At 64.1% G+C, this 115343-nt stretch carries 83 protein-coding genes (1 of these 83 running past the window's edge); 46 read left to right on the forward strand and 37 right to left on the reverse strand.

Annotation, left to right across the window (positions count from 1 at the left end):
• Window positions 1–152: 152 nt before the first annotated feature.
• Window positions 153–557 (reverse strand): hypothetical protein, encoded by a 405-nt coding sequence (locus MJ643_RS09445; protein WP_144084442.1) that lies wholly within the window; start codon window positions 555–557, stop codon window positions 153–155.
• A complete protein-coding gene (locus MJ643_RS09450) occupies window positions 550–1959 on the reverse strand; it encodes a PAAR domain-containing protein (protein ID WP_047933637.1) in 1410 nt (469 codons plus the stop codon). The genes MJ643_RS09445 and MJ643_RS09450 overlap by 8 nt, the downstream gene beginning before the upstream one ends.
• A gap of 675 nt (window positions 1960–2634) precedes the next feature.
• On the opposite strand from MJ643_RS09450, the gene MJ643_RS09455 reads away from it, so the two are divergent.
• From MJ643_RS09455 to MJ643_RS09465, 3 genes are read left to right on the forward strand one after another with little or no spacing between them, the layout of a single operon-like run.
• Complete coding sequence (locus MJ643_RS09455; RefSeq protein ID WP_208209681.1) at window positions 2635–9099, forward strand: non-ribosomal peptide synthetase; 6465 nt, start codon at window positions 2635–2637, stop codon at window positions 9097–9099.
• A gap of 1 nt (window position 9100) precedes the next feature.
• Complete coding sequence (locus MJ643_RS09460) at window positions 9101–21427, forward strand: non-ribosomal peptide synthase/polyketide synthase (protein ID WP_247726786.1); 12327 nt, start codon at window positions 9101–9103, stop codon at window positions 21425–21427.
• A gap of 1 nt (window position 21428) precedes the next feature.
• The gene (locus MJ643_RS09465; RefSeq protein WP_247726787.1) at window positions 21429–30005 is read left to right on the forward strand and encodes a non-ribosomal peptide synthetase; all 8577 of its coding nucleotides are present in this window, start codon (window positions 21429–21431) and stop codon (window positions 30003–30005) included.
• A 209-nt stretch (window positions 30006–30214) separates the two neighbouring features.
• Here MJ643_RS09465 and MJ643_RS09470 read toward each other — a convergent pair whose 3' ends face one another.
• Together MJ643_RS09470 and MJ643_RS09475 are read right to left on the reverse strand one after the other, a co-directional pair.
• Window positions 30215–32674 carry a TonB-dependent receptor gene (locus MJ643_RS09470; protein ID WP_013973735.1) on the reverse strand — a complete coding sequence of 820 codons (2460 nt, stop codon included), beginning with the start codon at window positions 32672–32674 and terminating at the stop codon, window positions 30215–30217.
• A gap of 125 nt (window positions 32675–32799) precedes the next feature.
• On the reverse strand, window positions 32800–33660 hold the full coding sequence (locus MJ643_RS09475; RefSeq protein WP_013973734.1) for a formylglycine-generating enzyme family protein: 861 nt from the start codon (window positions 33658–33660) through the stop codon (window positions 32800–32802).
• A 309-nt stretch (window positions 33661–33969) separates the two neighbouring features.
• On the opposite strand from MJ643_RS09475, the gene MJ643_RS09480 reads away from it, so the two are divergent.
• Together MJ643_RS09480 and MJ643_RS09485 are read left to right on the forward strand one after the other, a co-directional pair.
• The gene (locus MJ643_RS09480; RefSeq protein ID WP_170304001.1) at window positions 33970–34134 is read left to right on the forward strand and encodes a hypothetical protein; all 165 of its coding nucleotides are present in this window, start codon (window positions 33970–33972) and stop codon (window positions 34132–34134) included.
• 116 nt (window positions 34135–34250) lie between these two features.
• Window positions 34251–35132: a DMT family transporter gene (locus tag MJ643_RS09485; protein ID WP_024087564.1), complete on the forward strand. Its 882-nt coding sequence runs from the start codon at window positions 34251–34253 to the stop codon at window positions 35130–35132.
• A 3-nt stretch (window positions 35133–35135) separates the two neighbouring features.
• Here MJ643_RS09485 and MJ643_RS09490 read toward each other — a convergent pair whose 3' ends face one another.
• Together MJ643_RS09490 and MJ643_RS09495 are read right to left on the reverse strand one after the other, a co-directional pair.
• The gene (locus tag MJ643_RS09490) at window positions 35136–35594 is read right to left on the reverse strand and encodes a DUF4265 domain-containing protein (protein WP_024087563.1); all 459 of its coding nucleotides are present in this window, start codon (window positions 35592–35594) and stop codon (window positions 35136–35138) included.
• Between the two features lie 13 nt (window positions 35595–35607).
• A complete protein-coding gene (locus tag MJ643_RS09495; RefSeq protein WP_013973731.1) occupies window positions 35608–36483 on the reverse strand; it encodes a DMT family transporter in 876 nt (291 codons plus the stop codon).
• Window positions 36484–36731: 248 nt separating this feature from the next.
• On the opposite strand from MJ643_RS09495, the gene aceK reads away from it, so the two are divergent.
• Window positions 36732–38447 carry a bifunctional isocitrate dehydrogenase kinase/phosphatase gene (gene aceK / locus MJ643_RS09500; RefSeq protein ID WP_013973730.1) on the forward strand — a complete coding sequence of 572 codons (1716 nt, stop codon included), beginning with the start codon at window positions 36732–36734 and terminating at the stop codon, window positions 38445–38447.
• Between the two features lie 129 nt (window positions 38448–38576).
• Here the strand turns inward: aceK and MJ643_RS09505 are convergent, their stop codons facing one another.
• Entirely contained in the window at window positions 38577–39437 is an 861-nt protein-coding gene (locus MJ643_RS09505; protein ID WP_013973729.1) for a DUF6279 family lipoprotein, read from the reverse strand.
• Window positions 39438–39568: 131 nt separating this feature from the next.
• Between MJ643_RS09505 and MJ643_RS09510 the strand changes: the two genes are divergently transcribed.
• Window positions 39569–40405, forward strand: a complete 837-nt coding sequence (locus MJ643_RS09510; protein ID WP_013973728.1) for a S1-like domain-containing RNA-binding protein — start codon at window positions 39569–39571, stop codon at window positions 40403–40405.
• Here MJ643_RS09510 and MJ643_RS09515 read toward each other — a convergent pair whose 3' ends face one another.
• The gene (locus tag MJ643_RS09515; RefSeq protein ID WP_013973727.1) at window positions 40406–40786 is read right to left on the reverse strand and encodes a hypothetical protein; all 381 of its coding nucleotides are present in this window, start codon (window positions 40784–40786) and stop codon (window positions 40406–40408) included.
• 187 nt (window positions 40787–40973) lie between these two features.
• On the opposite strand from MJ643_RS09515, the gene MJ643_RS09520 reads away from it, so the two are divergent.
• The 3 genes from MJ643_RS09520 (at window position 40974) to def (ending at window position 42867) form a co-directional block, all read left to right on the forward strand.
• On the forward strand, window positions 40974–41153 hold the full coding sequence (locus MJ643_RS09520; protein WP_013973726.1) for a CsbD family protein: 180 nt from the start codon (window positions 40974–40976) through the stop codon (window positions 41151–41153).
• 221 nt (window positions 41154–41374) lie between these two features.
• Window positions 41375–42334, forward strand: coding sequence for a YihY/virulence factor BrkB family protein (locus MJ643_RS09525; protein ID WP_013973725.1), 960 nt, complete (start codon window positions 41375–41377; stop codon window positions 42332–42334).
• Complete coding sequence (def, locus tag MJ643_RS09530; RefSeq protein WP_013973724.1) at window positions 42331–42867, forward strand: peptide deformylase; 537 nt, start codon at window positions 42331–42333, stop codon at window positions 42865–42867. The genes MJ643_RS09525 and def overlap by 4 nt, the downstream gene beginning before the upstream one ends.
• Here the strand turns inward: def and MJ643_RS09535 are convergent.
• A complete protein-coding gene (locus tag MJ643_RS09535) occupies window positions 42822–43190 on the reverse strand; it encodes a GNAT family N-acetyltransferase (protein ID WP_015271317.1) in 369 nt (122 codons plus the stop codon). The genes def and MJ643_RS09535 overlap by 46 nt on opposite strands.
• A gap of 354 nt (window positions 43191–43544) precedes the next feature.
• On the opposite strand from MJ643_RS09535, the gene MJ643_RS09540 reads away from it, so the two are divergent.
• The 5 genes from MJ643_RS09540 (at window position 43545) to MJ643_RS09560 (ending at window position 46622) form a co-directional block, all read left to right on the forward strand.
• Window positions 43545–43802, forward strand: a complete 258-nt coding sequence (locus tag MJ643_RS09540; protein ID WP_004375752.1) for a DUF2790 domain-containing protein — start codon at window positions 43545–43547, stop codon at window positions 43800–43802.
• 260 nt (window positions 43803–44062) lie between these two features.
• The gene (locus tag MJ643_RS09545; protein ID WP_013973722.1) at window positions 44063–44488 is read left to right on the forward strand and encodes a nuclear transport factor 2 family protein; all 426 of its coding nucleotides are present in this window, start codon (window positions 44063–44065) and stop codon (window positions 44486–44488) included.
• 44 nt (window positions 44489–44532) lie between these two features.
• A complete protein-coding gene (locus MJ643_RS09550) occupies window positions 44533–44877 on the forward strand; it encodes a YciI family protein (RefSeq protein ID WP_013973721.1) in 345 nt (114 codons plus the stop codon).
• 21 nt (window positions 44878–44898) lie between these two features.
• A complete protein-coding gene (locus MJ643_RS09555) occupies window positions 44899–45384 on the forward strand; it encodes an SRPBCC family protein (RefSeq protein ID WP_013973720.1) in 486 nt (161 codons plus the stop codon).
• A complete protein-coding gene (locus MJ643_RS09560; RefSeq protein WP_023661921.1) occupies window positions 45384–46622 on the forward strand; it encodes an RNA polymerase sigma factor in 1239 nt (412 codons plus the stop codon). The genes MJ643_RS09555 and MJ643_RS09560 overlap by 1 nt, the downstream gene beginning before the upstream one ends.
• Before the next feature lie 126 nt (window positions 46623–46748).
• Here MJ643_RS09560 and MJ643_RS09565 read toward each other — a convergent pair whose 3' ends face one another.
• Window positions 46749–47219 (reverse strand): MaoC family dehydratase, encoded by a 471-nt coding sequence (locus MJ643_RS09565; RefSeq protein WP_012273633.1) that lies wholly within the window; start codon window positions 47217–47219, stop codon window positions 46749–46751.
• A gap of 34 nt (window positions 47220–47253) precedes the next feature.
• Window positions 47254–48198: an alpha/beta hydrolase gene (locus MJ643_RS09570; protein ID WP_013973718.1), complete on the reverse strand. Its 945-nt coding sequence runs from the start codon at window positions 48196–48198 to the stop codon at window positions 47254–47256.
• Window positions 48199–48417: 219 nt separating this feature from the next.
• Between MJ643_RS09570 and fadD2 the strand changes: the two genes are divergently transcribed.
• On the forward strand, window positions 48418–50106 hold the full coding sequence (gene fadD2, locus MJ643_RS09575) for a long-chain-fatty-acid--CoA ligase FadD2 (protein WP_013973717.1): 1689 nt from the start codon (window positions 48418–48420) through the stop codon (window positions 50104–50106).
• Between the two features lie 332 nt (window positions 50107–50438).
• Complete coding sequence (gene fadD1 / locus MJ643_RS09580; RefSeq protein ID WP_023663600.1) at window positions 50439–52136, forward strand: long-chain-fatty-acid--CoA ligase FadD1; 1698 nt, start codon at window positions 50439–50441, stop codon at window positions 52134–52136.
• Between the two features lie 127 nt (window positions 52137–52263).
• On the opposite strand, the gene MJ643_RS09585 is transcribed toward fadD1, so the two are convergent.
• The gene (locus tag MJ643_RS09585) at window positions 52264–53571 is read right to left on the reverse strand and encodes an FAD-binding oxidoreductase (protein ID WP_013973715.1); all 1308 of its coding nucleotides are present in this window, start codon (window positions 53569–53571) and stop codon (window positions 52264–52266) included.
• Window positions 53572–53594: 23 nt separating this feature from the next.
• Window positions 53595–54959: a glutamine synthetase family protein gene (locus MJ643_RS09590; protein WP_024087557.1), complete on the reverse strand. Its 1365-nt coding sequence runs from the start codon at window positions 54957–54959 to the stop codon at window positions 53595–53597.
• A gap of 534 nt (window positions 54960–55493) precedes the next feature.
• Between MJ643_RS09590 and hrpA the strand changes: the two genes are divergently transcribed.
• Window positions 55494–59399: an ATP-dependent RNA helicase HrpA gene (gene hrpA / locus MJ643_RS09595; protein ID WP_013973713.1), complete on the forward strand. Its 3906-nt coding sequence runs from the start codon at window positions 55494–55496 to the stop codon at window positions 59397–59399.
• A gap of 237 nt (window positions 59400–59636) precedes the next feature.
• On the forward strand, window positions 59637–60758 hold the full coding sequence (locus MJ643_RS09600) for a beta-ketoacyl-ACP synthase III (protein WP_024087555.1): 1122 nt from the start codon (window positions 59637–59639) through the stop codon (window positions 60756–60758).
• 194 nt (window positions 60759–60952) lie between these two features.
• Here MJ643_RS09600 and MJ643_RS09605 read toward each other — a convergent pair whose 3' ends face one another.
• The gene (locus MJ643_RS09605; protein ID WP_208209595.1) at window positions 60953–62197 is read right to left on the reverse strand and encodes a putative porin; all 1245 of its coding nucleotides are present in this window, start codon (window positions 62195–62197) and stop codon (window positions 60953–60955) included.
• A gap of 262 nt (window positions 62198–62459) precedes the next feature.
• Between MJ643_RS09605 and MJ643_RS09610 the strand changes: the two genes are divergently transcribed.
• A complete protein-coding gene (locus tag MJ643_RS09610; protein WP_013973710.1) occupies window positions 62460–63587 on the forward strand; it encodes a GNAT family N-acetyltransferase in 1128 nt (375 codons plus the stop codon).
• Window positions 63588–63712: 125 nt separating this feature from the next.
• Here the strand turns inward: MJ643_RS09610 and MJ643_RS09615 are convergent, their stop codons facing one another.
• From MJ643_RS09615 to MJ643_RS09630, 4 genes are all read right to left on the reverse strand, one after another.
• Window positions 63713–65545 (reverse strand): ABC transporter ATP-binding protein, encoded by a 1833-nt coding sequence (locus tag MJ643_RS09615; RefSeq protein WP_013973709.1) that lies wholly within the window; start codon window positions 65543–65545, stop codon window positions 63713–63715.
• Between the two features lie 63 nt (window positions 65546–65608).
• Window positions 65609–66166, reverse strand: coding sequence for a peptidylprolyl isomerase A (locus tag MJ643_RS09620; protein ID WP_013973708.1), 558 nt, complete (start codon window positions 66164–66166; stop codon window positions 65609–65611).
• Window positions 66160–66972 (reverse strand): alpha/beta hydrolase, encoded by an 813-nt coding sequence (locus MJ643_RS09625; protein ID WP_013973707.1) that lies wholly within the window; start codon window positions 66970–66972, stop codon window positions 66160–66162. The genes MJ643_RS09620 and MJ643_RS09625 overlap by 7 nt, the downstream gene beginning before the upstream one ends.
• A gap of 13 nt (window positions 66973–66985) precedes the next feature.
• Window positions 66986–67909: a LysR family transcriptional regulator gene (locus MJ643_RS09630; RefSeq protein WP_009683100.1), complete on the reverse strand. Its 924-nt coding sequence runs from the start codon at window positions 67907–67909 to the stop codon at window positions 66986–66988.
• A 48-nt stretch (window positions 67910–67957) separates the two neighbouring features.
• On the opposite strand from MJ643_RS09630, the gene MJ643_RS09635 reads away from it, so the two are divergent.
• The 4 genes from MJ643_RS09635 (at window position 67958) to MJ643_RS09650 (ending at window position 71601) form a co-directional block, all read left to right on the forward strand.
• Window positions 67958–68272, forward strand: a complete 315-nt coding sequence (locus MJ643_RS09635) for a hypothetical protein (protein ID WP_012051530.1) — start codon at window positions 67958–67960, stop codon at window positions 68270–68272.
• A gap of 110 nt (window positions 68273–68382) precedes the next feature.
• Window positions 68383–68982 (forward strand): FMN-dependent NADH-azoreductase, encoded by a 600-nt coding sequence (locus tag MJ643_RS09640; RefSeq protein WP_013973705.1) that lies wholly within the window; start codon window positions 68383–68385, stop codon window positions 68980–68982.
• A gap of 288 nt (window positions 68983–69270) precedes the next feature.
• Entirely contained in the window at window positions 69271–70152 is an 882-nt protein-coding gene (locus MJ643_RS09645) for a carboxylate/amino acid/amine transporter (RefSeq protein ID WP_208209594.1), read from the forward strand.
• Between the two features lie 72 nt (window positions 70153–70224).
• Complete coding sequence (locus MJ643_RS09650; RefSeq protein ID WP_038410074.1) at window positions 70225–71601, forward strand: cytosine permease; 1377 nt, start codon at window positions 70225–70227, stop codon at window positions 71599–71601.
• Between the two features lie 311 nt (window positions 71602–71912).
• On the opposite strand, the gene MJ643_RS09655 is transcribed toward MJ643_RS09650, so the two are convergent.
• On the reverse strand, window positions 71913–73214 hold the full coding sequence (locus MJ643_RS09655) for a mechanosensitive ion channel family protein (RefSeq protein ID WP_024087553.1): 1302 nt from the start codon (window positions 73212–73214) through the stop codon (window positions 71913–71915).
• A 104-nt stretch (window positions 73215–73318) separates the two neighbouring features.
• Here MJ643_RS09655 and MJ643_RS09660 point away from each other — a divergent pair, with 104 nt between their 5' ends.
• Complete coding sequence (locus MJ643_RS09660; protein ID WP_038410073.1) at window positions 73319–74680, forward strand: DEAD/DEAH box helicase; 1362 nt, start codon at window positions 73319–73321, stop codon at window positions 74678–74680.
• A gap of 125 nt (window positions 74681–74805) precedes the next feature.
• Here the strand turns inward: MJ643_RS09660 and MJ643_RS09665 are convergent, their stop codons facing one another.
• Window positions 74806–75117 carry a hypothetical protein gene (locus tag MJ643_RS09665; protein WP_208209635.1) on the reverse strand — a complete coding sequence of 104 codons (312 nt, stop codon included), beginning with the start codon at window positions 75115–75117 and terminating at the stop codon, window positions 74806–74808.
• Between the two features lie 242 nt (window positions 75118–75359).
• Here MJ643_RS09665 and MJ643_RS09670 point away from each other — a divergent pair, with 242 nt between their 5' ends.
• From MJ643_RS09670 to MJ643_RS09680, 3 genes are all read left to right on the forward strand, one after another.
• Window positions 75360–75614, forward strand: coding sequence for a BrnA antitoxin family protein (locus MJ643_RS09670; protein ID WP_013973699.1), 255 nt, complete (start codon window positions 75360–75362; stop codon window positions 75612–75614).
• 77 nt (window positions 75615–75691) lie between these two features.
• Window positions 75692–76087, forward strand: coding sequence for a hypothetical protein (locus MJ643_RS09675; RefSeq protein WP_013973698.1), 396 nt, complete (start codon window positions 75692–75694; stop codon window positions 76085–76087).
• A 107-nt stretch (window positions 76088–76194) separates the two neighbouring features.
• Window positions 76195–77121, forward strand: coding sequence for a DMT family transporter (locus tag MJ643_RS09680; protein ID WP_013973697.1), 927 nt, complete (start codon window positions 76195–76197; stop codon window positions 77119–77121).
• A gap of 127 nt (window positions 77122–77248) precedes the next feature.
• Here the strand turns inward: MJ643_RS09680 and MJ643_RS09685 are convergent, their stop codons facing one another.
• Window positions 77249–78421, reverse strand: coding sequence for an MFS transporter (locus tag MJ643_RS09685; RefSeq protein ID WP_013973696.1), 1173 nt, complete (start codon window positions 78419–78421; stop codon window positions 77249–77251).
• 106 nt (window positions 78422–78527) lie between these two features.
• Between MJ643_RS09685 and MJ643_RS09690 the strand changes: the two genes are divergently transcribed.
• Window positions 78528–79421, forward strand: coding sequence for a LysR family transcriptional regulator (locus tag MJ643_RS09690; protein WP_038410071.1), 894 nt, complete (start codon window positions 78528–78530; stop codon window positions 79419–79421).
• 124 nt (window positions 79422–79545) lie between these two features.
• The gene (locus MJ643_RS31465; protein WP_009683677.1) at window positions 79546–79674 is read left to right on the forward strand and encodes a PA1414 family protein; all 129 of its coding nucleotides are present in this window, start codon (window positions 79546–79548) and stop codon (window positions 79672–79674) included.
• 188 nt (window positions 79675–79862) lie between these two features.
• Here MJ643_RS31465 and MJ643_RS09695 read toward each other — a convergent pair whose 3' ends face one another.
• Both MJ643_RS09695 and speB read right to left on the reverse strand, forming a co-directional pair.
• Window positions 79863–81242: a sodium:solute symporter gene (locus MJ643_RS09695; protein WP_013973694.1), complete on the reverse strand. Its 1380-nt coding sequence runs from the start codon at window positions 81240–81242 to the stop codon at window positions 79863–79865.
• A 133-nt stretch (window positions 81243–81375) separates the two neighbouring features.
• Window positions 81376–82326, reverse strand: a complete 951-nt coding sequence (gene speB, locus MJ643_RS09700) for an agmatinase (protein WP_013973693.1) — start codon at window positions 82324–82326, stop codon at window positions 81376–81378.
• 225 nt (window positions 82327–82551) lie between these two features.
• On the opposite strand from speB, the gene MJ643_RS09705 reads away from it, so the two are divergent.
• From MJ643_RS09705 to MJ643_RS09715, 3 genes are all read left to right on the forward strand, one after another.
• Window positions 82552–83445 carry a LysR family transcriptional regulator gene (locus tag MJ643_RS09705; RefSeq protein ID WP_013973692.1) on the forward strand — a complete coding sequence of 298 codons (894 nt, stop codon included), beginning with the start codon at window positions 82552–82554 and terminating at the stop codon, window positions 83443–83445.
• Window positions 83446–83584: 139 nt separating this feature from the next.
• Complete coding sequence (locus MJ643_RS09710) at window positions 83585–85150, forward strand: PAS domain-containing methyl-accepting chemotaxis protein (RefSeq protein WP_208209634.1); 1566 nt, start codon at window positions 83585–83587, stop codon at window positions 85148–85150.
• A 164-nt stretch (window positions 85151–85314) separates the two neighbouring features.
• Window positions 85315–85914: a DTW domain-containing protein gene (locus MJ643_RS09715; protein ID WP_013973690.1), complete on the forward strand. Its 600-nt coding sequence runs from the start codon at window positions 85315–85317 to the stop codon at window positions 85912–85914.
• Window positions 85915–85956: 42 nt separating this feature from the next.
• Here the strand turns inward: MJ643_RS09715 and MJ643_RS09720 are convergent, their stop codons facing one another.
• The 3 genes from MJ643_RS09720 to MJ643_RS09730 form a co-directional block, all read right to left on the reverse strand.
• Window positions 85957–87315 carry a TolC family outer membrane protein gene (locus MJ643_RS09720; protein WP_024087551.1) on the reverse strand — a complete coding sequence of 453 codons (1359 nt, stop codon included), beginning with the start codon at window positions 87313–87315 and terminating at the stop codon, window positions 85957–85959.
• Window positions 87316–87625: 310 nt separating this feature from the next.
• Window positions 87626–88045: a YbaN family protein gene (locus tag MJ643_RS09725; protein ID WP_162097110.1), complete on the reverse strand. Its 420-nt coding sequence runs from the start codon at window positions 88043–88045 to the stop codon at window positions 87626–87628.
• On the reverse strand, window positions 87999–88586 hold the full coding sequence (locus MJ643_RS09730) for a YecA family protein (protein WP_013973687.1): 588 nt from the start codon (window positions 88584–88586) through the stop codon (window positions 87999–88001). Before MJ643_RS09730 ends, MJ643_RS09725 begins: the two co-directional genes overlap by 47 nt.
• Window positions 88587–88832: 246 nt before the next feature.
• Here MJ643_RS09730 and recQ point away from each other — a divergent pair, with 246 nt between their 5' ends.
• Window positions 88833–90980 (forward strand): DNA helicase RecQ, encoded by a 2148-nt coding sequence (gene recQ / locus MJ643_RS09735; protein ID WP_023662314.1) that lies wholly within the window; start codon window positions 88833–88835, stop codon window positions 90978–90980.
• Window positions 90981–91130: 150 nt separating this feature from the next.
• Window positions 91131–91568 carry a MarR family transcriptional regulator gene (locus MJ643_RS09740; protein WP_013973685.1) on the forward strand — a complete coding sequence of 146 codons (438 nt, stop codon included), beginning with the start codon at window positions 91131–91133 and terminating at the stop codon, window positions 91566–91568.
• A 123-nt stretch (window positions 91569–91691) separates the two neighbouring features.
• Here MJ643_RS09740 and MJ643_RS09745 read toward each other — a convergent pair whose 3' ends face one another.
• Window positions 91692–93878, reverse strand: a complete 2187-nt coding sequence (locus tag MJ643_RS09745) for a patatin-like phospholipase family protein (RefSeq protein ID WP_208209633.1) — start codon at window positions 93876–93878, stop codon at window positions 91692–91694.
• Window positions 93879–93945: 67 nt separating this feature from the next.
• On the opposite strand from MJ643_RS09745, the gene MJ643_RS09750 reads away from it, so the two are divergent.
• Window positions 93946–94227: a SelT/SelW/SelH family protein gene (locus MJ643_RS09750; RefSeq protein ID WP_003259082.1), complete on the forward strand. Its 282-nt coding sequence runs from the start codon at window positions 93946–93948 to the stop codon at window positions 94225–94227.
• A gap of 1 nt (window position 94228) precedes the next feature.
• Here the strand turns inward: MJ643_RS09750 and MJ643_RS09755 are convergent, their stop codons facing one another.
• Complete coding sequence (locus tag MJ643_RS09755) at window positions 94229–95119, reverse strand: DMT family transporter (protein WP_013973683.1); 891 nt, start codon at window positions 95117–95119, stop codon at window positions 94229–94231.
• Window positions 95120–95297: 178 nt separating this feature from the next.
• Window positions 95298–96071 (reverse strand): AraC family transcriptional regulator, encoded by a 774-nt coding sequence (locus MJ643_RS09760; RefSeq protein ID WP_013973681.1) that lies wholly within the window; start codon window positions 96069–96071, stop codon window positions 95298–95300.
• A gap of 131 nt (window positions 96072–96202) precedes the next feature.
• On the opposite strand from MJ643_RS09760, the gene MJ643_RS09765 reads away from it, so the two are divergent.
• Window positions 96203–97015, forward strand: a complete 813-nt coding sequence (locus MJ643_RS09765; RefSeq protein WP_013973680.1) for a UDP-2,3-diacylglucosamine diphosphatase — start codon at window positions 96203–96205, stop codon at window positions 97013–97015.
• A gap of 40 nt (window positions 97016–97055) precedes the next feature.
• Here MJ643_RS09765 and MJ643_RS09770 read toward each other — a convergent pair whose 3' ends face one another.
• Window positions 97056–97367: a DUF962 domain-containing protein gene (locus MJ643_RS09770; RefSeq protein WP_013973679.1), complete on the reverse strand. Its 312-nt coding sequence runs from the start codon at window positions 97365–97367 to the stop codon at window positions 97056–97058.
• A gap of 153 nt (window positions 97368–97520) precedes the next feature.
• Between MJ643_RS09770 and MJ643_RS09775 the strand changes: the two genes are divergently transcribed.
• Window positions 97521–98582: an AraC family transcriptional regulator gene (locus MJ643_RS09775; RefSeq protein WP_023662138.1), complete on the forward strand. Its 1062-nt coding sequence runs from the start codon at window positions 97521–97523 to the stop codon at window positions 98580–98582.
• On the opposite strand, the gene MJ643_RS09780 is transcribed toward MJ643_RS09775, so the two are convergent.
• Window positions 98539–99993, reverse strand: coding sequence for a TrkH family potassium uptake protein (locus tag MJ643_RS09780; protein WP_013973677.1), 1455 nt, complete (start codon window positions 99991–99993; stop codon window positions 98539–98541). The two genes, MJ643_RS09775 and MJ643_RS09780, sit on opposite strands and share 44 nt — an antisense overlap.
• A gap of 102 nt (window positions 99994–100095) precedes the next feature.
• Between MJ643_RS09780 and MJ643_RS09785 the strand changes: the two genes are divergently transcribed.
• The gene (locus tag MJ643_RS09785; protein WP_013973676.1) at window positions 100096–100653 is read left to right on the forward strand and encodes a nitroreductase family protein; all 558 of its coding nucleotides are present in this window, start codon (window positions 100096–100098) and stop codon (window positions 100651–100653) included.
• Window positions 100654–100801: 148 nt separating this feature from the next.
• On the opposite strand, the gene MJ643_RS09790 is transcribed toward MJ643_RS09785, so the two are convergent.
• The 5 genes from MJ643_RS09790 to MJ643_RS09810 form a co-directional block, all read right to left on the reverse strand.
• Entirely contained in the window at window positions 100802–102142 is a 1341-nt protein-coding gene (locus MJ643_RS09790; RefSeq protein ID WP_031324419.1) for a HAMP domain-containing sensor histidine kinase, read from the reverse strand.
• 60 nt (window positions 102143–102202) lie between these two features.
• Window positions 102203–102619, reverse strand: coding sequence for a Spy/CpxP family protein refolding chaperone (locus MJ643_RS09795; RefSeq protein ID WP_013973674.1), 417 nt, complete (start codon window positions 102617–102619; stop codon window positions 102203–102205).
• 101 nt (window positions 102620–102720) lie between these two features.
• Window positions 102721–103398, reverse strand: coding sequence for a response regulator transcription factor (locus MJ643_RS09800; protein ID WP_013973673.1), 678 nt, complete (start codon window positions 103396–103398; stop codon window positions 102721–102723).
• A 204-nt stretch (window positions 103399–103602) separates the two neighbouring features.
• The gene (locus tag MJ643_RS09805; RefSeq protein WP_013973672.1) at window positions 103603–103902 is read right to left on the reverse strand and encodes a YciI family protein; all 300 of its coding nucleotides are present in this window, start codon (window positions 103900–103902) and stop codon (window positions 103603–103605) included.
• Between the two features lies 1 nt (window position 103903).
• Window positions 103904–104497: a septation protein A gene (locus tag MJ643_RS09810; protein WP_003259096.1), complete on the reverse strand. Its 594-nt coding sequence runs from the start codon at window positions 104495–104497 to the stop codon at window positions 103904–103906.
• 67 nt (window positions 104498–104564) lie between these two features.
• Here MJ643_RS09810 and MJ643_RS09815 point away from each other — a divergent pair, with 67 nt between their 5' ends.
• The 6 genes from MJ643_RS09815 (at window position 104565) to MJ643_RS09840 (ending at window position 111162) form a co-directional block, all read left to right on the forward strand.
• Window positions 104565–105425, forward strand: coding sequence for a PHP domain-containing protein (locus tag MJ643_RS09815; RefSeq protein ID WP_023661025.1), 861 nt, complete (start codon window positions 104565–104567; stop codon window positions 105423–105425).
• A 13-nt stretch (window positions 105426–105438) separates the two neighbouring features.
• Window positions 105439–106068 (forward strand): L-threonylcarbamoyladenylate synthase, encoded by a 630-nt coding sequence (locus MJ643_RS09820; protein WP_038408376.1) that lies wholly within the window; start codon window positions 105439–105441, stop codon window positions 106066–106068.
• Window positions 106069–106193: 125 nt separating this feature from the next.
• Window positions 106194–106919, forward strand: a complete 726-nt coding sequence (locus MJ643_RS09825; protein WP_162097115.1) for a ScpA family protein — start codon at window positions 106194–106196, stop codon at window positions 106917–106919.
• Window positions 106906–107676, forward strand: coding sequence for an SMC-Scp complex subunit ScpB (gene scpB, locus MJ643_RS09830; RefSeq protein WP_013973667.1), 771 nt, complete (start codon window positions 106906–106908; stop codon window positions 107674–107676). Before MJ643_RS09825 ends, scpB begins: the two co-directional genes overlap by 14 nt.
• Window positions 107677–107950: 274 nt before the next feature.
• Window positions 107951–109018 carry a 23S rRNA pseudouridine(2605) synthase RluB gene (gene rluB, locus MJ643_RS09835; RefSeq protein ID WP_013973666.1) on the forward strand — a complete coding sequence of 356 codons (1068 nt, stop codon included), beginning with the start codon at window positions 107951–107953 and terminating at the stop codon, window positions 109016–109018.
• Between the two features lie 725 nt (window positions 109019–109743).
• Window positions 109744–111162 (forward strand): amino acid permease, encoded by a 1419-nt coding sequence (locus MJ643_RS09840; RefSeq protein ID WP_161551429.1) that lies wholly within the window; start codon window positions 109744–109746, stop codon window positions 111160–111162.
• A gap of 173 nt (window positions 111163–111335) precedes the next feature.
• Here the strand turns inward: MJ643_RS09840 and MJ643_RS09845 are convergent, their stop codons facing one another.
• The gene (locus MJ643_RS09845; protein ID WP_013973663.1) at window positions 111336–112220 is read right to left on the reverse strand and encodes a LysR substrate-binding domain-containing protein; all 885 of its coding nucleotides are present in this window, start codon (window positions 112218–112220) and stop codon (window positions 111336–111338) included.
• Window positions 112221–112372: 152 nt separating this feature from the next.
• On the opposite strand from MJ643_RS09845, the gene MJ643_RS09850 reads away from it, so the two are divergent.
• Window positions 112373–115343, forward strand: partial view of an FAD-binding and (Fe-S)-binding domain-containing protein gene (locus MJ643_RS09850; protein ID WP_208209744.1) — the 5' portion only. Its footprint extends 50 nt past the window's final position; the window shows 2971 of its 3021 coding nt (coding positions 1–2971); its start codon is at window positions 112373–112375; the stop codon falls past the right edge of the window.

Below are 115343 nucleotides of genomic sequence, written 5' to 3' on the forward strand. Positions count from 1 at the left end.
CGGCGATTGGTGTCCGGGGATTTTGCCAAATCAGGAAGTCTTTTTCAGGATTTCCAGAGCCTTGGTGCTGCAAGGGAACATACAGCTGTCTATCGCTGCTGTATGTTCCCTTGCAGCACTCGGCCTCTCCCATGGGCTATGCCTCGGTCGAGTTAACTCCAGAATTGCATGCGCTTCAGTTTGATCAGTACGGCGGCTAACACTGCCCAGGCAAATGCTGCTAGCAATAAACAGAATGCAATACGCATTTTGGTTTTTAAGTTGGTTGGAAAACTAGAAGCATCATTTTGATCGAGAAGTCCTCTTTTCAAGAAGAATTCGGGGTCTAGCGCGATTCCGCTCAGTGTGGCTACGACTGATACCCTTGAATAAAAACTACGTTCTCCCCACCAGTGCGTAGCTCGTTTCAAACATTCACTTCTACTCAAAGCGTGTTGGATATTCCGGTAGTTAGGCAGGTAAGCGAGTTGCGCTGTCATTGACAGTCCTGCTAAAGAGAGTGCGAAAGGCATGGCCAGAAATCCCAAACCCCAGAGAGACTCCAGAAATTCATTCATGTTCGGTTAATTCATAGAGCTCTTCCCCTATGTACTCGCCCATGCTCATGCCAGCTACGCTCCCGGCGTACGAACTAGCGCCTACGACTGCAATGGCGCATGCTGCTCCACTTATGGGCCCAAGGCTCACGCAGGCAAAGCCTGCTATCGCTTTTCCAGCTACTCCCGCAGCGGCACCTACTGCTAGTCCTCCTGAAAAGTTGCCTACCTCAGTGAATCTTATTTTTCTGCATGATTGAGAATTGCCTGATCTACATACCTCTTGAGTTTTCAGCCAAGACGATCCACCACCGATCGCCAGCCCTACATATCCACCTTTTTTTAGGTAGTTAGATAAACGTGTCAACTTGTCCAGATGCGTTGAATATCCAGGGATGCCCCCGGGTGCTCCAGCCTTGCTCCAGTGATGTACTAGGCTTTTTGAGGAAATGCCTAAGTCGCCCCGTAATCTGTCATGGCTTCCGAGGTTCATGTGCTTGTTAAGAAAGCCCATCTTCAGTTGCGCATCCAATTGTCCGAGTAGCTTTCTACGTTCAGCAAAAAATTCCGGACTACGTAGATGTCCATGCTTGGAAAACTGATGCTGATGCAGCTCTTCGATCTTGCGCAACGTCGCGCTAAGATCATCTAGCGCCTGAGCCATCATGGCGCCGCTCACTCCCATTGCCAAGCTGGTACTGCTCAACAAACCTGCTATTTCAGGCAAGTGACGCATCATGAAGTCAGCTTCTTCCGGCGTGAGATCTGCCAAGTCCTCTCGCGCCTGTTTGGCCGCACTCATCACATATTGCTCTTCACGGGTGCAGGTCGGGCGACTGTAACCATCGCCAATGACAAAGATCTCGCCCGCCTTGAACCCCTGCTGATAGGTCGGGTTCAGCCGCTCCAGAATTGACCGAGGCAGGTTGGCCTGCGGCGCGCCCAGCTCTGCCAGGACTTCCTGGTATGACATGCAGCGCGGAACGATGTAGAAGCCGGGCTCCATGCCTTGAGGAGTGGGCGAGGGCTGAACCACCTCAGGCTGATAGGTACTTCTTATCGGGTTACCCGTCTGGGCCTGTGCTGGTGCCTCACGAACAGGCTCAGATGCGGGTGCCCCGCGCGAAGCCGGAGGTGCGTACCCACTTGCAACCAGGCGATTGCTGCCCTGTGGGCACCCACATTGCACCAGTGCTCCGTCCAGAGCCGTGGGAATACCATCCTGTCGCCAGCGGACTTCGCCCTCGACGATGGTGCCCGCTTGTCCACATAGCGGGCAGGGTGTGGTCGGGTCGCCTTGAAGTAGCCAGTCGCGGCCATGCACACGGCCCCTGGCTTGGCTGGCAATGCAGATGGCGCCTGTGGTGGTTTCGTCGCCGTCCAGGCCTTGGTATCGGCCGAAGATGTTCATGCGCATGCTCATGGCTCGCCTCTTTTTCAGGTGGAAGCCAGGAACCTAGCAGGCGGTTGGCGGGTATTTTCGGGGTGGTGGGGGTTTAGGAAGGGTCCTACAAGGAATAGAGATTTGGACTACGTCATTTTATTGATGGCAATGCCGGCCTCTTCGCGGGCATGCCCGCTCTCATAGAACAACACATAAATCATTGATTTAGCAGGGCTCTGTGGGAGCGGGCGTGTCGAGGCGTCGAACCGCCGCGAACACCGGTGGAGCCGGTGCTATACACCGCGTTGGCAGCTTCGCGGTACTGACAAAGCCTGTCTGTTGCTTGTACCGGCCTCTTCGCAGCACAAGGCTGCTCCTACAACGGACGCGTCAGGCGAGCGATATTTGTTCTCTGCGCGACAGCACAGCCCAAAAGGGCTGGGCAATCTCCCACGGGGGTAGCGTCCCGTCCTGGCTGGCGCCATTCCTGTAGCGGTTATGGCCTTGCTCAGAGACCTTGAAACCTGCGCGGTCGGTGTGGGAGGGGGTTTACCCGCGAACACCGGCGCAGCCGGTGCCAGCCACCGCGTCGCCTGATTCGCGGGCACGCCCGCTCCCACAGGGATGGTGCTGGGCCTAAGGTTGGCGCCACTAAATCACCCCCCCACACCTTCGTCTGACAGTTACCGCTCGACTGCCAGGACACCGCTCGACATGAATGCCGACCAAACGCTCAAGCTCGCCCGCCGCTTCATCGAACTCAGCCCCGACAAGCGCCGCCTGTTCCTCAAGGCGCTGCAGGGCGAGGGCATGGATTTTTCCGTGCTGCCGATTGCGCCCGGGGTGGAGGTGGCCGAGCGTGACCAGCTGTCGTACGCCCAGCGGCGCATGTGGTTCCTCTGGCAGCTCGACCCGCAAGGTGCGGCATACAACCTGCCCATGGCCGTGCGCTTGACTGGCCCGCTGGACCTGGCCGCCCTGCAGCACGCCTTCGATGCCCTTGTGGCCCGCCACGAAACCCTGCGCACCCGCTTCGTCGCCGATGGCGATGACGTGCGCCAGCAGGTCGAGGCCAGCGCCGCCCCGTTGCAGCTGCACCAGGATGCCTTGGCCGGCCTGGACGAGGGCGCCCGTCAGGCCGCCATCGAAACCATCGCCGAAGCCGAAGCCCTGGCCCCCTTCGACCTGGCCAGCGGCCCGCTGCTGCGGGTGCGCCTGCTGCAACTGGCGGCACAGGAGCACATCCTGCTGCTCACCGTGCACCACATCGTCGCCGACGGCTGGTCGATGAACGTGCTGATCGACGAATTCCTGCACCTGTACGACGCCGCCGTGGCCGGCAGCGAAGCCCGCCTGGAACCGCTGCCGATCCAGTACCGCGACTACGCCCTGTGGCAGCGAAGTTGGCTCCAGGCCGGTGAGCAGGAGCGCCAGCTGGCCTACTGGCAGGCCCGCCTGGGCGACGACCATTCGCCGCTGGAATTGCCACTGGACCGAAGCCGCCAGGGCCGCCCCAGCTATCGCGGCGCGCGTCACGAGTTCCCCATCGCAGCAGATGTCGCCGAACGGCTGCGCGGCCTGGCGCGCAAGCATAACGTCACCCTGTTCATGGTCCTGCTGGCCGCCTTCAAGCTGCTACTGCAGCGCTACAGCGGCCAGTCGGCGATCCGTGTCGGCGTGCCCATCGCCAACCGCAACCGCGCCGAAAGCCAAGGGCTGATCGGCTGCTTCATCAATACCCAGGTATTGCACACCGAAATCGACCCGCTGCTGGACATCACCGGCCTGCTCCAGCGCGTGCGCGAAACCGCCGTAGGCGCGCAAAGCCACCAGGACCTGCCGTTCGAGCAACTGGTAGCAGCCCTGGACCTGCCGCGCAGCAGCGAGAGCCCGCTGTTCCGTGTGCTGTTCAACCACCAGGCGCAGGTGGCGGATGTGCAGGCCATCGAGACCCGCTCCGGTTTGCACCTGGCGCCGGTCAACCTGGCAAAGCACAGCGCCCGCTTCGACCTGGCGCTGGACACCCATGAGCGAGCGGGGCAACTGCACGCAGCGTTCACCTATGCGACCGACGTGTTCGATACGGCCACCGTCGAAGCCCTCGGCGAGCAGTGGCTGGCCCTGGTGCAGGCATTGGCCGACGAAGCGGGTGGCGCAGTCGGCGAGCTGCCATTGCCAGGCCTGGCCCCTGCCATCGGCGCGCCTGCGCAGGCTGACGCAACGCTGCTGGTCCACCAGCGCTTTGCCGCCGCCGTCAGCCGCCACCCCGAACGCACGGCGGTGATGGCTGCGGGCGAGCAGGCCAGCTTCGCCGAACTCGATGCCCGCGCCGAAGCCATTGCAGGCCGGCTGGTGGAAGCCGGAGCAGGGCCGGACACACTGGTCGGCGTGCTGGCCGACCGCAGTGTCGGCATGCTCGCCGGTATCCTCGGCGTGTTCAAGGCCGGTGGCGCCTACCTGCCACTGGAGCCCGAGCAGCCGGCCGAACGCTTGGCCTACATGCTTGCCGACAGCGGTACGCGCCTGGTACTGGCGCCCGGTACCTGGCAGGCCGAACTACCCGAGGGCGTGCAGCGCCTGGACTGGGCGCAAACCGGCAACGGCAGCGCCGCCCGTATCGCCCCGGCGCCGGCCAACCTGGCCTACGTGATCTACACCTCCGGCACCACCGGCCAGCCCAAGGGCGTGGCGATCAGCCATGGCGCCCTGGCCAACTACGTCGAAGGCATCGCCGCACGTTTGCCGGTCGAGCGTATCCGCAGCATGGCCCAGGTCTCGACCCCGGCTGCCGACCTTGGCCACACCATGCTGTTCGGCGCCTTGTGCGGCGGCCACACCCTGCATTTGCTGCTACGCGAGCAGGTGCTGGATGCCGAAGGCTTCGCCGCCTACCTGACCGAACACCAGGTAGACGCGCTGAAGATCGTACCGTCGCACCTGGAAGCCATGTTGGTGGCTGGCCGCTCGGCGCTGCCGGCACAGTGCCTGGTGCTCGGCGGCGAGGCCATCAGCCCGAGCCTGCTGGGCAAGGTCCGCAACCTGGCCCCGGCGCTCAAGGTGTTCAACCACTACGGCCCGACCGAGACCACCGTCGGTGTGCTGGTCGCCGAACTGAACGGGCAGGCCAGCCTCGGCCAGCCACTGGCCAACACCCGCGTCGCGGTGCTCGACCGCTGCCTGCAACCCCTGCCGGCCAAAGCCAAGGGCGAGCTATACATCGGTGGCGCCGGCCTGGCCCGCGGCTACCTGAACCGCCCGGCACTCACCGCCGAGCGCTTTGTTCCCGACCCGAACGGCCACGGCCAGCGCCTGTACCGCAGCGGTGACTGGGTTCGCCAAGGCAGCGACCTGCAGTTCGCCGGGCGCATGGATGGCCAGGTGAAGATCCGTGGCTATCGCGTGGAACTGGCCGAAATCGAAAACCAGCTGCGTGCCCTGGGCGGTGTCGCCAATGCCCTGGTACGCGTGCATGGCCAGGCGCCGCAACTGCAACTGGCTGCCTGGCTGGTGCCCGGTCAGATGCCGGCCGACAGCCTGGCCTGGCAGGAATCGATCCGCGCCAGCCTCAAGCGCCTGCTGCCCGAACACATGGTGCCGACCCACCTGATGGTGCTGGAGCACCTGCCGGTCACGGTCAACGGCAAGGTCGACGTCAAGGCGCTGCCGGAACCCGCCGCCACCCAGGTGGCCTATCAGGCGCCGCAGACCCCGCTGCAAACGCAATTGGCACAGATCTGGGCGCAAGTCCTGCAAGTACCGCAGGTAGGCCTGGGCGACAACTTCTTTGCCCTTGGCGGCCATTCACTGCTGGCCACCCAGGCGGTATCGCGGATACGCAAGCAATTGGGCGTGGATATTCCGCTGCGCAGCTTGTTCGACACCGTCGACCTGCAGGCCTTTGCCCAGGCAGTGGCCGAAGGCGAGCAGGGCGCAGGCCTGGACATCGAAATCCTCGATCGCCAGCAACCGCTGCCAGTGTCCCCCTCGCAGAACCGCCAGTGGCTGTTCTGGAAGCTCAACCCCGAAAGCCTGGCCTACAACACGCCGATGGCCGTGCGCATGCAGGGCCACCTCGACCACTGCGCCGTGCAGGCTGCGCTGGATGCCTTGGTAACCCGCCACGAATCGTTGCGCACTGTTTTCGTCGAGGCCGACGGCCTGCCTTGGCAGCGCATCCTGCCGGCTGCCACGGTATCGATCGGTTTCGAAGACCTCAGCGGCCAGGACCACGCCGCGCAGATGCGCAAGCTGGAAGCCGAAGCCTTCGTCCCGTTCGACCTGGAGCACGGCCCGCTGCTGCGCGCACGGCTGTTCAAGGTGCATGCGCAGGAGCACCTGCTGTCATTGACCTTGCACCATATCGTCTCCGATGGCTGGTCGATGAGCCTGCTGGTGCGCGAGTTCGCCGCCGCCTACAACGCCGCCGCCACGGGCCAGGCGCAAACCATCGAGCCGCTGCCGGTGCAGTACGCCGACTTCGCCGCCTGGCAGCGCAAGTGGCTGGCCGAGGGGCAGATGCAGGCGCAGATCGACTACTGGAAGGCCCGCCTGGAAGACGACTTCGAAGTGCTGGAAATGCCTGCCGACCGCATTCGCCCGCAGGTAAAAAGCTACCAGGGCAGCCGCTTCGACGTGCGCCTGCCACAGGCCCTCACCGAGCGCCTGCGGGCACTGGCGGTGGCATCCAACGCCACATTGTTCCATGTGTTCCTGGCGGCCTTTGCCATCGTGCTGTCGCGCTACAGCCGCAAGGGCACGCTCAACATCGGTGTGCCGGTCACCAACCGCAACCGCCTGGAGCTTGAAGGGCTGATCGGCTTCTTCATCAACGTGGTCGTGGCTCGTATCCGTGTCGATGGCAGCCAGCCGTTCTCGCAGCTGCTGGCGGCGATCAAGGAGACCACCCTGCAGGCCCAGGCCAACAAGGATGTGCCGTTCCTCGAAGTAGCCGAGGCGCTGTATCCGGAGCGTGACCAGGGTGTGAACCCGATCTTCCAGGTGCTGTACAACCACCTGCGCGACCTTGGCGAGCAGGTATCCAGCGATGCCCTGCACGGCCTGCAGGTCAAGGAAGTGGACCTGCTGGAGCCGGGCGCGCAGTACGACATTTCGCTCAATACCCTGGAGCGCTCCGACGGCGTGACTGCCTCGTTCAACTATTGCACCGACCTGTTCGATGCCGCACGTATCGAGCGCATGGCCGGGCATTGGCAAGCACTGCTGGAAGCCATCTGCGCCGAACCACAATGCTGCATTGCCGAGCTGGACTTCCTTAGCAGTAGCGAACGCCAGCAGCTGACCCACGGCTGGAACCCGGCGCCCCAGGCTGGCAGCGGCTTGTGTGCGCACCAGCTGCTGGCGCGACAGGCCCACGAGCGGCCGGATGCGCTGGCGCTGATCTTCGACGACCAGCAGATGACCTACGCCGAACTGGACCGCAGCAGCAACCAGCTGGCTCACCGCCTTCGGGCGCTGGGCGTGGGGCCGGACTGCCTGGTTGGCGTGGCTGTCGAGCGCGGCCTGGGCATGGCCCTGGCGCTGATCGCCATTCACAAGGCGGGTGGCGCCTATGTGCCGCTGGACCCGGACTACCCGCAAGAACGCCTGGCCTACATGGTCGAGGACAGCAATATCGGCCTGCTGCTGGCCGATGCGCCCTCGCGTGAGCGCCTGCAATTGGGCAAGCAACTGCCCTGCGTGGTACTGGCGCCCGGCACCGAGTGGCTGCAAGCCTGGCCCGCCGAACCGCTGGCCAACCTGGTGGCACCGCACAACCTCGCCTATGTCATCTACACCTCCGGCTCCACCGGCATGCCCAAGGGCGTGGCCATCGACCACCATGCCCTGTCGCAGTTCTGCCTGGTGGCCGGCGACTATTCGCGGCTTACCCCGGACGATCGCGTGCTGCAGTTCGCCACCATCAGCTTCGATGGCTTCATCGAGCAGTTCTTCCCGCCGCTGGCCCAGGGCGCCTGTGTGGTGCTGCGCGACCTGCGGCTGTGGGACACCGCCACCCTGCTGGACGAGATCAACCGCCACGGCGTGACCGTGGCCGACCTGCCAGCGGCCTACTGGCGCCTGCTGGCGCTGGAGCGCCGCCCCCCCGAGGCCTATGGCCGGCTGAAGCAGATTCACGTGGGGGGAGAAGCGGTGCCGGAAGATGCCCTGCGTGCCTGGCTGGCCGATGGCCCGCCAGCAGTGCGCCTGCTGAACACCTACGGCCCGACCGAAGCCACCGTGGTCGCCACCACCTACGATTGTTCGCAGATGACCGTGGAGCAGATCAGCCTGGGCGGCGTACCGATCGGCCGTGCCTTGCCGGGGCGTACCCTGCATGCTCTGGACGATGGCCTGGCGCCGACGCCGGTGGGCGTGCCCGGGGAGCTGTTCATCGGCGGGGCAGGGTGCCTGGCGCGCGGTTATCACCAGCGGCCGTCACTCACCGCCGAGCGTTTCATCCCCGACCCGTTCGACCCGGTTGGCGGTGGCCGCCTGTACCGCACCGGCGACCTCGGCTGCTACGACGAAAACGGCCAGTTGGCCTATCGCGGCCGGGTCGACCACCAGGTGAAGGTGCGCGGCTTCCGTATCGAGCTGGGCGAGATCGAGCAGTACCTGCGGGCGCACCCGGACGTTCGCGAAGCCACCGTGCTGGCCATCGACCTGCCCGGTGGCAAGCAGCTGTGCGCCTATGCGGTGCCGGCCGAAGGCTACCGCGGCGATCTGCGCCAGGCCCTGAAGCAGTACCTCAAGGCCAGCCTGCCGGACTACATGATCCCGGCCTACCTGGTGACCCTGCCGAGCATGCCGCTGACCCCCAGCGGCAAACTCGACCGCAAGGCGCTGCCGCTGCCCGACCCGAACCAGCCACAGCATGACTACCAGGCGCCGCAGACCGAGCGGCAGCAGCAGCTCGCGAACATCTGGGCGCAGTTGCTGAACGTTGCCCGGGTCGGCCTGAGCGACAACTTCTTCGAGCTGGGCGGCCACTCCTTGCTGGCGGCCCAGGCAGTGTCGCGGATCAACGTCGAGCTTGGGCTGGACATACCCCTGCGGCTGATCTTCAGCCACCCCGAACTACGCGCGTTCGCCCAGGCACTGGACGAGCAGGGCCTGTCGCTCTCCGACGATGGCCTGAGCGATATCGAACACATGATGAATGCATTCACAGAGGCCTGACATGGAACTCACTGCCGCACAACGTATCGCCCAACGTTTCGTTGGCCTCCCTGTGGAGCAACGCCAGCAGATCCTGGAAAAGATGCAGGCTACCGGCCAGAGCTTCCGCCTGCTGCCCATCGTGCCCGCGCGCCAGGGCCTGGCGCGTATTCCGCTGTCGTACGCCCAGCAGCGCCTGCTGTTTCTCTGGCAGCTGGAGCCCGACAGCCCAGCCTACAACGTGCCGATGGCAGTACGCCTGAAGGGCGCGCTGGACCAGGCAGTGCTGCAGCAGGCGCTGGATGCGCTGGTGCAACGCCACGAATCGCTGCGCACGCGCTTTGCCTCGGAGGAGGGCGAGTTCTACCAGGAAATCCTCGAGCACTGCCCGCTGGCGCTGGAATTGCTGATGCTCGACGGTGCCGCCGATGAGACAGCGCTGAGCGTGGCCGTGGACGCCGCCCTCAAGCAGCCCTTCGACCTGCTGAGCGGCCCGCTGCTGCGGGTGACCCTGCTGCGCGTGGCCGCCGATCACCACGTGCTGGCAGTGAGCATGCACCACATCATCTCGGACGGCTGGTCCAGCGATGTGCTGGTGCAGGAATTCATCCAGCTGTACAGCGCCCTGGCCGAAGGCCGGCAGGCCGAGTTGCCGGTTTTGCCGATCCAGTACGCCGACTACGCCATCTGGCAGCGCGCCTGGCTCGAGGCCGGTGAAGCGCAGCGCCAACTGGCCTACTGGCAGGCCCAGTTGGGCAGCGAGCAGCCGGTGCTGAGCCTGCCGCTGGACTTCGAGCGCCCGGCAATTCCCAGCCAGCGTGGCGCGGTGGTGCGTGTGGATATCGGCGCCGAACAGGCCGAGGCCCTGCGTAGCCAGGCGCGCAAGGGTGGCCACACGTTGTTCGTGCTGGTACTGGCAGCCATGGCGGTGGTGCTGTCGCGCTACAGCGGCCAGGCCGACATCCGCATCGGTGCCCCGAACGCCGGGCGCAACCGCAAGGAGCTGGAAGGCCTGATCGGCTTCTTTATCAACACCCAGGTGCTGCGCGTGCAGGTGGACGAGCGCGCCACCTTCGCCGCGCTGCTGGAGCAGGTAAAAGACGTGATCGGCGGCGCCCAGTCGCACCAGGAGCTGCCGTTCGAGCACCTGGTCGATGCCTTGCTGCCCGAGCGCAACCTGGCCCACAACCCGCTGTTCCAGTTCAAGATCAACCAGCACGTGGCCGCCAGCGATGCAGGGCGCAAGCGCCTGGGCGCGCTGGAGGTAGAAGGCTTTGCCCGTGACGGCGGCGATGCCCGCTTCGACCTGGCGTTCGACTTCTCCGACAAGGCCGACGGCATCGAAGGCTATTTCACCTACGCCACCGACCTGTTCGAGCAGGCCACTATCGAACGCATGGCCGCTTCGCTGCGCCAGGTGCTGGATGCGCTGATCCGTGACCCGCAGCAGGCGATCGTCGACAGCCCGCAAGTGGCGACGCTGCTGCCGGCGGCCACGCAGGCCTACCCGCACGGCAACTTCCTCGCCTTGTGGCGCCAGGCAATGGCGCAAGGCCAGGCCCACGGCGGTGTGCGTGCCGGTGACCGGTTCATGACCCAGGCCGGGCTGGAGGCGGCGTCCAACCGCTTGGCCGACTACCTGCGCCAGCACGGCGTCGGTGCCGGCAGCATCGTCGCCCTGTGCCTGCCGCGCTCCATCGAGTGGGTCGGCGCCTTGCTCGCGGTGCTCAAGACCGGCGCCGCCTACCTGCCGCTGGACACCCAGCAACCGCAGGAGCGCCTGCAACAACTGATTGCCGACAGTGGCGCCGCCATACTGCTGCATGAGCCGGGCGACCAGCGCTTCGCCGGCCTGGACGGCGTGCAGCTGATTGCCTGCGATCACACCGCCTGGGCAACCTGCAGCGACAGCCCGGTCGAGGTGGCCATCGCCGCCGAACAACCGGCCTATCTGATCTACACCTCGGGCTCGACCGGCCAGCCGAAAGGCGTGGTGGTCAGCCACGGGGCGCTGGCCAGCTACACCCAGGCGGTGCTGGAGCGCCTGCAACTGCCGGCCGCGGCGAGCATGGCGATGGTGTCCACCACCGCGGCCGACCTGGGCCACACCGTGCTGTTCGGTGCCTTGGCTTCGGGCCGCCTGCTGCACCTGCTGCCACAGGAACTGGCGTTCGACCCGGATGGCTTCGCCAGCTACATGGCGCAGCACCAGGTCGGCGTGCTCAAGCTGGTGCCGAGCCACTTGCAAGGCTTGCTGCAAGCGGCCCGCGCCGCCGATGTGCTGCCCGCCGAGGCACTGATCCTGGGGGGGGAGGCATGCAGCTGGGGTCTGTTGGAAAAAATCCGCGAACTGCGCCCGGCCTGCCGGGTCATCAACCACTACGGCCCGACCGAAACCACTGTCGGCGTGCTCACCTTCGAGCCGGGGCAGCCGCTGCCAGGTTGCCGCACGGTGCCGGTCGGGCGCCCGCTGGGCAACGCCTGCGCCCAGGTGCTGGATGGCTACCTCAACCCGTTGGCGGCGCAGGTGCCCGGTGAGCTTTACCTGGGCGGGCAAGGCGTCGCCCAGGGCTACCTGGGCCAGCCCGCATTGACCGCCGAACGCTTCGTGCCGACCGAGGGTGGTGCCCGCCTGTACCGCACCGGCGACCGCGCGCGGCTGACCGCCGATGGCCTGGTCGAGTTCATCGGCCGTGCCGACGACCAGGTGAAGATCCGCGGCTATCGCGTGGAGCCAGGTGAAGTCGGCCGGGTGCTGGCCGGCCTGCCTGGTGTCAACGAGGCCGTGGTACTGGCCTTGCCATTGGAGGGCGATGCCGAGCGCTTGCAGCTGGTGGCCTACGGGGTGGCCGACGCAGGCGTGACCGTGCAGCAACTGCAGGCGCAATTGCAGGCACGCCTGCCGGACTACATGGTGCCGGCGCAGATACTGCTGCTGGAGCGCCTGCCACTGACCGCCAATGGCAAGCTCGACAAGCGCGCCTTGCCGGCACCGGGCGCGGTCAGCCGTGGCTATGTGGCGCCACAAGGCGATATCGAGGAGAAACTGGCCGCAGTGTGGGCCGATGTGCTCAAGCTGGAGCAGGTCGGCAGCACCGACAACTTCTTCGAACTGGGCGGCGACTCGATCCTCAGCCTGCAGATCATCGCCCGGGCCAAACGCCAGGGCATCCGGATCACCCCCAAGCAGCTGTTCGAACAACAAACCATCGCCCAGCTGGCCCAGGTAGCCAAGCGCATCGAGGCCAAGCAAGCGGTTGCGGCCGCAGCCGTAGACACTGCCACCAGCGGCGAGGTGGCATTGCTGCCGGCCCAGGCGCGTTTCTTCGAGATGGAGGTCGCGCAGCCGGCGCATTGGAACCAGTCGGTGCTGCTCAAGCCGGCCGGCCCGGTGCAGGTGCAACACCTGGAGGCAGCCCTGCGCGCAGTGGTCGAGCAGCACGATGCCCTGCGCCTGCGCTTCAGCCGTGGCGAAAGCCAGTGGCAGGCGGGCTTCCAGCCGCTGGACAATGCACCACTGCTGCGCCAGCGCAACCTGGCAGTACTGAGTGAACTGGACGCCGCCGGCAACCAGGTGCAGGCCAGCCTGAACCTGCAGCACGGGCCACTGCTGCGTGCCGAACTGTTCGACTTCGCCGATGGGCAGCAGCGCCTGCTGCTGGTGGTCCATCACCTGGTGGTCGACGGTGTGTCGTGGCGGGTGTTGCTGGAAGACCTGCAAGCGGCCTACCGGCAATTGCTGAACGGCCAGGCCGTGAGCCTGCCCGCCAAGACCACCTCGGTGAAGGCCTGGGCCGAGCGCCTGGCCAGCCATGCCGGCAGCCCCGCATTGCAAGCACAGCGCGACTACTGGCTGCAGGCGCTGGCCGGCGACCACGCCGAACTGCCGCGTGACAACCCGCTGGGCAGCCTGGCCAACACCCATGCCCGTACCGCCGCCACACGGCTGGATGCCGAGCGCACCGCCAAGCTGCTGAAACAGGCCCCGGCGGCCTACCGCACGCAGATCAACGACCTGCTGCTGACCGCGCTGGCGCGCACCTTGTGCCAGTGGAGCGCGCAGGGCAACGTGCAGGTACTGCTGGAGGGCCATGGCCGCGAAGACCTGTTCGACGACCTCGACCTCAGCCGCACCGTAGGCTGGTTCACCAGCCTGTTCCCGGTGCGTCTCACACCCGGCCAAGACCTTGGCCAGTCGATCAAGGCAATCAAGGAGCAACTGCGCGGCGTGCCGGACAAAGGCCTCGGCTACGGCCTGCTGCGCTACTTCGGCGATGCTGAAGTGCGTGAACAGCTCGAGCGTGCCGCCCAGGCCCGTGTCACCTTCAACTACCTGGGTCAGTTCGATGCCAGCTTCGATGCCGAGGCCGGCGCCCTGTTCACCCCGAGCGGGGAAAGCGCAGGCCGTACCCAATGTGCCGGCGCGCAGCTGGGCAACTGGCTGAGCATCACCGGCCAGGTGTACGGCGGCGAGCTGTTCCTGGAGTGGACCTACAGCGCCGACGTTCATCACCCGGCCACCATCGAGAAGCTGGCCCAGGCCTACGGGCAGGCCTTGGCAGAGCTGGTCGAGCACTGCTGCGATGCGCGGCACCATGGCGTGACGCCGTCGGACTTCCCGCTGGCCGCGCTGACCCAGGCGCAACTGGACAGCCTGCCGCTGGAGGCCGGGCAGATCGCCGATGTGTACCCGCTGTCACCCATGCAGCAGGGCATGTTGTTCCACACCCTTTACGACCAGCAGGCCGGTAACTACATCAACCAGCTGCGCGTGGATGTGGAGGGGCTGGATGTGCAGCGGTTCCGCCAGGCGTGGCAGGCCACGCTCGATGCTCACGACATCCTGCGCAGCGGTTTCATCCTGCACGGCGAACTGGAGCAAGCCGTACAGGTGGTTCGCAAGGCCGTCGAACTGCCATGCAGCGAGCATGACTGGCGTGGCCAGCCGGCGTTGGAGCAGGCATTGCAGGCCGTGGCCGAGGGTGAACGCCAGCGCGGTTTCGACCTTGCTGCCGCGCCGCTGCTGCGCCTGGTACTGGTACGCACGGGCGATACCCGCCACCACCTGATCTACACCAACCACCACATCCTGATGGACGGCTGGAGCACCTCGCGCCTGTTGGGCGAAGTGCTCCAGCGCTATGCCGGCCTGGCTCCGCAGGCCCAGGCCACGCACTACCGCGACTACATCGCCTGGCTGCAGGGCCAGGACGCGGCCGTTGCCGAAGCCTTCTGGAAAGCCCAGCTTGCCGCCCTGGACGAGCCAACCCGCCTGGCCCAGGCTATCGCCGGCAGTGCTGGCGCAAGCGGTAGCGGCCATGGCGACCACCGCCTGGCCTTCGACCCAGAGCACACCGCGCGCATCGAAGCCTTCGCCCGGGCCAACCGGGTCACGGTCAACACCCTGGTGCAATCGGCCTGGCTGCTGCTGTTGCAGCGCTGCACCGGCCAGGCCAGCGTGTGCTTCGGCGCCACTGTCGCCGGCCGCCCGGCGGACCTGCCGGGGGTGGAGGAACAGATCGGCCTGTTCATCAACACCTTGCCGGTGATCGGCGCCCCGCGTGCCGAGCAGACCGTGGCCGAGTGGATCGGCCAGGTGCAGGCCGGCAACCTGGCCGTGCGCGAGTTCGAGCACACCCCGCTGTACGACGTGCAGCGCTGGGCGGGGCAGGGCGGTGACGCCTTGTTCGACAGCATCCTGGTGTTCGAGAACTACCCGGTGGCCGAGGCGCTGCAACAGGGCGCGCCCGGTGGCCTGCGCTTCGGCGACGTGGCCGTGCACGAGCAGACCAACTACCCGCTGACCCTGGTGGTGGAACTGGGCACCACGCTGTCGATGCAGTACAGCCACGACCGTGCGCTGTGGAGCGACGAGAGCATTGGCCGCCTGGCTGGTTACTTTGCCAACCTGCTGCAGGCGCTGACGGAGAATGCTGACGCGGTGGTTGGCGAGTTGCCAATGCTGGGCCTGCCAGAACAGCGACAGATGGTCGAAGGCTGGAACGAAACCCAGGCGACGTACCCGGACGAGCGCAGCATTCACCACCTGATCGAAGCCCAGGTGTTCGCCACCCCGGATGCCCCGGCGCTGGTCTTTGGCGAGCAGACCCTCAGCTATGCCGAGCTCAACCGCCGTAGCAACCAGCTGGCGCACAAGCTGCGCGAGCAGGGCGTGGGCCCGGATGTGCTGGTGGGCATCGCCATGGAGCGCAGCCTGGAGATGGTCGTCGGCCTGCTGGGCATCGTGAAGGCCGGTGGCGCTTATGTGCCGCTGGACCCGGAATACCCCCAGGACCGCCTGAGCTACATGTTCGAGGACAGCGGCATCGCCTTGCTGCTGACCCAGTCGCACCTGCACGAAGCCCTGCCGATCCCGGCCGGCCTGCGCAGCCTGGACCTGGACACCGAGAACTTCGACGGCTACAGCGATGCCAACCCGAATGTCGACGTGGCCCCGCTGAACCTCGCCTACGTGATCTACACCTCCGGCTCCACCGGCCGCCCGAAAGGTGCTGGCAACAGCCATCAGGCGCTGGTCAACCGCCTGTGGTGGATGCAGAAGGCCTACGGCCTGGACGCCAGCGACAGCGTGCTGCAGAAAACCCCGTTCAGCTTCGACGTGTCGGTGTGGGAATTCTTCTGGCCGCTGATGACCGGCGCGCGCCTGGTCATGGCCCAGCCCGGCGCGCACCGCGACCCGCAGCTGCTGGTCGAAACCATCAACCACCACGGCATCAGCACGCTGCACTTCGTGCCGTCGATGCTGCAGGCGTTCATGACCCACGAAGCGGTCGAAAGCTGCGTCAGCCTCAAGCGCGTGGTGTGCAGCGGTGAAGCGTTGCCGGCCGAGTTGGCCCGCCAGACCCTGCAACGCCTGCCGGCGGCAGGCCTGTACAACCTGTACGGCCCGACCGAAGCGGCGATCGACGTGACCCACTGGACCTGCCAGCCGGACGAAAGCATCAGCGTGCCGATCGGCCAGCCGATCGACAACCTCAAGACCCATATCCTCGAAGGCAGCCTGCAACCGGCGGTGCGCGACAGTGCCGGCGAGCTGTACCTCGGCGGGGTAGGCCTGGCCCGTGGTTATCACCAACGCCCGGCGCTGACCGCCGAACGCTTCGTGCCGGACCCGTTCAGCGACAACGGCGGGCGCCTGTACCGCACCGGCGACCTGGCGCGCTACCGCGCCGATGGCGTGATCGACTACGCCGGGCGCATCGACCACCAGGTGAAGATCCGCGGCCTGCGCATCGAACTGGGCGAGATCGAGGCGCGACTATTGGAGCTGCCGAGTGTGCAGGAAGCCGTGGTGCTGGCCCAGGAAGGGCCAAGCGGCAAGCAGCTGGTGGGCTATGTGGTGCCTGCCGACAGCACGCAGGACGAAGGCGCGTTGCGCGACAGCCTGCGCGAGGCGCTCAAGGCCGGTTTGCCGGACTACATGGTGCCGGCGCACCTGCTGCTGCTCGGCAAGCTGCCGGTGACGCCGAACGGCAAGCTGGACCGCAAGGCCCTGCCGCAGCCTGATGCCAGCCAGTCGCAGGGCGAGTACATCGCGCCGCAGAGTGATCTGGAGCAGCAGATCGCGGCGATCTGGGCGGATGTGCTGAAGCTGGAGAAGGTCGGCCTGACCGATAACTTCTTCGAACTGGGCGGCGATTCGATCATCTCGTTGCAGGTGGTCAGCCGTGCGCGCCAGGTGGATATCCAGTTCACGCCCAAGGACCTGTTCGAGGCCCAGACGGTGCAGGCACTGGCCCGGCTCGCCAACCGCGGCGGCAGTGTATCGATCGATCAGGGTGCGGTAACGGGCGTGACGCCGCTCACGCCGATCCAGCACTGGTTCTTCGAGCAGCCCGTTGTCGTGCGCCATCACTGGAACCAGTCGGTGCTGCTCACGCCCGGTGAAACACTGGCCCCGGCGACGCTCGATGCGGCATTGCAGGCATTGCTCGAACATCACGACGCCCTGCGTTTGCGCGTGTTCGGCCATGGGGTGGGCTGGCAGGCTGAATTTGCCGATGCGGGCTACTCCCAGTTGCTGTGGCATCGCGATTTCGCCAGCGTCGAGCAGTTGCAGCAAGCCGCCACTGAAGCCCAGCGCAGCCTTGACCTCGAGCACGGGCCGTTGATGCGTGCCATGCTCGCTGCGCTGCCTGACGGTAGCCAGCGACTGCTTTTGGTCATCCATCACCTGGCGGTAGACGGTGTGTCGTGGCGTGTGCTGCTGGAAGACCTGCAGCAGGCCTACCAGACCCTGGCTGCCGGGCAGCCACTGCAGCTTCCGGCCAAGACCACTTCGTACAAAGCCTGGGCCGAGCGTTTGCAAACCTATGCCGCCGCGCCCGTATTGCAACAGCAACTGGGCTACTGGCAGGCGCAGTTGCAAGGGGCCAGCGAAATGCTGCCCTGCGACAACCCGCAAGGCAGCCGGCAACTGAAGCATGCGGCTTCGGTCAGCACGCGCCTCGACGTGGCAAGCACCCGACGGCTGTTGCAGGATTGCTCGGTGGCTTATCGCACGCAGATCATGGACCTGCTGCTGACGGCCCTGGCGCAAGCAGTTGGCCGCTGGAGCGGCCAGCCCGAAGTGCTGGTGCGCCTGGAAGGGCATGGCCGTGAAGACCTGTTCGCGGGTATCGACCTGACGCGTACGGTGGGCTGGTTCACCAGCCTGTACCCGGTAAAGCTGAGCCCGCAAGCAGACCTGGCAAGTTCGATCAAGACCATCAAGGAACAGCTGCGCGCCGTGCCTGACAAAGGCCTGGGCTATGGCGTGCTGCGCTACCTCGGTGATGTCGCGAGCCGCGAGGCCCTTGCAGCATTGCCTGAAGGCCAGATCGTCTTCAACTACCTCGGGCAGTTCGACGGCAGCTTCGATGGCGAAGCAGGTCTGTTCACCCCCGCCAAAGAGAACGATGGCGCCAGGCAGGATGCCGAAGCACCGTTGGCCAGCCTGTTGACCGTCAACGGTCAGGTATATGGCGGCGAGCTACGCCTGGAGTGGACCTTCAGCCAGGACATTCATCGCCGCGAAACCATCGAGCTGCTGGCGCAGGCTTACCAGCAGGCCTTGGCTGAAATAATCGAGCATTGCTGTGAGGGTGGACATCGCGGCCTGACCCCGTCCGACTTCCCGTTGGCCGACCTGACCCAGGCGCAGCTCGACCAGCTGCCGGTTGCCGTGGCGCAGATCGCCGACGTCTACCCGCTGTCGCCGATGCAGCAGGGCATGCTGTTCCACAGCATCTACGAGCAAGGCAGCGGCAACTACATCAACCAGATGCGCGTGGATGTGGATGGCCTGGATGTACAAGCCTTCCGGCAGGCCTGGGATGCTGCCTTGCAGGCCCACGACATCCTGCGCAGCAGCTTCATCTGGCAGGGGGACCTGGGCCAGGCGGTGCAGGTCGTGCGCAAGCAGGTGACACTGCCGTTCAGCGAATATGACTGGCGTACCGAGGATGAGCTGGCGCGGGCGCTGGACAGCCTGGCGGATGCCGACCGGCAGCGTGGCTTCGACCTGGTCGAGGCACCCTTGTTGCGCCTGGTGCTGGTGCGTACGGCGCAGGCACGTCACCACCTGATCTTCACCTGCCATCACATCCTGATGGATGGCTGGAGCACCTCGCAGTTGCTGGGTGAGGTGTTGCAGCGTAATGCCGGTAAACCTGTGGTGGCAGCGGCGGGCAGCTACCGTGACTACATCGCCTGGTTGCAGCGCCAGGATGGGGCGGCGGCAGAGCGGTTCTGGCAGGGCCAGATGGCCAGCTTCAACGAGCCGACGCGCCTGGCCCAGGCCGTGCGCAATGGTGAGCCTGATGGTCATGGCCATCACGTTCATCACCAGGCATTCGATGCAGGGCGTACCGAGCGGGTTGAAGCCTTTGCCCGTGCCCAGCGTGTCACCGTCAACACCTTGGTACAGGCTACCTGGCTGTTGCTGTTGCAGCGCTATACCGGGCAGTCGTCGGTCTGCTTCGGGGCCACGGTCGCCGGCCGGCCAGCGGAGCTGGCGGGCGTGGAGGCGCAGATTGGCTTGTTCATCAACACCCTGCCGGTGGTTGGTACACCGCAAGGCGAACAGAGCGTCGCGCAATGGATCGGACAGGTGCAGGCCAGCAACCTGGCCATGCGTGAATACGAACATACGCCGCTGTACGATGTGCAGCGCTGGGCCGGGCTTGGTGGTGAAGCCCTGTTCGACAGCCTGGTGGTGTTCGAAAGTTACCCGGTGTCCGAGGCCCTTCGGCAGGGTGCACCGAGTGGCTTGCAGTTTGGCCCAGTGCAGGTGCGCGAGCAGACCAACTATCCGCTGACCGTGCTGGTGAGCCTTGGCGACAGCCTGGCTATCCAGTACCGGCATGACCGTGCGCACTGGAGCAGCGAGGCGATCGAGCAGTTGGCCCATCACTTCGGTACGCTGCTTGACGCCCTGGTGAGTGACCCGTGTGCTGCACTCGGCGACCTGCCGCTGCTCGATACCGCGCAGCATCAGCGTATCGTGCAGGACTGGAACCGCACGGCGGCCAGTTACCCGGCCGACCGCTGTATCCATCAGCTGTTCGAGGCGCAGGTGGTTGCTGCGCCAGATGCAGTGGCACTTATCCACGGCGAGCAGACGCTCACGTATGCCGCGCTCAATGTACGGGCCAACCAGCTGGCCCACAAACTGCGCGAGGCTGGCGTGGGCCCGGAGGTGCTGGTAGGTGTCGCCATGGAGCGTGGCCTGGACATGGTGGTCGCGCTGATGGCCATTCTCAAGGCGGGCGGCGCCTACGTGCCGCTCGACCCTGGCTACCCGCAGGACCGCCTGGTGTACATGCTCGAAGACAGCCAGTCGATCCTGCTGCTGTCGCAGTCGCACCTGCTGGAGCGTGTGCCGACCAGCTTCCAGGCGCGCACGCTGCTGGTGGACCAATTGCTGCTCGACGGCTACGAAGCGGCCGACCCGGTGTGCGTGAGCACGCCGGACAACCTGGCGTACTGCATCTACACCTCAGGCTCCACTGGCAAACCCAAGGGCGTCCAGATCGAGCATCGCAATGCCGTGGCAATGATCGGCTGGGCGCAGTCGGTGTACAGCCAGCAGGACCTGTGCGGCGTGTTGGCGTCCACATCGATCTGTTTCGACCTGTCGGTCTGGGAGCTGTTCGTGACCCTGGGCTCGGGTGGCTATGCGGTACTGGCGGCCAATGCCCTGGAGCTGCCGCACCTGCCGGCCAAAGACCAGGTACGCCTGGTCAACACGGTGCCATCGGCCATCAAGGTGCTGCATGAAACCGGCCAGCTGCCGTCCGGTGTGCGCATCATCAACCTGGCGGGGGAGGCCCTCAAGCAGGGGCTGGTCGACGCGCTGTACGGCACTGGCCATGTGCTCAAGGTGTACGACCTGTACGGGCCTTCGGAGGACACCACCTACTCGACCTTCACCCTGCGCACCCAAGGTGGCCAGGCCAATATCGGCCGGCCGCTTTCCAACAGTGCCGTGTACCTGTTGAGCGAGGCCGGAACGCCGCTGCCGGTAGGGGTGGTGGGGGAGCTGTACATGGCGGGTGCGGGCCTGGCGCGTGGTTATCTGGCGCGCCCTGGGCTTACCGCCGAACGCTTCATCCCCGACCCGTTCGGTGGGCAGGGTGGCCGGCTGTATCGCACCGGCGACCTGGCGCGCTATGACGCCGACGGGGTCATCGAATATGCCGGGCGTATCGACCATCAGGTGAAGATTCGCGGCTTCCGTATCGAACTCGGTGAGATCGAGGCGCGCCTGCAACAACAGGACGCAGTCCGCGAAGCCGTGGTCCTGGCACTGGATGCGCCGGGCGGCAAGCAACTGCTGGGCTACGTGGTGCCAGCCGATGCAGCGTCGGTTGCCAGCGAGGAAGCCCGGGCGGCGTTGCTTGACACCCTGCGCGCCAGACTGAAGGCCAGCCTGCCGGACTACATGGTGCCCGCGCACCTGTTGCTGTTGGAACGCCTGCCACTGACACCGAACGGCAAGCTGGACCGCAAGGCCTTGCCACAGCCTGACGGCAACCCGCGCCGGGCGGCCCATGTGGCGCCGGAAACGGAGCTGGAGCGGCGGATCGCAGCGGTATGGGCTGAAGTTCTTGGCCTGGAAAACGTATCTCTTACCGACAACTTCTTCGAGCTGGGGGGCCACTCCTTGCTGGCAACCCAGGCGGTAGCACGACTGCAGATCGAACTGGGTACGAACCTGCCACTCGCGTTGTTGTTCCAGACAGAGAACCTGCAGGCCTTTGCACAAGAGGTCGGCAGTCTCGGTACCCGAAACGACGGAGACCTGGATGAGCTCCAGGACTTCATGGCAGAGCTCGAGGCGGTTTGAGATGCACACGGACAACAGAAACGCAGACCTGGTTTATCGCTTTATCCGTCTGCCCCTGGCGCAGCAGAAGCTGTTTCTCGAAAAACTGGCGTCCAAGGGCGTCACGCTCGCGCAACTGCCCATCCCGGTGGCCAGGCACGATGTCGAACGCCCTGTGCTGTCCTATGCCCAGCAACGCCAGTGGTTTCTCTGGCAGCTGGAGCCCACCGGCTCGGCCTACAACATTCCGACCGCGCTCAGGTTCAGGGGGCAGCTCGACCTGGCAGCCCTGCAGCGCAGCTTCGCGACGCTGATCCAGCGTCATGAAGCCCTGCGCACGACCATTGCCGAGGAAGATGGCCAGCTGATGCAGGTCATCCACCCGAACCAGCCTTTCCAGCTGGCCCGCCAGGCCTTGGGGGCCGTGGAGGAGCAGGTTTTGCAGGCGCAGGTCGCGCTTGAGGTCCAGCAGCCGTTCGATCTGGTCCATGGGCCGCTGCTGCGGGTAAAACTGCTGGAACTGACGCAGGACGAGCACGTGCTGGTGCTCACCTTGCACCATATCGTCGCCGATGGCTGGTCGATGCCCTTGCTCATCGATGAGTTGGTGCAGCTTTATGAGGGCTATAGCCAAGGTCGGGAGGTGGCGCTGGCCGAACTGCCGATCCAGTACGCCGATTATGCGATCTGGCAGCGTGCCTGGATGGACGCCGGCGAGCGTGAGCGTCAGCTGGCGTACTGGATGGCGCAGCTGGGCGACGACCACCCGGTGCTGGAACTGACCACCGACAGGCCACGCCCGGCGCTGCAAAGCTACCGCGGTGAGCGGATCGACGTTGACCTGGGCGAAGCGTTGAGCCAGTCACTCAAACAGCTGGCGCAGCACCAGGGGGCGACACCCTTCATGCTGCTGCTGGCGAGTTTCCAGGTATTGTTGCACCGCTACTCCGGGCAGGCCGATGTGCGCGTGGGCGTGCCCATCGCCAACCGTAACCGCGTAGAGACCGAGCGGCTGATCGGCTTTTTCGTCAATACCCAGGTGATGCGTGCCGAGTTCGATACGCAGCTGACCTTCACCGAGCTGTTGGCGCAAGTGCGGCAACGAGCCTTGGGCGCGCAGGTGCATCAGGACCTGCCATTCGAACAGCTGGTCGATGCCTTGCAGCCTGAACGCAGCCTGAGCCACAGCCCGTTGTTCCAGGTGATGTACAACCACCAGACCCGGGGCAAGGGCGAGCGCCGCAGCTTGCCCGGCCTGGAGGTGGAGAGCCTGCAATGGAACGTGCACGCGGCGCAGTTCGACCTCACGCTGGACAGCTTCGAACATGAGCTGGGCATCAGCGCCACGCTGACCTTTGCAACCGACCTGTTCGATGCCTCGACCATACAGCAGATGGCGCGGCACTGGCTGAACCTGCTACAGGGCATCGTCGGCAACCCAGGCCAGCGAGTGGCTGAGCTGCCATTGCTGGATGACGGGGAGCGGCAGCAGATCGTGCATGGCTGGAATGCCACGCAAACCGATTACCCAGGCGAAGCCAGCATCCACCAGCTGGTCGAAGCCCAGGTACTCGCCACCCCGGATGCCCCGGCGCTGGCCTTTGGCGAGCAGACCCTGAGCTATGCCGAGCTCAACCGCCGTAGCAACCAGCTGGCGCACAAGCTGCGCGAGCAGGGCGTGGGCCCGGACGTGCTGGTGGGCATCGCCATGGAGCGCAGCCTGGAGATGGTCATCGGCCTGCTGGGCATCGTGAAGGCCGGTGGCGCCTATGTGCCCCTGGATCCTGAGTATCCCCAGGACCGCCTGAGCTACATGTTCGAGGACAGCGGCATCGCTTTGCTGCTGACCCAGTCGCACTTGCGCGAGACCCTGCCGATCCCGGCCGGCCTGCGCAGCCTGGACCTGGACACTGAGAACTTCGACGGCTACAGCGATGCCAACCCGAATGTCGACGTGGCCCCGTTGAACCTCGCCTACGTGATCTACACCTCCGGCTCCACCGGCCGCCCGAAAGGTGCTGGCAACAGCCATCAGGCGCTGGTCAACCGCCTGTGGTGGATGCAGAAGGCCTACGGCCTGGACGCCAGCGACAGCGTGCTGCAGAAAACCCCGTTCAGCTTCGACGTGTCGGTGTGGGAATTCTTCTGGCCGCTGATGACCGGCGCGCGCCTGGTCATGGCCCAGCCCGGCGCGCACCGCGACCCGCAGCTGCTGGTCGAAACCATCAACCACCACGGCATCAGCACGCTGCACTTCGTGCCGTCGATGCTGCAGGCGTTCATGACCCACGAAGCGGTCGAAAGCTGCGTCAGCCTCAAGCGCGTGGTGTGCAGCGGTGAAGCGTTGCCGGCCGAGTTGGCCCGCCAGACCCTGCAACGCCTGCCGGCGGCAGGCCTGTACAACCTGTACGGCCCGACCGAAGCGGCGATCGACGTGACCCACTGGACCTGCCAGCCGGACGAAAGCATCAGCGTGCCGATCGGCCAGCCGATCGACAACCTCAAGACCCATATCCTCGAAGGCAGCCTGCAACCGGCGGTGCGCGACAGTGCCGGCGAGCTGTACCTCGGCGGGGTAGGCCTGGCCCGTGGTTATCACCAACGCCCGGCGCTGACCGCCGAACGCTTCGTGCCGGACCCGTTCAGCGACAACGGCGGGCGCCTGTACCGCACCGGCGACCTGGCGCGCTACCGCGCCGATGGCGTGATCGACTACGCCGGGCGCATCGACCACCAGGTGAAGATCCGCGGCCTGCGCATCGAACTGGGCGAGATCGAGGCGCGACTATTGGAGCTGCCGAGTGTGCAGGAAGCCGTGGTGCTGGCCCAGGAAGGGCCAAGCGGCAAGCAGCTGGTGGGCTATGTGGTGCCTGCCGACAGCACGCAGGACGAAGGCGCGTTGCGCGACAGCCTGCGCGAGGCGCTCAAGGCCGGTTTGCCGGACTACATGGTGCCGGCGCACCTGCTGCTGCTCGGCAAGCTGCCGGTGACGCCGAACGGCAAGCTGGACCGCAAGGCCCTGCCGCAGCCTGATGCCAGCCAGTCGCAGGGCGAGTACATCGCGCCGCAGAGTGATCTGGAGCAGCAGATCGCGGCGATCTGGGCGGATGTGCTGAAGCTGGAGAAGGTCGGCCTGACCGATAACTTCTTCGAACTGGGCGGCGATTCGATCATCTCGTTGCAGGTGGTCAGCCGTGCGCGCCAGGTGGATATCCAGTTCACGCCCAAGGAGTTGCTGCAGCATCAGACCGTGCAGGGGCTGGCCTCGGTTGCCCGGCGCAGCGAAGCACAAGCGCTGGAGCAGGGCGTGGTCACCGGGCCTCTGCCACTTGTTCCGGTGCAGCACTGGTTCTTCGAGCAAGCGCTTGTAGCACGTGACCACTGGAACCAGTCGGTGTTGCTCGAGCCCGGTGAGGCCCTGGATGCGCAGCTGTTGAGCATGGCGCTGGGCAACCTGCATGCCCATCACGACCTGCTGCGGCTCAATGCCTGGCAGAGTGCCGGGCGCTGGCAGGCCACGATCGGCGCGCCGGTATCGACCGAGCTGCTGTGGGTACGCGAATGCGTTGATGCCGAGGCGCTGGAACGCTTGGCCGATCAGGCCCAGCGCAGCCTGAACCTGGCTCAGGGGCCATTGTTGCGCGCCGTGCTGGCAACGCTGGCAGACGGCAGCCAGCGGCTGCTGCTGGTCATTCACCATCTGGTGGTCGATGGCGTGTCATGGCGGATCCTGCTGGAAGACCTGCAACAGGCCTACCAGGCGCTTGCCCTCGGCCAGCCGTTGAAGTTGCCGGCCAAGACCAGCGCGTTCAAGGTCTGGGCCGAACAGCTGCAGGCCTATGCCAGCAGCCAGGCACTGCAACATGAACTGCACTACTGGCGTGATCAACTGCAAGGCGCCAGCGATGCTTTGCCTTGCGATCATCCCCAGGGTGAAAACCTGCAGAAGCATGCAACGTCGGTCAGCACTCGCCTGGACCCGCTCTGGACCCGCAAGCTGTTGCAGCAGGCACCGGCAGCCTATCGCACGCAGATCAACGACCTGTTGTTGACGGCATTGGCCCGTGTGGTCAGCCGTTGGACCGCGCAGCCGCAGGTACTGGTGCGCCTGGAAGGCCATGGCCGCGAGGAACTGTTCGACGGTATCGACCTGAGCCGCACGGTGGGTTGGTTCACCAGCATGTACCCGGTCAACCTCAGCCCTCAGCCCGAGCTGGCCAGTTCGATCAAGACCATCAAGGAGCAACTGCGCGCGGTGCCCCACAAGGGTCTTGGCTATGGTGTGCTGCGTTACCTGGGGGCTGGTGAAGCTCGGCAGACGTTGGCGGCGCTGGCCCAGGGGGCGATCATCTTCAACTACCTGGGGCAGTTCGATGGCAGCTTCGACCAGCAGGCGAGCCTGTTCAGACCGGCCAGCGAGAATGCCGGGCTGAACCAGGATGAGGATGCGCCATTGAGCAGCCTGCTGGCGCTCAATGGCCAGGTGTACGGCGGCGAGCTGACACTGGGCTGGACGTTCAGCCGTGAAGTCTTCGATACCTCGACCATCCAGCAACTGGCCGATGCCTATGCAGAAGAACTCAAGGCCTTGATCAACCATTGCTGCCAGGATGACACCCAAGGCCTCACGCCATCGGACTTCCCCTTGGCCCGTCTGAACCAGGCGCAACTGGACGACCTGCCGGTACCTGCTGCTCAGATTGCCGATATCTACCCGCTGTCGCCGATGCAACAGGGCATGCTGTTCCATACCCTGCAGGAGAGCGACGCCGCGCTGTACATCAACCAGACTGCGGTCGATGTGCACGGCCTGGACGTAGACCGCTTCGTCGCGGCCTGGAACCAGGTGATCGCCAGCCACGACATCCTGCGCACGGTCTTCCTGTCATCGGCCCGGTGGGCGGAGCCCTTGCAGGTGGTTCAGCGTCAGGCCAGCCTGCCGCTGCGCGTGCTCGACTGGCGTGGGCGTGAGGTGACCAGCGACGCCTTGCAGGCGCTGGCCGCCGAAGAGGCCGCCGAAGGCTTCGACCTGGCGTGTGCCTCCCTGATGCGCCTGACACTGGTTCGAGTGGATGAGCAACGCCTGCACCTGATCTGGTCGCGCCACCACATCCTCATGGATGGCTGGAGCAATTCACGGTTGCTGGGCGAGGTGTTGCAGGTTTATCACGGCCGGCCCGCCAGCCATGCGGGGGGGCGCTTCGGTGACTACATCCGTTGGCTCGCCGAGCAGCCGATGGGCAAGCTGGAGCAGTTCTGGAGCGAGAAGCTGCGTGCCCTGGAGGGGCCGACGCTGTTGGCCGACAGTGTTGCACCGCAGGCGGACGGCAAGCTTGTCGGGCACCATGCGCTGTACCTGCATTGGGATGCGCAGCGCACGCAACACCTGCGTGACCAGGCCCGGCGCCTGAGGGTTACGGCCAATACCCTGGTCCAGGCCACCTGGCTGTTGCTGCTGCAACGCTACACCGGCCAGGCCAGCGTGTGCTTCGGCGCCACAGTGGCCGGGCGCCCCAGCAGCCTGGCCGGTGCAGGCGAGATGCTGGGGCTGTTCATCAACACGCTACCGGTGGTGCAGGCGCCGCAACCCCAGCACATTGTCAGCGACTGGCTGCACCAGCTGCAGCACTACAACCTGGAACTGCGCGACCACGAGCATGCAGCGCTGGCCGATGTGCAACGCTGGGCCGGGCGGCCAGGGCAAGCGCTGTTCGACAGCATTGTGGTGTTCGAGAACTACCCGGTTGACGACCGCCTGCGCGAGGGCGGCGGCGGAACGTTGCGCTTTGGCGAAGTACGTAACCGCGATGTCACCAACTATGCCATGGACCTGGCCGTGCAATTGGGCGAAACCTTTTCGGTAGAGTTCCTGTACCTGCGCAACCGCTTTACCGAAGCCGCTGTCGAGTGCCTGCGCGGCAGTTTCGAAAGCCTGCTGAGCGCCATGCTGGACAATCCCCAGGCCACGCTGGGCAGCCTGGGCATGCTGACGCCGGCGCAGGCAAGGCACGCCGACCTGCGCAACCAGCTTGCGGCACCTGGGCGCGAGCAGCCGCTGCTCGCCGAGCTTATCGCCGGGCATGCCCGTGAGCGTGGCGAGGCCATGGCGGTAGTCTGCGGCGGCCAACAGTTGACCTATGCCCAGCTGGATGCGCGCGCCAACCGCCTTGCCCACCACCTGATCGCGCAGGGCGTGCGCCCGGAAAGCTGCGTGGGTATTGCCCTGGAGCGGTCGGTGGAGGTGATCGTGGCCTTCCTGGCGGTGATGAAGACCGGCGCAGCTTATGTGCCACTGGATATCGATTACCCACAAGAGCGCCTGCAGTGGATCGTCGAGGACTCGGCAATGCACCTGCTGGTCACCAGCAGTGGCTTGCGCCAGCGCTTTACCCAGGTAGCGCGGTGCATCGAGCTCGACCAGCAAGCTCTGGACCATCTGCCTGCTACTGCACCTGAACAGCGCGCGTGCGCGGATAACCTGGCTTATCTGATCTACACGTCTGGTTCTACCGGCAAGCCCAAAGGTGTGGCGGTGAGCCACGGCCAGATTCGCATGCACTGCCAGGCCATCGCCGGGCTGTACGAGATGGACCTGCAGACCCGCGAGCTGCTGTTCATGTCGTTCGCCTTCGACGGGGCCCAGGAGCGCTGGCTGTCGACGTTGTCCTCGGGTGGTTGCCTGGTGGTGCGTGACAACCGGCTATGGACGGCAGAAGAAACCTGGCAGACCTTGCATGCCCAGCGTATCGACATCGCCTGCTTCCCGCCGGCCTACCTGCAACAGTTGGCCGAATTCGCCGATAGCCAGCAGCAGCCCGCGCCAGCAGTGCGGGTGTACTGCTTTGGCGGCGATGCGGTACCGGACGCCCTGTTCGAGCACGTCAAGCGCACGCTGCGTCCGCGCTGGTTGACCAACGGCTATGGGCCGACGGAAACCGTGGTTACGCCTTTGCTGTGGAAAGTGCCGGTGCAACGAACCTGTGAGGCTGTGTACGCGCCGATTGGCGACCGCGTGGGCGAGCGCACGCTGCACGTACTGGACCCGCACCTCAACCCGCTGCCCGATGGTGTGGCCGGTGAGCTTTACATCGGCGGAGAGGGCGTGGCGCGTGGCTATCACCAGCGGGCCGCACTCACGGCCGAGCGCTTCGTGGCCGACCCGTTTGCCCCGGGTGGCCGCCTGTACCGCACCGGTGACCGGGTGCGTCGCCGCGCCGATGGCGTCATCGACTTCCTCGGGCGCCTGGACAACCAGCTGAAGATTCGAGGGTTCCGCATCGAGCCGGGAGAAATCGAGGCACGCCTGCGCAACCTGGCTGGCGTGCGCGATGCCGTGGTGGTGGCGCGTGACATCAGCACGGGCAAGCAACTGATCGGCTACGTGGTAACGGACAATGCCGATACCCGCGCCGAGCAATTACGTGATGCCCTGCGCGCCGACCTGCCGGATCACATGGTGCCGGCACAGCTTGTACTGATGCCGGCGCTGCCGCTCACACCCAATGGCAAGATCGACCGCAATGGCCTGCCGGCACCCGAGTTTGCAGGCCGGGCATGGGTTGCCCCGCGTAATGCAATCGAGCAGGCGCTGGCAGCGATCTGGCAGGAAGTGCTGCAAGTCGAGCAGGTCGGTGTTGATGACAACTTCTTCGAACTGGGTGGTGACTCGCTGCGCGTGCTGAAGATGCTGTCCAAGGTCCGTGCCCGTGAGGATTTGCCGATCGAACTGAAACTGCGTGATGTGATTGCCCGGCCGACCATCGCCGAGTTGTCGGGTTATGCCTCCGACGATGCCAGCCTGGACCCGCTGTTGTTGCTGAACAGCCGAGTGAGCGCGAGTACACCGCTGTTCTGCCTGCATGCCGGGTTTGGCACGGTGTTCGATTACGAGCCATTGGCGCGCCGGCTGGAAGGCCGTTGCACGGTTTATGGCCTGCAATGCCGGATGCTGCTGGATCACGCCTGGGTGGATGATTCGCTGGAAACGATGGCTATCGATTACGCACAGTACATTCGCCAGAAGCAACCCGAAGGCCCTTATCAGCTGGCAGGTTGGTCGCTGGGCGGCACCCTGGCGGTGTTGGTGGCCAAGGAGTTGGAAAGCCAGGGGCAGCGGGTTGCGGTGCTGGCCTTGGTGGACAGCTTCGTGCCCTCGGCCAGGCAAGCCGTGCAGGAAAGTGACTGGAGCGCCGACCTGCGTGGCTTCCTGGCGGTGATTCTCGGGGTTTCGGCCGATGCACTGGTGCTGCCGGTCGTGCCGGTCGGCAGTACTCAGGATGCCCTGGAGCGCGTGATCGAAACGGCACGGGCCGCACAGGTTGCACAGTCGGCCTATGCCGAAATCGGCAACGCTGATCTGGCGCAGACCTTTGTCGTGGCCATGAAACTCAAGGCGCTTTCGCGTCAATTGCGCCAGCTACCGTCTACCGAGGCAGCGGCAAGTTGCTGGTGGGCGGGGGGGGGCGCGCACGTGGGTGGCATCTCGGGTAGCTGCCAGGACATTGCTGTTGACGCCGGGCACTATGACATCCTTGAGCAGGTGGATGTCCTTGAGGGGGTGATTGCCAGGCTGTTGCTGGCAGATACGATCAGCCAGTAAACCTGCTCACTCTTTGCAGGAGCGGCCTTGTGTCGCGAAAGGGCCGCAACGCGGCCCCAGGGGCTCAGCAGTGATGCAGGAATTGCCGGGGCTGCCTTGCAGCCCTTTCGCGACACAAGGCAGCTCCTACAACGGACCGCCTACCGAAGCGAACACCATGCAGGCATGAAAAAGGCGACCTCCAGGGTCGCCTTTTTTCGTTCTGCTGCTCAGAAATCGTAGCGCAGGTTCAGCGTCGCGTTCCTCGGCGCGCCATAGTGGCCATAGTTGCCGGCCAGGCCTGCGTAGTACTTCTTGTCGAACAGGTTGTCCACGTTCAGCGTGGCGGCCAGGTGCTCGCTGATCTTGTAGCGGGCCATCAGGCTGGCCACGGCGTAGTCTTCCTGGGTGATGCGCGTGTTGTAGCGGGTGGCCAGGGATTGCTGGGAGTTCCAGTTGACCCCACCACCAACAGTCAGGTGCTCCCATTCGCCGGGCAGGCGGTAGGTAGTCCACAGGCGGAATGTATCCAGCGGCAGTTGAGACGTCAGCCGAGCGCCATTGGCATCTTCCGTGCGGGAGTGGCTGTAACCGGTATGAACCTCAAGCCCGCGAGCCACTTCGCCGGACAGTTCAAGATCAATGCCCTTGGTTTCGGCGCCGCTGACCGCGCGGTAAGCGGTGGAGTTAGGCACGCCCGGTACGCTGAAACCGGTGTCTTCCTCTGCAAGGTTGTCGCGCTTGATGAGGTAGATCGCCGCGTTGGCGTTCAGGCGACCATCGTAGAACTCACCTTTCCAGCCCATTTCATAGTTCTGCCCGATCACAGGGTCCAGCACCTTGCCGGTACGGTCGCGGCTGGTCTGGGGCTTGAAGATATCGGTGTAGCTGGCGTACACCGATTGCTCATCGGTCAGGTCATAGATCAGGCCGGCGTACGGTGTTACCTCTCCGTGCTCCTTAAGTTGCGTGGGGTTGCCAGTGCCAGTGGTCAATACCACCTGGTTCGAGTCCGAACGGTAGTTGGTTGTACGGGCACCGAGAATCATGTGCAGGTCGTCGGTGAAGTTGAGCCGGGTGGCAATGAAGTAACCGGTCTGGCGGATGGTCAGGTCGTAGTCCAGCAGTGGCGAATAGTTGCCAGGTTGCGGTATGCGGTTGCCCCAGGTGTAGAAGTTGAATGTGGCTTCCCCAGCTCTGCCGGTGAAGTGGTTGTTCTCGTAATCCATGTAGTCGAAGCCGGTAACCAGTTCGTGGGTCTGGCCAAACAGCTCGAAAGGCCCCTGCAGCGTGATGTTCATGCCCCGCTGAACCTGGTGGGCATCGACTTGCAGCAGGTCGGACTTGGCGTTGCCGGTGGCTTGATCGAGGGTAGAGACCCCGGCACCGGTGCGATAGAACGCCGACAGCGAGTCGCGATCGACATCCATGTAGTTGCCGGCCATTTTCAACTGCCAACCATTGCCAAGCTCCTGATCCAGGCCGAAGGAGTAGTTCTTGGTGGTGTAGTCTTCATACATCCAGCGCGGCCCGGAACTGGTCGAGCGGGAGAAGTTGGTGGGCTGGCCATTGCTGAAGAACAGCGGCACACCTGGCGCGCCATTGGCGTCGTAGGTCTGGTAGTCCATGCCGAAGCGCACGGTGGTGGTATCGGTCAGGTCTGCTTCGAGCACGCCGTAGACCAGGTCACGGTCCTGGCTGTACCAGTCCATGTAGCTCTGGTTGCTCTGCTTGGCGGCCACCAGGCGGCCGCGCAGCTTGCCGCTTTCGATCAGTGGGCCGGACACGTCGGCCTCGGTGCGATAGTAGTCCCACGAGCCCACACCGGCCTGCACATACGACTGGAATTCTCGCGTGGGGCGCTTGCGTACCATGTTGACCACACCGTTGGGCTCGCCCGCACCGGTCATCAGGCCAGTGGCACCGCGGACGATCTCGATGCGGTCGAACATGGCCATGTCCATCAGGGTGTTGGGCATGTTGCGCGTCAGGTAGTCTTGCGTGGTGTTCACGCCATCGAGCTGGTAGGTACTGATTTCCGAGCCGCGCGAATAGATGTGAAAGCGCTCGCCACCGTCCTGGGACATGGTGATGCCCGGGTTCTGCTTCAGTACGTCAGTAATGGTCGCCAGGTGCTGGTCGTCCATTTGCTGGCGGGTGATGACGCTGATGCTTTGCGGTGTTTCGCGTATCGACAGGTTCATGCGGGTGGCCGTGCTGGTCACGCCGGTGGTGTAGGAACCCGTGCCTTCGGTAGTGGCCCCCAGGCCCACGCTATTGACGTTGGTCGCCGAAAGCTCGACCTGGCCGTCCTTTGCGGCTGAACCCGCTGTTACCGTCACGGTGTTGCCGTCGATTTGATAACGCAGCCCGCTGCCGCCCAGCAGGATGCGCAGGGACGAAGCGAGATCGTGGCGCCCTTTGAGTGCGGAGGAGCGCAGGCCACCGATATCTTCCGGGCTGTACAGCAACTGGGTATCGGTCTGCCTGGCCAGTGCCTGCAACGCCGAGTTCATCGACTGCGCGGGAATATCCAGTGTCCACTCCTGCGCCTGCACCTGGGCAACCATCGCAGCGGATATCGCCAGGCCCAGGCCGATGCGTGTGAACGCGCGCTGGGGACGAAGGGAATGACGGATCAGTAGTGCTTTGGCAAGCGGGTTGAGCGAGCCGGGGAGGGACTTGGACATCTATTGCGGTCTCGTTGGCAGAGGGATTTTTCTTTGTCAGCTATAGGACGCAGCACCTGCGAAAAACCGGAACGATTCTTATTGGCGATTTTTTTGGCCGATGCTGCGTTAACCGCGTCACAACTTCACAGTTCGCGTGCTACGCGAAAGCCGAGGAAGTCACCGCGGGTGGTCTTGAGGCGGTCGTTGCGGTTGGCCGAGCGGGAGAAGATCGGCGGCTCGCCCCAGTCGTTGCCGCGCATGTGCGCGCGGATGCACTTGGGGTCCTGGATCCAGGCACTGCCGTCGGTGGGGGCGCCTTCGTAGCTGTCGTGGTAGCAGTCGGCGACCCATTCGTAGACGTTGCCGTGCATGTCGTACATGCCGAAGGCATTGGGCGGGTAGCTGCCCACCGGGGCGGTGAAGGTATGCCCGTCCTTGGGGCCATAGGTGTTGGCGTGCTTGCTGATCTCGTACTTGCCAGGTTCGTCGAAGGGGAAGGGGAACGGGCCGCTGGAGCCAGCACGGGCGGCATATTCGCGTTCGGCTTCGCTGACCATGCGGTACGGCTTGCCGGTGGTTTCAGCCAGCCATCGGGTGTAGGCCTGCACTTCGTCGTAGTCGATACACACCGCCGGCTGGCGGGGACCTTGCTTGTAGCTGGGCTTGCTGGCTTCGCACCAGCGGCCGGGGCGGTCGTCGCCGCTCTTGATGACGGTGCCGGTGGCCTTGATATAGGCGTCCAGTTCGTCGGCGGTGACCTGATAGCGGCTCATCGCGAAGGGCTTGGCGAAGGTCACGGTGTGCAGCGGGCCCTCGTCGGGCTGGCGGCCGACTTCGTCGTCAGGGGCCCCCATCACGTAGCTGCCGGCGGGCAGCACGACCATTTCGGGGCAGTTCTTGCAATCCTTGAACACGTCGCCGGGCTTGGCTGCATGGGCGTAGGCGCTGACCAGCAGCAGGCAGGTGATCTGGGCTGGCCGGTAGAGCCAGGCGGATACGTTCATCGGTGGTCCTCGAAACGGGTGAATGCGGGCTGCGTTTCGCATTCAGACGAATCGGGGTGGTGAGAAATTAACCAACATCCAAGGTAGCGCGGTCTTCTTGTGGGAGCGGCCTTGTGTCGCGAAAGGGGCGCGCAGCGGCCCCACACTCTCAGCTTCGCCGCAGATATTGCTGGGGCCGCTCTGCGGCCCTTTCGCGACACAAGGCCGCTCCCACAAAAGCTGTTCCCGCGAGTACCGTAGGCACTGGTTGCAAGGCATGGGGCACCGGGCTATAGTCCAGCCCACTGCATTCTTCCCGAAGACCTGTTCATGCCAGCCAGCCCATCCACCACAAGCTTTGCCATCGCGCCAGTCGCGGGCATGGTCGTGCGTGGCTGCCAGCAGCCGGCGATGATCAGTCACTATCCACCACCACCTGTCAGTGGCGTCGTAGGCGGCGTAGCTCCGCCTCCTTGCGTGGTCGTGCTGGGCTGATCGGCTTCTGGCCGCATCCCTTCGCACACGCAACCTACTGAACACGGTCGGCGACTTCCCACGCTGAAGCGCACGCCGTCCGTCTGGCTTATTCGCCTTGAATCAGGTGGCAATACATGTCTGTCTTTAGCAAAGCATCCGTGGCCTCGGCGGCCACTACCAGCCTGTTCGTCCTGCTGTGGAGCAGCGGGGCGATCGTCTCCAAGCTCGGCCTGGCGCATGCCAGCCCGTTTGCCTTCCTGCTGTTGCGCTCGGCGCTGGCCCTGGCCGGGCTGCTGTTGATCGGCCCCTTGCTGGGGCTGCGCTGGCCGCGCAGTCGCGGGGCCATCCTGCGGGCCCTGGGCACTGGCTGTGTGCTGCTCGGCGCTTACCAGATCTTCTACCTGCTGGCGCTCGATACCCATGTCACCCCCGGCATCATGGCCACGGTGATGGGGGTACAACCGATCCTGACCGTGGTGCTGATGGAGCGCCAGCGCTCCTGGAGCCGCTTGTTCGGCCTCGGGTTGGGGCTTGGCGGGTTGATCATGGTGGTCTACCAAGGCATCAACCTGGGCGGGGTATCGCTGGCGGGGATGTTGTTCGCCTTGCTGGCGCTGGGCAGCATGACCTTCGGCTCGATCCTGCAGAAGCGCATCACCGACAACCCCATGGGCACGCTGCCGCTGCAGTACCTGGCCGGCTTTGCCATGTGCGCGCTGTTCGCGCCGCTGCAGCCGCTGCATGTGGAGTGGACTGGCGGTTTCGTCGGCGCGCTGCTGTGGATGGGGCTGGTGGTCTCGCTGCTGGCGACCCTGCTGCTTTACCGGCTGATTGCCAAGGGTAACCTGGTCAATGTCACCAGCCTGTTCTACCTGGTGCCGGCAGTGACCGCAGTGATGGACCTGCTGATCTTCGGCAACCGCCTGGCGCCGCTCAGCCTGCTGGGCATGGGGCTGATCGTGGTGGGCTTGCTGTTCGTGTTCCGCAAGCCCGTCGCGCGCCTGGCCGAGGCGTAGGCCCTAGCGGAATTCTTCGGGGATGGCGTGGCGCAGTACGCCTTCCTCGAAGTCCAGCAGGCCGGCTTCGCGCTGGGTGAGCAGGTAGTAGAGCAAGGTGTCGAGCGAGCGCTGCGGCGGGACCTCGACCGCCAGCATCTTCACCGCCTGCTCGGTTTCGCAGTTGCAGCCGAAGTCGTGCAAGGCCGCGCATACCTGGTCCAGGGGTTCCGGGGGCTTGACGATCACCCGGAACACCGAGCTGCCGCTGCTGCGGCGTAGTTCGGCGAACCAGGTTTCGCCGGCTTCCTCACGGGTGCCGATCACGTCGCCCGGGGCGATGCCGTAGACATGGAAGGGAATGTTGTCGACGGCATAGCCGCCTTCCACGGCCTTGGCCCACAGGCCCTCGACCGAGGCGGGCGGGTAGCCGTTTTCGTCCTGCTCCAGGCGGAACAGGACCTTCTTGTACGCGTCGTTCATCATGTACCCCGCTTCAGCTGCGGGCCGGACGCAGCACCAGCCACAATGCCACGCCAATCAGCAGACCACCGTACAGGTGCGCCATCGACAGCGGCTCGTCCAGCAGCCATGCCCCCCACAATACGCCGAATACCGGGATCAGGAAGGTCACGGTACTGGCCTTGACCGGGCCGATCTCCTCCAGCAGGCGGAAGTACAGGATGTAGGCGAACGCTGTGCACAGCAGGCCCAGGCCGAGCAGCGACAGCCACACCTGCCAGCCGCCCCAGCTGGCGGGTGGCTGGCTCAGCGCGCTCCAGGCGAACAGCGGGCTAAGCATCAGGGTGGCGCCGAGCATGCTGCCCAGTGCCGACAGGCGGCTGTCCAGGCCGCTGACCCAGCGGCGGGCGAGGAAGCCGGCAAAGCCATAGCAGCTGGTGGCCGCCAGGCAGGCGAGGGCGCCTTGCAGCAAGGCCAGGTCCAGGGCCACCGGGCCGGCACCGCTGAGGATGCCGACGCCGAACAGGCCGAGGAAGATGCCGCAGAGCTTGGCCAGGGTCATCGGTTCGCGGAAGAACAGCACGCCGACCAGCACACCCATCAGCGGTGTGGTGGCGTTGAAGATTGCCGAGTAGCCGGCGGGCAGCACCTGGGCGGCCACGGAGTAGAACGTGGCGGGGATACCGGAATTGATCATGCCCAGCACCAGGCAGGCCCCGAGCTTGCCCTGGAAGTCCCAGCGCACGCGGGCGGCAGCGAGCAGTGCAACCAGGCCCAGGCAGGCGATGGACACTCGGAAGAACGCCGTCGGCACCGTGCCCAGTTCGGGGGCGATGATGCGCATGAACAGGAAGCTCGCCCCCCAGACGGCGGCAAGGGTCAGCAGGCGGGCTAGGGCGATGGGGCTCACAACGGTCTCCGGAGGCAGGGCAGGGGCGCGAGTGTACGCCAGGGGGGCTGGGGATTCTTGTGCTTTCTTGCGGTGTAAACCTGTGCCGGCCTCTTCGCGGGTAAACCCGCTCCCACAGGATTTCCACAGGGCCGAGCACTGCACAGAACCTGTGGGAGCGGGTTTACCCGCGAAGAGGCCGGTACAGGCGCCGTATTCCGGACAGGCAGACTAAGCTCTGTATCTCACCCCTGCACCGAGGTCCTCGCATGCCCCAGCCCTGGCCCGCTGTCGAAATCGCCCGGACGATCCTTGCCGGCTTCGACGACTACCGCGACCACTTCCAGCGCATCACCCTCGGTGCCCGCCAGCGCTTCGAGCAGGCGCGCTGGCAGGATATCCAGCGTGCCGCCGCCGCCCGTATCAATCTCTATGAAGAGAAGGTCGCCGAGGTCAACGGCTGGCTGCGCCAGAGCTTTGCCGAGGACGTGCTGCTGGATGTGGAGCAATGGCCGTTGGTGAAGAACGCCTATATCCACCTGATCGACCCAAGGCTGGACGACGAGCTGTCCGAGACCTGGTACAACTCGCTGTTCTGCAGCCTGTTCAGCCACGACCTGATCAGCGACGGCTGCATGTTCATCCACACCACCCGACCGTCCATGCGCAGCCGTGAGCGCGCCGCGCAAACCCGTACCTATCGGCCTGACGGTGGGCTCAAGGGCCTGCTGCGAGCGGTGTTCAGCGATTACCCGTTCGATGTGCCGTACGGCGACCTGGAGGGCGACCTGGTGCGCCTGGAGGATCAACTGCGCGACTGCCTGCCGGACTGGGTATGCAAGGACCCGACCTTGGCGTTGGAGCTGTTTGTGCCGGTGCTTTACCGCAACAAGGGTGCCTACCTGGTCGGCCGTCTGTTCAACAGCGATGAGCAATGGCCGCTGGTAATCCCGCTGCTGCACCGCGAAGGGCACGGTATCGAGGCCGATGCGCTGATCACCGACGAGGCCGAGGTGTCGATCATCTTTTCCTTCACCCGCTCGTACTTCATGGTCGATGTGCCGGTGCCGGCGGAGTTCGTCAACTTCCTCAAACGCATCTTGCCGGGCAAGCACATTGCCGAGCTGTATACCTCCATCGGTTTCTACAAGCATGGCAAGTCGGAGTTCTACCGGGCGCTGATCAACCACCTGGCCAGCAGCGACGACCGCTTCGTCATGGCGCCCGGGGTGCGCGGCATGGTCATGAGCGTGTTCACCCTGCCGGGCTTCAACACCGTGTTCAAGATCATCAAGGACCGTTTTTCACCGTCGAAGACGGTCGACCGTGCCACGGTGATAGACAAGTACCGGCTGGTGAAAAGCGTCGACCGCGTCGGGCGCATGGCCGATACCCAGGAGTTCGCCGATTTTCGATTCCCGCGCAGCAAGTTCGAGCCGGAATGCCTGGCCGAACTGCTGGAGGTGGCGCCATCGACCGTGGCGCTCGAGGGTGACACGGTGCTGATCCGCCACTGCTGGACCGAGCGGCGCATGACGCCGCTGAACCTGTACCTGGAACACGCCAGCGAGGGCCAGGTGCTGGAGGCCCTGGAGGATTACGGCCTGGCCATCAAGCAGTTGGCGGCGGCGAATATCTTCCCTGGCGACATGCTGCTGAAGAACTTTGGCGTAACCCGCCATGGCCGGGTGGTGTTCTATGACTATGACGAGATCAGCTTCCTGACCGAGGTGAACTTCCGCCATATCCCGCCGCCGCGTTACCCGGAGGACGAGATGTCGGGCGAGCCGTGGTACTCGATCGGGCCGCACGACGTGTTCCCCGAGGAGTTTCCGCCGTTCCTGTTTGCCGATATCGGCCAGCGGCGCTTGTTCAGCCGCCTGCATGGGGAGTTGTACGACGCGGATTACTGGAAGGGGCTGCAGGCGGCGATTCGTGACGGGAAGGTGATCGATGTGTTTCCGTATCGGCGCAAGGGGCGGTGACTGTGCTTTAACAGGCCTGGCCCCTTCGCGGGTAAACCCGCTCCCACAGGTACGGCACAGGATTCGAAACCAGTGAGGTCCCTGTGGGAGCGGGTTTACCCGCGAAAAGGCCAGGCCTGCTTTTCACCGTCACCCTTTCAAACACTTCAATTCACTGAAATCGGTACGCACCTTGCCCAACCGTTCCTGCAGGTACCGCCGCTGCTGCGGGGTACTCTGGTGCACCAGGTCCACCAGCAAGCTGCGCGCCTGCTGCTCGGTATTCTGATACGCCGCCCGGTATTCCGGCGTCCACAAACTCTCCTTGCGCTGCAACAACGTTGCCAGGCGCGGCTCGAAGCTGGCGTCGTTGCGCTGGTTCATCGCCAGCAGCAATTGCTGCTGCCAGTGCGCGCGGTTGGCGATCCATTCGCGGTTCTGGTCGCCCAGCGCCTGGGACCAGGCCTGCACGCGCTGCTTCTGTACCGCGGTCAGCTCGCCAAACCACGGCGTCAGGCGTTTCTCCATGCGTTCGGTACGGCGGGCTATCTGCTTGTCCAACGGCGTATCCACATACTTCTTCTGCCGTTCGCTGATGTCTTCGCGGAACGCCTCGCGCATCTCCGCCACCTGGGCATCGCTCATGCCGCGCAGCAGCTCGGTGGCCGAAGGGGTGATTTCCTCGGCTACCCGGCCAATCGCCTCGCGGGCTTCGCGGGTACGCTGCTGCAGGGATTGGTCGGTCACCTGGTCGTCGGCGACCATGCCGCGTACCCGGTCCAGCCAGTCGAGGTAACCAGGCAGTTGGGTCTTGCAATGCCAGGCCAGGTGCTCCCGCAGGCGGTCGTCAAGCATGGCCTTCTGCTCGCTGTTCATGGCCAGGTAGTCGCCTAGCGACCACGGCACCAGGCGGTCGAGGTTGCGGTAGGCCAGGTCGATACGGCTGCAGGCGGCCAAGGCCAGTGCGCAGCCGATGGCGACGAGCAGGGCTTTGGACAGGCGTAGCGGCATGGGCTGCTCCTTGCGGGTGCTTGCCCGTCGGTAGACGCAAGAGGGACGCTGACGGTTCCACTGCATCAGCGGTCGGGCGGCGCGCTGGCTTCAGGTGTAGAATAGCCGCCTTGTCTTGAGGAACATCGGAAATGGCTCTGCTTGGGCGTTACAACAGTTTGCAAATCGTGAAACACGTGGACTTCGGCCTGTACCTGGACGGCGGCGCCGACGGCGAGATCCTGCTGCCCGGGCGCTACATCCCGAAAAACGCCGAAACCGAAGTGGATGACTGGCTGAACGTGTTCATCTACCTGGACAGCGAAGACCAGTTGATCGCCACCACCGAGAAGCCCAAGGTGCAGGTTGGCGAGTTCGCCAGCCTCAAGGTCAAGGATATCAACGGTGCCGGCATCTTCCTCGACTGGGGCCTGTCCAAGGACCTGCTGATGCCGTACTCGGAAGAGGCGCGGCCGCTGAAGATCGGCGACTACTGCGTGGTGCACGTGTACCTCGACAAGCGCACCCGCCGCATCACCGCCACCTCACGCCTGGACCGTTATCTTGACCGCACCCCGGCGGACTACCAGGTGGGCCAGCCGGTCGAGCTGCTGGTGGCCGGCGAGACACCGATGGGCTTCAAGGCGATCATCAACAACCGCCACTGGGGCCTGATCCACAAGAACGAGGTGTTCAAGTTCCTGCGCTCGGGAATGCACGAGAAGGGCTTCATCAAGGAAGTGCGCGCGGACGGCAAGATCGCCTTGAGCTTGCAACCGGTGGGTGCTGCCCTGGCCGACAGCCTGCAGGAGCAGATCATGGCGCGCCTGGAGGCCGAAGGCGGGGTGCTGGGGGTGTGCGACAAGAGCGACCCGGCTCTGATCAGCAAGTTGTTCAACGTCAGCAAGGGCAACTTCAAGAAGGCCATTGGCGGGTTGTTCAAGCAGGGCCGCATCGTCATCCATGACGATCGCATCGAAAAGGCCTGATCAGGCCTGCACGAAGGTACGGAAGTCCAGCTGCTCGCCACCCGGGCGGGTGTCGCGCAGCAGCGAGTCGCGGTCGGCGCTGAGGGCCAGGCTGATGGTCGAGCGGCGCTTGCCGGGGTTGCGCACTTCCATCTGTTCCTGGTGAGCGCGCAGGAAGTTGGTCGGCACCTTCAGGTGCTGCAGCTCGTCGCTTTCCGGGGTGTGCAGCAGCAGGTTGACCCAGTCGGGCTGGCCCTTGCGCAGCAGCGCCACCGGCACCTCGAACCACCACAGGTTGCGCTTGCGGTCGAGGATGGCGAACAGGGTGTTGCTGCTGGTCAGCACCGGGCGGGCCAGTGCTTCGTTACGCCGGGCGATGGCGGCGGGTTTGTCGAGTTTCATGCAGGTTCCTGCGGGTTGACGCTATGAAGGCCTGCATTGTGAGGGGTGGCGGGTAGCGGGGGCAAGGTTTGCCAACCGCCTTGCCGCTCGGTTCGAAGGCGAAAAAACTGTTGGAACGCTTGGCGAAGGCGTCGGGTCCACCGACTGTCGGCACGGTCCACGTGCCCCCAATTGCAGGAGTTTTGCCATGAGCGGTACCAAAGACAAAGCGAAAGGCCTGGCCAACGAAGCGATCGGCAACGTCAAGCAGGGTGTCGGCAAAGTGACCGACAACGAGCGGCTGCGGGCCGAGGGCGAGGCGCAGGAGCTCAAGGGCGAGGGGCAACAGATCAAGGGCAACGTGAAGGACGCGGTGAAAAAGTCTTGATGTGAGTGGCCTGTCCCGGCCTTTTCGCGGGCATGCCCGCTCCCACAGGTACTGAACAGATTTCAAGCACTGTGCGGTACCTGTGGGAGCGGGCGTGCCCGCGAATAGGCCGCTACTGGCGTAAGCAAATTCTTGCAGCATGGCCGGGATCAGCACAGCAGCGGCATGGTCTATTAGACTTACCCGTGGTACCCACGAATCAAGCGGCGAAAGGAGACGCTATGATTTTCCCCGACCTGCGCGGCCTGCCCCTGCACCGCGTGCTGGTACGCACCGTCAAGGAATTCCTCGACGACGAGATGTCGACCTACGCTTCTGCACTGGCCTACCAGATGCTGTTCTCGTTGTTCCCGTTCCTGCTGTTCCTGATCGCCCTGATCGGTTTCCTGCACCTGCCGGACTTCTTCTCTTGGCTGCGCCTGCAATCGGAACTGGTGCTGCCACCCCAGGCGCTGGAGCAGGTCAACCCGGTGATCGACCAGTTGCAGCAGTCCAAGGGCGGGCTGCTGTCAGTAGGTATCGTGATTGCCTTGTGGACCGCATCGGCCGGTGTGCGCCTGATGATGAGCGCGATGAACGCCGCCTACGATGTGCCCGAGGGCCGCCCGGTGTGGAAGCGCATTCCGTTGTCGATCATCTATACCGTGGGCATTGCCGGCATGTTGCTTGTGGCAGCGGCGCTGATGGTGCTGGGCCCGCAGGTGATGGAGTGGATTGCCGCCCAGGTAGGCATGCAGGAGGTGATCGTCACGGTGTGGACCATCCTGCGCTGGCCGGCGATCATCATCCTGATGATGGTGGCGGTGGCGCTGATCTACTACGTGATGCCCGATGTCAAGCAGCAGTTCCGCTTCATCACCCCGGGTTCGGTGCTGGCGGTGGTGGTGTGGATCTTGGCGTCGCTGGGCTTTGCCTACTACGTGAAGACTTTTGCCGACTACAACGCCATGTACGGCAGTATCGGTGCAATCATCGTGCTATTGCTGTATTTCTATATCTCCGCTGCCGTTTTGCTGCTGGGCGCGGAGATGAACGCAGTGATCGAGCACATGTCGAGCGAGGGCAAGAACCCTGGCGAAAAGGACGTCGATGAGCACAAGCCCCGCGAAACCATTACCGTGCTGGGCCATGAGCACCCCGTTCCGAGCGAGCACCAATCTTCAGAGCCGAACCCCAGATGATCCGTGACATTCTCAAGATGGGCGACGAACGCCTGCTGCGCATCGCCCCGCCAGTGCCCGAGCACATGCTCGGCAGCGCCGAACTGCAGCAACTGATCGACGACATGTTCGAAACCATGCGCCATGTGGGCGGTGTCGGCCTGGCCGCACCGCAGATCGGCATCGACCTGCAACTGGTGATCTTCGGCTTCGAGCGCAGCGAGCGTTACCCGGATGCCGAACCGGTGCCGCAGACTATCCTGCTCAACCCGGTCATCACGCCCACATCCAGCGAGATCGAGGACGGTTGGGAAGGCTGCCTGTCGGTGCCCGGCCTGCGCGGCGTGGTGCCGCGTTTCAAGCACATCTGCTATGAAGGCATCGACCCCCAGGGCAACCCGATCAACCGTTTTGCCGACGGCTTCCATGCGCGGGTGGTGCAGCATGAATGCGACCACTTGATCGGCCGGCTTTACCCGTCACGCATCCAGGACTTTTCCCGGTTCGGCTACACCGAGGTGCTGTTCCCCGGGCTCGACGCCAGCGACGACTGACCCCGTTGCAGTGCCACCAGGCGTTTGCTGCGCTGGTAGCGCTGCAGGCGGCCAGCCAGGGTTTCCGGCAGTTGCAGAGCCATGTCGAAGCCCAGGCGCTGGTAGAAGGGCGCAAGGTCCGGGTGGCAGAACAGCCAAGTGGGCCCGCCAGCCTGCGCCAGCGCCGCCTCGACCAACCGCCCGGCCACGCCCTGGCTGCGCCGCTGCGGGTCGACGAACAACCCGGTCAGCCACAAGCCATCGCCCACCGGGCTCAGGCTCAGGCCCGCGATGATGCCGGGACCCCGCGCCACCCATAGCTCAGCGTCGCCCGCAGCACGCATGCGTGAGCCGTGCTGGCGGTAAAAGTGGTCCAGCAGCCGGCGTTCCGGGGCCGAAAGTTTCGAACAGTACAAATTTTCAGAAATTGCGCGCCCTGCCCTGAAAGGTGGCCAGAGGCTCTGGCCCGATGTTTTGCGGTGAACTTGTCGCAGATTGTTGCATATCTGGCAAGGGTGAATGTCCGAGTTCGGGGTTCAACTATTCCAGGCCGGGAGTAGACTTTTAGCCATCCCCACTGGCAGTACGAAGCGGGATCGGTACTTCGTGCCATCTTCACCGTAGATGGCAACTTCTCCGCGCCGGGCACGGCAATAGAAGTCAATCGATCAGCTTGAATGCTCAAAAGGCAAACTCACATGAAACCATTACTGATTCTTGCATTGGTCGGTATGTCCTCGTTCGCCCTCGCCGATGAGGCCAGACCCGTCTCCAGCGAGCCCGTCGCCCAGCAGTACGACTACTCCATGAACCTGGACATCAAGCGGGTGATCAACCTGTCGACCATCCCCAACGTCTGCGAAGTGGTACCTGCGACCATGACCTACGAAGACCACCAGGGCCAGGTGCACACCATCCAGTACCGGGCCATGGGTGAGGGGTGCCAGCAGGGTTGAGCCCGCCAAGGGCCTGCCACAGCATTTTCAGCGCCTGTGAGACCGAGCGCCGCCCGCGCGGCGCGCGGTCTCACAGGCGCCACATCACCCAAGGCATGCACCTTGTCGCCCCGACGCAATCCCCCCATATGCATTTCAAACCACAACCAACCCAGAATAATTTCCTCGACCTGTCGATTCCTCCGTCCCTCGTTCGACCATAGGTGAGAGCACGTTGCACCCCGTGCCCAATCACCCATGACCTGTCGGAGGAACCCCCGATGAGCACCGCAGCCGAAACCGAGATCCGCCAATTGATCGAGCGCTGGATGCAGGCCGTGCGCGATCGCGACATCCCCAACATCATCGCTCCCTATGCCGACGACATCGTCGCCTTCGATGCCATCCAGGCCCTGCAGTTCAAGGGCAAGGCAACCTACCAGGCGCACTGGGAAATGTGCATGGGCATGTGCCCCGGCCCCATGGTTTTCGAATACGCCGAACTCACCGTGCATGCCGCTGGCGACCTGGCCCTGGCGCACTGGCTGAACCGCTGTGGCCCCGCGGACAACGAAAGCCAGTGCGGCTTCATGCGCGCCACCGTGGGCTATCGTCGTCAAGGTGGCCAGTGGCAGGTAATCCACGAACACTGGTCGGCGCCATTCGACATGCAAACCCAGAAAGCCCTGTTCGATCTCAAGCCCTGAGCCGTTATCGCCAAACGCACTTTGCCAATGCCCTGGAGGCGACCATGAAATACCTGTGCCTGGTCTATTGTGACGAGGGGCTGTTGCACAGCCTGCCCGACAGCCCGGAAGACGCCGAATGCATGGCGTATGCCGAATCCATCCAAGGCTCTGGGCGAATGCTGGCGGCCGAGGCGCTGAAGCCGGTGCAGACCGCCACCACAGTGCGCATGCGCAACGGGCACATGAGCCTGACCGACGGCCCGTTCGCCGAGACCAAGGAGCAGTTGGCGGGCTTCTACCTGGTGGAAGCCCGCGACCTGAACGAGGCGCTGAACATCGCCAAGGGCATCCCCGCCGCGCGGGTCGGCAGTGTCGAGGTGCGACCGGTGCGCGAACTGCAACCCTGACAGCAATGGAGACTTCCCAGCATGAGCCTGGCACACCCCGCGCAAGTGCAACACGAGTTGTCCATCAGTCGCCTGATCGACGCACCGCCGTCCAAGGTGTTCCGCGCCTGGACCGACCCTCAGTGGCTGATGCAATGGTGGGGGCCGCACGGCATGACCACCCCGGAATGTGAGATGCAGTTGTGGATCGGTGGCCTGTTCCGCACCGTGATGCGGGCGCCGGATGGCAGCGATTACCCGAACCAGGGCGTATTCCTGGAGATTGCTGCGCCGCGACGGCTGGTGTTCACCGATGCCTTCGGCCCAGGCTGGGTGCCTTCGGACAAGGCGTTCATGACTGCCGTGATCAGTTTTGACGAGGAACAAGGCAAAACCCGCTACACCGCCCGCGCCTGGCACTGGAATGCCGCCGACTGCCGCGCCCATGAGGAAATGGGCTTCCACCAGGGTTGGGGAGAGAGCCTGGACCGCCTGGTGGAGGTGGTGACCCAGCGGATGCCCGACTGATGACGGCACTGGCGCAGGTGCGCGCCGAGGTCGAGGCGGTCTACCGGAGCGAGTCACGGCGCATCCTGGCGACGCTGATCCGCCTGCTGGGTGATTTCGACCTGGCCGAGGAGGCCATGCACGATGCCTTCTTCATCGCCGTCGAGCGCTGGCAGCGCGACGGTATCCCCGATAACCCGCGGGCGTGGCTGGTGTCCACCGGCCGCTTCAAGGCCATCGATGCGCTGCGCCGGCGCGCCCGGTTCGACCGTTCCCAGGCGGACCTGAGCATGCTGCTCGACGGCCAGGCGCAGGACCCCAGCGAAGAAGAGCTGCTGGCCGACGACCGCTTGCGGCTGATCTTCACCTGCTGCCACCCGGCCTTGTCCGCCGATGCCCAGGTGCCGCTGACCCTGCGTGAAGTCTGCGACCTGACCACCGAGCAGATCGCCCGTGCTTTCCTGCAGAGCCCGGCCACCATCGCCCAGCGTATCGTGCGCGCCAAGGCCAAGATCCGCGATGCCGGCATCCCTTATCAGGTGCCGGAGCTGAACGAACTGCCCGAGCGCCTGGAGAGTGTGCTGCGGGTGATCTACCTGGTGTTCAACGAGGGCTATTCGGCGTCGTCGGGCGAGGCGCTGTTGCAGCAGGAGCTGAGCGATGAAGCCATTCGCCTGGCGCGCCTGCTGGTGCAGTTGCTGCCCGACCCGGAGGCGGTCGGCCTGCTGGCCTTGATGTTGCTGCAGGCATCCCGGCAGCGGGCGCGTACCGATGGCCGGGGTAACCTGGTATTGCTCGAGCAGCAGGATCGTAGCCTGTGGGACCGGCAACGCATTGCCGAAGGTTGCGAACTGGTGCGCCAGGCCCTGCAAAGCCGGGCGTTCGGTGCCTATACCTTGCAGGCGGCGATTGCGGCGGTGCATGCCGAAGCGGCGACAGCCGAAGCGACCGACTGGGCGGAGATCGTCGGGCTGTATGACGTGCTGCAGCGGCATTGGCCGTCAGCTGTGGTTGAACTGAACAGGGCCGTGGCGCTGGCGAAGCGGGATGGGCCGGAGGTTGGCCTGCGGGAGGTCGAAGGGATTCTGGCGCGGGGAGAGTTGCTGGACTATCACCTGGCGCATGCGACGCGGGGTGAGCTGCATTACCAGCTGGGGCATATGGAAGAGGCCCGGGCGGCCTGGCGGCAGGCGCTGGCGTTGACCCGGCAGGAACCGGAGCGCAGGCATATCGAGCGGCGGTTGCAGGCTATCGAATGATGTTGGCTGCGCCGGCCTCTTCGCGGGTAAACCCGCTCCCACAGGATTGCGTCACGGCTTGATGCTGTGAGGTCCATGTGGGAGCGGGTTTACCCGCGAAAGGGCCGGTACTGCCTGCATCAATCTTCAGCTAGCCACAAAGTTCGGCGGCGACACCAGCTCGACGGTCTGCTGCTTGCGCGGTGCCAGGATCTCGGCCTCACCCTGGACCACCAGCTCATCGTTCTGGTTGTACACATTGGTGGCGATGCGCACCTTGAACTTGGGCAGCTTCTCCAGGATTTCCAGGCGCACGGTCAGGGTATCGCCAATTTTCACCGGCTTCTGGAAGCTCATTTGCTGGCCCAGGTAGATGGTGCCAGGGCCAGGCAGGGTGCAGGCCACTGCAGCACTGATCAGCGCGCCGCTGAACATGCCGTGGGCGATGCGCTCGCGGAACATGCTCTTGGCAGCGAACTCGGCGTCCAGGTGTACCGGGTTGTGGTCACCGGACATCGCGGCGAACAACTGGATGTCGCGTTCTTCGACGGACTTCTTGTACTCGGCCTTCTGGCCGACTTCGAGGGCTTCGTAAGGCGTGTTGGTGACCTGGGACATCGGGGCTTCCTTAAGCGGTAGGCGAGGGCGGCTATCATTCACTGCGCACAGGGCGGCCAAGAGCCAGCGCCTGTTCAAGCCAGCCGAGAATATCGGCGGTGACCTCGTTACGGTTGGTTTCGTTGAGTACTTCGTGCCGCGCCTCAGGATAGACGCGCAGCTGTACATGTCGATTGCCGGTCGCGCGCAAAGCGTCGGCCAGGTGGGTGAGACGCTTGCCGGCGCTGACCGGATCACATTCACCACCTATCACCAGCAGCGGCAGGTTAGGATCGATCTGCGCGAGATTACTCGGCTGGCTGATCTGCGCCAAGCCTTGCAGCAGGTCAAGCCACAACTGGTTGCTGCAGCGAAAGCCGCAGAGCGGGTCGTTGACGTACAGGTCGACCTGCGCCGGGTCGCGGCTGAGCCAGTCGAACGCCGTGCGGTTGGGCTTGAAGGCCTTGTTGAACGAGCCGAACGACAACCACTCTATGAGCGCGCTCTTTCCCAGCGGCCCTTGGCGCCAGGCCTCCAGCCGGGCAATCAGGCGCGCCACACAGTAGAGCGCTGCCGGCTGGTAGTTGGAACCACTAAGGATCGCCCCGTGCAGGCTGCCACTGTGGTGCAGCAGGTAGGCCTGGGCGATGTAGCTGCCCATGCTGTGGCCGAACAGGAACAGCGGCGTGCACGGGTATTGCTGGCCGATGTGCTGGGCCAGCAGCCCGATGTCGTTGACCACGGCATTCCAGCCATGATGGCGGGCGAACAGGCCGAGGCTGCCCAGCTCGGCCGTGCGTCCATGGCCGCGCTGGTCGGGGGCGAACAGGGCGAAGCCGGCCTCGCTCAAGGCATGGCCCAGGTGCTGGTAGCGCCCGGCGTGCTCGGCCATGCCATGGGCCAGCAGCACCACGGCTTTTACCGGTGTGGCCGGCAACCATTGGTGCACATACAGGCTGCAGTGCTCGCTGGCGGGTAGCCAGAAGGCGTCGTGAGGCATGGCGGGTCCTTGTGCGCACAGGTACCCGAACAGTGTATGCACAACCGACCGGATTGCAGGAAGGGCACAAATAAGATTCACAATGTTAATGGCGGCACTTGGCGTATATGCCACCTTGGTCTTACCTGCTAACGTCGGATCAACGCCTTTTCGCTTTCGGGCGGGCAGGTGAAAGGATTACAGGACTCACAGCAGGTCCAGGCAGAGGAACAATAATAAATGCAAGCCGACTTCTGGAATGACAAGCGCCCGGCGGGCGTGCCTTCCACCATCGACATCAATGCCTACACCTCGGTCGTCGAGGTGTTCGAGCGCTCCTGCAAACGCTTCGCCGACCGCCCGGCCTTCAGCAATTTGGGCGTGACCCTGACCTACGCGGACCTGGAACGCCATTCGGCGGCCTTCGCCGCCTGGCTGCAGCAGCACACCGACCTCAAGCCGGGCGACCGCATCGCGGTGCAGATGCCCAATGTGCTGCAATACCCCATCGCTGTGTTCGGTGCCCTGCGCGCTGGCCTGATCGTGGTCAACACCAACCCGCTGTATACCGAGCGCGAGATGCGCCACCAGTTCAAGGACAGCGGCGCGCGTGCGCTGGTGTACCTGAACATGTTCGGCAAGCGCGTGCAGGAGGTGTTGCCCGATACCGGCATCGAGTACCTGATCGAGGCGAGGATGGGCGACCTGCTACCCACCGCCAAGGGCTGGCTGGTCAACACCGTGGTCGACAAGGTCAAGAAGATGGTGCCGGCCTACCAGCTGCCCCAGGCTGTGTCGTTCAAGCAGGTGCTGCGCCAGGGCCGCGAGCTGTCGCACAAGCCGGTGCCGCTCAGCCTGGACGACACTGCCGTGCTGCAATACACCGGTGGCACCACCGGCCTGGCCAAGGGCGCCATGCTCACCCACGGCAACCTGGTGGCCAACATGCTGCAGGTGCTGGCCTGCTTCTCGCAGCACGGGCCGGACGGGCAGAAGCTGATCAAGGACGGCCAGGAGGTGATGATCGCGCCGTTGCCGCTTTACCACATCTATGCGTTTACCGCGAATTGCATGTGCATGATGGTCACCGGCAACCACAACGTGCTGATCACCAACCCGCGTGATATTTCCGGCTTCATCAAGGAGCTGGGCAAATGGCGTTTCTCCGCCTTGCTGGGCCTGAACACGCTGTTCGTCGCACTGATGGACCACCCGGGCTTCCGCCAGCTCGACTTTTCGGCGCTGAAGGTCACCAACTCCGGCGGCACCGCACTGGTCAAGGCCACCGCCGAACGCTGGGAGGCGCTTACCGGTTGCCGCATCGTCGAAGGCTACGGCCTGACCGAAACCTCGCCGGTGGCCAGCACCAACCCCTATGGCCAGCTGGCGCGTCTGGGTACGGTGGGCATCCCGGTGGCGGGCACCGCCTTCAAGGTGATCGACGATGGCGGCAACGAGCTGCCGCTGGGCGAGCGGGGCGAGCTGTGCATCAAGGGCCCGCAGGTGATGAAAGGCTACTGGCAGCAGCCCGAGGCCACGGCCCAGGCCCTGGATGCGGAGGGCTGGTTCAAGACCGGCGACATCGCGGTGATCGACCCGGACGGCTTCACCCGCATTGTCGACCGCAAGAAGGACATGATCATCGTCTCGGGTTTCAACGTGTACCCCAACGAGATCGAGGATGTGGTGATGGGCCATCCCAAGGTCGCCAACTGCGCGGCCATCGGCGTACCGGACGAGCGCTCCGGCGAGGCGGTGAAGCTGTTCGTTGTGCCGCGCGAGGGCGGGCTGAGCGTGGATGAGCTGAAGGCCTACTGCAAGGCCAACTTCACCGGCTACAAGGTGCCCAAGCACATCGTGCTGCGCGAGTCGTTGCCGATGACGCCGGTGGGCAAGATCCTGCGGCGGGAGCTGCGCGACATAGCTTGATACCGGGTTGGCTTCTTCGCGGGTGAACCCGCTCCTACACCGTCCAGTGTAGGAGCGGGTTCACCCGCGAATGCCTTAAAGCCGCTCTAACAGGCTGATCACAGCCCGATCTGCGACATTTTGGATAATTACTCTAAAAATGACCTGTATTGTTCATTGAGTCATTTTTATGACCGTGAGGCCTATTTTGGCCTCTAGGCGACCCCAGGCAAAGCTGTTACTCTCGGCCCGCTTTCAGATGATCCGGTTTGCAACGAGCCGTCATCCCATATCAATAATAAGCGCATCGACGCGTGAATCGAACTTCGCTGTTGCTGAAGGAGTGGGCTTCCATGATCGAAAATTTTTGGAAGGATAAGTACCCAGCCGGGATTACGGCGGAAATCAATCCTGACGAATTCCCCAATATCCAGGCGGTACTCAAGCAATCCTGCCAACGCTTTGCCGACAAACCGGCCTTTAGCAACCTGGGCAAGACTATCACTTATGGCGAGCTGTATGCGCTGTCGGGAGCGTTTGCCGCCTGGTTGCAGCAGCATACCGACCTCAAGCCGGGTGACCGCATTGCCGTGCAGCTGCCTAACGTACTGCAATACCCGGTAGCGGTATTCGGTGCCATGCGTGCCGGGCTGATCGTGGTCAACACCAACCCGCTGTACACCGCACGGGAAATGGAACACCAGTTCAACGACTCCGGCGCCAAGGCCTTGGTGTGCCTGGCCAACATGGCCCACCTGGCCGAGAAGGTAGTGCCCAAGACCCAGGTCAGGCACGTCATCGTCACCGAAGTGGCCGACCTGCTGCCGCCGCTCAAGCGCCTGCTGATCAACAGCGTGATCAAGTACGTGAAGAAGATGGTGCCGGCCTACAACCTGCCGCGTGCCGTACGCTTCAACGACGCTCTGGCGCAGGGCAAGGGCCAGCCGGTGACCGAGGCCAACCCGCAGGCCAACGACGTGGCGGTGCTGCAGTACACCGGTGGCACCACCGGCGTGGCCAAGGGCGCGATGCTTACCCACCGCAACCTTGTGGCCAACATGCTGCAGTGCCGGGCGCTGATGGGCTCCAACCTGCATGAAGGCTGCGAAATCCTCATCACCCCGCTGCCGCTGTACCACATCTACGCCTTTACCTTCCATTGCATGGCAATGATGCTGATCGGCAACCACAACGTGCTGATCAGCAACCCGCGTGACCTGCCAGCCATGGTCAAGGAACTGGGCAAGTGGAAGTTCAGCGGCTTCGTCGGCCTCAACACCCTGTTCGTTGCCTTGTGCAACAACGAGGCGTTCCGTGCCCTGGACTTTTCGGCGCTGAAGATCACCCTTTCTGGCGGCATGGCCCTGCAACTGAGCGTGGCCGAGCGCTGGAAGGCCGTGACCGGCTGCGCCATCTGCGAAGGCTATGGCATGACCGAGACCAGCCCGGTGGCTGCGGTGAACCCGGCTGAGGCCAACCAGGTCGGCACCATCGGTATTCCGGTGCCGTCCACCCTGTGCAAGGTCATCGACGACAACGGCAACGAGCTGCCGCTGGGCGAGGTGGGCGAGTTGTGCGTCAAGGGCCCGCAGGTGATGAAGGGCTACTGGCAGCGTGAGGAGGCCACTGCCGAGATCCTCGACAGCGATGGCTGGCTGAAGACCGGCGACATCGCCGTGATCCAGCCGGATGGTTACATGCGCATCGTCGACCGCAAGAAGGACATGATCCTGGTCTCGGGCTTCAACGTTTACCCCAACGAGCTGGAGGATGTGCTGGCGGCCCTGCCGGGCGTGCTTCAGTGCGCGGCCATCGGCGTGCCGGACGAGAAGTCCGGTGAAGTGATCAAGGTGTTCATCGTGGTCAAGCCGGGCATGACCCTGACCAAGGAACAGGTAATGGAGCACATGCGCGCCAACGTTACCGGCTACAAGGTACCGCGCCAGATCGAGTTCCGCGACGCGCTGCCGACCACCAACGTGGGCAAGATCCTGCGCCGTGAGCTGCGTGATGAAGAGCTGAAGAAGCAGGGCCTGAAGAAGATCGCCTGATCTTCTGAATCTCTGCTGGCTTTACCGACCTCTTCGCGGGTAAACCCGCTCCCACAGGTTCTGTGCAACTCTCAAGGGTTGTGCAATACCTGTGGGAGCGGGTTTACCCGCGAAGAGGCCGGTAAAATCAGCGCAATTTCTCCAGCATCTGGTAATACCACATCCCTGCCGCCAACAGCGGGTTCCCCAGCAGTTCCCCCATTGGCACCCGCACATGCTTGCACTGGGCAAAGGTGTCGAACTTCTCCAGCGTCCCGGTCAACGCCTCGGCCATGATCTCGCCCATGATGTGGCTGGTGGCAATGCCGTGCCCCGAATAACCCTGGCAATACCAAACGTTGTCCGACAGCTTGCCCAGCTGCGGGATGCGGTTGACCACGATGCCCATGGCGCAGCTCCACTGGAACTCGATCGGCACGCCTTTCAACGCCGGGAAGGTGCGCTCGATGCACGGGCGCAGTTCGCCTTCGATATCCCGTGAATCACGGCCGGAATAGTTGGCGCCACCGCCAAACAGCAGACGCTTGTCGGCGGTCAGCCGGTAGTAGTCGAGGACGAAGCGGCAGTCGTACACCGCCAGGTCCTGCGGGTTGATCTGTTCGGCCAGTTCCCCCAGCGGTGCGGTAGTGACGATGCCGCCCATGGCCGGGAAGATCTTGCCCTTGAGCTGGCGCTTTTCCAGTTTGTGGTACACATCGCCGGCCAGCATCACCTGGCGCGCCTCGACCCGCCCGTGGGCAGTGACTACCGCCGGGCGCGGGCCGTGGACGATGTCCAGCACTTCGGAGTTTTCGAAAATCAGCGCCCCCAGGCCATGGGCGGCACGGGCCTCGCCCAGGCACAGGTTGAGCGGGTGCAGGTGCAGGTTGCGCAGGTTTTTCAGCGCGCCCAGGTACAGCGGGCTTTGCAGGTGCTCGGCCACGCCATCGCGGTCCAGCAGTTGCACCTGCTCGCCCATGCCGCGCCGCCGGGCCTCGGCTTCGAATGCGCGCAGCTCGTCCATGTGCGAGGGCTTCATGGCCGCGTGCAGGTGGCCGCGCTTGAGGTCGCAGTCGATGTTGTAGCGTGCCACGCGCTGCTCGATCACCTGGTGCCCGCGCCAGCGCAAGTGCCAGATGAAGTCATCGACCTCGGCACCCAGGCGGTTGCGCATCTGCGTGCGCATGGCTTCGTCGCCCGACAGGCTGCCGGTGACCTGGCCGCCGTTGCGCCCGCTGGCACCCCAGCCGATGCGGTTGGTTTCGACGATGGCCACCTTCAGGCCACGCTCGGCCAGCTCCACCGCCGTGGCCACGCCGGTGAAACCGCCGCCGATGATCGCCACATCCACTTGTACCGTGCCCTTGAGCTGCGGGTACTCGGTGTGGTCGTTGAGGGTGGCGCTGTAGTAGGACGGCGCGCGTTGCGCCGGCCCTTTGTTCAATGCTGCATTCATGGGTGTTCCTTGTTATCCGGGGATCAGGCCTGGTGCAGGTACCAGCGCCAGTCCTGCTCACTGACTTCGGCCATGAACTGGCGGTACTCGGCGCGCTTGACCTTCAGGTATACGCCAAGGAAGTCCTCGCCCAGTGCTTCGCGAGCCCAGCTCGAATGCTGCAGGGCGTCGAGGGCAGTCAGCCAGTCGGTGGGCAGGTGTTCGGTGGCCTGGGCATAGCCATTGCCTTCCACCGGTGCCCCCGGGTCCAGCTGTTGGCGAATGCCCCAGTGGCTGGCGGCAAGGATCGCCGCAGCGGCCAGGTAGGGGTTGGCATCGGCGCCGCAGATGCGGTGCTCCACGTGCCGGCTGTTGGCCGGACCGCCCGGTATGCGCAGGCTCACGGTGCGGTTGTCGACGCCCCAGGTTGGCGCCAGCGGGGCATAGCTGTTGGCCTGGAAGCGGCGGAACGAGTTGGCGTTGGGGCAGAACAGCAGCAGCGAGTCGCGCAGGTGTCGCAGCATGCCTGCCACGGCCTGGCGCAGCAGCGGGGTACCGGCTTTGTCTTCACTGGCGAACAGGTTGTTGCCGGCGCTGTCGGCCAGGCTCAGGTGCATGTGCATGCCGGTGCCGGCCAGTTGCGCGAACGGCTTGGCCATGAAGCAGGCCTGCATGCCATGGGCATGGGCAATGCCTTTGACCAGGCGCTTGTAGCGCACGGCCTGGTCCATCGCCTGCAGAGCGTCGCCGTGCTCGAGGGTGATTTCCACCTGGCCGGGGGCGTATTCCGAAATCGCCGTGCGCGCCGGGATGCCCTGGGCCTTGCAGGCGGCGTAGAGGTCGGCAAGGAACGGCTCGATCTGCTCCAGTTCGCGCAGGCCATACACCTGGGTGGTGCGTGGGCGGCCGCCGTCATTGTCCAGTGCCGGTTGCGGGCGGCCCTGGGCATCAGGTTGCTGGTCCAGCAGGTAGAACTCCAGCTCGCAGGCCATCACCGGATGGTAGCCGTCGGCCTTCAACGCCTCGATGGTACGCAGCAGCACATGGCGCGGGTCGGCGATGCTGGCTGGCAGGCCCTCGTTCGGGTGCATGCTCACCTGCACCGCGGCGGTCGGCACCCGGCGCCAGGGCAGGCGCACCAGGCTGCCTTCAAGCGGGTAGGCGCGGCAGTCGATATCGCCCACGTCCCACACCAGGCCGGAGTTTTCCACGTCGTCGCCGTTCAGGGTCAGGCCGAGAATGGTGCTGGGCAGCGGCCGGCCGGTCTGGTACACGGCCAACAGTTCGTCGCGGTGCAGCAGCTTGCCGCGCGGCACGCCATTGGCGTCGAGGATGAACAGTTCGAACAGTTCGATATCGGGGTTGTCGGCCAGAAAACGGCTGGCCTGCTCTACAGGTGCAAAGTGCATGATGGATTCGCTCACGGGCGCACGGGCCACCGCGCATGCTGGCGGCCCGGCTGAGTCAAACGGCCGGAAGACGGCCGGGTCTGGTCACAACGGCGTGAGCGAGAAATCCGGTGGGCGTGCGTGACGGCAGTGCCACAGGGCCCAGAAGGCGAGGATGATGTGGACCAGCGGATTCTCACCGGCACGGCGCCGGGCCTTCGCTTGCGAAGGGCGGGACGACGGTGGGGCGATGGGCTGGACGGGAGTCATGCCTTTGATACTCACATGCGGCGTAAGGTTGATTAAAGCAGTGAATGGCAACCTTTACATCGCACCTGGCTAAACATTTGTGCCGTTGCACCTGGCCTCTTCGCGGGTAAACCCGCTCCTACAGGATTGCATCAAGGCTGGGTGTTGTGCGGTCCCTGTAGGAGCGGGTTTACCCGCGAAGAGGCCGTCACAGGCAGCAGAGAACCGGCAAATCTGCGACAATCGCCCAACTTTCCGAATGCCGATCATGAAAAAGCAGGCCCACCTGCATCACTAAAAAGCCCCATGACTGACCACGCCATCGACAAACTGCTGCAAAACCTCGACCACGCCATGATCGCCGACCGCCATCGCCTGCGCCGGCAATTGCACGAACTGCGCAAGCGCCCCGACGAGGCGAAGCTGGCGCAGTGGGTGGAAAAGGTCCAGGCGTCCTGCGCCCAGGTCACCGCGCGCCAGCAGAGCGTGCCGACCGTGCGCTACGACGACAGCCTGCCAATCGCTGCCAAGCGTGACGAAATCAAGAAGGCCCTGGCCGAGCACCAGGTGCTGGTTATCGCCGGCGAAACCGGCTCGGGCAAGACCACCCAGTTGCCGAAGATCTGTCTCGAACTGGGCCGTGGCAGCCATGGCCTGATCGCCCACACCCAGCCACGCCGGATCGCCGCCCGCAGCGTTGCCGCGCGGGTCGCCGAAGAACTGGGCACGCCGCTGGGCGGGCTGGTCGGCTACCAGGTGCGTTTCGAAGACCAGAGCGACGCCAACACCCTGGTCAAGCTGATGACCGACGGCATCCTGCTGGCCGAAACCCAACACGACCGTTTCCTCGAGCGCTACGACACGATCATCGTCGACGAGGCCCACGAGCGCAGCCTCAACATCGACTTCCTGCTCGGCTACCTGAAGACCCTGCTGCACCGGCGCCCGGACCTGAAGCTGATCATCACCTCGGCGACCATCGACCTGGAGCGCTTCTCCAAACACTTCGACGGCGCGCCGATCATCGAGGTGTCCGGGCGTACTTTCCCGGTGGAAACCTGGTACCGCCCGCTAACCAGCGAGCAGGACGAGGAGGGCAACCAGATCGAGGACGACCTCACCGTCGACCAGGCCATCCTCGCCACGCTGGACGAGTTGGCGCACCACGAGCGGAGTGAGGGCAAGGGCCCCGGCGATGTGCTGATCTTCCTGCCGGGCGAGCGCGAGATCCGTGATGCCGCCGAGATCTTGCGCAAGGCGCAACTGCGCCACACCGAGATCCTGCCGTTGTACGCGCGCCTGTCGCCGGCCGAGCAGCAGCGCATCTTCCAGCCACACACCGGGCGCCGTGTGGTGCTGGCCACCAACGTTGCGGAAACCTCGCTGACCGTGCCGGGCATCCGCTACGTGATCGATACCGGTACCGCACGCATCAGCCGCTACAGCTACCGCGCCAAGGTGCAGCGCCTGCCCATCGAGGCCGTGTCGCAGGCCAGTGCCAACCAGCGCAAGGGCCGCTGCGGCCGGGTCGAGCCGGGTATCTGCGTGCGCCTGTACAGCGAAGAGGATTTCAACAGCCGGCCGGCGTTCACCGACCCGGAGATCCTGCGCACCAACCTGGCGGCAGTGATCCTGCAGATGCTGCACCTGCGCCTGGGCGCAATCGACGCCTTCCCGTTCATCGAGCCGCCGGATGGCAAGGCCATCAGCGATGGTTTCAACCTGCTGCAGGAGCTGTCGGCGGTCAATCGCGAAAACCAGCTGACGCCGATCGGTCGCCAACTGGCGCGCCTGCCGATCGACCCGCGGCTGGGCCGCATGCTGCTCGAAGGCGCCCGCCTGGGCAGCCTGCAGGAAGTGCTGATCGTCACCAGTGCGCTGTCGGTGCAAGACCCGCGCGAACGCCCGCCGGAGCGCCAGCAGGCCGCCGACCAGGCGCACGCGCAATGGAAGGACGTGGATTCCGACTTCGCCGCGCTGGTCAACCTGTGGCGTGGCTTCGAGGAACAGCGCCAGGCGTTGACCGCCAACCCGCTGCGCAACTGGTGCCGCAAGAACTTCCTGAACTACCTGCGCCTGCGCGAATGGCGCGATGCCCATCGCCAGCTGGCACTGATCTGCCGTGACCTGCAGCTGACAGTGAACAAGGACCCGTCCGACTACCCGAAAATGCACAAGGCCATTCTCAGTGGCCTGCTCAGCCAGATCGGCCAGAAGACCGAAGAGGGCGACTACCAGGGCGCCCGCCAGCGGCGCTTCTGGGTGCACCCGTCGTCGGGCCTGGGGCGCAAGCGCCCACAGTGGGTGATGGCGGCCGAACTGGTCGAAACCACCAAGCTGTACGCCCGCATGGTGGCCAGGATCGAGCCGGACTGGATCGAGCCGCTGGCCGGCCACCTGGTCAAGAAGAACCACTTCGAACCGCATTGGGAGAAGAAGCGCGGGCAGGTCGTGGCCTACGAGCAGATCACTCTGTACGGGCTGATCCTGGTCGGCCGTCGGCCGGTGCATTTCGGCCCGATCGACCCGGTCACCTCGCGCGAGCTGTTCATCCGCGAAGGCCTGGTGGGTGGCGAAATCCAGTCGCGGGCCAAGTGCCTGGCGGCCAATAAGCGCTTGCTGGAAGAGCTCGACGAGCTGGAGGCCAAGGCCCGTCGCCGTGACATCCTGGCCGACGAAGAGACGCTATATGCCTTCTACGAAGCGCGTCTGCCGGCGGAAATCCACCAGACGGCGACCTTCGACAGCTGGTACCGCATGGGCAGCCAGAAGGACGCCAACCTGCTGATCATGCGCGAGGAAGACGTGCTGGCCCGTGAGGCCAGCGAGGTCACCGCCGCGCAGTACCCCGACAGCCTGCAGGTGGGCGAACTGCGCCTGCCGCTGAGTTACCACTTCGAGCCCGGGCACCCCCGCGATGGCGTGACCGTGCGGGTACCGGCGCCGCTGCTGCCGAGCTTGCCGGGTGAGCGCCTGGAATGGCTTGTGCCCGGCCTGCTGGAAGCCAAGTGCGTGGCGCTGGTGCGCAACCTGCCCAAGGCGCTGCGCAAGAACTTTGTGCCGGTGCCGGACTTCGTCAAGGCCTCGCTGGCGCGCATGACCTTCGGCCAGGGCGCATTGCCGCAGGCCCTGGGCCAGGAACTGCTGCGCATGACCGGCGCCCGTGTGCCCGACGAGGCATGGGACGAGTCGGTCAACCTGGTCGAAGGCCACCTGCGCATGAACATCGAAGTGGTCGATGGCCAGGGCAAGTTTCTGGGTGAAGGTCGCGACCTGGCCGAGCTGACCGCGCGCTTTGCAGCAGCCAGCCAGGCAGCGTTGGCCGTGCCGCGTGACGCCAAGAGCGAGCAGCCGGTGCAGGCCAAGGCTTTCAGCGAGGTGAAGCAGACCGCGCAGCAGAAGATCGCCGGCCTGTCGATGACTGTGTACCCGGCACTGGTGGAAGAGGGCGGCACCGTGCGCGAAGGGCGCTTCTCGACCCAGGCCGAGGCCGAATTCCAGCACCGCCGCGCCTTGCAGCGCCTGTTGCTGCAGCAGCTGGCCGAGCCGGCCAAGTACCTGCGCGGCAAGCTGCCGGGGCTGACCGAGCTGGGCCTGCTGTACCGTGAAATGGGCCGGGTCGAGGCGCTGGTCGAGGACATTTTGCTGGCCAGCCTGGACAGCTGCATCCTTGAAGGCGAACAGCCGCTGCCACGCGATGGGGCGGCCCTGGCTGGCCTGGCCGAGCGCAAGCGCGGCAGCTGGGCCGAGCATGCCGAGCGCCTGGCACGGCAGACCCTGGAAGTGCTGAAGCTGTGGCATGGGCTGCAGAAGCGCTTCAAGGGCAAGATCGACCTGAGCCAGGCAGTGGCGCTTAACGATATCAAGCAACAGCTCGGCAACCTGGTGTACTCAGGCTTCGTGCGTGAAACCCCCGGGGCCTGGTTCAAGGAGCTGCCGCGTTACCTCAAGGCGGTGGAACTGCGCCTGGAGAAGCTGGGTTCGCAGGTGCAGAAGGACCGGGTGTGGAGCGGTGAGCTGGCCAACCTGTGGGCGCAGTACAAGGCACGTGCCGACAAGCATGCCCAGGAAGGCAAGCGTGATGAGCAACTGACGGTGTACCGCTGGTGGCTGGAGGAATATCGGGTTTCGCTGTTTGCCCAGCAATTGGGGACCAAGGTGCCGATTTCCGACAAGCGATTGAGCAAGCAATGGAGCCAGGTGGAGGGCTAAACTTCCGCAGTTGTGGCAATATTGATGCAATTTGGGGCCACCTGGCGGCCCCTTCGCGGGTAAACCCGCTCCCACAGGTACAGCAGTGTCCTCGGGAGCGGCGCAACCCCTGTGGGAGCGGGCGTGCCCGCGAACGAGGGCGCAGCCCTCGCCTATAAATTGGTACTAAAGTGCCATTAACCTGTCATGTTTCCAGCCAGCGCCCCGTGGCGATGGCCTTTGACCAGAGGAACGACCGTGCATAACGTCGTGATCAGCGGCACCGGCCTGTACACCCCGGCCCAGAGCATTTCCAACGAAGAACTGGTGGCGTCCTTCAACACCTGGTCGCAGCAGTTCAACCAGGACAACGCCGCCGCCATCGAGCGCGGTGAAGTCGAGGCGGCGCCGCTGTCCGATGCGGCGTTCATCGAAAAGGCCTCGGGCATCAAGAGCCGCTTCGTCATGGACAAGGCCGGCATTCTCGACCCGCAGCGCATGAAACCGCGTCTGCCCGAGCGCTCCAACGACGAACCGTCGGTGCTCTGCGAAATGGCCGTGGCCGCCGCCCGCCAGGCCCTGGAGCGCGCCGGTCGCACGGCGGCCGATGTCGACGGGGTGATCGTCGCCTGCTCCAACCTGCAGCGCCCGTACCCGGCCATCGCCATCGAAGTGCAGCAGGCGCTGGGCATCCAGGGCTTTGCCTTCGACATGAACGTGGCCTGCTCGTCGGCCACTTTCGGCATCCAGACCGCCGCCAACAGCGTGGCCCTGGGCCAGGCGCGCGCGGTGCTGATGGTCAACCCGGAGGTGTGCACCGGCCACCTGAACTTCCGTGACCGCGACAGCCACTTCATCTTTGGTGATGCTGCCACTGCGGTGTTGCTCGAACGTGCCGACAAGGCCACCTCGGCGCACCAGTTCGACATCGTCAGCAGCAAGCTGTGGACCGAGTTTTCCAACAACATCCGTAACAACTTCGGCTTCCTCAACCGCGCGGCGGAAGAGGGCGAGGGCGCGGCGGACAAGTTGTTCATCCAGGAAGGCCGCAAGGTGTTCCGCGAGGTGTGCCCGAAGGTGGCCGAGCTGATCGGTGAGCACCTGCAGGAAAACGGGCTGCAACCCAGCGATGTGAAACGCTTCTGGCTGCACCAGGCCAACCTCAGCATGAACCACCTGATCGTCAAGAAGCTGCTGGGGCGTGAAGTGGCCGAAGAAGATGCACCGGTGATTCTCGACCGTTATGCCAACACCAGTTCGGCGGGGTCGGTGATTGCCTTCCACCTTTACCAGGACGACCTGGCCAAGGGCTCGCTGGGCGTGTTGAGCTCGTTTGGTGCGGGGTATTCGATAGGTAGCGTGGTTCTGCGCAAGCGCTGATTGAGCGCAAGCCAGTATCGACCTCTTCGCGGGTGAACCCGCTCCCACAGGTACTCCACAGGCCCTGAGATCTGTGGGGGCCCTGTGGGGTTTACCCGCGAAGAGGCCGGTGCATTTTTCACAGGCAAAAAAAGCGGGAAATGCCGGATGGGGTCGGCATTTCCCGCTTCAGGTGAAGCAGTGCAGGGTTTTGCTTAGAACTTGGCTTCCAAGTCTACCTGCAGGGTATCTACATCGGCATCGCTGTTGGGCAACTGCGACAGGTCGGTCTTGGCCATCAGGTAGGCAGCGCCCAGGGAGAAGTTCTTGTCGATTTCATATCCGACCTTGAACTTGTGCCCGCGCGAACCGGTAAAGCCGTTGCCGAAGTCAGAGTCGGTGAACAGGCTGACCACGGCGTTACGCTGCACGTCGCGGTAGTTGTAGTCCAGGCTCCAGGCGCCGACCTTGGTTTTCAGGCCTGCCAACCAGGCCTGGTCTTCGCCATCGGTGCTCTCGGTGTTTTTCACATACTGACCGTAAGCAGAGAGCGGGATGGCAAAGCCGGTGAAGTCCAGCTGGCCGAAGCCTTCCACGAGGTTGAACTCGTTGGTGGTGTTGCCGAACGACTGCAGGATGGTGGCTTCCTTGTCGTTGTCGTAGCCATAGATACTGGCACCTACGGTCAGCTTGAGCACGTCTGCCGGGGCGAATTTGGCGCCCAACTGGCCGTGATAGACCTGTGCGTCATGCTTGTATTGCACGCCGTCGCCATCGACGTTGTCCTTGAGGGTGTACTGACCGGCGCTGGCGAACACTTCGGCCCCGCTCAGGTCGGTCTTGTAGGTGGCTGCCACGCCTTCCGGGTTGATGTCGCTGTCCCAGATGATGTCGCCCATGCTCACCCATGGCTGCGCCATCTTGCCGCCAATCAGGTGCAGGTTGGGAACTGCAGTCGGGTGCCAGTCGAGGTAGGCCTGGTCGACCCACAGCGACTTCTTGTCGAAGTAGTTGTCGAAGCTCTGGTTGGTCGAACGGCGGTCGGCACTGCTGCCGGTGGCGATACGGATGCCCGCGTCGACCTGCGGGTTGATTTCGCTGTAGAAGCCGACACGGGCACGCACGCGCTGGCGGTCCTGGTTGCCGCTGCTGCTGTTCGGGTCGTCGACGTTGACGTCTTCGTAACGCAGGCGCAAATCACCCTTGACCTGGGTCTTGGCGGCCCATGCCACTTTCTGTTCAAAGGAGCTCATCCGTTCGGACTGAGCTTTCTGAGCGGCCTTTTCCTTGGTTTCTTGAGCCAGGTCCGCCTGCAGTTCGTTGTACTGCGCCTGGTTGATCGAGCCATTGGCGCGGAGCATTTCGAGCAGCTTGGCGTCGACAGCTGCACTGGCCGGAGTACTCAGAGCCAGCATCATGCCGGTGAGGCTCACTCCGGTAAGTGTAGAAACAAGACGCATAAGGTTCTCCCTGTTGAATAAGATGGGGAGGCTCAAGCGCCCGCCCCTGTGTTGGCATGTCTTCGGAAAGGGCCTGAATAGACAGGTTCTGGGGTTCCGGAAAACAGGCGCAAGTATTGCGGGGGCGAATGACAGATTAATGTCGAATTGGTGGCACTGCGGTTAAGTAATTGAGAATAAAAGGATCTGTCCCGGCTATCGTGATTTGAGTGGTGGGCCTTCCTTGGGGATACTGGGTACCTTGAAACAGCGAGCCGAAACCGTGACCAGCCTGTACAGCCTTGCTCATTTGCGTGATCTTCCGGCGGCCACCTGGGATGCCCTGGTGCCCGCTGGCCAACCGTTTCTACGCCATGCGTTTCTAAGCGCCATGGAGGACAGCGGCAGCGTCGCGCGCAACACCGGCTGGGCCGCCGAACACCTGGTGCTGGAACGTGACGGGCGGGTACGGGCGCTGCTGCCGGCGTACCGCAAATGGCACTCGTTTGGCGAGTACGTGTTCGACCATGGCTGGGCCGATGCCTGTGAGCGGGCCGGCATTGCCTACTACCCCAAGCTGCTCGGTGCCGTGCCGTTCAGCCCGGTCAGCGGCCCACGCCTGCTCGCCGCCGACCCAGCCGATGGCCTGCTGGTGCTGCAGGCGTTGCCGGAGTACCTGGCCAAGGGCGGGCTGTCTGGCGCGCACATCAATTTCACCGAGCCGGCGCTGGACGAACAGCTGGCCGGCCAGCCGGGCTGGATGGAGCGCCTGGGCTGCCAGTTTCATTGGCGCAACCACGGCTACCGTGACTTCCAGGATTTTCTCGACAGTCTGAGTTCGCGCAAGCGCAAGCAGATGCGCAAGGAGCGTGAACAGGTGGCCGGGCACGGTATTGAATTCCGCTGGTACCGTGGGGCTGAACTGGATGAGGCGCAGTGGGATTTCGTCTACCGCTGCTACGCCAATACCTACGCGGTGCGCCGCCGTGCGCCTTACCTGACACGCGAGTTCTTCAGCCTGCTTGCCGAGCGCATGCCCGAAGCGTTGCGCGTGGTGATGGCGCGGCAGGGTGGCCGTGATGTGGCCATGGCCCTGAGCCTGGTGGGGGGCGACAGCCTGTTTGGCCGTTATTGGGGGTGCCTGGACGAATTCGACCGGCTGCATTTCGAAACCTGTTTCTACCAGGGCATGGACTTTGCCATTGCCGAAGGGCTGCAGCGTTTCGATGCCGGGGCACAGGGGGAGCACAAGCTGATTCGCGGCTTCGAGCCGGTGCTGACGCGGTCGTGGCACTACCTGCTGCACCCGGGGCTGCGGCGGGCGGTAGAGGATTTTCTGGCGCAGGAGCGGGAAGGGGTGCGGGCGTATGCCGAGGAGGCCAGGGGAATGTTGCCCTATCGCCGGGACTGATCCATTCATATTGCCTGTGCCGGCCCTTTCGCGGGTGAACCCGCTCCCACAGGTACTGCACAGACCGTGAAATTTGTGCGGTCCCTGTGGGAGCGGGTTCACCCGCGAAGAGGCCAGTACAGGAATCAGTCGACCCCGACAAACCCCCCGGTCTGGTGATGCCACAACCGGGCATACAAGCCTTGCTGCTCCAGCAGTTCACTGTGGCTGCCACTCTCGACAATCCGCCCCTTGTCCAGCACTACCAGCCGGTCCATCCGGGCGATGGTGGAAAGCCGGTGGGCAATGGCGATCACCGTCTTGCCCTGCATCAGCGTCTCCAGGCTTTCCTGGATTGCTGCCTCTACCTCCGAGTCCAGCGCCGAAGTGGCCTCGTCCATGATCAGGATCGGTGCATTCTTCAGCAGCACCCGGGCAATGGCGATGCGCTGGCGCTGGCCACCCGACAGCTTGACCCCGCGCTCGCCCACATGGGCATCGAAACCGGTGCGCCCCTGAGCGTCCGACAGCTGCGGGATGAACTCGTCGGCGCGGGCCCGGCGCACCGCTTCATGAAGCGCGGCCTCGCTGGCATCGGGGCGGCCATACAGCAGGTTGTCACGGATCGAGCGGTGCAGCAGCGAGGTGTCCTGGGTGATCATGCCGATCTGCGCGCGCAGGCTGGCCTGGCTTACCTCGGCAATGTCCTGGCCGTCGATGAGAATGCGCCCGCCCTGCACGTCATACAGCCGCAGCAGCAGGTTGACCAGGGTCGACTTGCCTGCCCCCGAGGGGCCGATCAGGCCGATCTTCTCGCCCGGGCGTATGTCCAGGCTGAGCCCTTCGATCACGTTGGCGGCCTTGCCGTAATGGAAGTCCACATCATCGAAACGCACCGCACCGCGGCTGACCTTGAGCGCCGGTGCGTTGGGCCGGTCGGTGACGGTGACCGGCTGGGCGATGGTCTGCAGGCCGTCCTGGACCATGCCGATGTTCTCGAAGATGCCGTTGACCACCCACATGATCCAGCCCGACATGTTGACGATGCGGATCACCAGGCCGGTGGCCAGGGCGATGGCGCCGACGGTGATCAGCGACTGGCTCCACAGCCACAGCGCCAGGCCTGTGGTGGCGACCACCAGCAAGCCATTGAGGGTGGTGATGACCACGTCCATGCTGGTGACCACGCGTGCGGCCAGCTGGGTTTTCTCTGTCTGTTCGCGGATCGCTTCGCGCGCGTACTGCTGTTCGAAGTCGGTGTGGGCGAACAGCTTGAGGGTGGCGATGTTGGTGTAGCCGTCGACTATGCGGCCCATCAGCTTGGAGCGGGCGTCGGAGGAAATCACCGAACGCTCCTTCACCCGGGGGACGAAGTAGAACAGCGCGGCGATGTAGCCTGCGATCCATAGCAGCAGCGGCAGCATCAGGCGCCAGTCGGCCTCGGCGAACAGCACCAGCGAGGTAATGGCGTAGATCAGCACGTGCCATAGCGCATCCACCGCCTGCACCGCAGAGTCTCGCAGTGAGTTGCCGGTCTGCATGATGCGCTGGGCGATGCGCCCGGCGAAGTCGCTCTGGAAGAAGTTCAGGCTCTGCTTGAGTACATAGGTGTGGTTTTGCCAGCGGATCAGGCTGGTCATGCCGGGGTTGATGGTCTGGTGCACCAGCAGGTCGTGCAGGCCGAAGAATATCGGGCGCAACAGCAGGATCACCACCAGCATCCAGATCAGTTCGCCGCTGTGTTCGCTGAAGAAACTGGCATTGGGCGTGCCCTGTGCCAGGTCGATGATGCGGCTGAGGTAGCTGAACATCGCCACCTCGATCAGCGAGGCGAACAGGCCCACCACCAGCAGGGCGAGAAAGCTCGGCCACACCTGGCGCAGGTAGTACAGGTAGAACGGCCACACCTGGCCAGGTGGCGACTCGCTGGGCGCGTCGCGGAAGATGTCGATCAGTTGCTCGAAACGGCGGTACAGCATGGGTGACAAGACTCCTGTGCTACCCGACCCCGGAAGGTTTTCACGTCCCTGTGAAACCTGCGGTCAGTCGATGCGTTTGGCGGACTTGATGTAGACCGGATCGGCTGGCACATCGCGCATGCCTTTCTTGACGGTGGTCGGTGAATTGACGATCTGGTCTACCACCTCCATGCCCTTGGTCACTTTGCCGAATACGGCGTAACCGGCGTCGCGGCCCGGATTGAGAAAATCGTTGTCGGCGACGTTGATGAAGAACTGGCTGGTGGCCGAGTTCGGGTTGGATGTGCGCGCCATCGACAGCGTGCCACGGGTGTTCTGCAGGCCGTTGCCGGCCTCGTTCTTGATCGGGTCCTGGGTTTCTTTCTGCACCATCTGCTCGGTGAAACCGCCACCCTGGACCATGAAGCCCGGGATCACGCGGTGGAAGATGGTGTTGTTGTAAAAGCCGCTGTCGACGTACTGCAGGAAGTTCTTGGTACTGATCGGTGCCTTCTCGGCGTTGAGCTCGATCTCGACCTGGCCGAAGCTGGTGTCCAGCAGTACGTGCGGGGTCTTGTCGGAGGCCATGACGCTGGTGGCGAAGGCGACCGAGCAGGCGGTGAGCAGGAGTTTTTTCAGCATGGGCTCAAAGATCCTTGAGAGGTGGAAGCGGCTGCAAGGAACTGCAGCAGGGTCTGGTTGAAGACCTCGGGTTGGTCGAGGGGTGTAGCGTGCCGGGAATCGTCGATGACCACCAGCCTGGCGTGAGGCATCAGGGCAACGTAGCGTTCTTTCAGTTGTATCGGGGTGTAATCCTGGTCGGCTGCGATCACCAGGGTAGGACAGTGAACCTGGCCGATGCGTTCCTGCACACCCCAGTCGACGATGGCGTCGAAACTCTTGAGGTAGGCGCGCTTGTCGTTGCGTGCCCAGCGCTGGGCCATCTTGTGCCGCAGTTCGGCCTGCTGCGGTTTGGGGAACAGCCGCTCGGCCAGGCCCTTGCCGACGGTTTCGACACTGAGCAGGCGCGCCAGGCCCCAGCGCTTGAGCCACCACACCCAGTCACTGCGGGTGCGACGCTTGACCTCGGGGGCGCTGTTGACGATGCACAGGCTGCGCAGCCACTGCGGGTGGTCGACAGCGAACTGGAAGGCGACCATGCCACCCATGGACAGGCCGACGATGTGCACGGGGCCGGTGTGCAGGTGTTCGAGCAGGGCCAGCAGGTCGGCACTGAAGGTGGCGATCTGGTAACCGTCGCGTGGCTTGTCGGAGCGGCCGTGGCCGCGGATGTCCATGAGGATTACCCGGTAATGGCGGCTGAGCACCGGCACCTGCAGCTCCCAGTCCTGGCAGCTGGAGCCCAGGCCATGCAGCAATACCAGGGGTTCGCCCTGGCCGTATTCCTCGTAATGCAGTGTGCATCCTTCGTGTTCGAAATAGGCCATGGGCGCGGTCCTCTCAGGCTTGCGGGGGGGCTGCGAAGGGCACGTCCAATGGCGCGGTGTCGAAATTGCGCAGCAGGTCGATGAGAATCTGCGTAGCCGGGCCCAAGGTCTTCTCTTTGCTCGAATAAAGGTAGAACAGTGGGTGGCGGCTGCCACCCTGATCCAGCGGCAACGGCTTGAGCACGCCTTCGCGTAGCTCGCGCTCGATCATGTGGCGGGGCAGCCAGGCAAAGCCCAGGCCACTGCTGACAAAGGTAGCGGCGGTGCCCAGGCTGCCGACGGTCCAGCGTTGCTCGGCACCCAGCCAGCCGACATCGCGCGGCTGGGCGCGGCCCGAGTCGCGGATTACCACCTGCAACTGGCTCTCCAGGTCCTGGAAGGTCAGTTCGCGGCCCAGGCGGTGCAGGCTGTGTTCGGGGTGGGCGACGGCGACGAACTCCACCGCGCTCAGTTCGGCGCCCAGGTAGCCGCCGATGCTGTAGCTGCTGATGGCCAGGTCGGCGATGCCTTCGTGCATCACTTCCTCGACGCCAGACAGCACTTCTTCACGCAGGCGCACCCGGCAGCCACGGCTCTGCGGCATGAACGCGGCCAGGGCGCGGACCAGGCGGGCACTGGGGTAGGCGGCATCCACCACCAGGCGTACCTCGGCCTCCCAGCCCTGTTCCATGTGGTGGGCAAGGTCTTCGAGCTGGCTGGCCTGCTTGACCAGGTGGCGCGAACGGCGCAGCAGCACACTGCCGGCCTCGGTGAGCACCGCCTTGCGGCCGTCGATGCGCAGCAGCGGCACGCCCAGTTGCTCCTGCATGCGGGCCACGGTGTAGCTGACCGATGACTGCGAGCGGTGCAGTGCCTCGGCGGCCTGGGCAAACCCACCGTGATCGACCACTGCCTGCAGGGTTCGCCACTGGTCAAGGGTTACGCGCGGCGCTTTCATCTTTCGCTCCTGTTGTCCTAAGCTGCGCTCTTTCAAGGAGAGCGGCCAATGAAGAAATGTTGTGCGGCAATACTGATGTGCCTGCCCCTCGGGGCCATGGCTTATCCCATCGACGTTGAGAAGGAACTGACCGGGGTAAAGCTCGACTACACCGCCTATGACACGGCCTATGACATTGGCGCCATCACCCTCAACAACTATGGGCAGGTACCGGCCGCGTGCAAGGTGACCTTCCGCAATGGCCCCGAGGCACCAAGGGTGCGCCGGGTGAACGTACCGGCCGGTAAAAGCGTCGATGTCACTGCCAAGTTCAACCGGCAGATCATCAAACTACGGATCGCCTTGAACTGCAGTGCAGAATAAACTGATAAATCGATAGATTGAACCCATTTTTTACGCTTTTTTATCGATAGGTCAACCCGTAATCTCACCTCCATCGAATCGCAACCCTTTTTGCCGATGGAGGCACCCCAATGTCCCGCGTACTGATCATCGAAAGCAGCGCCCGCCAGCAGGATTCCGTTTCCCGTCAGCTGACCCGTGATTTCATCCAGCAGTGGCAGGCCGCCCACCCGGCCGATCAGATCAGTGTGCGCGACCTGGCCGTGAACCCGGTGCCGCACCTGGACGCCAACCTGCTGGGTGGCTGGATGAAGCCCGAAGAACAGCGCAGTGCGGCGGAACTGGACGCCTTGGCCCGCTCCAACGAACTGACCGATGAACTGCTCGCCGCCGACGTGCTGGTGATGGCTGCGCCGATGTACAACTTCACCATCCCCAGCACCCTGAAGGCCTGGCTGGACCATGTGCTGCGTGCCGGCATCACCTTCAAGTACACCCCCACCGGCCCGCAGGGTTTGCTGACCGGCAAGCGCGCCATCGTCCTGACTGCCCGTGGCGGCATCCACGCCGGCGCCACCAGCGACCACCAGGAACCGTACCTGCGCCAGGTAATGGCCTTCATCGGCATTCACGATGTCGACTTCATCCATGCCGAAGGCCTGAACATGAGCGCTGACTTCCACGAGAAGGGCGTCAACCAGGCCAAGGCCAAGCTGGCGGCGGTGGCCTGAGGCTTAGCGAATTCCCAACCCTGACACCTGTTGTTGCTCCTTTGGGTGTACCTGCCCGGCCTGCATGGCCGGGCTTTTTTTTTATGCCTGGAATTTCATGGGTGCCTGTGCCGGCCTCTTCGCGGGTAAACCCGCTCCCACAGGGATATCACGGCACCTGAGGCCTGTGGTGTCCCTGTGGGAGCGGGTTTACCCGCGAAGAGGCCGGCACAGCCCTTACATTCCTCATGGTTGAACTCATTTGCCGCAACCCGCTAAGGTCGCGGCCTTGATCCACGAGAGGCAACCATGGGCTACCTGATAATCGTCGCGCTGATCCAGGCGTTTTCCTTCAGCCTGATCGGCGAGTACCTGGCCGGGCACGTCGACAGCTACTTTGCCGTGCTCGCGCGCGTGGTGCTGGCTGGCCTGGTGTTCCTGCCGCTGACCCGCTGGCGCCAGGTCGAGCCGCGCTTCATGCGCTCTATGCTGCTGATCGGCGCGTTGCAGTACGGCATCACCTACGTCTGCCTGTACCTGAGCTTTCGCGTGCTCACCGTGCCGGAGGTGCTGCTGTTCACCATTCTCACGCCGTTGCACGTGACGCTGATCGAAGACGCCATGAACCGGCGCTTCAACCCGTGGGCGCTGCTGGCAGCGCTGGTGGCGGTGGCCGGCGCGGCGGTGATCCGCTTCGACACCATCAGCGGCGAGTTCTTCATCGGCTTCCTGCTGCTGCAACTGGCCAACTTCACCTACGCCGCCGGCCAGGTGCTGTACCGCCATCTGGTTGCACGCCACCCCAGCGACCTGCCGCACTACAAGCGCTTCGGCTATTTCTACCTGGGGGCTTTGCTCGTGGTGTTGCCGGCCTTCCTGCTGTTCGGCAACGCCCAGCACCTGCCGACCACCGATGTGCAGTGGCTGGTGCTGCTGTTCCTGGGCCTGTGCCCGACGGCGCTGGGGCTGTACTGGTGGAACAAGGGCGCCTGCATGGTTTCGGGCGGGACGCTGGCGGTGATGAACAACCTGCATGTGCCGGTAGGGTTGCTGCTCAATCTACTGATCTGGAACCAGGACGAGCCATTGGGCAGGCTGCTCATCGGCGGGGCAGTGATCCTGGCGTCGGTGTGGATGAGCCGCCTGGGTACCCTGACGTTATCAAGCAAGCCATGGCGCAGTCAGCTATGACGCGTTCGTTACTGAACCCAAATTCCGCCGGTCCCTACCCGATAATCCGGAAAACAAAATCGGGAGACCGGCGTGAAGCTAGAAACGCGAAGTATCGAATTTGTCCCACACGCAGAGCGTTATGGCACGCCTAAACGATTGTTCACCATCTGGTTCAGCTCCAATTTCCAGATAACCGCGCTGATGGTCGGCACCCTGGGCATTGCATCGGGGCTAAGCCTTGGCTGGACCTTGTTGGGCCTGTTGGTCGGTAACCTCATCGGCACCGTGTTCATGGCCGCGCATTCTGCCCAAGGGCCTCACCTGGGCGTGCCACAGATGATCCAGAGCCGGGCCCAGTTCGGTGTCCATGGTGCCGCGCTCCCTCTGCTGGTGATGGTCACGGCCGCAGTCCTGTTCCTCGCCGCCAGCGGCGTGCTGATGCGCAGTGCCTTGCAGGCGCTGGTGCCCATGAGCGATGACCAGGCGATCGTGGTGGTCGGCTTGCTGACCTTTGTTATCGGCTTTGTCGGCTACGAGCTGATCCACCGCCTGGGCGCGTGGATGAGCCTGTTGTCCACGCTGGTTTTTGCGGGCGCCCTGGTGCTGATCCTGCTGCACCCCGGCGACATGGCAACCACGACGGCAGTGAGTACCGGCTTCTCGTTCACCGCCTTCAACCTGATCGTGGCCCAGTCGGCCTCCTGGACGCTGGGGTATGGCCCCTATGTAGCCGATTACTCGCGCTACCTGCCGGCCAACGTCAACCCACGCGCCACGTTCTGGGCCACCTACTGCGGTTGTGCGCTGGGCTCCTTCGCCATGATGGCACTCGGCGCGCTGGTGGCAGTGGCATTGCCGTCGGCACTGGGGCATGACCCGGCCACAGCCATTGCCGCGTTGTTCGGCCCGTGGGCGCCGTTGGCGCTGGCAGTGATAGCGCTGGGGGTGATCCAGTACAACGTGCTGTGCCTGTACAGCGCCTACATGTCGTCGGTCACGATCTTTGGTGCCTTCAAGGCCATCCGGCGTGTGACCGCGACGGCCAAGGCCTTGGTAATGGCTGGCCTGACCGCAGCGGCAACGCTGATCGCCATCGCCACCCAATACAATTTCGATACGTTCTTTGCCGACATCCTGATCGGCCAGCTGTACCTGTTGATCCCATGGAGCGCCATCAACCTGGTGGATTACTACTGGGTATGCAGGGGCCGCTATGATGTGGGGGCGCTGTATGACTCCAAGGGGCGTTATGGATGCTTCAATCGTCGAAGCCTGGCGGTGTACGCCGTGTCGATCATCGGTACCATCCCGTTCATGAAGCTGTCGTTCTACACGGGGTTCGTGGCTGAGTGGCTGGGGGCGGATATCAGTTGGGCGATGGGGTTGATCCTGGCCGGTGCGCTGTACTGCATGGTCCATGGGCGCGGGAGCAACCGGCTTTCGACAACCATGAATGCGCACACCTGACTCGGCCCTGGCACGAAAAGGGCTGCTTAAACACCACCCTCGTAATGCCTGTCAGTCAAACAATTTGGGGCCGCTTTGCGGCCCATCGCCGGCAAGCCAGCTCTCATCGAACTGCACATAACTCATTGAATTAGCAGGGGCCCTGTGGGAGCGGCTTTAGCCGCGAACACCGGCGCAGCCGGTGCCATGCACCGCGTTGGATTCTTCGCGGCTAAAGCCGCTCCCACAGGTACAACGAAGATCTCACGATCTGCGTGACCTCTGTGGGAGCTGGCTTGCAGGCGATGGGCTGCGAAGCAGCCCCGGCAATATCAAGCCTCGCTCATGTCTTCCAGCCGACGCGGCACAGGCTCTTGCGATACACGCCCGCTCAACCCCGCCCGCATGTCGTTGCCACTCGGCTGCTGATACAGGCTCAAGCCAAACTCCGGCAACACCGCCAGCAGGTAGTCGAAGATATCCCCCTGAATCCGCTCGTAATCCGCCCACACCGTGGTGGTGGTAAAGCAGTAGATCTCCAGCGGCACGCCCTCGGCGGTGGTCTGCATCTGCCGCACTATGCAGGTCATGTTCGGGTGCACGTTGGGATGATTCTTCAGATAGGCCAGGGCAAACGCTCGGAAGGTGCCGATGTTGGTGAGCTTGCGGCGATTGGCCGACAGCTCGGCCACCGGCCCCATGGCCTCGTTCCAGCGCTGCAGCTCCTGGCGCTTGCCGGCCAGGTAGTCGGCCAGCAAGTGCACCTGGCTCAGCCGCTGTTCTTCCTCGCGAGTCAGGAACCGCACGCCGGCCGCGTCGATGAACAGGCTGCGCTTGATGCGTCGGCCACCGGACTGCTGCATGCCGCGGTAGTTGCGGAACGACTCGCTCATCAGGCGCCAGGTGGGGATGGAGACAATGGTCTTGTCGAAGTTTTGCACTTTCACGGTGTGCAGGGTGATGTCCACCACATCGCCATCGGCGCCCACCTGGGGCATTTCGATCCAGTCGCCCACGTGCAGCATGTCGTTGCTGGTCAGCTGCACACTGGCGACGAACGACAGCAGGGTGTCCTTGTACACCAACAGCAGCACCGCCGACATGGCACCCAGACCCGACAGCAGCAACAGTGGCGAGCGGTCGATCAGGGTGGCGACGATGACGATGGAGGCGAAGATCCACAGCATCATCTTGGCCAGTTGCACGTAACCCTTGATCGAGCGGGTGCGGGCGTGTTCGGTGCGGGCGTAGATGTCGAGCAGGGCATCCAGCAGGCACGACAACGCCATGGTCATGAACAGCAGGGTAAAGGCCAGGGCGACATTGCCGAGGAAGTGCTGGGCGGTGTCGGACAGCTCGGGCACCAGTTTCAGGCCGAACTGCAGCACCAGTGACGGCGTGGTCTGTGCCAGGCGGTGGAAAACCTTGTTGTTGCGCAGGTCGTCCAGCCACTTCAGCGCTGGCTGGCGGGCGAGCAGGCGGGCGCCGTGCAACACCAGGAAGCGTGCCAGGCGGCCGATGACCAGGGAAACCAGCAGCAGCACCGCCAGGCCGATGGCCGCGTGCAGCATCGGATGTTGGTCAAGGGTGCCCCACAGGTCGAGGGAGTCACGCCAGATTCGTTGGATATCCATGGGCTTGCGTACAGTCTTTGTTGCCAAACGAAGCGCCATTAGAGCGCGGATGGCGACAAAGTTGCCAAAAGAAATTCGGCTAAGGCGGCAGAAAACGTTACCCTATGCAACTGAATTTTCCGCACTTGCCTGAGGTTACCTCCGTGTTCTCCCAATTCGCCCTGCATGAACGCCTGCTTAAAGCCGTGGCCGAGCTTAACTTTGTCGAGCCAACCCCGGTGCAGGCCGCGGCCATCCCCCTGGCCCTGCAAGGGCGTGACCTGCGCGTGACCGCGCAGACCGGCAGCGGCAAGACCGCGGCCTTCGTGCTGCCGCTGCTCAACCGCCTGGTCGACCTGCGCGAACGCCGCGTCGAGATCCGCGCGCTGATCCTGCTGCCGACCCGTGAGCTGGCCCAGCAGACCCTCAAGCAGGTACAGCTGTTCTCGCAGTTCACCTACATCAAGTCGGGCCTGGTTACCGGCGGTGAAGACTTCAAGGAACAGGCCGCCATGCTGCGCAAGGTGCCGGACGTGCTGATCGGCACCCCGGGCCGCCTGCTCGAGCAGCTCAATGCCGGCAACCTCGACCTGTCCCACGTGCAGGTGCTGATCCTCGACGAAGCCGACCGCATGCTCGACATGGGCTTTGCCGAGGACATGGAGCGCCTGTGCAAGGAGTGCGAGAACCGCCAGCAGACCCTGCTGTTCTCCGCCACCACCGGTGGTGCGGCCCTGCGCGACATCATCGGCAAGGTGCTGAAAGACCCAGAGCACCTGATGCTCAACAGCGTCTCGCAGTTGGCCGAAGGCACCCGCCAGCAGATCATCACCGCCGACCACGACCAGCACAAAGAGCAGATCGTGCAGTGGCTGCTGGCCAACGAAACCTTCGACAAGGCGATCATCTTCACCAACACCCGCGCGCTGGCCGACCGCATCTACGGCCACCTGGTGGCCAAGGACGTGAAGGCCTTCGTGCTGCACGGCGAGAAGGACCAGAAGGACCGCAAGCTGGCCCTGGACCGCTTCAAGCAGGGCAGCTCCAAGGTGCTGGTGGCTACCGACGTTGCGGCCCGTGGCCTGGACATCGACGGCCTGGACCTGGTGATCAACTTCGACATGCCGCGCAGCGGTGACGAGTACGTGCACCGCGTGGGCCGTACCGGCCGTGCCGGTGGCGAAGGCCTGGCGATCTCGCTGATCACCCACAACGACTGGAACCTGATGTCGAGCATCGAGCGCTACCTCAAGCAGCAGTTCGAGCGCCGGGTGATCAAGGAAGTGAAGGGCACCTACAACGGGCCTAAGAAGGTCAAGGCCTCGGGCAAGGCGGCTGGCAGCAAGAAGAAAAAGGTCGAGAAGAAGACCGGTGACAAGAAGGCGGCCGCCAAGCGCAAGCCAACCGCCAAGCCGAAGGCCAATGCACCGCTGGCCAGCGCTGACGGCCTGGCGCCGCTGAAGAAGCGCAGGCCTGCGGCTGAGTAACGCTCGGTAACGGTGTTAGCTTCTTCGCGGGTGAACCCGCTCCCACAGCGACCCCACAGGCTTCCAGGCCTGTGCGATCCCTGTGGGAGCGGGTTTACCCGCGAAGAGGCCAGCACAGGCGACCACTATTCAGCCTTTTTCTCCGCCTCTTTCAACTCCTTGATCCGCTTGTCGATCAGCTGACACTTGTCGGGCAAATCCTTGCTCGCCGTCCCCAGCTCCATCCCTTGAAGTTCGTCATTGATCTCCTTGGCCTTCTGCGGGTTCTGCTCGGTCAACTGGGTGACCAACCCGGCCAGCTCTTCGCGTTTCTGCGTTGCTTCTTCCGGTGTGCAGGCCCAGGCGGGCAGGGCGCAGGACAGGGCAGTGGCACAGGCAATGGGCAGCAGCAGTTCATCCTTCCTACCTCCGGCGGTGGTGATGCCCGGTGGAGGCATGTGCCTGGCCGTTAGTTCAGCGCCTTCGACCGGTGGCACTTCATGGTCAGCCTGTCCCCAGCTGGGCATCTGACCTAGCCTTGTGAGCCATTTGGCCAGGCCACTTCCCTCCAGGTTGTAATCCCTTTCCCAAAACCTCCTGAAGCTATTGAAGAGTGTGCGATCGCTCCCTAGCTTTGGCCTGGATCAGGAGGTGTCGTATGTACAGGTGTAAATACGGACCAAATGGGAGGCCAGACATTATGACCAAAGCATCGAAAACTGACTGGAGTCGCCTGGCTCGACAGGACGACCAGGCTATTGATACCTCGGATATTCCTGAGCTGGATGAAAATTTCTTCCGCGAGGCTGAGCTGCGTGTTCCAGCCAAGCAGACGGTGACCATTCGCCTCGATTCCGATGTCCTCGCCTGGTTCAAAGAGCAGGGTAGCGGCTACCAGACCCGGATCAACCAGTTGCTGCGCCAGTACATGCAAGCGCAAAAACGCCAGCGCTGAGATATTTCGGAACGCCGGGCAACCTCGGCAGGTCCCAACCTGTGTACCCCTTCCGTCCACAGCAGGAGCCCGTAGCCATGAGCATCGCCTACGACTGGGACCTGATCGAGCGTTTGCTGCACGAGGTGCAGAACGGCGCCGGTCACAGCTTCACGCCACGCCCCTATGCCGAGCAGCACGCTGCGGCACTGGCTGCCAAGGGGGAGCCGGTGGGCGACCTGGACCACCTGAAAACCCGTGCCTGCGAGTACGAGAGGCTGTTGTTCGAGCGTGGTTTCATCGAAACCCGACCCGAAGAAGATGGTGGTAATGGCGAGAATTTCGTGCTGACCGAACGAGGCTCGCGGTTGATGAGCCTGATCGACAGCAGCATCCCCGGCTTCGAGCACCCGCGCCAGGTGCTGGACGAGCAGGAGGATGCGCTGGATGAAACCACCTTCGAGCAGGTGTCGGCGAAGGCACAGATCGCCTGAGGTCGTTTTGAGGCTGGCAAGGGTGGCCATGGAAACCCGATAATCGGTAGTTCCTGAATAACTGCCGAGCCCTCGCCCATGCCAATGACCATCGCAGAGGCCCGCTCATGAGCGCGGCCCGCAAGAACCCTGACGCCTTTGCCTTCCAGGTGATGCTGGGGCTGTGCCTGATCTGGGGCTGCCAGCAGGTCCTGATCAAGACTGCTGCCATCGATATCGCGCCGGTGATGCAGGCGGCCCTGCGCAACGGCATCGCCGCCGTGCTGGTGGGCCTGATGCTGTGCTGGCGCGGGGGCTGGGAGCAGGTCGGCAGCACCTGGCGTGCCGGGGTGGTGGCGGGCGGATTGTTCGGCCTGGAGTTCCTGTTCATTGCCGAGGGGCTGAAGCTGACGTCGGCGGCGCACATGTCGGTGTTTCTCTATACAGCGCCGGTGTTTACCGCGTTGGGCCTGCATTTCAGGCTGCCCAGCGAACGCCTGCGGCTGCTGCAATGGCTTGGGATCCTGCTGGCGTTCGGCGGCATTGCCATGGCGTTTGCCGGCGGTATGTCGTTCGAGCACATGGATGGCCGCACTCTGCTGGGGGATGCCTTTGGCGTGATCGCCGGGCTGGCCTGGGGGGCGACTACGGTGGTGGTGCGCTGCTCGCGGCTGTCGGAAGCACCGGCGACCCTGACCCTGTTCTATCAGCTGGCGGTGGGCTTTGCCGGCTTGCTGCTGATTGCCTTGCTCAGCGGCCAGATCGGCGCGGTGACGCTGACGCCGCTGGCGATGGGCAGCGTGCTGTTCCAGGGGATTGTGGTGTCGTTCATCAGCTACCTGACCTGGTTCTGGTTGCTGCGCAAATACCTGGCGTCGAACCTGGCAGTGTTCTCGTTCATCACCCCGCTGTTCGGGGTGACCTTTGGCGTGTTGTTGCTGGATGAGCCGCTTAGCCTGAACTTTGTGGTTGGCGCGTTGATGGTGCTGCTGGGGGTGGTGCTGGTGAGTGCCGAGCCTTGGGTGAAGCAGCAGTTGCGTAAGTTTGTGGGGTGAGTTCTAGCCTGTTACGGCCTCTTCGCGGGTAAACCCGCTCCCACAGGGGCCGCACAATCTTCAAGGCCTGTGCAGTACCTGTGGGAGCGGGTTTACCCGCGAAGAGGCCGGCACAGGCAGCTACGATTCAGGATGCAGCCTTGGCCTGACAGGCGTTGGCCTGCTGTGCAGCGCTGCCAAACAGCACCAGCCCCCCAGCCACCACCAACCCACCCGCGGCCACCATCAGCGCCGGCTGCAGCCCGCCGCTGTAATGGCTGCTGACCGCTGCCAGCAGCGGCCCGCTCAACTGCCCCAGGGCAAAGCAGGCTGTCAGCAGCCCGGCATTGCGCTGCGTGGCATGCGGCGCCAGCTCCCGCGAACGTTGCATCACCAGCTGCATGCAGGCCAGGAACGGCCCGCCACACAGCATCACGCCCAACGCCAGCCCGACACCTCCGCCCATCAGGCAGGCCAGCACACCCAGCCCCTGCAGCCACAGGGTGGCGGTGAGCCAGGTCGCGGTTCGGCCGCCACGCCGCAGGCTCACGAGCAGAACCCCCAGCGCCGCCGCCAGGCCGAATGCCGGCCAGAACAGGTCTGCGAGCCACTGCCCGTGGAACTGCTGGTTGGCCATCTGCGACAGGAAGGTGGCCGGCAGGATGTAACCTACGCCATACAGCGCATATACCAGCCCCAGGCGACCGATGCCGACACTGCGGGTCGGGCCCAGGTGTGTAGCGGGCGATACCGGCGCGGCTTGCAGCGCCCTGGGCAGCCAAGGCCGCACCGCCAGCAGCATCACCAGCGCGGCCACGGCATAGATCAGCCACAGTGCTGCCGAGCCGAGCCCCCACAAATGCGCCACCAGCGCCAACAAACCAGTCAGCGCAATGCCCAGGCCGGGCCCCGCGAACACCAGGGCGCCCAGGCGCTGGCGGTTGTCGGCATTGGCCACCTGTTGGCTGAGGCTGGTTATCATCACCAGCACCCAGGCGCTGGCCACGCCGGTGCCGAAGCGCAGCAGCAGGTGGCTCCAGAACCCGTCTGCGGCCCATGAGGCCAGGGTCAGCAGTACGCACAGCCACAGCCCACCGTGCAGGCGCAGGCGCACCTGGCCCGGCGAGCGGGCGAACATGGCATCGACCGCGCCGATGAAGTAACCCAGGTAGTTGGCCGCGGCCACCAGCCCGGCGACCGTCAGGTCGAACTGGCCTTCGGCGATCAGTTGCGGCAGCTGCGGGGTCAGGGCGAAACGGCCGATGCCCATGGCCATCATCAGCGCCACGGCGCTGGCCAGCAGTTGAATGAGTGGCGACATGACAAGTCTCCTGCGCGGATGTAAGCGATGGCTGGCAGGTTAGGTCGGTTTCTTTTTCAATAGAATTGAATAATGATGATCAAGTTGTTCTGTTTTGGAGAATGCCGTGGAATTCAGCCAACTGCGTATCTTCCAGGCCGTGGCCGAGGAAGGTTCGGTCACCCGCGCCGCAGAGCGCCTGCATCGGGTGCCGTCGAACCTGTCGACGCGCTTGCGCCAGCTCGAAGAGCAACTGGGTGTCGAGCTGTTCCTGCGCGAGCGCCAGCGCCTGCAGCTGTCGCCCGCGGGCAAGGTGCTGCTGGATTACGCCAACCGCCTGTCAGCCTTGCGCGACGAGGCGCTGGCCGCCGTGCGGGGCGGCCAACCGGCCGGGGACTTCGTGCTGGGGACCATGTACAGCACGGCGGCGACCCATTTGCCGGGGTTGCTGGCGCGTTATCATCAGGCCTACCCGGCGGTTAACTTGCAGGTGCGTGCGGCGCCCAGTGGTGAGTTGCTGGAAGGCCTGCTCAACCACACCTTGGACGCGGCCCTGGTGGATGGGCCACCGAGCCTGGCCGGGCTGGATGGCGTGCCGCTTTGCGATGAGCAGTTGGTGCTGATCACCAGCCCCGAGCACCCGGCGGTACACACTGCCAAGGATGTGGCCGGCAAGGCGGTGTTCACCTTCCGCCAGGGCTGCTCGTACCGCATGCGCCTGGAGGCCTGGTATGCCCATGCCCATACGCCCATGGGCCGGGTGATGGAGATCGAGTCGTACCAGAGCATGCTGGCCTGCGTGATCGCCGGCGCGGGTGTGGCGATGATGGCCAGGTCGATGCTCGACAGTCTGCTCGGGCGCGACCGGGTGCGGGTGCACCACCTGCAGGCACCGTTCGATCAGGCGGTCACCTGGTTGATGTGGCCCCAGGGCATGCGCGGGGCAAATTTGCAGGCCTGGATCGACCTGCAACAAAGCGAAACGATTAACCAGTCGTCGGAATGCGCCGTTACGGCTTGATCCGTATCAAAATGGCCCGTATCTGTAGCTTTAGAGGCATGCGTAATACAGGACATAGGGCTATGATCTGTATGAAACATCGCAGGATTGAATTGCCGTGAGGCTGACCCGTCAAGGGGGCATTATGAATAAACCACTGTCCAACTGGCTCCATGACCTGGCTGTCGCCTTGGGGCTGATTCCACCACCCTTGCAGCCGGTGCCGATCCCGACTGATGAAGAGCAGCGCAAACGCCAACCGCGTCGTCGCTGATACAGACAAAGGCCGCTGCACCTGGGTGGGTGCAGCGGCCTTTTTGTGTCTGCCAGTTGTGTGTTGCCTGTACCGCCTCTTCGCGGGCTTGCCCGCTCCCACAGGTAACCCACAGCACTCGAGGCCTGTGATATTCCTGTAGGAGCGGGTTTACCCGCGAAAGGGCCAGTACAGGCAACCGGGACCTATCAGGCCAGCTTAACCGCCGCTACCGATTTACGCGACATCAGGCTGACCACCACAAAGCTGACCAGACCAACTGCCAGGCTGTAGTAGATCGGCGTATTGGCCTCCAGCCCATCCTTGAACATGAACAGCAGCGCGGTGGCAAAGCCCAGCGACATGCTGGCGATAGCCCCGGCGGTGGTAGCGCGCTTCCAGAAGATCGCCCCGATCAGCGGGATCAGCATACCGCCGACCAGCAGGTTGTAGGCCAGGGTCAGGGCGTTGATCACATCGTTCACCACCAGCGCAATGCCCAGCACCACCAGGCCGGTGAGCAGGGTGAACAGGCGGCTGACGCCCAGGCTCGACGCCTTGCCGCCACGCAGCTTGGGCAGCAGGTCTTCGGTCAGGGTGGTGGACGCAGCCAGCAGGCCGGCGCTGGCGGTGGACATCATGGCGGCCAGCGCCGCTGCCATCAGCAGGCCACGGATGCCATCCGGCAGCGTGGTCTTGATCATCTCGGCAAAGGCATTATTCGGGTTGGCCAGGTCGGGCATCAGCACATGCGCAGCCATGCCGATCGCGGCGCAGGCCAGGCCGTACAGTATGCAGTACACACCGGCGGTGGTGCCGGCACGCTGGCAGACCTTCTCATCACGGGCAGTGAACACCCGCTGCCAGATGTCCTGGCCGATGAGGATGCCGAAGAAGTAGATCAGGAAGTAGGTGATGATGGTGTCCCAGCCAATGGTGGTCAGCTGGAAGCTGGCCGCCGGCAGCTTGGCCACCAAGGTGTCCCAGCCACCGGCCTTGTACAGGCACACCGGCAGCAGGATGAACATCAGGCCGACTGTCTTGATCACGAACTGGACGATGTCGGTCAGCGTCAGCGACCACATGCCACCAATGGTCGAGTACAGCACCACCACACCACCGCCCAGCAGCAGCGAGGCCCAGAACGGCAGGTCGAGCAGCACCTGCAATACGGTGGCCATGGCCAGGGTCGAGGTGACGCCGATCATCAGTGCGTAGGCCAGCATGATCACGGCGCTGGCCTGGCGTGCGGCCGGGTTGTAGCGCTGTTCCAGCACCTGGGTCACGGTGAAGATGCGCAGGCGCAGCAAGGGTTTGGCCAGCAACAGGTTGAGGGCGATGATGCCCAGGCCCAGGGCTGCGCACAGCCAGAAGCCGGAGATGCCGTGGACGTAGCCCAGGCGTACGGTGCCGACGGTGGAAGCGCCACCGAGTACGGTGGTGGCCATGGTGCCCATGTACAGGACCGGGCCGAGGTTGCGCCCGGCCACCAGGTAGTCCTCATGGGTTTTCGCGCGCCGCATGCCGTACCAGCCAAGCCCGAGCATGCCGGCGGTATAGATCATTACAACAATGATGTCCAAGGCCATTGGGGGTCTCCCGATTATCTTTATTATGGCGAGATCGACCACGCGGGCGGGTTCACGGCGCCCGGCGGTCTTGTCGTGTTGTTGGCGGGCCTCTGTGGCCCTCCCTCATGGCTCCTGCCGGGGTATAGCGGTATTAACGACGCACTACGCCCGGTAGCACGCAGAGCATCTCGAACAGCAGGTTGGCACCGAGCAGCGAGGTGTTGCCGGTGGTGTCGTAAGGCGGGGAGACTTCGACGAGGTCACAGCCGATCAGGTCCAGGCCGTGGCAGCCGCGAATGATCTCCATCGCCTGGATGGTGGTCAAGCCGCCGATTTCCGGGGTGCCGGTACCGGGAGCCCAGGCCGGGTCGATGCCATCGATGTCGAACGACAGGTACACCGGACCACCGCCGACCTTTTCGCGCACTTCGGCCATCAGCGGTTCCAGCGACTTGTGCCAGCACTCTTCGGCCTGGACCACACGGAAGCCCTGGCGGCGGCTCCAGTTGAAGTCATCGGCGGTGTAGCCCTGGGCGCGCAGGCCGATCTGCACCACGCGCTCGCAATCGAGCAGGCCTTCTTCCACGGCACGACGGAAGGTGGTGCCATGGGCGATCTTCTCGCCGAACATGTGATCGTTGACGTCGGCGTGGGCATCGATGTGCACCAGGCCGATCTTGCCGTGCTTCTTGTGCAGCGCGCGCAGGATCGGCAGGGTGATGGTGTGGTCGCCACCCAGGGTCAGCGGGATGATGTTGTGCTCGAGGATCTCGTCATACGCTTCTTCGATGATGCGCACGGCGTCCAGCAGGTTGAAGGTGTTGATCGCCACGTCACCGATGTCGGCCACCGACAGCGAGTCGAACGGTGCAGCTCCCGTGGCCATGTTGTACGGGCGGATCATCACCGATTCGGCGCGGATCTGACGCGGGCCGAAACGGGTGCCGGAGCGCAGCGAAGTACCGATGTCCAGTGGCACGCCGATGAAGGCGGCGTCCAGGCCTTGGGCACTTTGCAGGTGGGGGAGACGGAGCATGGTGGCGATGCCGCCGAAACGCGGCATTTCGTTGCCGCCCAGTGGTTGGTGGAGGATCTTGTCCACGGTGGGCCTCATCAGTCGGTCGATTGTTCTGTTTGTTCGAACCTGTGCCGCCGCGCGCCTTCCAGGTGTGGTCTTGCCGGCGGGCAGGGACATTTCGGCCAAGTCTGCTGAAGGTAGTGCCGGGGAAAAATCGCTACCGGCAAATACTTAGTTCAGGAATTTCTGAACTAAAGGCGGCAGAGCGGTTAGACTGCGCGCTAATACCCCCTGCGGAACCGTTGCACCATGGCCTCGACCTTGCCCGACCTGAAACTGCTGCGCATCTTCGTCAGCGTGGTGCGCCACCAGGGCTTTGCCAATGCCCAGCGCGAGCTGAACCTGTCGACCTCGGCCATCAGCACCTACATGAGCCAGCTGGAAGGTGCCCTGGGGATCGTGCTGTGCCATCGTGGCCGTGGCGGCTTCAGCCTGACCAGCAAGGGCGAGCTGTTCCATCAGGAAACCCTGCGCCTGCTGGCCGAGCTGGACGGCTTCGAACAGTACGCCGCCGCCCTCAAGGGCGAGTTGCGTGGCACCCTCAACCTGGGGGTGATCGACTCCACGGTCGGTGACAGGGCCTTGCCGCTGGCCGAAGCCATCGGCGCCTACAGCCAGGAACACCCGGCGGTACACCTTCACTTGTCGGTATCCAGCCCTTACGAGCTGCAACTGGGCGTGCAGGACAACCGTCTGGACCTGGCGATCGGGGCGTTCTCCTCGCGCATGAGCGGGCTGCTCTACCAGCCGCTGTACCGTGAGCAGCACTGGCTGTACTGCAGCAGCCGCCACCCGTTGTATGCCGAACGGCGCATCCCCGAGCAGGTGGTGACCCAGCAGCGCATGGTCGGGCGTGGCTACTGGAGCCAGGCCGAACTGGCCCGGCATGGCTTCAAGCACAGCGCGGCGACGGTGGAGAGCATGGAGGCGCAGTTGATCCTGATTCTGTCCGGGGCCTACATCGGCTACCTGCCCGAGCACTATGCCCAGGCCTGGGTCGACAAGGGCGACTTGCGCGTGCTGTCGCCGTCGACCTTCGGCTACCAGGCACCGTTCTCGCTGATCATTCGCCGCGGGCGCAGCCGCGAGCCATTGATCCAGACCTTCCGCGACCTCCTCAAAAGCCAGCTCAACGTGGGCTGAAGCCCGGCATATGCTGTATTTCGTCGGCACCCGTTAAATTGTTGGTGCTGTCGACCGACAACATAATGGCGTCCTGCTATATATCAAATTTGCGTGTGCTGCTGTCTACCTCCCTTTCATCCTGCAAGGATTGCCCAAGATGCGCATGAATTTGCCCATCACTGAGCACGAAAGAACCTTTCCCAACGATCAACGCCTGATTTCCACCACTGACCTCAACAGCCGCATCACCTACTGCAACGACGCTTTCGTGGCGATCAGCGGGTTCACCTACGACGAGCTGGTCGGCCAACCCCACAACCTGGTGCGCCACCCGGACATGCCGCCGGCAGTGTTCGGCCACATGTGGGAAACCATCAAGCAAGGCAAACCGTGGATGGGGGTCGTCAAGAACCGGGCAAAGAACGGTGATTACTACTGGGTCAGCGCCTACGTCACGGCCATCTATGAGCAGGGCCGCATCAGTGGTTACGAGTCGGTGCGCTCGGTGCCCACTCGCGAGCAGATCCGTCGCGCCGAGGCGTTGTATGCGCGCCTGCGGGCCGGCCGCACACCGGTGCCGTGGGCGGCCCGCCTGCTGCATGGCCTGGGCCACGGTTGGCCATTGATAAGTGCGGGCCTGCTGTCGGCGGCGGGCTACCTGTGGCTACCGCCCTACGCGGCGCTCGGGGTGCTGATGGCCAGCCTGCTGCTGGCCTGGTATCTGGTCGAGCACCGGCAGAACCAGGCGGTCCGCCGCACGCTGGCCGAGCATCCCAAGGCCTTCACCAGCCCGCTGGTGGCACTGACCTACAGTGATAACCCAGGCCTGCAAGGCCAGCTGGATCTTGCCATCATCAGTGAAGAAGCACGCCTGCAAACGGCCTTGACCCGCCTGGTGGATGCCGGGGTCGGGGTGAAGTCGCGGGCAGCGCAGTCGTCCGACTTGTCCGATGCCCAGGCACAGATGCTCGACCGCCAGCGCAACGAGACCGACCAGTCCGCCGCCGCCATCGCGCAGATGGCGGCGACCATCCAGCAGGTTACCCACAACGTGCAGAGCACGGCGCACGCAGCGGGCGATGCCGACCAGCTGGCGCAACAGGGCAGCGAGCTGGCGATGCAGAGCCTGCAAGCCATGGGCAGCATGAGCAATGCGGTCAACGACATCGGCCAGGCGGTCAATGCCCTGGCCGAGCAGACCCAGTCGATCGGCAGCGTGGTCGATGTGATTACCTCGATCGCCGAGCAGACCAACCTGCTGGCTCTCAACGCAGCCATCGAGGCGGCGCGTGCCGGCGAACAGGGGCGCGGGTTTGCCGTGGTGGCCGACGAGGTGCGTTCGCTGGCCCAGCGCACCCGTGCCTCGACCGAGGAGATCCACCAGATCATCGCCTCGTTGCGCGCCGGGGCAGAGCGCGCGGTCAGCACCGCCAGCCGCGGCGAACAGATCTCGCGGGACAGCGTGCACAGTGTAGAGGCGGTGCAGGCAGCGTTGAGCGGGATTGCCCAGGCGGTCAGCCGCATCACCGGCATGAGCCAGCAGATGGCGACGGCGTCGGAGCAGCAGAGCCATGTGGCCGAGGACATCAACCAGCAGATCGTGCGCATAGCTCACCTGTGCGACCAGAGTGCCGGGCAGGCCAGGCAGGGCGCGGAAATCAGCCAGGACCTGGAACGCATGGCGGAATACCTGCATAGCCTGGCAGAGCGGTTCAACCGTTGAGATCGCCGGGGCCGCTTTGCGGCCCTTTCGCCGGCAAGCCAGCTCCCACAGGTATTGCACAAGGCCCAGGTCTGTGGTGATCCTGTGGGAGCTGGCTTGCCGGCGAATGGCCCGCAAAGCGGGCCCCGGTTCTGTGGCAAACTGTTCCCGCCAAGGAGAACCCCATGCCCAGACCCCGCTGCGAGCGCTGCCAGCGCCCGCTCGACCATTGCCTCTGTTCACTGATCCCTGCGCTCGACAGCCGTACCCGCGTCATCCTGCTGCAGCACCCCAGTGAAACCGCCCATGCCCTGAATACCGCCCGCTTGGCCGCCCTTGGCCTGAACAACGCCGAGTTGCGGGTAGGCGAGGTGTTCGAGGACTTGAACGAATTGCTGGCGACTTCCGGTTACCGGCCGGCCCTGCTGTTCCCGGGCGGCGACGCCCAGGAGTTGGTTGCCTATGGCGAGACGGACGACAAACCCTTGCTGTTGATCGTGCCCGACGGCACCTGGCGCAAGGCGCGGAAGCTGCTCTACCTGAACCCGTTGCTGGAGGCGTTGCCGCGAGTCACCCTGGGGGCTGTCGCGCCTTCACGCTACCGCTTGCGCAAGGCGCCGGAGGCGGGGGCGTTATCGACTATCGAGGCGGTGGTGGGAGCGCTGAACGCGTTGGAGCAGCCTGCCTGTTTCGATGCGCTGCTGGCACCGTTCGAGGCGTTGATCGAGGGGCAGATCAGGGCCATGGGTTTGGAGACGTTCCAGCGTAACCATGGTAGTGAGTGAGGGCAGGGGGCCGCAAAGCGGCCCCGGCTATCTCGAACCCGATCAACGCATATCAGGCAAACGCGCCTCGGTGCGTACTTCGGTGGTAGCCAGCGCTTCCGGCGGCAGCGAAATACGTTGCTTGGTCAACAGCTCGCCCATGGTCGCCAGCACGCGGTAGCGCGAGAACTCCTCGGTATAACGCACCTCGGTGTAGCGACGATCGGCGTTGTACAGCTCGTTTTCACTGTCCAGCACGTCAAGCAGGGTGCGCTGACCCAGGCCGAACTGGTCCTGATAGGCGGCACGCACGCGCTTGGTGGTCTCGGCGTATTCACGCGCAGTCGGCAGCTGCTTGCTGGCGTTGTTCATGGCGTTCCACGCCAGGCTCAGGTTTTCGGTCAGCTCACGCAGGGCGTTGTTGCGGATGTCCAGGGCCTGGTTGATCTTGTGCGCGTCGGACTGCAGGCGAGCCTTGTCGCTGCCACCGCGGAACAGGTTGTAGTTCATCTCCACGCCGGCTTGCCAGTCGTTATTGTTGTGGCCTTTCTCGCCACCGGTGTTGTTGTTGGCACCGGTAGCCAGAATGGCGTCGAAGCGTGGGTAGAAGGTCGACTTGGCCACTTCGTATTGCTGCTCGGCAGCATTGACGTCAGCCTGCGCAGACTTGATGTACGGGTTGTTCTGACGCATGCCGTCGCGGGCTTCATCGAGGGTGCCAGGCACCTCGCCCTTGATGGACTGCGGGCTTTCCAGCTCGTCCGGCATGCGGCCGACGACGCTGAAGAAGTTGGCCTCGGCATCGGCCAGGTCGACTTCGGCGGTGTCCAGGTTGTTTTCCGCCAGGGCGCGACGTGCGCGGGACTGGTCAAGGTCGGCGGTGCTGCCGACGCCGCGCTCGCTGCGCAAGCCGATCTGGTCGTTGACGCGCAGGTGGGCTTGCAGGTTGTTCTTGGCCAGAGTCACCAGTTCACGGCGCTTGAGCACTTCCAGGTACACCTCGACTGCGCGCAGAGCGACATCCTGGGCAACGGCCTGGGTGTAGTAGGCGCGGGAGGTGGAGACCGCTTCGGTGCGGCCCACTTCATTCGAGGTGTTGAAGCCGTCGAAGATCATCTGCCGCAGGCGCAGCTCGGACTGGGTGTAGTTGAGGGTTTCCTTGTTGTGGTTGCCCTCGGCACGAGTCGTGGTGTTGTCAGAACGCTGGCGGCCATAGCCGGCAACCAGATCCACGGAAGGGTAGTAGCCACCACGCGCAAACTTCACATCTTCATCGGCAGACAGCTTGCTGTTGCGGTTGGAGCTGACCTGCGGGTGGTAGTCCACGGCGCTCTGGACAGCCTCTGTGATCGACATCGCCTGTACGTTGGCACTCGCCAGGGCCAACAATAATGCACTGGTGATGGGGTTCAAAACGCGCATGGTACATCTCCCTGATCTTGGAATTGATCCTGCTAATCGCCAAAAAAATGACGATAAAGTTATTTCATATAGTGTTGCAGGTTTTTAATAACACAGCTAAGTACATTCAACGCGATAGACAAGAAGATTTATTCATAAAAATTGCCATAACATAAATAAATCATCTAACAGGCTCGCAGATGAACACTGGAAATGGCGGCGAAAAACTCCATTAAGGCCAATGAATACAGGGCTTTAACCGAGTTCCAGAATCATTTCGGCTAAGGGAAGCACGAATTAGGCGAAAGTGATATTTGGCGACAAAATATTGTCACTTTGGCTTGTGCAGGGTTTTCTGTCTGAGGATATACAGGCTTACCAGGACGGCACTGGACAACATGAAGATACGTGCCCAGAACAGGGGCACCAGATAGCACGACAGACCGATGCTGGCCCACATCAGGCCGATGGCGTAGACCTTGCCCTTGAGGGGGATGCCTTCACCACTGAGGTAGTCACGGATCCATGGCCCGAGCTTGGGGTGATGGACCAGCCAGTGGTGAAAGCGCGGCGAGCTGCGGGCAAAGCAGGCAGCCGCCAATAGCAGGAACGGGGTGGTGGGCAATACCGGCAGGAATATCCCCAACACCCCCAACGCGACGCTGAGCCAGCCGGTGGCCAGCAGCAGGTAGCGCACAGGCGACTTAGTGGTGACGTGGCTTGAGCAGTGCCGGCTTTTCGTCAGGGGCATGCAGCAGCAGGAACAGCGCTGTCAGTGCTTCGGGGATCTGTACGATCATGTCGTCCTGCAGGTTAGCGTTGCTGGCGATGTCGGCGAACTCCGGCTGTTCGTCGAACAGGCCCGAGCCGACCATGATTGGCAGCAGCATCTCGCTGACTTCTTCCTCGGCGTTCTCGAACCAGGCCTCTTCACGCAGGAATACGCCTTCCATGAAGCCGATGCACCAGCCGCGCAGGTCGGAATCGTCTGGCTCTTCGGTCAGGTCGAGGTCGCACGGCAGCTCGAATTCGTCGTCGCTGGCCAGCTGGCGGGCGATGTGCGCTTTCAGCGCCACCAGGGTGGCCTCGATCTCGGTGCGCTGAGCGTCGCTGGCGTAGTGCGGCTCTTCGGCGAACAGGGCGTCGATCCATTCGCGCTCGGGCACTTCCTCGGCATTGATCGACAGGGCGGTGAGGTAGCCGTGGGCGGCGACATAGTCCAGCGCTTCTTCGTGCAGCTCGTCGGCGTCGAGGAAGGCTTGCAGGCGGGTCAGTTGCTCGGCGAAGGACATTACAGGGCTACCTTGGGGAATAAACGATAACGAATTCTAGCACCTTGCGACGGCAGCGGGGTAAAGGGAACGTCTATCGCCGTGGTGCCCTGCGCGGGGCGGTGCTGCGGTATACTCCGCGATTTTTCATCCAGGGGCAGGATTTGCCGGCCGCCTGGCAAAAACCGCTTACGCATTTGGCGTGTGCGGGGCGGGTTTTTCGTCCAGCCTGTATCCGGGATGGTACGGCGATTTGTGGAGTTGCACATGCTCGAACAGGCTCAGCGCGTTCTCAAGGACGTCTTTGGCTACGACAGTTTCCGCGGGCGCCAGGCAGCGATCATCGACTGCGTGGCCAATGGCGGTGATGCCCTGGTGCTGATGCCCACCGGCGGCGGCAAGTCGTTGTGTTTCCAGGTACCGGGGCTGCTGCGTCCGGGCCTGACAGTGGTGGTCTCGCCGCTGATCGCGCTGATGGATGACCAGGTCGCCACGCTCGACGAACTGGGTGTGCCGGCCGCCGCGCTGAACTCCACGCTGACCCCGGAGCAGCAGCGTGACCTGGCCGGGCGCCTGCGCCGTGGCGAAGTGAAGATGCTGTACCTGGCGCCGGAACGCCTGGTGCAGCCGCGCATGCTCGACTTCCTGCGCGACCTGGATATCTCGCTGTTCGCCATCGACGAGGCCCACTGCGTGTCGCAATGGGGCCACGATTTCCGCCCCGAATACCTGCAACTGGGCCAGTTGGCCGAGCTGTTCCCGCATGTGCCGCGCATAGCGCTGACCGCCACCGCCGACATGCGCACCCGTGAAGAGATCGTCCAGCGCCTGCACCTGCAAGGCGCCGAACGCTTCCTGTCGAGTTTCGACCGGCCCAACATCTTCTACCGCATCGTGCCCAAGGAGGCGCCGCGCAAGCAGCTGATGGCTTTCCTCGGCGAGCGCCGCGGCAACGCCGGTATCGTTTATTGCCTGTCACGCAAGAAGGTCGACGAAACCGCTGCCTTCCTCTGTGACCAGGGCTTCCCGGCGCTGCCGTATCATGCCGGCCTGGCAGCCGAGACGCGCGCGGCCAACCAGCACCGTTTCCTCAACGAGGAAGGGCTGATCATGGTCGCCACCATTGCCTTCGGCATGGGCATCGACAAGCCGAACGTGCGTTTTGTTGCCCACCTTGACCTGCCCAAGTCGCTCGAGGCGTACTACCAGGAGACCGGCCGTGCCGGCCGTGACGGGCTGCCGTCCGATGCCTGGATGGCCTACGGGCTGCAGGACATGGTCATGCTCAAGCAGATGCTGCAGAACTCCGAAGGTGACGAGCGCCACAAGCGCATCGAGCAGCACAAGCTCGACGCCATGCTGGCCCTGTGCGAAGAAACCCGCTGCCGCCGCCAGTCACTGCTGGCCTATTTCGACGAAACCCTCGAGCAACCGTGCGGGCACTGTGACAACTGTGTCGACCAGGTGCAGACCTGGGATGCCACCGAGCCTGCCCGTCAGGCGCTGTCGGCGGTGTTCCGCACCGGCCAGCGCTACGGCGTCGGGCACCTGGTCGACGTGCTGCTGGGCAAGGACACCGAAAAGGTGCGCAATTTCGGCCACGAAAAACTCTCGGTTTTTGGCGTCGGCAAGGGGCTGGCCGAGGTCGAGTGGCGTTCGCTGTTCCGTCAGCTGGTGGCGCGCGGCCTGGTCGATATCGACCTGGAAGGCTACGGTGGCCTGCGCCTGTCCGACAGCTGCCGGCCGCTGCTGCGGGGCGAGGTGACCTTGCAGCTGCGCCGTGACCTCAAGCCGCAGACCACCGCCAGGACCTCGTCGTCCAGTGGCGGCAGCCCGGCCAGCCAGCTGGTGCGTGCCGAAGAGCGCGAGCTGTGGGAAGCACTGCGTACCCTGCGGCGCAAGCTGGCCGAGGAGCACAGCGTGCCGCCCTATGTCATCTTCCCCGACTCGACGCTGCTGGAGATGCTGCGTAGCCAGCCGGTCAGCCTCAGCGACATGGCCCAGGTCAGCGGCGTGGGCGCGCGCAAGCTGGAGCGTTATGGCCAGGCCTTCCTCGAGGTGCTGAACAATAGCGGTGGCACTGACGAAGCACCGAAAGTAGTGCTCGACCTGCGCCACGAACTGGTCAGCCTGGCACGCGCCGGCATGACCCCGGCGCAGATCGCCGGCCAGCTCAACTGCAGCGAGAAGAACGTCTACAGCCTGCTGGCCGAGGCGCTGGGGCGCCAGGAACTGAGCCTGGAACAGGCCCTGGACCTCCCGCAAGACCTGTTGATGGAAGTGCAGGATGCCTTCCTCGATGGCGAGGGCGAGCTGCCACCGGTGTCTGCGATTGCGCCGCTGTTCGGGGGACGGGTGCCGGAGGGCGTGCTGTACTGCGTGCGGGCTGCGCTGGCGGCCGAGTTCGAGCTGTAAGTGGTGACAGGATCGGAGGCAGAACTGCCATCTGCTGACCTTTGTCATGTTTTTTGACGATTATCGAACATTCCAGAGTGCCCGAGCCTTGCCTCGTGGGACGGGCCATGGTTAGCTGCCTAATAATTAGATCTATTCAATGAGTTGCTTATGCCCCTGACCGACAACCAACACCGCTTCGGCATGCAGCTGGCCCAGATGTCCCGGGGTTGGCGTGCCGAGCTGGACCGCCGCCTGGCCGGGCTCAACCTTTCACAGGCGCGCTGGCTGGTGTTGCTGCACCTGGCCCGTTTCGAAGAGGCCCCGACCCAGCGTGAGCTGGCCCAGAGCGTGGGCGTCGAAGGTCCAACCCTGGCACGCCTGCTCGATAGCCTGGAAGCGCAGGGGCTGGTACGCCGGCAGGCGGTGCTGGAGGACCGGCGGGCGAAGAAGATAGTGCTGTGCCCGCCGGCCAAGCCGCTGATCGACCAGATCGAGACCATTGCCAATCAACTGCGGGTAGAGCTGTTCACCGGGGTGGATGAGGCGGAGCTGCAGGTGTGCATGCGGGTGCATGCCAAGATTCTGGCCAACCTGGAGAAATCCTGAGGGGGGCTGGGGCCGCTTTGCGGCTTGTGGGAGCGGGTTTACCCGCGAAGAATGCAACGCGGTGTATGGCACCGGCTTTGCCGGTGTTCGCGGCTAAAGCCGCTCCCACAATGTGTCCGGCACCTAGAAGGTATGCCCAAGGTTCAGGTACACCGCCTGCTCATGCGCACTGTTGGCACCATAAGTGAAGTTCAAGGGCCCCAGCGGCGTCTCCAGTCCCAGGAAGATGCTCGCTGCATTGATGTACCCACTGTCGAACTCGTTGTCGTTGTTCCACGCCCGCCCTCGCTCCAGCGACCCGCCGATGTACAGCGGGAAGTCCAGCGGTACGTAGGCCCGTGGCGTCAGGCGGCGGTAGTAGACCATGCGCATCAGGCTCACGTTCTGCCCTGACACCGAGTCCTGGCGGAAGCCTGACAGCTCCCGCGCGCCACCCAGCACGAAGCTCGACGTCACCACCTCGGTATCATCCAGCGTGCGCCCGTAGCGCCCGCCCAGCACGAAGGTGTTCGGCCCGCTGCTGATGGCCTTGTCCAGGTTGAACATCCACTGCCGGTAATCCTGGTCGGAATCCAGCGACTGGTCATACTTGCGCAAGGTCAGGCCGATGTCCTCGCCGCTGTGCGGGAAGTACACGTTGTCCAGGGTGTCGAACGAGTACTTCAGCTCGTAGAAACCTTCGTTGAAACTGACCTTGGGCAGGTCCTGGTCGCCGATGCGCACCTCGGCCTCTCCCCAGGCCTTGCCCACGCCCAGGCGCACTTCACCGTTGGTACCGATCTGCCGCCCCACGTTAAGGCCAAAGCCGTAACGCTCCAGGCGGTACTCGGCCACCGGGTCGTTGTCCAGGGTGGCTTCGATGTTCTGCGAGCTGAAGTCCAGGTACGGTGCGATGAAGTAGCGCGAGCCCACGTCCAGCGGCTGGTAGAACTCGCTGTACAACTCCTGCTGGTCGCCGATCTGGCCACGGGTCAGCCATTCGGCGCCGAGGCTGTTGATGCCGTTTACCCGGTAGCTGGCGCCCAGATTGAAGGCGCTGTCGCCGCGCAGGTCGTCCGACAGGTTCAGGCCCAGGCGCAGGTAGTCGGTGCCACCGCGTCGGCCCCGAGCGTTGATCACCAAGGTGTTGTCGTCGCCCTTGTGTACCACGCGGTACTGCACCCGGTCGAAGTAGTCCAGGCCGTACAGCGTGCCCATGTCAGTCTGCAGGCGACCTAGCTCCAGCGGCGCACCGATCGGCTGGCGGATGTACGAGCGGATGACCTCGTCGCTGACCTTGGAGTCGTTCTCGATCCTGATCGCGGTGATCGTCGGCGTGCGTTGGCGCGGCGAGCGGGCCACGGCCAGGCTGCTGTCACCTTCGGGCTGGCGCAGGGCGACAAGGCGCGGGTCGAGCAGGCGGGTGGCGCGGTAGCCGGCCTCGATCATTTCCCTGGCGCGGCCAAAGTCGGTGACGCCAAAGGCGGTCAGCGGTGGCTGGATGAGAATGTCGTCACGGTGCAGGCTGGCCAGTTGTTCTTCCGAGTTGCGCCGGGTCATCAGGGTGATCGACTGGTTGAGCACGTCGACTACCGTGGCCAGCTGGTTGCGGTCACGCAGCGGCGTGCCGATGTCGACCACGATGGCCAGGTCCACACCCATTTCGCGGGCGACGTCGACCGGGATGTTGTCGACCATGCCGCCGTCCACCAGCAGCCGGCCGTCCAGCTCGACCGGGGCGAACACCGCCGGGATCGACATGCTGGCGCGGATCACCTGGGGCAGGTGGCCACGGCGAAACACCACCTTTTCGCCACTGGCAATGTCGGTGGCCACTGCGCGGAAGGGGATTGGCAGCTTGTCGAAGTCACGGGTGTCGGCGGTGTGCGCCAGCTTGCTTTCCAGCAGCAGTGCCAGGTTCTGGCCCTGGATCACCCCCAGCGGCAGGCCCAGGCTGCCGTCGTCGCGAAAGCTGAGCTTCTGTTTGACCAGAAAGTCGCGGTCATCCTGCTTGCGCCGGAACGGCACGTCCTTGCGCGGCGGGGCATCGGACAACGCCTGTTGCCAGTCGAGGGTGGTGGCAAGCTTTTCCAGCTCTTCGACGCTGTAGCCAGAGGCATACAGGCCGCCTATCACCGCCCCCATGCTGGTGCCTGCGATAGCGTCGATGCGTACCCCCTGTTCCTCCAGGGCCTTGAGCACACCGATATGGGCCAGGCCGCGGGCCGCGCCCCCCGACAGCACCAGTCCAACCTTGGGCCTGGCCGGTTCGGCGGCGAATGCTGTGAAGGAGGAGAGGGTGAGCAGGAAACAGAACAGCAAACGGCGCATCGTGAGTCTCAAACCGTGGGCTAAAGACCGCTAGTATAAGCGGCCCCTCATCTGGAGATGCCTCACCATGGCCGACAGCAAACCGGAAATTGTCATCACGTATTGCACCCAGTGCCAATGGCTGCTGAGGGCCGCCTGGCTGGCCCAGGAACTGCTCAGCACCTTTGCCGACGACCTCGGCCGAGTGGCCCTGGAGCCTGGCACCGGCGGTATCTTCCGCATTACCTGCAATGGCGTGCAGATCTGGGAGCGCAAAGCCGACGGTGGCTTCCCCGAAGCCAAGGTGCTGAAGCAGCGGGTGCGCGACCAGATCGACCCGCAGCGTGACCTGGGTCACAACGACCGCTGAGTCAGGCGCTTTCGGCCAGTGGCCGCTGCCTGGGCGGTTGTTCGGCGGCCAGGCGGCTGGAAAGCACGATGGCGAAGATGATCAGTGCACCGCCCAGCAGCATGCGCAGGGTGGGGGTTTCGGCGAACACCACCCAGGCCACGGCGATGCCGTAGACCGGTTCCATGCCGAACACCACGGCGGCGGTGCGCGCCTTGATCACCGACAGGCTGGCGACGAACAGGCTGTGCGCCACGCCGGTGCAGAAGATGCCGAGCAGGGCGATCCACAGCCAGTCCATGGTGGCTACGCCGGCCAGGTCCGGCACCGCGAACGGCAGCAGGCACAGGCCCACCACCAGGTTCTGCCACAGCGCCGCCTGCACTGCAGGCAGGCGGCCGGAGCCGGCGCGGTTGGTGAGTGACAGCAGGGAGAACAGCAGCCCCGACAGCAATGACCAGAGCAGGCCACCGGTGGCTTCACTCGCCAGGTCGAATGCCGGCGTGACCAGTACCAGGCCGATGCTGACCAGCAGTACCAGCAAAGCCTCATTGCGGCGGATGCGTTCGCGGAACAGCAGGCCCTCGAGGATCACGGTAAAGGCCGGGAAGCTGGCGAAGCCGAGGGTGGCGATGGCCACACCGGCAACCTTTACCGCGATGAAGAAGCTGACCCAGTGGCCGGCCAGCAGCACGCCACCGAGCAGCAGGCGGCGGGCGTCCTGGCCGCTCAGGCGTTGCCAGCCCGGGCCGGCCAGGCTGGCGAACAGGGCCAGGGCGAGCACGGCGAAGGCGGCGCGGCCGAAGACGATGATCACCGGGCTGGCGCTGGCGGCCAGTTTGCCGAAGACGCCGGTGAGGCCGAAGAACAGCGCGCCGATGTGCAGGGCGCCGAGGGCGGTGCGGTGGTTCATGGGTGGTCCTTGCTCAAGATCTCTACTGGCTGTGTCGGCCTCTTCGCGGGTAAACCCGCTCCCACAGCTACTGCACCGCTTTCGAAGCCTGCGCAGTACCTGTGGGAGCGGGTTTACCCGCGAAAGGGCCGGCACAGGCCAAGTGTATAGGCTCAGGAGAATGCATTCTGTCGCAAGGCTAGTGTGGTTTGTCGCCAGACTCTCGCCGCAAAGCCAACGGCGTACACCCGAACGCCCGCAACATCGCCGCCGAAAACGCACTCTGCGAGCTGTACCCCACCTGCGCCGCAATCTCTCCCATCGGTAGCAAGGTCTGCATCACCAGCCGTCGCGCCTTGAGCAAGCGCCGCTGGCGAATGTAGTCCATCGGCGTCATCCCGCATTCCGCAGTAAAGCGCGCATGCAGGCGGGCACTGGACAACCCGGCGATGCGCGCCAGGTCAGCCACTTGCAGCGGGTAGGCGGCATGCCGCTCGATATGTGCATCGAAGGCGGCATAGGGCAGGCGCTGGCTGGTTGTGACGCTGGCGGCCGCCGTGGGGTTGAGGCTGGCCAGCAGCAGCGCTGCCCCTTGTCGGGCAATCAGCGGGTCGTGCATGGGGCTGGTCGCCAGCCAGTCCACCAACTGTTGCTGGCGCTCATCCAGGCCCAGTGCGGCGGGGCGGTCGAGCAGGCGGCGGCTGGCATCTGCATGTTCGCCCAGTTGCTCGCGCAACCAATGGTCCCCTGGTACATCCAGCACCAGGCAATCGCTGCCGCCATCGCTGGCGCAGGTGTGATGGGCGCCCGCCGGTACCACGATCAACCCCTGTCGATCGATCCCTGCGCCATGCCCCTGCACCTCGAAGTCCAGGCGACCGCGCAGGCCGAACACCAGTTGTGGGTGTTCGTGGCTGTGGGCGATCAGGCTGTCGCGGTAATGGCGCAGCGAGAGGATCGGGCCGGCGGTCATGGGGAGAGGCGTCCTCGCAGAGCAGAGGCGCATTGTGCCTCATTCCCCGCGGTCCATCACTCGTAACGGTTTTGCCACCGATCTGTCATCCGCGCCTGCCAGTCTCCAGCAAACTGCGCCGGAGCCTGCCCATGACCCATGCCGAACTGTCACGTCCCTCGCGCAAGCAACGCGTGCGTACTCTGTGGATTTCCGATGTGCATCTGGGCACCCGCGACTGCCAGGCCGAACACCTGTCGCAGTTCCTCAAGGGCTACCAGGCCGACCGTATCTACCTGGTGGGCGATATCATCGATGGCTGGAAGCTGCGCGGTGGTATCTACTGGCCTCAAGCCCACACCAACGTGATTCGCCGCCTGCTGACCATGAGCAAGCGTGGCACCGAAGTGATCTACGTCACCGGCAACCATGACGAATTCCTGCGCCGTTACTCCAGGCTGATCCTCGGCAACATCCAGCTGGTGGACGAGGCCGAGCACCTGACCGCCGATGGCCGCCGCCTGCTGGTGATCCATGGCGACCAGTTCGACGTGATTACCCGCTACCACCGCTGGCTGGCGTTCCTCGGTGACCGTGCCTACGAGTTCACCCTGGTGCTCAACCGCTGGCTCAACCACTGGCGTGCCCGCTATGGATACGGCTATTGGTCGCTGTCGGCGTACCTGAAGCACAAGGTCAAAGGCGCGGTGAACTTCATCAGCGACTTCGAAGATGCCATTGCCCACGAGTGCACCCGCCGCGGTTTTCATGGGGTGGTGTGCGGGCATATCCACCATGCCGAGATTCGCCAGGTGGGGGAGGTGGAGTACCTCAATTGCGGGGATTGGGTGGAGTCGTGCACGGCGCTGATCGAGCATTGGGATGGCACGATCGAGCTTTATCGGCTGGCGGAAGCACAGGCGCGAGAGGTGAAGGCAGCAGCGGCGTTGCGCGAACCGGCGTAGGGCTTGATAGCCCAGGGGCTGCAAAGCAGCCCCAAAAGATCTACAGGCTGATCTTGCCCAGAAGGATATCCCTGAACATCACGAAATCCCCGATCAGGCTGTACAGCGGATGGGTAAAGGTCGCAGGTCGGTTCCTTTCGAAAAAGAAATGCCCGACCCAGGCAAAGCCGTAGCCGAATACCGGCAAGGCCAGCAGCAGCAACCATTTGCCACTGCCGATGGTGTAGGCCAGCAGGGCAATCACCAGGCTGGTGCCGACGAAGTGCAGGCGGCGGCAGGTGGGGTTGCTGTGTTCCCCCAGGTAGTAAGGATAGAACTCGGCAAAACTGCGAAACTGCGCTGTGCGGTTCATGGCTGTGCTCCGGGATTAACACTTCTGGACAAGATGCACGGCGTGGAGCCTGATTCGAGTCTAGAGTGACTGGCGAAGCCTATCAGTGACAATAGGCGCCAATTGAATATCCTTGGGGTTCACCGCAGGAGCGGTCAGCATAAGAAGCCTGTCATGAGCGAAAGAACCACGTCAGCCAGCTGGGCATCAGGGATCGTGAAGGCACTCGAACTGGAAGGGCTGGACTGCCGGGCCATGTTCAAGCAGCTGGGGCTGGATTTCGCTGCCCTCGACGACCCCGACGCGCGCTTCCCCCAGGACTCCATGACCCGGCTGTGGCAACTGGCGGTAGAGCTGTCGGGCAACGAGGCCATAGGCCTGAACATGGCGCGGGTGGTGCGCCCGGCATCGTTCCATGTGGTGGGTTATGCGTTGATGTCCAGCCGCACCCTGGCCGAAGGCTTCGAGCGCCTGGTGCGTTACCAGCGCATCATTGCCGAAAGCTCCGACCTCAGCTTCGTCCTCGGCCCCGAGGGCTATTCGCTGATCCTGACCGTACACGGCGACCACCTGCCACCGACCCGGCACAGCGCCGAAGCATCGCTGGCCTGTGCGCTGGCGCTGTGCAGCTGGCTCAGCGGTCGGCCGGTGCAACCGCGCCGGGTGCTGGTACAGGGGCCGCAGCCAAAGAATATCGAACCCTACAAGGTGGCGTTCCATTCGCCGCTGGTGTTCGGTGCGCCGCACGATGCGTTGGTGTTCGAGCGCGCCGACATGGAGGCACCGCTGCCCACCGCCAATGAAGCCATGGCGATACTGCATGACCGTTTTGCCGGCGAATACCTGGCGCGTTTCTCGGAAAGCCGGGTCACCCACCGGGTGCGCCAGGTATTGTGCCGCATCCTGCCGCAGGGCGAGCCCAAGCGCGAAACCCTGGCCCAGGCCCTGCACCTGTCGCAGCGCACCTTGCAGCGGCGGCTGCAGGAGGAGGGCACCAGCTTCCAGACCTTGCTTGACGACACCCGCCGCGAACTGGCCGAACAGTACCTGGCGCAGCCGGGCATGACCCTGCTGGAAACCGCCTACCTGCTGGGTTTTGCCGACCCCAGCAATTTCTACCGTGCGTTTCGCCGCTGGTTCCATGTCACGCCCAGCGAGTACCGCGCCCGCCTGGGCGCCGAGCCCGAGGTGGTCAGTGGCGCCAGAACGCCGGCATGCACAACACTAGCACGGTGATGATTTCCAATCGGCCGAGCAACATGCCGCTGGCGAGAATCCACTTGGCAGCATCCGGCAGCGTGGCGTAGTTGCCCGATGGGCCGATCACTTCACCCAGGCCCGGCCCCACACCCGAAACCGTACCCGCAGCGCCGGTCAGGGCGGTCATCCAGTCCACACCAAGCAAAGACAGCAGCAGCGCCATGACGCAGATGGTGATGGCGAAGAAGAACGAGAAGGTCAGGATCGAGCGCACGATTTCTTCGTCGAGGCGGTGGCCGTTGTACTTCTGCTTGATCACCGCGCGTGGGTGGATCAGCTGATTGAGGCTGGCCTTGAGCAGGATGTAGGCGACCTGGAAGCGGAAGATCTTGATACCACCAGCCGTCGAGCCGGAGCAGCCGCCGACGAAGCCCAGGTAAAAGAACAGCATCAGCGAGAAGTTGCCCCACAGGCTGTAGTCACCCAGGGCGAAGCCGGTGGTGGTGACCACCGAGGTCACGTTCAGCGCCACGTGGCGCAGGGCGTCGAGCCAGTGCAGGTTGGTGGTGGCCCAGTACCAGGTGCCGAGCACCAGCCAGGTAACCACCAGCATGCCCAGCAAACCCTGCACCTGCTGGTCGCGGATCAGTGCCTTGCGGTTGCCGCGCAGGGTCGCCACGTAAAGGGTGAAGGGCAGGCTGCCGAGGATCATTACCACCACCGCGACCCAGTGCACGGCCGGGATATCCCACTTGGCAAGCGACTGGTCGGAGGTGGAAAACCCGCCAGTGGAAATCGCCGACATGGCGTGGTTGATCGCATCGAACGGGCTCATGCCGGCCCACCAGAAGCCCAGCGCGCCCAGGATCGAGAAGCCGACGTATACCCCCACGATCGACTTGGCGACCATGTGCGAGCGCGGCATTACCTTCTCCGAACGGTCGGACGATTCGGTCTGGAACAGGCGCATGCCACCGATGCGCAGCAGCGGCAGGATCGCTACCGCCATGCCGATGAAGCCGATGCCGCCGAGCCAGTGCAGCATCGACCGCCACATCAGGATGCCCGGTGACATGTTGTCCAGCCCGCTGAGCACCGTGGCGCCGGTGGCGGTGATGCCCGACATGCTTTCGAAGAAGGCGTCGGTGTAGCTGATGTGCTGGGTCAGCAGGAAAGGCAGGGCGGCGAACACGCACACCACCAGCCAGCTGCTGACGGTCAGCAGGTACATGTCGCGCGGGCGCAGGTGCACATGCTCGGGGCGACCCTGAAGCACCAGGGCCAGGCCGGCAATGAAGGTGATCAGGCTCGACCAGAGGAACGACGGCATGTCACGGGTGCGTTCGAAGATCACCAGGGTCGCCATGGGCACGGCCATGCTGACGGCGAGGGTAATCAGGAAGATGCCGATGATGAAACCAATGATCCTTAAGGTCGGCAACGCCATGTGATCTGCTCTGACTCTAAACGGAAGGGCGCCATTCTACCTATGGGTCTGGTGATGTAAACGCTAGAATGGCCGCACATTTACCTGCCAGGAGGGTAGCCGATGGAGGCTCTCGACGCATTGCTCAACCGTGTTTCCGTGCCACGCCTGACCGACCCGGCGCCCAATGCCGCCCAGCGCGAGGCGCTGTTCCAGGCCGCCCTGCGCGCCCCGGACCACGGCCAGCTGCGGCCGTGGCGCTTTCTCACCATCGAAGGCCAGGGCCGCGAGAAGCTGGGTGAGCTGTTCGCCGAAGCGCTGCAGCACAAGGGGGATGCCACCCAGGCAGCCCTGGACAAGGCCCGCGCCATGCCCCTGCGGGCGCCGTTGCTGATCGTGGTGATTGCCAAGCTGCAGGACCACTTCAAGGTGCCCAAGTCCGAACAGCGGCTGGCGGCGGGCTGTGCCGCGCACGGCATCCTGATTGCGGCGCATGCGCAAGGTATCGGTGCGGTATGGCGCACCGGGGACATGGCTTTCGATGCCCATGTGCACAAGGGCCTGGGGCTGGCCGCGAACGAGGAGCTGATCGGTTACCTGTATGTGGGTACGCCGCTGACCGAGCCGCGCACCGCGCCGATTCTGGAAACTGCTGATTTCGTCAGTGCCTGGGGCGAGTAACGCAGCCTTGAGCTGATTGCAGTATCAAGGCATCCGGCCCTTTCGCGGGTAAACCCGCTCCCACAGGTGTGGCGCAAGTTTCAGGCCTTGCACGGTTACCTGTGGGAGCGGGTTTACCCGCGAAGAGGCCGGATGCATTTACATCAAATCAACTGCCTGTCGCTTCAGTCACAGGCAACTCCAGCCGCGCCACGAAGCCCCCCTGTGGATGGTTCTCCAGTACCAGGCTGCCACCATGGCGCTCCGCCGCCTTGCGTGCAATCGCCAACCCCAGCCCATGCCCCGGCGCTTCCTGCCCCGGCGCACGGAAGAACGGTTCCCCCAACTGTGCAAGGTGCTCCGACGCCGCCCCCGGCCCATGGTCACGCACGCTGATCAGGATACGGTCCTGCTCGCGCACGGCGCTGACTTCGATCGGCTGGCCCTGCGGGTTGAAGCGCAGGGCGTTGCGCAGCAGGTTGTCCACGGCACGCTCGATCAGCGTTGGCCAACCTTGCAAGGTCAACCCCGGCTGAGCCTCCAGGCGCACATCCTGCTCCGGTGCGCTGAGCTGGGCATCCTTGCGCACGCTGCCGAGCAGGGCGTTAAGGTCCACCGGCTCGGCATGGGCCTGTTCGGCATCGACCCGTGCCAGGGCGAGAATTTCGCTGATCAGGTCTTCCAGGCGGTCGCATTCGCGGGTCAGGCGTGGCCACAGCGCTTCACGTTGCTCAGGCTCGGCGCGCTCGGCCAAGGCCAGGGCGATACGCAGCCTGGCCAGCGGTGAACGCAATTCATGGGACACATCGCGCAGCAACTGGCGCTGGCTGCCGATGGTGCTTTGCAGGCGCGCGCCCATCTTGTTGAAGTCCTTGGCCAGTACGCCGAATTCGTCACGTCGCGCCGCCAGCTGCGCCAGGCTGTTCTGCTGGTAAGTGGTCTGGCCCAGGTCGTGCACGGCGCTGCGCAGACGGCTGAGCGGGCGGGTAATGGACAGGGTCACCAGCAGGCTGAACAGGGTCAGCACCACCAGGGCAATGCCCAGCGCACTGAGCGGCCACAGCAGGCTTTCGCGGTGCCAGGCATCCAGCGCCGGGTGGGGGATGCGGTAGATCAGCAGGTACGTCTGGCCGGTGTCGGGGCTGGTGTATTCCTCGGTCAACCGGCGCCACGGCAGGCGCCGCTGGTCATTGTGCTGGCGTGCCTCGAAGGCCGCCGCACGGCGCGGGAAGGTGCCGGGCACCACGGCTTCGCCACTGTCGTCGAGCACCTGCACGTCGATCTTGTAGCGGTCCTTGCGCCGTTCCAAAAAATGCTGTGCCGAAGCCAGGCCTTCCTGTTCGTAATGCTTGGCCCACTTGCTGGCCAGGGTATTCAGGCCCGGGTGGCGGCTGAGGATCCAGGCGTCCTGGTTGAGCATGTGGCCCAGCAGGATTGACAGGCCCGCAACCAGGGTGATGGCCAGCCAGAAACTGGCCAGGATGCGCCAGAACAGTGAACGCAAGTGCACCTCCTGCTAACAAGAAAAGCCCGGCTCGCACTGAGGCGGGCCGGGCATCGGGCGGACAGCTTACTGGGCCTTGTTGCCTTTTTCAGCTTTCCAGGCCTGGAACTCCTGCCACTCGGCTTTCTGTGCGGCGCGTTCCTTCTGCAGTTCGTCGAACTTCTTCTGCTGCTCGGGCTTGAGCAGGGCGCGGACCGCGCTGTCGGTCTTGTCGCGGTTGGCCTGCAGTTCGTCCTTCATCGCCTTCTGGTCGGCGGCCGGCAGTTTGGACAGGTAGCGCTCGGTAATGTCGCGGCGCTGTTTCATCTGCTCGCCCATCAGCTTGCCGATCTGCTGGCGCTGGTCACGGCTCAGGTCCAGCTGGTGGAAAGGCGCATCACCGCGATGATGTGGGCCATCGTGGCGCATGCCGCCTTCAGGCATGGCCATGGCCACGGTCGGCAGGGCGGCGGCGAACATCAGGGCGATAAGGGTCTTGCGCATGGTGTCTCTCCTTTCATGGGCCGGTGGTTACCGGATGAGCACAGTCTAGGGAGATCACCGTCAAGCGCGGTCAGCGGATGGTAAAGGCTCGGTAAAGATGTTCAGAGGCAGTAGTAATAGCCACGGCTGCGCAGGGCGACGATGCGTGGCCGGCCATCGGCGTGGGGGCCGATCTTCTTGCGCAGGTTGCTGACGTGCATGTCCAGGCTGCGGTCGTACAGGGTCAGCTTGCGGCCCAGGCTGATCTGCGCCAGTTCCTGCTTGTCCAGCGGCTCGCCGGGTTGGCGCAGCAGCGCTTCGAGAATGCGGCTTTCGGACAGGGTCAGGGTCATTTCACGGCCATCGATGCTGGCCACGCCACGGGCAGGGCTATAGACCAGGTCGCCCAGCTCCACCTGGCTGGTGGTGGCGGTGGGGTGGCTGCGGCGCAGCACGGCACGCAGGCGAGCGGTGAGTTCACGCGGGTCGCAAGGTTTGGCCAGGTAGTCGTCGGCGCCCAGTTCCAAGCCAAGGATACGGTCCAGCGGCTCGCCGCGGGCCGAGAGCATCAGTACCGGCAGTTCGGCATGCTCGCTGCGTAACTGCTTGAGCAGTTCCAGGCCACTGCCGTCGGGCAGCATCACGTCCAGCACCACGGCCGCCGGGGCATGTGTGGCCAAGGCCTGGCGTGCGCTCTGGCCATCGTGGCAGGCGCGCACGGTAAACCCTTCCTGGGTCAGCCAGCTGCCGAGCAGCTCGCACAGCTCCTGGTCATCATCTATCAGTAACAGCTCGCTCATGACTCACTCAATTCAACCATTGACGGCGACTATTCGGCCCGCCAGTGGCAAAGATACCGCAGACTGATGGCAACAGTATAACTGCCGGTACCGCGTGGCCTTCTTCGCGGGTAAACCCGCTCCCACAGGGACGGCGCAGGCTTCAAGCTTGCACTGCGCCTGTAGGAGCGGGTTTACCCGCGAAGAAGCCCATGCGGTCTCAGATCAAGGCAGCACTTGCTTGAACGGCTTGACCGCCACCTTTTCGTACACGCCCGCGGCAATGTAAGGGTCGGCATCGGCCCAGGCTTGCGCCGCGGCGAGGGAGTCGAACTCGGCAACGATCAGGCTACCGCTGAAACCCGCTTCGCCCGGGTCGTTGCTGTCGATGGCCGGGTGCGGGCCGGCCAGTACCACGCGGCCCTCGGCCTTCAGTTGCTGCAGGCGTTCGATGTGCGCCGGGCGGGCAGCCAGGCGCTTTTCCAGGGAGTTTGCGACGTCGCTGGCGATGATGGCGTAGAGCATGTCAATCCTTGGGTTTGGAGGTAGAAGGGTCGTCGTGCAGGTGGCGCGACAGGTACACGCCCTGCGCTACCAGGAACATCACGGTCATGCCCAGGCTGCCGAACACCTTGAAGTCGACCCAGAAGTCCTGGAAGGTGAAGGCGACGAACAGGTTGGCCGCGCCACAGAACAGGAAGAAGCCGATCCAGGCCAGGTTCAGGCGGGTCCAGATGGCATCGGGCAGGCTCAGGGCGTGGCCCATGATGCGCTTGATCAGCACCCGGTCGCCGATGAAGTGGCTACCGGCGAAGCCCAGGGCGAACAGCCAGTTCACCACCGGTGCCTTCCACTTGAGGAAGGTTTCGCTGTGGAAGGTCAGGGTCAGGCCGCCGAACACCAGGCAGGCCACCAGGGTGAGCCACTGGCCCTTTTCCAGCTTGCGCTGGCGCAGGAACAGCGCGCCGTAGACCACCAGCGAGCTGATGATCAGCATGGCCGTGGCACTGTAGATGCCGCCGAATTCGAAGCTGTGGCCGGCGACTTCCATGGGGCGCGGGTCGAGCTTGTAGACGATGAAGAACAGCAGCAGCGGGATGAAATCGATGAATTGTTTCACAATGGCAGCCAGAATCGGGATGTGACGGCATAATAACAAACATCGATTCCAGCGAAAGCGCTCCTCCATGAATGTTGATCTGCACTGTCACAGCACGGCCTCCGACGGCGCCCTGTCGCCCTCGATACTGGTCGCCCGGGCCCATGAGCATGGGGTGCAAACGCTGGCACTGACCGACCATGACACCATCGAAGGCCTGCCCGAGGCGCGCCAGGCGTGCCGCGACAAGGGCATGCACTGGGTCAGCGGGGTGGAGCTGTCGTGCACCTGGGGTGGCGCGACCATCCATGTGCTGGGCTATGACTTCCCGCTCGACGCACCGCCCCTGCTGGCGGCGATCGAAGCGCTGCACCGTGGCCGCTGGCTGCGCGCCGAAGAAATCGACAAACGGCTGGCGGCCAAGGGCATGCCCGGTACCCTCGACGGCGCTCGCGCCGTGCAGCACGAACTGGGCGATAGCGGCAACGCCCCGGCGCGCCCGCATTTTGCCGAGTACCTGGTGCGTGCCGGGCACGTCAAGGATCGCGGCGAGGCGTTTCGCAAATGGCTTGGCGCCGGCAAGCTGGGGGACGTCAAGCAGCACTGGCCGACCCTCGATGAAACCGTCGCCACTTTGCGCCAGTCCAATGCATGGGTGAGCCTGGCGCATCCCATGCACTACGATCTGACCCGCAGCAAGCGCAGAAGGCTGATTGCCGACTATATTCAGGCAGGCGGGCAGGCGCTTGAAGTGGTCAACGGGATGATGCCTGCCGAGCAGGTGGGCACCATGTCCATCCTTACCCGTGAGTTCGGCCTGCTGGCAAGCGCTGGCAGTGACTTCCACGGCCCCGGCACCTGGGGCGAGATCGGTGCCTACCGGCCTTTGCCCGAGGACCTGCCACCTCTGTGGCGCCGATTCAGCCATGAACAGCCTTTGGCGGTATGAACAGGACGACTACGTGAGCCAATTTTTCCAGATTCATCCGGAGAACCCGCAGCAGCGCCTGATCAAGCAGGCTGTCGAGATTATCCGCAAGGGCGGTGTGGTGGTGTACCCGACGGATTCGGCCTATGCACTGGGTTGCCAGATGGGTGACAAGGCGGCCATCGAACGGGTGCGGCGCCTGCGCGGGCTGGACAAGACCCACAACTTCACCCTGATGTGCTGCGACATGTCGCAGCTGGGGTTGTACGCCAAGGTCGACACCGGCACCTTCCGGCTGCTCAAGGCACATGTGCCGGGGCCTTACACGTTCATCCTCAACGGCACGCGCGAAGTGCCGCGCCTGCTGTTGCACGATAAGCGGCGCACCATCGGGCTACGGGTGCCGGCCCATGCCATTACCCTGGCCTTGCTGGCCGAACTGGGCGAGCCGTTGATGAGTGTGAGCCTGATCCTGCCAGGCGACACCGAGCCGATGACCGACCCTTACGAGATCCGCGAGCGCCTGGAGCACCATGTCGACCTTGTGATCGACGGCGGTTTCGGTGACCTCAAGGCATCGACCATCATCGACCTGTCCGGCGATGAACCGGAACTGGTCCGTGAAGGCTGCGGCGACCCCACGCCGTTCCTGGTCAACGCGTGAGCCAGGTGGAAACGCCCGAGGCACCGGCCGAACAGGCCGAAACGCCTCGGCAGCTGCAGCTGGCCCTGGTCTATGGGGAAGCACTGACCGAGCTGCCACTGGACCTGTATATCCCGCCGGACGCCCTGGAAATCATCCTCGAAGCCTTCGAAGGCCCGCTGGACCTGTTGCTGTACCTGATCCGCAAGCAGAACATCGACATCCTCGACATCCCGGTGGCGGAAATCACCCGCCAGTACATGGGCTACGTGGAGCTGATGAAGAGCGTGCGCCTGGAACTGGCCGCCGAATACCTGGTGATGGCTGCCATGCTCGCCGAAATCAAGTCGCGCATGTTGCTGCCGCGCTCGGCCGAGGTCGAGGAGGAGGAGGGTGACCCGCGCGCCGAACTGATTCGCCGGCTGCAGGAGTACGAGCGCTTCAAGGCTGCCGCCGAAGGTATCGATGAATTGCCACGGGTCGGCCGCGAGGTGGTGGTGCCGCGCCTGGAGGCGCCACAGGCCAAGGTGCGCAAGCTGTTGCCCCAGGTCAGCCTGGAAGAGCTGCTGGTGTCGATGGCCGAGGTGATGCGCCGCAACGACCTGTTCGAAAGCCATCAGATCACCCGCGAGACCTTGTCCACCCGCGAGCGCATGAGCCAGGTGCTGGAACGCCTGAAGGGTGGCGGTTTCGTGCCGTTCGTCGAGCTGTTCGCCGCCGAGGAGGGCAAGCTGGGCGTGGTGGTGACCTTCATGGCGATTCTCGAGCTGGTGAAGGAATCGCTGATCGAACTGGTGCAGAATGAACCCTTCGCCGCCATCCACGTGCGGCTTCGCCCGGCGCTTGTTGAAGACCCTGATGAACCTGAATGAACCCCGCGACCTGGCGTCGCTGATCGAAGCTTTCCTGCTGGCTTCGGGCAAGCCGCAATCCCTGGAGCGCCTGTACGAACTGTTCGAGGAAGCCGAGCGACCAGAGCCCAAGGTCTTCAGGCAGGCGCTGGAGCTGCTGGGCAAGTCGTGCAACGGCCGCGCCTTCGAGCTCAAGGAGGTGGCCAGCGGTTACCGCCTGCAGATTCGCGAGGACTTTGCGCCGTGGGTCGGGCGCCTGTGGGAAGAGCGCCCGCAGCGCTACTCGCGCGCGCTGCTGGAAACCCTGGCCCTGATCGCCTACCGCCAGCCTATCACCCGTGGCGAAATCGAAGATGTGCGCGGCGTGGCGGTGAACAGCAACATCATCAAGACCCTGATGGAGCGCGAGTGGATCCGCGTGGTCGGCTACCGCGAAGTGCCCGGGCGGCCGGCGATGTTCGCCACTACCAAGGGGTTTCTCGACCATTTCAACCTCAAGAGCCTGGACGAACTGCCAGCCTTGGCCGAGCTGCGGGAGATGGAGCCGGAGCCGCTGCTCGACCCGGATGATGCGCCAGTGCCGGCGCACCTGCAGGCATTGGCGGATGCCAGCCTTGGGGAAGAGGAAGAGGTTGCCGAGCCGAAGGAGGAGACCAGCTTCCGTAGCCTGCTGGTGGAGCTGGATGCCATGGAAGAGGGGCTGAAGACCGATTTCGATGATTTGCGCGAGGAAGAGCCTGAGGCTGCTGTTGAAGAAGAGGGCAAGGTGCAGCCTTGAATCTTCTGTTGTCTGTGCTGGCCCTTTCGCGGGTAAACCCGCTCCCACAGGGATATCACAGGCCCTGAGAGTGATGCGGTACCTGTGGGAGCGGGTTTACCCGCGAAGAGGCCGGTACTGCCAATACATAACCATTAGGCAGAAACCCCTCGCAAAGCCCACAAAACCCTCTACCCTCCAGTGCGTTCCCCCGCCGAACCGCGTATGATGCGCGGCCTTTTGGCGCGTTCGTCGCCAGAACCCTTATTTCATTCCTACACCGGGAGGTGCCCAGATGAGTGAGCAAGACCTGCAAGATACCGAGATCACCCCTCCATCCGGCGAAAAGCTGCAGAAAGTGCTGGCGCGCATTGGCGTTGGCTCGCGCCGTGACGTCGAGGCCTGGATCAGCCAGGGCCGCATCAAGGTCAACGGCGTCGAGGCCACCCTCGGCCAGCGCGTCGACCTGCACGACGCCATTGCCGTGGATGGCAAACTGATCAAGCGCGAAGAGGCCGCCGAGGCCACCCGCCGGGTGATCATGTACAACAAGCCCGATGGCGAGATCTGCACCCGTGACGACCCGGAAGGCCGCCCGACAGTGTTCGACCGCCTGCCACGGCCGAAAGAAGGCCGCTGGATCAACATCGGCCGCCTCGACATCAACACCACCGGCCTGCTGCTGTTCACCACCGACGGTGAACTGGCCAACCGCCTGATGCACCCGTCCTACGAGATGGACCGTGAGTACGCGGTACGTGTGCGTGGTGAGGTCGACGACGAGATGATCGAGCGCCTGAAGGCCGGCGTGATGCTGGAAGATGGCCCTGCCAAGTTCACCGACATCCAGAAGGCACCCGGTGGCGAAGGCTTCAACCACTGGTACCACTGCGTGGTGATGGAAGGCCGTAACCGTGAAGTGCGTCGCCTGTGGGAGTCCCAGGGCATGGTGGTCAGCCGCCTGAAGCGCGTGCGTTTCGGCCCGGTGTTCCTCAACTCCGACCTGCCGATGGGCCGCTGGCGTGAAATGACCCAGGGCGAAATCGACATCCTCGCCGCAGAGGTAGGCCTGCAGCCGGTGGCGCTGCCAGCCATGAAGCTCAAGGCCAAGGACAAGATGGAGCGCCTGCAGCGCAAATCGACCCGCCCGCTGGGCCGTGGCGAGCGCGTGCGCAGCCTGCGCCCGGCCCACGAAGGTGCTGCTGCCGGGGAACGCCCGGCGCGCCAGGCGCGTGAAGAGGCCCCGCGCAAGACCGGCCGTGGCAGCACCGTGGCCGAACGCCCGAGCGAGATGCGCAAGCGTCCGGCCAAGCCTGAAGGTGACAAGCCGGCAGGCCGTGGCCGCGGCAAACCGCGTGGCTGATTGGCCTTTGCGTTGAAACAGAACCAGCCTTCGGGCTGGTTTTTTATGGCTGTGAGAATTTGGGGCTGCTGCGCAGCCCATCGCGACACAAGGCCGCTCCCACAGAAAACGCGTCACCTGTGGGAGCGGCCTTGTGTCGCGAAAGGGCCGCAAAGCGGACCCAAGATACTGAACAAAAAGAATTTTTCGGACGACTGGCAAGTTCCTGAACCACCTTGTAAAGAAAATTGTACGAATGTGGTCGGTTTCAGCCCGGATTTCAGATTAGGTCGAATCGTGTAAACAAACCTTGCCGCCGGCTCACCGTCAAAACAGCCGACAAAGCCCCGCCCACCCTTGCCCAAAGCCCCGCCCCACGGTGTTATAGCCGCCATTGCCGTGTGCAAAAGCCTGTCCACAGAGCCGGGCTGACAAAACAACAAATGGAGGCGCCATGTACGCCGATCACTTCGCCTTTCAAGGCCCACACCACAGGATCGCTGCGTTTTTTCCCGAGGAAAGGATGCAACGCGTTGACGCCTGCGCGTTTGCAGGGGTATACAGTGCGCCGCGTTTTACCTGTGACTCCTTTGCGTACCGCGCACTCTTGATCACGCCTGGTTGACCCGCTCCGGCGGCACCTGAGGTCAGGAAACCCAAGGTAACCACCTTGCCCATTCCGCTGCGCCACGAGCGCGGTGGGTCCGATTCCGTCACAGATAAAAACAATGCAGGTGACTTCGTTCATGAGTGGACAAAACATGCATTCAGGCGAGCTCAAGCGGGGCCTGAAGAACCGCCATATCCAGTTGATCGCCCTCGGTGGTGCGATTGGTACCGGCCTGTTCCTCGGCTCGGCAGGCGTGATGAAATCCGCTGGCCCGTCGATGATCCTTGGCTACGCCATCTGCGGCTTCATCGCCTTCATGATCATGCGCCAGCTCGGCGAAATGATCGTCGAAGAGCCGGTGGCCGGCTCGTTCAGCCATTTCGCCCACACCTACTGGGGTGGTTTCGCCGGCTTCCTGTCGGGCTGGAACTGCTGGGTGCTGTACATCCTGGTGGGCATGTCGGAGCTTTCGGCGGTCGGCAAGTATGTCCACTACTGGTGGCCGGAGATCCCCACCTGGGTTACGGCGGCAGCGTTCTTCGTGCTGATCAACGCCATCAACCTGATGAACGTGAAGTTCTTCGGTGAGGCCGAATTCTGGTTTGCCATCATCAAGGTGGTGGCCATCGTCAGCATGATCGGCCTGGGTGCCTACCTGCTGACCAGCGGCAGCGGCGGCCCCGAGGCAACCGTGGCCAACCTGTGGTCGCACGGTGGCTTCTTCCCGAACGGTGTCAGCGGGCTGGTGATGGCCCTGGCGTTCATCATGTTCTCCTTCGGTGGCCTGGAAATGCTTGGCTTCACCGCTGCCGAGGCCGACAAGCCGAAGACCGTGATCCCCAAGGCAATCAACCAGGTCATCTACCGTATCCTGATCTTCTATGTTGGTGCCCTGGTGGTGCTGCTGTCGCTGACCCCATGGGACAACCTGGTAGCCAGTATCGATGCCTCCGGTGGCAGCTATGGCAGCAGCCCGTTCGTGCAGGTGTTCTCGCTGCTGGGCAGTGACGTGGCCGCGCACCTGCTGAACTTCGTGGTCCTGACTGCAGCGCTGTCGGTGTACAACAGTGGCACCTACTGCAACGCCCGCATGCTGCTGGGCATGGCCGAACAAGGTGACGCTCCGGCGTCGCTGGCCAAGGTCGACAGCCGCGGTGTGCCGGTGCGCTCGATCCTGGCGTCGGCAGGCGTGACGCTGATCGCGGTGCTGCTCAACTACCTGATGCCGCAAAACGCCCTGGAACTGCTGATGTCGCTGGTGGTGGCTACCCTGGTGATCAACTGGGCGATGATCAGTTACTCGCACCTGAAGTTCCGCCAGCACCTGGACCGCACTGGCCAGAAGCCGCTGTTCAAGGCGCTGTGGTACCCCTATGGCAACTACATCTGCCTGGCGTTCGTGGTGCTGATCCTGGGCATCATGGCGATGATCCCGGGTATCCAGGTTTCCGTGTATGCGATCCCGGTGTGGCTGTTTGCCATGTTCGTGGTCTACATGGTCAAGCCGCGTCGCAAGGCGCAGGCCCTTGGGGCTGCTGGTAGCGTGGCCAAGTAAGGCGCTGCGGCGATAGAAAAACCCGAAGCCGGGTGACTGGCTTCGGGTTTTTTGTTGCCTGTACCGGCCCCTTCGCGGGTAAACCCGCTCCCACAGGGACATCACCTGATCTGAAAGCAGCGCTATACCTGTGGGAGCGGGTTTACCCGCGAAGAGGCCGGCACAGGCAAAAATCAGATCTGCTCCAGCAACCAACTGCGAAACGCCCGCAGCGACGGCAATGCCTCATTGCGCGGCGGGTAGATCAGGTAATAACTGCGCTGGCTGGCAAATGCCACCCCTGGGCTGTAGAGCTCACCCTTGGCCAGTTCTTCCTCCACCAGTATGCGCGGCACCAGCCCGATGCCGATCCCGGCCCGTACCGCCTGGATCAGGTGCGAGGTCAGCTCGAAGCTCGGCCCCAGGCGCATCGCCCGGTGCGCCAGGCCATGGTGCGAGAACCACTCGCCCCAGGCATGCGGGTTGTTGGCCACATTCAGCAGCACCTCTTCACTGATGCGTGCAGGGCTCCAGCCTTGGCTGTCCGCACCAGCCTCAGGCGGCAATATCACCACCAGTTCCTCGGCATGCAGGCGATGGCAGATCAACCCCGGCAGGTCGTGGCTGGCCACGCCGATGGCGGCATCGATCTCGCTGGTGTCGAAGTTGATGGCTTCGATGCGTGAATGTATGTGCACCAGCATGCCCGGGTGTGCGCTGTAGAAGGCATGCAACCGCGGCAGCAGCCATTTCGAACCGAAGGTGGGCAGGGTGGCCAGGCGCAAGGTGCCTACCCCCGACTGGTAGGCCAACGCCTGCAAGGTGGCGCTGCGGATGCGCCCCAGTGCCTCGCTGAGCTCGCGCTGGTACAGGCGGCCGACATCGGTCAGCTGCACCTGGCGCCCCTCGCGGCGGAACAGGGTCAGGCCCAGTTGCTGCTCCAGCGCCTGCACCTGGCGGCTGACCGCGCTCTGGGTGAGCGACAGCTCGGCGGCGGCTCGGGTGTAGCTTTCATGCCGGGCGGCAGCCTCGAAAGCCAGTAGCAGCGACATGGACGGGGTGAGATGGCGGTAATTCATTCATAAAAGTCATTAATAGCGGCAGGATTATCCGTTTGCCCCTGAAGCGAAACTACAGGAACATTGGCCTGCACGTCACCTCCGCATGTCATCACCCATGCCGGAACGACAGGAATCCCGTGAATTAGCCAATATCAAGAGGCCATCCTTCGATGATCGCCCAGCTGCCGACCGTTGCCCCGAGCGCCAACTACCCCGAATTCCTCGAAGCCCTGCGCAACAGCGGCTTCCGTGGCCAGATCAGTGCCGACTACGGCACCCGCACGGTGCTGGCCACCGACAACTCGATCTACCAGCGCTTGCCACAGGCGGCGGTGTTCCCGCTGGACGCCGATGATGTGGCGCGGGTCGCCACGCTGATGGCCGAGGGGCGCTTCCAGCAGGTCAAGCTGACCCCGCGCGGTGGTGGTACCGGCACCAACGGGCAGTCGCTGACCGACGGTATCGTCGTCGACCTGTCGCGGCACATGAACAAAATCCTCGAAATCAACGTCGAGGAACGCTGGGTGCGGGTGCAGGCCGGTACTGTCAAGGACCAGCTCAACGCTGCGCTCAAGCCGCACGGGCTGTTCTTCGCCCCCGAGCTGTCCACCTCCAACCGTGCCACTGTCGGCGGCATGATCAACACCGACGCCAGCGGCCAGGGCAGCTGCACCTATGGCAAGACCCGCGACCACGTACTGGAGCTGCACAGCGTGCTGCTCGGCGGCGAGCGCCTGCACAGCCTGCCGATCGACGATGCCGCGCTGGAGCAGGCCTGTGCTGCGCCCGGCCGGGTCGGCGAGGTGTACCGCATGGCGAGGGAGATCCAGGAAACCCAGGCCGATCTCATCGAAGCCACCTTCCCCAAGCTCAACCGTTGCCTGACCGGTTATGATCTGGCCCACCTGCGCGACGAGCAGGGCCGCTTCAACCTCAACAGCGTGCTGTGCGGTGCCGAGGGCTCGCTGGGCTATGTGGTCGAAGCCAAGCTCAATGTGCTGCCGATCCCCAAGTACGCCGTGCTGGTCAACGTGCGCTACACCAGCTTCATGGATGCCCTGCGTGACGCCAACGCGTTGATGGCGCACAAGCCGCTGTCGATCGAGACTGTCGACTCCAAGGTGCTGATGCTGGCGATGAAGGATATCGTCTGGCACAGCGTCGCCGAATACTTCCCGGCCGACCCCGAGCGCCCGACCCTGGGCATCAACCTGGTGGAGTTCTGCGGCGACGAGCCGGCCGAGGTCAATGCCAAGGTGCAAGCGTTCATCCAGCACCTGCAGAACGACACCAGCGTCGAGCGCCTGGGCCACACCCTGGCCGAGGGCGCCGAGGCGGTGACCCGCGTCTATACCATGCGTAAACGTTCGGTGGGCCTGCTGGGCAACGTCGAGGGCGAAGTACGCCCGCAACCGTTCGTGGAAGACACCGCGGTACCGCCGGAGCAACTGGCCGACTACATCGCCGACTTCCGTGCACTGCTCGATGGCTACGGCCTGGCCTATGGCATGTTCGGCCACGTCGATGCCGGCGTGCTGCACGTGCGCCCGGCGCTGGACATGAAGGACCCGGCCCAGGCCGCACTGGTCAAGCCGATTTCCGACGCCGTGGCGGCGCTGACCAAAAGCTATGGCGGCTTGCTGTGGGGCGAGCACGGCAAGGGCCTGCGTTCTGAATACGTGCCGGAGTACTTCGGCGAGCTGTACCCGGCGCTGCAGCGCCTTAAAGGCGCCTTCGACCCACACAACCAGCTCAACCCGGGCAAGATCTGCACCCCGTTGGGCAGTGCCGAAGACCTGACCCCGGTCGATGGCGTAACCCTGCGCGGCGATCTCGACCGCACCATCGACGAACGCGTGTGGCAGGACTTCCCCAGCGCCGTGCACTGCAACGGCAACGGCGCCTGCTACAACTACGACCCCAACGACGCCATGTGCCCGTCGTGGAAGGCCACCCGCGAGCGCCAGCACTCGCCCAAGGGCCGTGCCTCGCTGATGCGCGAATGGCTGCGCCTGCAGGGCGAAGCCGATATCGACGTGCTGGCGGCGGCACGCAACAAGGTGTCGTGGCTCAAGAGCCTGCCGGCACGCCTGCGCAACAACCGTGCGCGCAGCCAGGGCCAGGAAGACTTCTCCCATGAGGTGTACGACGCCATGGCCGGCTGCCTGGCGTGCAAGTCGTGCGCCGGGCAGTGCCCGATCAAGGTCAACGTGCCGGACTTCCGCTCGCGCTTCCTCGAGCTGTACCACGGCCGCTACCAGCGCCCGCTGCGTGACTACCTGATCGGTTCGCTGGAGTTCACCATCCCGTACCTGGCCCACGCGCCCGGGCTGTACAACGCGGTGATGGGCTCGAAGTGGGTGAGCAAGCTGCTGGCCGACAAGGTCGGCATGGTCGACAGCCCGCTGATCAGTCGCTTCAACTTCCAGGCCACCCTGACCCGCTGCCGCGTCGGCGTGGCCAGCGTGCCGGCCCTGCGTGAACTGACCCCGGCCCAGCGCGAGCGCAGCATCGTGCTGGTGCAGGATGCCTTTACCCGTTACTTCGAGACGCCGCTGCTGTCGGCCTTCATCGACCTGGCGCACCGTCTGGGCCACCGGGTGTTCCTGGCGCCGTACAGTGCCAACGGCAAGCCACTGCACGTTCAGGGCTTCCTCGGTGCGTTCGCCAAGGCGGCGATCCGCAATGCCGCCCAGCTCAAGGCCCTGGCTGACTGCGGCGTGCCGCTTGTGGGCCTGGACCCGGCGATGACCCTGGTGTATCGCCAGGAGTACCAGAAAGTGCCGGGCCTGGATGGCTGCCCGCAGGTGCTGTTGCCACAGGAGTGGTTGATGGACGTGCTGCCGGAGCAGGCACCGACCGCGCCGGGCACTTTCCGCCTGATGGCGCACTGCACCGAGAAGACCAACGTGCCGGTCAGCACCAAGCAGTGGGAGCAGGTGTTTGCCCGCCTTGGCCTGAAGCTGGTGACCGAGGCGACTGGCTGCTGCGGTATGTCCGGTACCTATGGGCACGAGGCGCGCAACCAGGACACCTCGCGGACCATCTTCGAGCAGTCGTGGGCGACCAAGCTGGACAAAGAAGGCGAGCCGCTGGCGACCGGTTACTCGTGCCGCAGCCAGGTCAAGCGCATGACCGAGC

The organism is Pseudomonas sp. PNPG3, from assembly GCF_023093815.1.
Classification (GTDB): Bacteria; Pseudomonadota; Gammaproteobacteria; order Pseudomonadales; family Pseudomonadaceae; genus Aquipseudomonas; species Aquipseudomonas asiatica.

Coding starts and splice junctions, on each gene's coding strand:
- MJ643_RS09445 (WP_144084442.1), bottom strand. CDS start 557: ATGAATGAATTTCTGGAGTCTCTCTGGGGTTTGGGATTTCTGGCCATG.
- MJ643_RS09450 (WP_047933637.1), bottom strand. CDS start 1,959: ATGAGCATGCGCATGAACATCTTCGGCCGATACCAAGGCCTGGACGGC.
- MJ643_RS09455 (WP_208209681.1), top strand. CDS start 2,635: ATGAATGCCGACCAAACGCTCAAGCTCGCCCGCCGCTTCATCGAACTC.
- MJ643_RS09460 (WP_247726786.1), top strand. CDS start 9,101: ATGGAACTCACTGCCGCACAACGTATCGCCCAACGTTTCGTTGGCCTC.
- MJ643_RS09465 (WP_247726787.1), top strand. CDS start 21,429: ATGCACACGGACAACAGAAACGCAGACCTGGTTTATCGCTTTATCCGT.
- MJ643_RS09470 (WP_013973735.1), bottom strand. CDS start 32,674: ATGTCCAAGTCCCTCCCCGGCTCGCTCAACCCGCTTGCCAAAGCACTA.
- MJ643_RS09475 (WP_013973734.1), bottom strand. CDS start 33,660: ATGAACGTATCCGCCTGGCTCTACCGGCCAGCCCAGATCACCTGCCTG.
- MJ643_RS09480 (WP_170304001.1), top strand. CDS start 33,970: ATGCCAGCCAGCCCATCCACCACAAGCTTTGCCATCGCGCCAGTCGCG.
- MJ643_RS09485 (WP_024087564.1), top strand. CDS start 34,251: ATGTCTGTCTTTAGCAAAGCATCCGTGGCCTCGGCGGCCACTACCAGC.
- MJ643_RS09490 (WP_024087563.1), bottom strand. CDS start 35,594: ATGAACGACGCGTACAAGAAGGTCCTGTTCCGCCTGGAGCAGGACGAA.
- aceK (WP_013973730.1), top strand. CDS start 36,732: ATGCCCCAGCCCTGGCCCGCTGTCGAAATCGCCCGGACGATCCTTGCC.
- MJ643_RS09505 (WP_013973729.1), bottom strand. CDS start 39,437: ATGCCGCTACGCCTGTCCAAAGCCCTGCTCGTCGCCATCGGCTGCGCA.
- MJ643_RS09510 (WP_013973728.1), top strand. CDS start 39,569: ATGGCTCTGCTTGGGCGTTACAACAGTTTGCAAATCGTGAAACACGTG.
- MJ643_RS09515 (WP_013973727.1), bottom strand. CDS start 40,786: ATGAAACTCGACAAACCCGCCGCCATCGCCCGGCGTAACGAAGCACTG.
- MJ643_RS09520 (WP_013973726.1), top strand. CDS start 40,974: ATGAGCGGTACCAAAGACAAAGCGAAAGGCCTGGCCAACGAAGCGATC.
- MJ643_RS09525 (WP_013973725.1), top strand. CDS start 41,375: ATGATTTTCCCCGACCTGCGCGGCCTGCCCCTGCACCGCGTGCTGGTA.
- def (WP_013973724.1), top strand. CDS start 42,331: ATGATCCGTGACATTCTCAAGATGGGCGACGAACGCCTGCTGCGCATC.
- MJ643_RS09535 (WP_015271317.1), bottom strand. CDS start 43,190: ATGCGTGCTGCGGGCGACGCTGAGCTATGGGTGGCGCGGGGTCCCGGC.
- MJ643_RS09540 (WP_004375752.1), top strand. CDS start 43,545: ATGAAACCATTACTGATTCTTGCATTGGTCGGTATGTCCTCGTTCGCC.
- MJ643_RS09545 (WP_013973722.1), top strand. CDS start 44,063: ATGAGCACCGCAGCCGAAACCGAGATCCGCCAATTGATCGAGCGCTGG.
- MJ643_RS09550 (WP_013973721.1), top strand. CDS start 44,533: ATGAAATACCTGTGCCTGGTCTATTGTGACGAGGGGCTGTTGCACAGC.
- MJ643_RS09555 (WP_013973720.1), top strand. CDS start 44,899: ATGAGCCTGGCACACCCCGCGCAAGTGCAACACGAGTTGTCCATCAGT.
- MJ643_RS09560 (WP_023661921.1), top strand. CDS start 45,384: ATGACGGCACTGGCGCAGGTGCGCGCCGAGGTCGAGGCGGTCTACCGG.
- MJ643_RS09565 (WP_012273633.1), bottom strand. CDS start 47,219: ATGTCCCAGGTCACCAACACGCCTTACGAAGCCCTCGAAGTCGGCCAG.
- MJ643_RS09570 (WP_013973718.1), bottom strand. CDS start 48,198: ATGCCTCACGACGCCTTCTGGCTACCCGCCAGCGAGCACTGCAGCCTG.
- fadD2 (WP_013973717.1), top strand. CDS start 48,418: ATGCAAGCCGACTTCTGGAATGACAAGCGCCCGGCGGGCGTGCCTTCC.
- fadD1 (WP_023663600.1), top strand. CDS start 50,439: ATGATCGAAAATTTTTGGAAGGATAAGTACCCAGCCGGGATTACGGCG.
- MJ643_RS09585 (WP_013973715.1), bottom strand. CDS start 53,571: ATGAATGCAGCATTGAACAAAGGGCCGGCGCAACGCGCGCCGTCCTAC.
- MJ643_RS09590 (WP_024087557.1), bottom strand. CDS start 54,959: ATGCACTTTGCACCTGTAGAGCAGGCCAGCCGTTTTCTGGCCGACAAC.
- hrpA (WP_013973713.1), top strand. CDS start 55,494: ATGACTGACCACGCCATCGACAAACTGCTGCAAAACCTCGACCACGCC.
- MJ643_RS09605 (WP_208209595.1), bottom strand. CDS start 62,197: ATGCGTCTTGTTTCTACACTTACCGGAGTGAGCCTCACCGGCATGATG.
- MJ643_RS09615 (WP_013973709.1), bottom strand. CDS start 65,545: ATGCTGTACCGCCGTTTCGAGCAACTGATCGACATCTTCCGCGACGCG.
- MJ643_RS09620 (WP_013973708.1), bottom strand. CDS start 66,166: ATGCTGAAAAAACTCCTGCTCACCGCCTGCTCGGTCGCCTTCGCCACC.
- MJ643_RS09625 (WP_013973707.1), bottom strand. CDS start 66,972: ATGGCCTATTTCGAACACGAAGGATGCACACTGCATTACGAGGAATAC.
- MJ643_RS09630 (WP_009683100.1), bottom strand. CDS start 67,909: ATGAAAGCGCCGCGCGTAACCCTTGACCAGTGGCGAACCCTGCAGGCA.
- MJ643_RS09635 (WP_012051530.1), top strand. CDS start 67,958: ATGAAGAAATGTTGTGCGGCAATACTGATGTGCCTGCCCCTCGGGGCC.
- MJ643_RS09640 (WP_013973705.1), top strand. CDS start 68,383: ATGTCCCGCGTACTGATCATCGAAAGCAGCGCCCGCCAGCAGGATTCC.
- MJ643_RS09645 (WP_208209594.1), top strand. CDS start 69,271: ATGGGCTACCTGATAATCGTCGCGCTGATCCAGGCGTTTTCCTTCAGC.
- MJ643_RS09655 (WP_024087553.1), bottom strand. CDS start 73,214: ATGGATATCCAACGAATCTGGCGTGACTCCCTCGACCTGTGGGGCACC.
- MJ643_RS09660 (WP_038410073.1), top strand. CDS start 73,319: ATGCAACTGAATTTTCCGCACTTGCCTGAGGTTACCTCCGTGTTCTCC.
- MJ643_RS09665 (WP_208209635.1), bottom strand. CDS start 75,117: ATGCCTCCACCGGGCATCACCACCGCCGGAGGTAGGAAGGATGAACTG.
- MJ643_RS09670 (WP_013973699.1), top strand. CDS start 75,360: ATGACCAAAGCATCGAAAACTGACTGGAGTCGCCTGGCTCGACAGGAC.
- MJ643_RS09675 (WP_013973698.1), top strand. CDS start 75,692: ATGAGCATCGCCTACGACTGGGACCTGATCGAGCGTTTGCTGCACGAG.
- MJ643_RS09680 (WP_013973697.1), top strand. CDS start 76,195: ATGAGCGCGGCCCGCAAGAACCCTGACGCCTTTGCCTTCCAGGTGATG.
- MJ643_RS09685 (WP_013973696.1), bottom strand. CDS start 78,421: ATGTCGCCACTCATTCAACTGCTGGCCAGCGCCGTGGCGCTGATGATG.
- MJ643_RS31465 (WP_009683677.1), top strand. CDS start 79,546: ATGAATAAACCACTGTCCAACTGGCTCCATGACCTGGCTGTCGCCTTG.
- MJ643_RS09695 (WP_013973694.1), bottom strand. CDS start 81,242: ATGGCCTTGGACATCATTGTTGTAATGATCTATACCGCCGGCATGCTC.
- MJ643_RS09705 (WP_013973692.1), top strand. CDS start 82,552: ATGGCCTCGACCTTGCCCGACCTGAAACTGCTGCGCATCTTCGTCAGC.
- MJ643_RS09710 (WP_208209634.1), top strand. CDS start 83,585: ATGCGCATGAATTTGCCCATCACTGAGCACGAAAGAACCTTTCCCAAC.
- MJ643_RS09715 (WP_013973690.1), top strand. CDS start 85,315: ATGCCCAGACCCCGCTGCGAGCGCTGCCAGCGCCCGCTCGACCATTGC.
- MJ643_RS09720 (WP_024087551.1), bottom strand. CDS start 87,315: ATGCGCGTTTTGAACCCCATCACCAGTGCATTATTGTTGGCCCTGGCG.
- MJ643_RS09725 (WP_162097110.1), bottom strand. CDS start 88,045: ATGCCCCTGACGAAAAGCCGGCACTGCTCAAGCCACGTCACCACTAAG.
- MJ643_RS09730 (WP_013973687.1), bottom strand. CDS start 88,586: ATGTCCTTCGCCGAGCAACTGACCCGCCTGCAAGCCTTCCTCGACGCC.
- recQ (WP_023662314.1), top strand. CDS start 88,833: ATGCTCGAACAGGCTCAGCGCGTTCTCAAGGACGTCTTTGGCTACGAC.
- MJ643_RS09740 (WP_013973685.1), top strand. CDS start 91,131: ATGCCCCTGACCGACAACCAACACCGCTTCGGCATGCAGCTGGCCCAG.
- MJ643_RS09745 (WP_208209633.1), bottom strand. CDS start 93,878: ATGCGCCGTTTGCTGTTCTGTTTCCTGCTCACCCTCTCCTCCTTCACA.
- MJ643_RS09750 (WP_003259082.1), top strand. CDS start 93,946: ATGGCCGACAGCAAACCGGAAATTGTCATCACGTATTGCACCCAGTGC.
- MJ643_RS09755 (WP_013973683.1), bottom strand. CDS start 95,119: ATGAACCACCGCACCGCCCTCGGCGCCCTGCACATCGGCGCGCTGTTC.
- MJ643_RS09760 (WP_013973681.1), bottom strand. CDS start 96,071: ATGACCGCCGGCCCGATCCTCTCGCTGCGCCATTACCGCGACAGCCTG.
- MJ643_RS09765 (WP_013973680.1), top strand. CDS start 96,203: ATGACCCATGCCGAACTGTCACGTCCCTCGCGCAAGCAACGCGTGCGT.
- MJ643_RS09770 (WP_013973679.1), bottom strand. CDS start 97,367: ATGAACCGCACAGCGCAGTTTCGCAGTTTTGCCGAGTTCTATCCTTAC.
- MJ643_RS09775 (WP_023662138.1), top strand. CDS start 97,521: ATGAGCGAAAGAACCACGTCAGCCAGCTGGGCATCAGGGATCGTGAAG.
- MJ643_RS09780 (WP_013973677.1), bottom strand. CDS start 99,993: ATGGCGTTGCCGACCTTAAGGATCATTGGTTTCATCATCGGCATCTTC.
- MJ643_RS09785 (WP_013973676.1), top strand. CDS start 100,096: ATGGAGGCTCTCGACGCATTGCTCAACCGTGTTTCCGTGCCACGCCTG.
- MJ643_RS09795 (WP_013973674.1), bottom strand. CDS start 102,619: ATGCGCAAGACCCTTATCGCCCTGATGTTCGCCGCCGCCCTGCCGACC.
- MJ643_RS09800 (WP_013973673.1), bottom strand. CDS start 103,398: ATGAGCGAGCTGTTACTGATAGATGATGACCAGGAGCTGTGCGAGCTG.
- MJ643_RS09805 (WP_013973672.1), bottom strand. CDS start 103,902: ATGCTCTACGCCATCATCGCCAGCGACGTCGCAAACTCCCTGGAAAAG.
- MJ643_RS09815 (WP_023661025.1), top strand. CDS start 104,565: ATGAATGTTGATCTGCACTGTCACAGCACGGCCTCCGACGGCGCCCTG.
- scpB (WP_013973667.1), top strand. CDS start 106,906: ATGAACCTGAATGAACCCCGCGACCTGGCGTCGCTGATCGAAGCTTTC.
- rluB (WP_013973666.1), top strand. CDS start 107,951: ATGAGTGAGCAAGACCTGCAAGATACCGAGATCACCCCTCCATCCGGC.
- MJ643_RS09840 (WP_161551429.1), top strand. CDS start 109,744: ATGAGTGGACAAAACATGCATTCAGGCGAGCTCAAGCGGGGCCTGAAG.
- MJ643_RS09845 (WP_013973663.1), bottom strand. CDS start 112,220: ATGAATTACCGCCATCTCACCCCGTCCATGTCGCTGCTACTGGCTTTC.